This window comes from Ralstonia sp. PBBBR1 (assembly GCF_002256165.1).
GTDB lineage: Bacteria > Pseudomonadota > Gammaproteobacteria > Burkholderiales > Burkholderiaceae > Ralstonia > Ralstonia thomasii.
The window spans coordinates 1-115,343 of sequence record NZ_NKIL01000011.1 but is presented as its reverse complement, the minus strand read 5'-3'; the positions used below and the strand labels follow the sequence as shown (position 1 = coordinate 115,343).

The 115,343-nt window shown below is 64.3% G+C and carries 100 protein-coding genes and 5 pseudogenes (1 of these 105 running past the window's edge); 49 read left to right on the top strand and 56 right to left on the bottom strand.

Annotated features, from left to right (window positions below; all coding sequences use genetic code 11):
* The 3 genes from CFE42_RS19500 to CFE42_RS19490 all read left to right on the top strand — a co-directional run.
* On the top strand, positions 1-402 hold the 3' portion of the coding sequence (locus tag CFE42_RS19500) for a lipid A biosynthesis lauroyl acyltransferase (RefSeq protein ID WP_004635824.1). It extends 492 nt beyond the left edge of the window; 402 of the gene's 894 nt are visible here — the last part of the coding sequence; its start codon lies beyond the left edge, outside the window; its stop codon occupies positions 400-402.
* A gap of 89 nt (positions 403-491) precedes the next feature.
* Positions 492-1,370, top strand: a complete 879-nt coding sequence (gene dapF / locus CFE42_RS19495; RefSeq protein WP_004635822.1) for a diaminopimelate epimerase — start codon at positions 492-494, stop codon at positions 1,368-1,370.
* A 47-nt stretch (positions 1,371-1,417) separates the two neighbouring features.
* Positions 1,418-2,245: a polyphosphate kinase 2 family protein gene (locus CFE42_RS19490; protein ID WP_004635820.1), complete on the top strand. Its 828-nt coding sequence runs from the start codon at positions 1,418-1,420 to the stop codon at positions 2,243-2,245.
* A gap of 125 nt (positions 2,246-2,370) precedes the next feature.
* Here CFE42_RS19490 and pyrE read toward each other — a convergent pair whose 3' ends face one another.
* Positions 2,371-3,048, bottom strand: a complete 678-nt coding sequence (gene pyrE, locus CFE42_RS19485) for an orotate phosphoribosyltransferase (protein WP_004635818.1) — start codon at positions 3,046-3,048, stop codon at positions 2,371-2,373.
* A 33-nt stretch (positions 3,049-3,081) separates the two neighbouring features.
* Between pyrE and CFE42_RS19480 the strand changes: the two genes are divergently transcribed.
* Both CFE42_RS19480 and argC read left to right on the top strand, forming a co-directional pair.
* Positions 3,082-3,867, top strand: coding sequence for an exodeoxyribonuclease III (locus CFE42_RS19480; RefSeq protein WP_004635816.1), 786 nt, complete (start codon positions 3,082-3,084; stop codon positions 3,865-3,867).
* A 127-nt stretch (positions 3,868-3,994) separates the two neighbouring features.
* Positions 3,995-5,008, top strand: a complete 1,014-nt coding sequence (gene argC / locus CFE42_RS19475) for an N-acetyl-gamma-glutamyl-phosphate reductase (protein WP_004635813.1) — start codon at positions 3,995-3,997, stop codon at positions 5,006-5,008.
* 72 nt (positions 5,009-5,080) lie between these two features.
* Here the strand turns inward: argC and CFE42_RS19470 are convergent, their stop codons facing one another.
* From CFE42_RS19470 to CFE42_RS19460, 3 genes are all read right to left on the bottom strand, one after another.
* Positions 5,081-5,989, bottom strand: coding sequence for a prohibitin family protein (locus tag CFE42_RS19470; protein WP_004635812.1), 909 nt, complete (start codon positions 5,987-5,989; stop codon positions 5,081-5,083).
* A 308-nt stretch (positions 5,990-6,297) separates the two neighbouring features.
* The gene (locus CFE42_RS19465; RefSeq protein WP_037044947.1) at positions 6,298-7,053 is read right to left on the bottom strand and encodes a YdcF family protein; all 756 of its coding nucleotides are present in this window, start codon (positions 7,051-7,053) and stop codon (positions 6,298-6,300) included.
* A 357-nt stretch (positions 7,054-7,410) separates the two neighbouring features.
* Positions 7,411-8,355, bottom strand: a complete 945-nt coding sequence (locus tag CFE42_RS19460; RefSeq protein ID WP_004635808.1) for a M48 family metallopeptidase — start codon at positions 8,353-8,355, stop codon at positions 7,411-7,413.
* Between the two features lie 97 nt (positions 8,356-8,452).
* Here CFE42_RS19460 and CFE42_RS19455 point away from each other — a divergent pair, with 97 nt between their 5' ends.
* Entirely contained in the window at positions 8,453-9,742 is a 1,290-nt protein-coding gene (locus tag CFE42_RS19455) for a muropeptide transporter (protein WP_004635805.1), read from the top strand.
* 4 nt (positions 9,743-9,746) lie between these two features.
* Here the strand turns inward: CFE42_RS19455 and CFE42_RS19450 are convergent, their stop codons facing one another.
* On the bottom strand, positions 9,747-10,940 hold the full coding sequence (locus CFE42_RS19450) for a class I SAM-dependent methyltransferase (RefSeq protein WP_004635804.1): 1,194 nt from the start codon (positions 10,938-10,940) through the stop codon (positions 9,747-9,749).
* A gap of 16 nt (positions 10,941-10,956) precedes the next feature.
* Between CFE42_RS19450 and CFE42_RS19445 the strand changes: the two genes are divergently transcribed.
* Entirely contained in the window at positions 10,957-11,775 is an 819-nt protein-coding gene (locus tag CFE42_RS19445; RefSeq protein WP_004635801.1) for an SDR family oxidoreductase, read from the top strand.
* Between the two features lie 24 nt (positions 11,776-11,799).
* Positions 11,800-12,198 carry a dihydroneopterin aldolase gene (locus CFE42_RS19440; RefSeq protein ID WP_004635799.1) on the top strand — a complete coding sequence of 133 codons (399 nt, stop codon included), beginning with the start codon at positions 11,800-11,802 and terminating at the stop codon, positions 12,196-12,198.
* Between the two features lie 297 nt (positions 12,199-12,495).
* Here the strand turns inward: CFE42_RS19440 and CFE42_RS19435 are convergent, their stop codons facing one another.
* Complete coding sequence (locus CFE42_RS19435) at positions 12,496-13,425, bottom strand: arginase (RefSeq protein ID WP_004635797.1); 930 nt, start codon at positions 13,423-13,425, stop codon at positions 12,496-12,498.
* A gap of 24 nt (positions 13,426-13,449) precedes the next feature.
* A complete protein-coding gene (rocD, locus tag CFE42_RS19430) occupies positions 13,450-14,676 on the bottom strand; it encodes an ornithine--oxo-acid transaminase (RefSeq protein ID WP_004635794.1) in 1,227 nt (408 codons plus the stop codon).
* A gap of 118 nt (positions 14,677-14,794) precedes the next feature.
* On the opposite strand from rocD, the gene CFE42_RS19425 reads away from it, so the two are divergent.
* From CFE42_RS19425 to CFE42_RS19400, 6 genes are all read left to right on the top strand, one after another.
* On the top strand, positions 14,795-15,718 hold the full coding sequence (locus CFE42_RS19425) for a LysR family transcriptional regulator (RefSeq protein WP_004635792.1): 924 nt from the start codon (positions 14,795-14,797) through the stop codon (positions 15,716-15,718).
* Between the two features lie 86 nt (positions 15,719-15,804).
* A complete protein-coding gene (locus tag CFE42_RS19420) occupies positions 15,805-16,509 on the top strand; it encodes a TetR/AcrR family transcriptional regulator (protein WP_004635790.1) in 705 nt (234 codons plus the stop codon).
* 96 nt (positions 16,510-16,605) lie between these two features.
* Positions 16,606-17,580: an HlyD family efflux transporter periplasmic adaptor subunit gene (locus tag CFE42_RS19415; RefSeq protein ID WP_004635788.1), complete on the top strand. Its 975-nt coding sequence runs from the start codon at positions 16,606-16,608 to the stop codon at positions 17,578-17,580.
* On the top strand, positions 17,577-18,557 hold the full coding sequence (locus tag CFE42_RS19410) for an ABC transporter ATP-binding protein (RefSeq protein ID WP_004635786.1): 981 nt from the start codon (positions 17,577-17,579) through the stop codon (positions 18,555-18,557). Before CFE42_RS19415 ends, CFE42_RS19410 begins: the two co-directional genes overlap by 4 nt.
* Complete coding sequence (locus tag CFE42_RS19405) at positions 18,554-19,717, top strand: ABC transporter permease (protein ID WP_004635783.1); 1,164 nt, start codon at positions 18,554-18,556, stop codon at positions 19,715-19,717. Before CFE42_RS19410 ends, CFE42_RS19405 begins: the two co-directional genes overlap by 4 nt.
* A 7-nt stretch (positions 19,718-19,724) precedes the next feature.
* Complete coding sequence (locus CFE42_RS19400) at positions 19,725-21,485, top strand: efflux transporter outer membrane subunit (protein ID WP_251471298.1); 1,761 nt, start codon at positions 19,725-19,727, stop codon at positions 21,483-21,485.
* 271 nt (positions 21,486-21,756) lie between these two features.
* Here CFE42_RS19400 and panE read toward each other — a convergent pair whose 3' ends face one another.
* Positions 21,757-22,710 carry a 2-dehydropantoate 2-reductase gene (panE, locus tag CFE42_RS19395; RefSeq protein ID WP_009277197.1) on the bottom strand — a complete coding sequence of 318 codons (954 nt, stop codon included), beginning with the start codon at positions 22,708-22,710 and terminating at the stop codon, positions 21,757-21,759.
* Between the two features lie 166 nt (positions 22,711-22,876).
* Here panE and ttcA point away from each other — a divergent pair, with 166 nt between their 5' ends.
* From ttcA to glmS, 3 genes are all read left to right on the top strand, one after another.
* Positions 22,877-23,824 (top strand): tRNA 2-thiocytidine(32) synthetase TtcA, encoded by a 948-nt coding sequence (ttcA, locus tag CFE42_RS19390; protein ID WP_004633526.1) that lies wholly within the window; start codon positions 22,877-22,879, stop codon positions 23,822-23,824.
* A gap of 337 nt (positions 23,825-24,161) precedes the next feature.
* The gene (gene glmU, locus CFE42_RS19385) at positions 24,162-25,529 is read left to right on the top strand and encodes a bifunctional UDP-N-acetylglucosamine diphosphorylase/glucosamine-1-phosphate N-acetyltransferase GlmU (RefSeq protein WP_004633528.1); all 1,368 of its coding nucleotides are present in this window, start codon (positions 24,162-24,164) and stop codon (positions 25,527-25,529) included.
* 117 nt (positions 25,530-25,646) lie between these two features.
* Complete coding sequence (glmS, locus tag CFE42_RS19380) at positions 25,647-27,485, top strand: glutamine--fructose-6-phosphate transaminase (isomerizing) (protein ID WP_004633529.1); 1,839 nt, start codon at positions 25,647-25,649, stop codon at positions 27,483-27,485.
* 1,358 nt (positions 27,486-28,843) lie between these two features.
* Here the strand turns inward: glmS and CFE42_RS19375 are convergent.
* A complete protein-coding gene (locus tag CFE42_RS19375; RefSeq protein ID WP_037044623.1) occupies positions 28,844-29,095 on the bottom strand; it encodes a hypothetical protein in 252 nt (83 codons plus the stop codon).
* Between the two features lie 719 nt (positions 29,096-29,814).
* Between CFE42_RS19375 and CFE42_RS19370 the strand changes: the two genes are divergently transcribed.
* From CFE42_RS19370 to CFE42_RS19360, 3 genes are all read left to right on the top strand, one after another.
* Complete coding sequence (locus CFE42_RS19370; RefSeq protein WP_004633531.1) at positions 29,815-31,029, top strand: Druantia anti-phage system protein DruA; 1,215 nt, start codon at positions 29,815-29,817, stop codon at positions 31,027-31,029.
* Positions 31,030-31,038: 9 nt separating this feature from the next.
* Positions 31,039-33,906, top strand: coding sequence for a hypothetical protein (locus CFE42_RS19365; protein ID WP_152458844.1), 2,868 nt, complete (start codon positions 31,039-31,041; stop codon positions 33,904-33,906).
* Between the two features lie 817 nt (positions 33,907-34,723).
* Positions 34,724-36,037: a hypothetical protein gene (locus CFE42_RS19360; RefSeq protein WP_152458846.1), complete on the top strand. Its 1,314-nt coding sequence runs from the start codon at positions 34,724-34,726 to the stop codon at positions 36,035-36,037.
* Here the strand turns inward: CFE42_RS19360 and CFE42_RS19355 are convergent.
* Positions 36,007-36,579 carry a hypothetical protein gene (locus tag CFE42_RS19355; RefSeq protein ID WP_152458848.1) on the bottom strand — a complete coding sequence of 191 codons (573 nt, stop codon included), beginning with the start codon at positions 36,577-36,579 and terminating at the stop codon, positions 36,007-36,009. The two genes, CFE42_RS19360 and CFE42_RS19355, sit on opposite strands and share 31 nt — an antisense overlap.
* A gap of 297 nt (positions 36,580-36,876) precedes the next feature.
* Between CFE42_RS19355 and CFE42_RS19350 the strand changes: the two genes are divergently transcribed.
* Positions 36,877-37,959 (top strand): DUF1998 domain-containing protein, encoded by a 1,083-nt coding sequence (locus tag CFE42_RS19350; RefSeq protein ID WP_202959021.1) that lies wholly within the window; start codon positions 36,877-36,879, stop codon positions 37,957-37,959.
* Positions 37,960-38,713: 754 nt separating this feature from the next.
* On the opposite strand, the pseudogene CFE42_RS19345 reads toward CFE42_RS19350, so the two are convergent.
* The 5 genes and pseudogenes from CFE42_RS19345 to CFE42_RS19325 form a co-directional block, all read right to left on the bottom strand.
* A pseudogene (locus CFE42_RS19345) lies at positions 38,714-38,920 on the bottom strand (transposase domain-containing protein); the annotation flags it as partial.
* Positions 38,917-39,186: pseudogene (locus tag CFE42_RS19340) on the bottom strand (transposase); the annotation flags it as partial. The pseudogenes CFE42_RS19345 and CFE42_RS19340, both read right to left, overlap by 4 nt.
* Positions 39,187-39,248: 62 nt before the next feature.
* The gene (gene tnpB, locus CFE42_RS19335; RefSeq protein ID WP_146049720.1) at positions 39,249-39,593 is read right to left on the bottom strand and encodes an IS66 family insertion sequence element accessory protein TnpB; all 345 of its coding nucleotides are present in this window, start codon (positions 39,591-39,593) and stop codon (positions 39,249-39,251) included.
* Entirely contained in the window at positions 39,581-39,952 is a 372-nt protein-coding gene (locus CFE42_RS19330; protein WP_004633552.1) for a transposase, read from the bottom strand. Before CFE42_RS19330 ends, tnpB begins: the two co-directional genes overlap by 13 nt.
* Before the next feature lie 260 nt (positions 39,953-40,212).
* The gene (locus tag CFE42_RS19325) at positions 40,213-40,731 is read right to left on the bottom strand and encodes a DUF6471 domain-containing protein (RefSeq protein WP_037044636.1); all 519 of its coding nucleotides are present in this window, start codon (positions 40,729-40,731) and stop codon (positions 40,213-40,215) included.
* A 955-nt stretch (positions 40,732-41,686) separates the two neighbouring features.
* On the opposite strand from CFE42_RS19325, the gene CFE42_RS19320 reads away from it, so the two are divergent.
* The 7 genes and pseudogenes from CFE42_RS19320 to CFE42_RS19300 all read left to right on the top strand — a co-directional run bounded on the left by CFE42_RS19320 (position 41,687) and on the right by CFE42_RS19300 (position 47,409).
* Positions 41,687-42,469, top strand: coding sequence for a hypothetical protein (locus CFE42_RS19320; RefSeq protein ID WP_037044638.1), 783 nt, complete (start codon positions 41,687-41,689; stop codon positions 42,467-42,469).
* A gap of 75 nt (positions 42,470-42,544) precedes the next feature.
* A complete protein-coding gene (locus tag CFE42_RS23955; RefSeq protein ID WP_080633395.1) occupies positions 42,545-44,068 on the top strand; it encodes a TnsD family Tn7-like transposition protein in 1,524 nt (507 codons plus the stop codon).
* 29 nt (positions 44,069-44,097) lie between these two features.
* Positions 44,098-44,514: pseudogene (locus tag CFE42_RS23950) on the top strand (hypothetical protein); the annotation flags it as partial.
* Positions 44,515-44,598: 84 nt separating this feature from the next.
* Positions 44,599-44,844 carry a hypothetical protein gene (locus tag CFE42_RS19315; RefSeq protein ID WP_238563825.1) on the top strand — a complete coding sequence of 82 codons (246 nt, stop codon included), beginning with the start codon at positions 44,599-44,601 and terminating at the stop codon, positions 44,842-44,844.
* 127 nt (positions 44,845-44,971) lie between these two features.
* The gene (locus CFE42_RS19310; RefSeq protein ID WP_004633571.1) at positions 44,972-45,244 is read left to right on the top strand and encodes a hypothetical protein; all 273 of its coding nucleotides are present in this window, start codon (positions 44,972-44,974) and stop codon (positions 45,242-45,244) included.
* A 108-nt stretch (positions 45,245-45,352) separates the two neighbouring features.
* On the top strand, positions 45,353-46,273 hold the full coding sequence (locus CFE42_RS19305; RefSeq protein ID WP_004633574.1) for a patatin-like phospholipase family protein: 921 nt from the start codon (positions 45,353-45,355) through the stop codon (positions 46,271-46,273).
* Positions 46,274-46,395: 122 nt separating this feature from the next.
* Positions 46,396-47,409: a zinc-binding alcohol dehydrogenase family protein gene (locus tag CFE42_RS19300; RefSeq protein ID WP_004633576.1), complete on the top strand. Its 1,014-nt coding sequence runs from the start codon at positions 46,396-46,398 to the stop codon at positions 47,407-47,409.
* 1 nt (position 47,410) lies between these two features.
* On the opposite strand, the gene CFE42_RS19295 is transcribed toward CFE42_RS19300, so the two are convergent.
* From CFE42_RS19295 to CFE42_RS19285, 3 genes are all read right to left on the bottom strand, one after another.
* A complete protein-coding gene (locus CFE42_RS19295) occupies positions 47,411-48,325 on the bottom strand; it encodes a LysR family transcriptional regulator (protein ID WP_004633578.1) in 915 nt (304 codons plus the stop codon).
* Between the two features lie 166 nt (positions 48,326-48,491).
* Positions 48,492-50,282 (bottom strand): thiamine pyrophosphate-requiring protein, encoded by a 1,791-nt coding sequence (locus CFE42_RS19290; RefSeq protein ID WP_004633579.1) that lies wholly within the window; start codon positions 50,280-50,282, stop codon positions 48,492-48,494.
* A gap of 52 nt (positions 50,283-50,334) precedes the next feature.
* Entirely contained in the window at positions 50,335-50,811 is a 477-nt protein-coding gene (locus tag CFE42_RS19285) for a hemerythrin domain-containing protein (protein WP_004633580.1), read from the bottom strand.
* Between the two features lie 196 nt (positions 50,812-51,007).
* Here CFE42_RS19285 and CFE42_RS19280 point away from each other — a divergent pair, with 196 nt between their 5' ends.
* Together CFE42_RS19280 and CFE42_RS19275 are read left to right on the top strand one after the other, a co-directional pair.
* Entirely contained in the window at positions 51,008-51,478 is a 471-nt protein-coding gene (locus tag CFE42_RS19280) for a PRC-barrel domain-containing protein (protein ID WP_004633581.1), read from the top strand.
* A gap of 61 nt (positions 51,479-51,539) precedes the next feature.
* Positions 51,540-51,728 (top strand): hypothetical protein, encoded by a 189-nt coding sequence (locus tag CFE42_RS19275; protein WP_004633582.1) that lies wholly within the window; start codon positions 51,540-51,542, stop codon positions 51,726-51,728.
* A gap of 66 nt (positions 51,729-51,794) precedes the next feature.
* On the opposite strand, the gene CFE42_RS19270 is transcribed toward CFE42_RS19275, so the two are convergent.
* Complete coding sequence (locus CFE42_RS19270) at positions 51,795-52,148, bottom strand: glyoxalase superfamily protein (RefSeq protein ID WP_004633583.1); 354 nt, start codon at positions 52,146-52,148, stop codon at positions 51,795-51,797.
* A 126-nt stretch (positions 52,149-52,274) separates the two neighbouring features.
* Here CFE42_RS19270 and CFE42_RS19265 point away from each other — a divergent pair, with 126 nt between their 5' ends.
* From CFE42_RS19265 to CFE42_RS19250, 4 genes are read left to right on the top strand one after another with little or no spacing between them, the layout of a single operon-like run.
* Positions 52,275-53,483 carry a PLP-dependent aminotransferase family protein gene (locus CFE42_RS19265; protein WP_004633584.1) on the top strand — a complete coding sequence of 403 codons (1,209 nt, stop codon included), beginning with the start codon at positions 52,275-52,277 and terminating at the stop codon, positions 53,481-53,483.
* Between the two features lie 20 nt (positions 53,484-53,503).
* On the top strand, positions 53,504-54,010 hold the full coding sequence (locus tag CFE42_RS19260; protein ID WP_004633586.1) for an AraC family transcriptional regulator: 507 nt from the start codon (positions 53,504-53,506) through the stop codon (positions 54,008-54,010).
* The gene (locus CFE42_RS19255; RefSeq protein ID WP_004633594.1) at positions 54,010-54,426 is read left to right on the top strand and encodes a VOC family protein; all 417 of its coding nucleotides are present in this window, start codon (positions 54,010-54,012) and stop codon (positions 54,424-54,426) included. The genes CFE42_RS19260 and CFE42_RS19255 overlap by 1 nt, the downstream gene beginning before the upstream one ends.
* Positions 54,423-54,677 (top strand): hypothetical protein, encoded by a 255-nt coding sequence (locus CFE42_RS19250; RefSeq protein ID WP_004633595.1) that lies wholly within the window; start codon positions 54,423-54,425, stop codon positions 54,675-54,677. Before CFE42_RS19255 ends, CFE42_RS19250 begins: the two co-directional genes overlap by 4 nt.
* 242 nt (positions 54,678-54,919) lie before the next feature.
* Here the strand turns inward: CFE42_RS19250 and CFE42_RS19245 are convergent, their stop codons facing one another.
* From CFE42_RS19245 to CFE42_RS19215, 7 genes are all read right to left on the bottom strand, one after another.
* A complete protein-coding gene (locus tag CFE42_RS19245) occupies positions 54,920-56,116 on the bottom strand; it encodes an MFS transporter (RefSeq protein WP_004633599.1) in 1,197 nt (398 codons plus the stop codon).
* A gap of 62 nt (positions 56,117-56,178) precedes the next feature.
* Positions 56,179-56,886, bottom strand: a complete 708-nt coding sequence (locus tag CFE42_RS19240; protein ID WP_004633601.1) for a glutathione binding-like protein — start codon at positions 56,884-56,886, stop codon at positions 56,179-56,181.
* A gap of 94 nt (positions 56,887-56,980) precedes the next feature.
* On the bottom strand, positions 56,981-58,174 hold the full coding sequence (locus tag CFE42_RS19235; protein ID WP_004633603.1) for a low temperature requirement protein A: 1,194 nt from the start codon (positions 58,172-58,174) through the stop codon (positions 56,981-56,983).
* A 34-nt stretch (positions 58,175-58,208) separates the two neighbouring features.
* The gene (locus CFE42_RS19230; protein WP_004633606.1) at positions 58,209-58,856 is read right to left on the bottom strand and encodes a LysE family translocator; all 648 of its coding nucleotides are present in this window, start codon (positions 58,854-58,856) and stop codon (positions 58,209-58,211) included.
* A gap of 637 nt (positions 58,857-59,493) precedes the next feature.
* Positions 59,494-60,474: a DMT family transporter gene (locus CFE42_RS19225; protein ID WP_004633610.1), complete on the bottom strand. Its 981-nt coding sequence runs from the start codon at positions 60,472-60,474 to the stop codon at positions 59,494-59,496.
* A gap of 106 nt (positions 60,475-60,580) precedes the next feature.
* Positions 60,581-61,303: an AraC family transcriptional regulator gene (locus tag CFE42_RS19220; protein WP_004633613.1), complete on the bottom strand. Its 723-nt coding sequence runs from the start codon at positions 61,301-61,303 to the stop codon at positions 60,581-60,583.
* A 233-nt stretch (positions 61,304-61,536) separates the two neighbouring features.
* Positions 61,537-64,752: a BTAD domain-containing putative transcriptional regulator gene (locus CFE42_RS19215; RefSeq protein WP_004633614.1), complete on the bottom strand. Its 3,216-nt coding sequence runs from the start codon at positions 64,750-64,752 to the stop codon at positions 61,537-61,539.
* Between the two features lie 363 nt (positions 64,753-65,115).
* Here CFE42_RS19215 and CFE42_RS19210 point away from each other — a divergent pair, with 363 nt between their 5' ends.
* Positions 65,116-66,756 (top strand): hypothetical protein, encoded by a 1,641-nt coding sequence (locus CFE42_RS19210; RefSeq protein WP_004633616.1) that lies wholly within the window; start codon positions 65,116-65,118, stop codon positions 66,754-66,756.
* Between the two features lie 244 nt (positions 66,757-67,000).
* Here CFE42_RS19210 and CFE42_RS19205 read toward each other — a convergent pair whose 3' ends face one another.
* From CFE42_RS19205 to CFE42_RS19195, 3 genes are all read right to left on the bottom strand, one after another.
* Positions 67,001-67,357, bottom strand: a complete 357-nt coding sequence (locus CFE42_RS19205; RefSeq protein WP_004633617.1) for a DUF427 domain-containing protein — start codon at positions 67,355-67,357, stop codon at positions 67,001-67,003.
* Between the two features lie 84 nt (positions 67,358-67,441).
* A complete protein-coding gene (locus tag CFE42_RS19200) occupies positions 67,442-68,644 on the bottom strand; it encodes an ammonium transporter (RefSeq protein WP_004633619.1) in 1,203 nt (400 codons plus the stop codon).
* Between the two features lie 259 nt (positions 68,645-68,903).
* Positions 68,904-69,929 (bottom strand): hypothetical protein, encoded by a 1,026-nt coding sequence (locus CFE42_RS19195; RefSeq protein WP_004633621.1) that lies wholly within the window; start codon positions 69,927-69,929, stop codon positions 68,904-68,906.
* A gap of 345 nt (positions 69,930-70,274) precedes the next feature.
* Here CFE42_RS19195 and icmF point away from each other — a divergent pair, with 345 nt between their 5' ends.
* The 3 genes from icmF to CFE42_RS19180 all read left to right on the top strand — a co-directional run bounded on the left by icmF (position 70,275) and on the right by CFE42_RS19180 (position 75,710).
* Positions 70,275-73,562: a fused isobutyryl-CoA mutase/GTPase IcmF gene (gene icmF, locus CFE42_RS19190; protein WP_004633623.1), complete on the top strand. Its 3,288-nt coding sequence runs from the start codon at positions 70,275-70,277 to the stop codon at positions 73,560-73,562.
* A gap of 280 nt (positions 73,563-73,842) precedes the next feature.
* The gene (locus CFE42_RS19185) at positions 73,843-74,697 is read left to right on the top strand and encodes a 3-hydroxybutyryl-CoA dehydrogenase (RefSeq protein WP_004633625.1); all 855 of its coding nucleotides are present in this window, start codon (positions 73,843-73,845) and stop codon (positions 74,695-74,697) included.
* A 155-nt stretch (positions 74,698-74,852) separates the two neighbouring features.
* A complete protein-coding gene (locus CFE42_RS19180; protein ID WP_004633627.1) occupies positions 74,853-75,710 on the top strand; it encodes a PhzF family phenazine biosynthesis protein in 858 nt (285 codons plus the stop codon).
* Positions 75,711-75,727: 17 nt separating this feature from the next.
* Here the strand turns inward: CFE42_RS19180 and CFE42_RS19175 are convergent, their stop codons facing one another.
* From CFE42_RS19175 to CFE42_RS19155, 5 genes and pseudogenes are all read right to left on the bottom strand, one after another.
* Positions 75,728-76,276, bottom strand: coding sequence for a GNAT family N-acetyltransferase (locus tag CFE42_RS19175; protein ID WP_004633630.1), 549 nt, complete (start codon positions 76,274-76,276; stop codon positions 75,728-75,730).
* A pseudogene (locus CFE42_RS19170) lies at positions 76,276-76,404 on the bottom strand (DNA-binding protein); the annotation flags it as partial. The gene CFE42_RS19175 and the pseudogene CFE42_RS19170, both read right to left, overlap by 1 nt.
* A gap of 154 nt (positions 76,405-76,558) precedes the next feature.
* Positions 76,559-78,034: a DUF1254 domain-containing protein gene (locus CFE42_RS19165; protein WP_004633632.1), complete on the bottom strand. Its 1,476-nt coding sequence runs from the start codon at positions 78,032-78,034 to the stop codon at positions 76,559-76,561.
* A gap of 209 nt (positions 78,035-78,243) precedes the next feature.
* Positions 78,244-79,227 carry a nitronate monooxygenase family protein gene (locus tag CFE42_RS19160; RefSeq protein WP_004633634.1) on the bottom strand — a complete coding sequence of 328 codons (984 nt, stop codon included), beginning with the start codon at positions 79,225-79,227 and terminating at the stop codon, positions 78,244-78,246.
* Between the two features lie 101 nt (positions 79,228-79,328).
* Positions 79,329-79,877, bottom strand: a complete 549-nt coding sequence (locus tag CFE42_RS19155) for a type 1 glutamine amidotransferase domain-containing protein (RefSeq protein WP_004633636.1) — start codon at positions 79,875-79,877, stop codon at positions 79,329-79,331.
* A 137-nt stretch (positions 79,878-80,014) separates the two neighbouring features.
* Between CFE42_RS19155 and CFE42_RS19150 the strand changes: the two genes are divergently transcribed.
* Positions 80,015-80,941 carry an alpha/beta hydrolase gene (locus CFE42_RS19150; RefSeq protein ID WP_004633638.1) on the top strand — a complete coding sequence of 309 codons (927 nt, stop codon included), beginning with the start codon at positions 80,015-80,017 and terminating at the stop codon, positions 80,939-80,941.
* Between the two features lie 9 nt (positions 80,942-80,950).
* Here CFE42_RS19150 and CFE42_RS19145 read toward each other — a convergent pair whose 3' ends face one another.
* Genes CFE42_RS19145 through CFE42_RS19135 form a run of 3 tightly spaced genes read right to left on the bottom strand, consistent with a single transcriptional unit; the run spans position 80,951 to position 84,674 of the window.
* The gene (locus tag CFE42_RS19145) at positions 80,951-81,634 is read right to left on the bottom strand and encodes a Fe2+-dependent dioxygenase (protein WP_004633641.1); all 684 of its coding nucleotides are present in this window, start codon (positions 81,632-81,634) and stop codon (positions 80,951-80,953) included.
* Positions 81,625-82,395: a tetratricopeptide repeat protein gene (locus CFE42_RS19140; protein ID WP_004633643.1), complete on the bottom strand. Its 771-nt coding sequence runs from the start codon at positions 82,393-82,395 to the stop codon at positions 81,625-81,627. The genes CFE42_RS19145 and CFE42_RS19140 overlap by 10 nt, the downstream gene beginning before the upstream one ends.
* The gene (locus CFE42_RS19135; protein WP_004633655.1) at positions 82,395-84,674 is read right to left on the bottom strand and encodes a TonB-dependent siderophore receptor; all 2,280 of its coding nucleotides are present in this window, start codon (positions 84,672-84,674) and stop codon (positions 82,395-82,397) included. The genes CFE42_RS19140 and CFE42_RS19135 overlap by 1 nt, the downstream gene beginning before the upstream one ends.
* A gap of 274 nt (positions 84,675-84,948) precedes the next feature.
* Here CFE42_RS19135 and CFE42_RS19130 point away from each other — a divergent pair, with 274 nt between their 5' ends.
* The 8 genes from CFE42_RS19130 to CFE42_RS19095 all read left to right on the top strand — a co-directional run bounded on the left by CFE42_RS19130 (position 84,949) and on the right by CFE42_RS19095 (position 96,074).
* On the top strand, positions 84,949-85,728 hold the full coding sequence (locus tag CFE42_RS19130; RefSeq protein WP_004633656.1) for an enoyl-CoA hydratase/isomerase family protein: 780 nt from the start codon (positions 84,949-84,951) through the stop codon (positions 85,726-85,728).
* Position 85,729: 1 nt separating this feature from the next.
* The gene (locus CFE42_RS19125; RefSeq protein WP_004633657.1) at positions 85,730-87,502 is read left to right on the top strand and encodes an acyclic terpene utilization AtuA family protein; all 1,773 of its coding nucleotides are present in this window, start codon (positions 85,730-85,732) and stop codon (positions 87,500-87,502) included.
* Between the two features lie 14 nt (positions 87,503-87,516).
* A complete protein-coding gene (locus tag CFE42_RS19120; RefSeq protein WP_004633658.1) occupies positions 87,517-88,671 on the top strand; it encodes an acyl-CoA dehydrogenase family protein in 1,155 nt (384 codons plus the stop codon).
* 21 nt (positions 88,672-88,692) lie between these two features.
* Positions 88,693-89,580: an SDR family oxidoreductase gene (locus CFE42_RS19115; RefSeq protein ID WP_004633659.1), complete on the top strand. Its 888-nt coding sequence runs from the start codon at positions 88,693-88,695 to the stop codon at positions 89,578-89,580.
* Positions 89,567-91,186 (top strand): carboxyl transferase domain-containing protein, encoded by a 1,620-nt coding sequence (locus CFE42_RS19110; protein ID WP_004633660.1) that lies wholly within the window; start codon positions 89,567-89,569, stop codon positions 91,184-91,186. Before CFE42_RS19115 ends, CFE42_RS19110 begins: the two co-directional genes overlap by 14 nt.
* Before the next feature lie 60 nt (positions 91,187-91,246).
* A complete protein-coding gene (locus CFE42_RS19105) occupies positions 91,247-92,404 on the top strand; it encodes an acyl-CoA dehydrogenase family protein (RefSeq protein WP_004633661.1) in 1,158 nt (385 codons plus the stop codon).
* Positions 92,405-92,407: 3 nt separating this feature from the next.
* On the top strand, positions 92,408-94,402 hold the full coding sequence (locus CFE42_RS19100) for a biotin carboxylase N-terminal domain-containing protein (protein WP_004633662.1): 1,995 nt from the start codon (positions 92,408-92,410) through the stop codon (positions 94,400-94,402).
* An 85-nt stretch (positions 94,403-94,487) separates the two neighbouring features.
* Entirely contained in the window at positions 94,488-96,074 is a 1,587-nt protein-coding gene (locus CFE42_RS19095; protein ID WP_004633663.1) for an AMP-binding protein, read from the top strand.
* Positions 96,075-96,080: 6 nt separating this feature from the next.
* Here CFE42_RS19095 and CFE42_RS19090 read toward each other — a convergent pair whose 3' ends face one another.
* The 19 genes and pseudogenes from CFE42_RS19090 to aceK all read right to left on the bottom strand — a co-directional run.
* On the bottom strand, positions 96,081-96,758 hold the full coding sequence (locus tag CFE42_RS19090; protein ID WP_004633664.1) for a TetR/AcrR family transcriptional regulator: 678 nt from the start codon (positions 96,756-96,758) through the stop codon (positions 96,081-96,083).
* A 61-nt stretch (positions 96,759-96,819) separates the two neighbouring features.
* Complete coding sequence (locus CFE42_RS19085) at positions 96,820-97,773, bottom strand: MBL fold metallo-hydrolase (protein ID WP_004633665.1); 954 nt, start codon at positions 97,771-97,773, stop codon at positions 96,820-96,822.
* A 12-nt stretch (positions 97,774-97,785) separates the two neighbouring features.
* The gene (locus tag CFE42_RS19080) at positions 97,786-98,052 is read right to left on the bottom strand and encodes a DUF1289 domain-containing protein (protein ID WP_004633666.1); all 267 of its coding nucleotides are present in this window, start codon (positions 98,050-98,052) and stop codon (positions 97,786-97,788) included.
* Between the two features lie 10 nt (positions 98,053-98,062).
* Positions 98,063-98,563: a YbaK/EbsC family protein gene (locus tag CFE42_RS19075; RefSeq protein WP_004633667.1), complete on the bottom strand. Its 501-nt coding sequence runs from the start codon at positions 98,561-98,563 to the stop codon at positions 98,063-98,065.
* A 22-nt stretch (positions 98,564-98,585) separates the two neighbouring features.
* Positions 98,586-99,515: a hydroxymethylglutaryl-CoA lyase gene (locus CFE42_RS19070; RefSeq protein ID WP_004633673.1), complete on the bottom strand. Its 930-nt coding sequence runs from the start codon at positions 99,513-99,515 to the stop codon at positions 98,586-98,588.
* Position 99,516: 1 nt separating this feature from the next.
* On the bottom strand, positions 99,517-100,458 hold the full coding sequence (locus CFE42_RS19065; RefSeq protein ID WP_004633675.1) for a glyoxylate/hydroxypyruvate reductase A: 942 nt from the start codon (positions 100,456-100,458) through the stop codon (positions 99,517-99,519).
* An 86-nt stretch (positions 100,459-100,544) separates the two neighbouring features.
* Positions 100,545-102,569: an acetyl/propionyl/methylcrotonyl-CoA carboxylase subunit alpha gene (locus CFE42_RS19060; RefSeq protein WP_004633677.1), complete on the bottom strand. Its 2,025-nt coding sequence runs from the start codon at positions 102,567-102,569 to the stop codon at positions 100,545-100,547.
* Between the two features lie 716 nt (positions 102,570-103,285).
* On the bottom strand, positions 103,286-104,365 hold the full coding sequence (gene bioB / locus CFE42_RS19055; protein ID WP_004633679.1) for a biotin synthase BioB: 1,080 nt from the start codon (positions 104,363-104,365) through the stop codon (positions 103,286-103,288).
* 43 nt (positions 104,366-104,408) lie between these two features.
* Positions 104,409-105,203 (bottom strand): enoyl-CoA hydratase/isomerase family protein, encoded by a 795-nt coding sequence (locus CFE42_RS19050; protein WP_004633682.1) that lies wholly within the window; start codon positions 105,201-105,203, stop codon positions 104,409-104,411.
* On the bottom strand, positions 105,200-106,138 hold the full coding sequence (locus tag CFE42_RS19045; RefSeq protein ID WP_004633684.1) for a prolyl oligopeptidase family serine peptidase: 939 nt from the start codon (positions 106,136-106,138) through the stop codon (positions 105,200-105,202). The genes CFE42_RS19050 and CFE42_RS19045 overlap by 4 nt, the downstream gene beginning before the upstream one ends.
* A gap of 31 nt (positions 106,139-106,169) precedes the next feature.
* On the bottom strand, positions 106,170-107,777 hold the full coding sequence (locus CFE42_RS19040; RefSeq protein ID WP_004633686.1) for a carboxyl transferase domain-containing protein: 1,608 nt from the start codon (positions 107,775-107,777) through the stop codon (positions 106,170-106,172).
* A 28-nt stretch (positions 107,778-107,805) separates the two neighbouring features.
* The gene (locus CFE42_RS19035; protein WP_004633688.1) at positions 107,806-108,246 is read right to left on the bottom strand and encodes a YchJ family protein; all 441 of its coding nucleotides are present in this window, start codon (positions 108,244-108,246) and stop codon (positions 107,806-107,808) included.
* A complete protein-coding gene (locus CFE42_RS19030) occupies positions 108,246-108,935 on the bottom strand; it encodes an HAD family phosphatase (protein ID WP_004633689.1) in 690 nt (229 codons plus the stop codon). The genes CFE42_RS19035 and CFE42_RS19030 overlap by 1 nt, the downstream gene beginning before the upstream one ends.
* A 63-nt stretch (positions 108,936-108,998) precedes the next feature.
* Entirely contained in the window at positions 108,999-109,604 is a 606-nt protein-coding gene (locus CFE42_RS19025) for a 2-hydroxychromene-2-carboxylate isomerase (RefSeq protein WP_004633691.1), read from the bottom strand.
* A 41-nt stretch (positions 109,605-109,645) separates the two neighbouring features.
* A complete protein-coding gene (locus CFE42_RS19020) occupies positions 109,646-110,776 on the bottom strand; it encodes an acyl-CoA dehydrogenase family protein (protein WP_004633692.1) in 1,131 nt (376 codons plus the stop codon).
* A 10-nt stretch (positions 110,777-110,786) separates the two neighbouring features.
* Complete coding sequence (locus tag CFE42_RS19015; RefSeq protein ID WP_004633694.1) at positions 110,787-111,500, bottom strand: SDR family oxidoreductase; 714 nt, start codon at positions 111,498-111,500, stop codon at positions 110,787-110,789.
* 9 nt (positions 111,501-111,509) lie between these two features.
* Positions 111,510-112,691 carry an acetyl-CoA C-acetyltransferase gene (locus CFE42_RS19010; RefSeq protein WP_004633697.1) on the bottom strand — a complete coding sequence of 394 codons (1,182 nt, stop codon included), beginning with the start codon at positions 112,689-112,691 and terminating at the stop codon, positions 111,510-111,512.
* A gap of 670 nt (positions 112,692-113,361) precedes the next feature.
* A complete protein-coding gene (gene can, locus CFE42_RS19005; RefSeq protein WP_004633699.1) occupies positions 113,362-114,042 on the bottom strand; it encodes a carbonate dehydratase in 681 nt (226 codons plus the stop codon).
* Positions 114,043-114,065: 23 nt separating this feature from the next.
* Positions 114,066-114,962 (bottom strand): annotated as a pseudogene (gene aceK, locus CFE42_RS19000) (bifunctional isocitrate dehydrogenase kinase/phosphatase); the annotation flags it as partial.
* 66 nt (positions 114,963-115,028) lie between these two features.
* Here aceK and CFE42_RS18995 point away from each other — a divergent pair.
* Both CFE42_RS18995 and CFE42_RS18990 read left to right on the top strand, forming a co-directional pair.
* Positions 115,029-115,184 carry a hypothetical protein gene (locus tag CFE42_RS18995; protein WP_296159081.1) on the top strand — a complete coding sequence of 52 codons (156 nt, stop codon included), beginning with the start codon at positions 115,029-115,031 and terminating at the stop codon, positions 115,182-115,184.
* Between the two features lie 33 nt (positions 115,185-115,217).
* Positions 115,218-115,343: LysR family transcriptional regulator (locus tag CFE42_RS18990; RefSeq protein WP_296159174.1), on the top strand; the 126-nt coding region annotated here is incomplete at its 3' end.

Below are 115,343 nucleotides of genomic sequence, written 5' to 3'. Positions count from 1 at the left end.
GCGACCATGGTGTCGCGCAACGAAAACATCCGCCAGATCATGCGCACCATCAAGCGCGGCGAGGCGCTGCAGCTCATCTCCGACATGGATTTCGGCGAGCGCGACTCGGAGTTCGTGCCGTTCTTTGGTGTGCCGGCGCTCACGCTCAACGCCATCCCGCGCATGGCATCGATGACCGGTGCCAAGGTCGTGCCGATGTACACCGAGATCCTGCCCAACTACGAGGGCTACGCGCTGCGCATCCTGCCCGCGTGGGAGAACTACCCCACCGGCGATCTGACCGCCGACACGCGCCGCATGAACGCCTTCTTTGAAGACGCGATACGCCCGCGCATCACCGAGTACTACTGGGTGCACAAGCGCTTCAAGCACCGTCCCGAGGGCATGCCGGGCATTTATTGATGCGGGGAGCCGGCCCGCGGCAACCCCGGCCGGCTCCCTTTAGAATGGGTGTTTTCCGAACGCTCATCGCCGCATCTGTGCGGCCAGCCATGAAACTGCACTTCACCAAGATGCACGGCGCGGGCAACGACTTTGTCGTGCTCGACGGCATCCAGACCCCGATCGACTTCACGCCCGAGCAATGGGCTGCCATTGCCGACCGCCACTTCGGCGTGGGGGCGGACCAGCTCCTGCTGGTCGAGCGTTCGACACGGCCCGATGTCGACTTCCGTTACCGCATCTTCAACCACGACGGCGGCGAGGTGGAGCACTGCGGTAACGGCGCACGTTGCTTCGTCAAGTTCGTCACCGACCGCGGTTTGACCGACAAACGCACCGTGCGTGTGGAAGTCATGAACGGCATCGCCACGCTGACGATGCAGGACGACGGCCAGGTCACAGTCGACATGGGCGCACCGGTGTTCGAGGCGGCGCGCCTGCCGTTCCTGCCTGAAGGCCTGCCCACCCGCACCCAAGGCGACGACACGCAGCACGCGCTGCAGATCAACGGCCGGACCGAATGGCTGTCGACCGTGTCGATGGGCAATCCGCACGCCGTGCAGATTGTCGACGATACGGAAGCCTTCCCCGTGCTGGAAGATGGCCCGCTGATCGAATCGCATGCCGTGTTTCCGCGTCGCGTGAATGCGGGCTTCATGCAGATCCTCGATCGCCATTCCGTGCGCCTGCGTGTGTACGAGCGCGGCGCGGGCGAGACGCTCGCCTGTGGCACCGGCGCGTGCGCAGCGGTGGTGGCTGGCATCCGCCGCGGCCTGCTCGATTCACCCGTCAAGGTGGCCACGCATGGCGGTGACCTGACCATCGCGTGGGCGGGCGATGGCCAGCCGGTCATGATGACGGGCCCCGCCACGACCGTGTTTGAAGGCACGCTGGATCTGGATGCGCTCAAGCTGACCGCTGCCCACTAGGCGCGCGGGAACTGCCCATTCGCCTGTCTGAACAACAAGGAGACACCGTGGCATCCAACGGCAAGAACCCCATCGACGACTGGTATTTCGACGGCAGCAGCAAGTTCAAGATCGCCAAGTTCGATCCTGCCGCCAAACCGTGCACCACGGGCAGCAAGGCGGGTGACCTGGCGCGGCTGGCCGAACTGTCTGCGCGCATTGAGGCGCTGCAGGACATCTTCTATGCCGAGCACCGCCGCAAGCTGCTGGTCGTGCTGCAGGGCATGGATACTGCGGGCAAGGATGGCACCGTACGCACCGTATTCCGTGCGCTCGACCCGCTCGGCCTGCGCGTGGTGGGCTTCAAGGTGCCCACGCCGCTGGAGTTGGCGCATGACTTCCTGTGGCGGATCCATGCGGAGGTGCCGGCCGCAGGCGAGATCGTCATCTTCAATCGCAGCCATTACGAAGATGTGCTCGTCACCCGCGTGCATGGAGACATCGATGCCGCCGAGAGCAAGCGCCGCTACGCTCACATCAATGCTTTCGAGCAGATGCTGACCGAGACCGGTACCACCATCGTCAAATGCTTTTTACATATCTCCAAGGAGGAGCAGCGCGATCGGCTGCAGATGCGTATCGACGATCCGCAGAAGCACTGGAAGCTCGGGATGGCGGACATTGAAGAACGCAAGTTCTGGGAAGACTACATGGCCGCCTACGAAGACGCGATCAATGCCACAGCCACCCCGCACGCGCCGTGGCACATCATTCCGGCGAACTCCAAGTCGCATCGCAGCCTGATGGTGGCGGAGATTCTGCTGCAGGTGATGGAGCGGTTGCAGCCGGAATATCCGGTGGGGAATCCGGCGTTCTTGGGGTTGAAGATCGAATAGGGTGGTGGTTTGCGGCTCTTGCGCTGATGGTGCATCCCTCGCATCGGCTGCGGCAGGAGGATGAGCCACAAAAAAGAAAACCCCGGCGAACAACATCCACCGGGGTTTTTTAACGCGGCAAAAACTCAGATCGCGCTAACGCCGTACTTATCCCGATAAGCAGCAGCCTTTTCCCGATACCCAGCCAGCGCCGGGTCGCCCGCGTTATCCAGATACCCCAGCAAATCATCCAGATTCGCAATCGACACCACCGGCATGCCGTACTGCGCCTGCACATCCTGCACCGCAGAGCGCTCGCCGATATCCACGGCGTTGCCGCTGCGCTCCATCCGATCCATCAGGATCAGCACGGCAGCCGGCGTCGCGCCGGCGGCGCGAATCAGCTCGACGGACTCGCGCACCGAGGTGCCGGCAGAGATCACGTCATCGACGATCACCACCCGGCCCTGCAGCTTCGCGCCGACCAGGCTGCCGCCTTCGCCGTGGTCCTTGGCTTCCTTGCGGTTGTACGCAAAGCCCACATTCCGGCCCAGGCCCGCCAAGGCTACGGCGGTGGCCGACGCCAGCGTGATGCCCTTGTAGGCCGGCCCGAACAGCATGTCGAACTCGACACCCGAGTCCAGCAGGGTTTTCGCATAGAATTGCGCGACTTGGCCCAGCAGGGCGCCGTCTGCGAACTTGCCGGCGTTAAAGAAATAGGGCGACGTCCGCCCCGCCTTGGTCACGAATTCCCCGAACGACAGCACGCCGGCTTCCACCGCAAAGCGGATGAAGGATTGGCGCAACTCGCTGTTTTGGCTCATCTTTTTTTCTCTGGTCCGCAAAAAAGTCCCGCCATGTTACGCATCATTTCCGCCAACCTCAACGGCGTTCGCTCCGCTGCCAGCAAAGGCTTTTTTGATTGGATGGGCAAGCAGGACGCCGATTTCGTCTGCGTGCAGGAACTGAAATGCGCGCAAGACGACATGACTCCGGAATTTCTGGCGCCGCACGGCTATCACGGCGTGTTCCAGCACGCGGTAAAGAAAGGCTACAGCGGCGCGGGCCTGTACACGCGCCACAAGCCCGACGAAGTCATCGTCGGCTTCGATAACGGCGAGTTCGATGCCGAAGGCCGCTACGTCGAGGCCCGCTACGGCAAGCTGTCGGTCATCTCGGTCTACGTGCCGTCGGGCTCCAGCGGCGAAGAGCGTCAGCAGGCCAAGTTCCGCTTCATGGACCTGTTCATGGAGCACCTCAAGGACCTGCGCCACGAAAAGGGCCGCGAGGTCGTGCTGTGCGGCGACGTCAACATCGTCCACAAGGAAATCGACATCAAGAACTGGAAGGGCAACCAGAAGAACTCCGGCTGCCTGCCCGAAGAGCGCGCGTGGCTGACCAAGCTCTTCGATGAGGTCGGCTACGTGGACGTGTTCCGCACGCTCGACCAGCGCCCCGAGCAGTACACGTGGTGGAGCAACCGCGGCCAGGCATACGCGAAGAACGTCGGGTGGCGGATCGATTACCAGATCGCCACGCCGGGCATTGCCGCCACCGCACGCCGCGCTTCGATCTTCAAGGACATCAAGTTCAGCGACCACGCGCCGCTGACCATTGATTACGACACGAAGGCGCACTGGTAAGCGACACAAAAAGCACTTCATGGCGCTGCCGCGGAATTGTCTTCGTCAGCCGCTACAATGCAAACCTCACGCGCCGGCACCGCTTGCCGGCGTTGTCTTTGGCCCCCAGTTTTTTAGCGAGATCACCATGGCATTCAAGGTTTTCGTCGACGGTCAGGAAGGCACCACCGGCCTTCGCCTGCTCGATTATCTGTCGCAGCGCGACGATATCGAGCTGCTGCGCATCGCCGAAGACAAGCGCAAGGATTCAGCCGAGCGCGCCAAATTCCTGAATGCCGCCGATGTCGCATTCCTGTGCCTGCCGGACGTCGCCTCGCGCGAGGCCGTCTCGCTGGTCAACAACCCGAACACCTGCATCATCGACGCCAGCACCGCGTTCCGCACGTCGGACGACTGGGTCTACGGCCTGCCCGAACTGGCCCAGGGCCAGCGCGAGCGCCTGCGCAACACCAAGCGCATCGCCGTGCCGGGCTGCCACGCCAGCGCGTTCGTGCTGCTGATGCGCCCGCTGGTGGATGCAGGCATCGTCCCGGCCGACTACCCGGTCACGGCGTTCTCGCTCACCGGCTACAGCGGCGGCGGCAAGCAGATGATTGCCGACTACCTGGCCGCCAATAACCCCAAGCTCGACAGCCCGCGTCCGTACGCGCTGGCCTTGGCGCACAAGCACCTGCCGGAGATGCGCGTGCAGAGCCGCCTGAGCCTCGCGCCGATCTTCACGCCGGTGGTCGGCAACTTCCTCAAGGGCCTGGCCGTGACGATCGGCCTGCACCCGCAGCACCTGGCGCGCAAGGTGAGCCCGACGGACATCGCCCGCGTGCTGGCCGATTACTACCAGGGCGAGCAGTTCATCCGCGTGGCGCCGGCTGACAACGTTGCGACGCTCGACAACGGCTTCTTCGACGTGCAGGGCGCCAACGACACCAACCGCGCCGACCTGTTCGTGTTCGGTTCGGACGAGCGCATGGTCGTCACCGCGCGTCTGGACAACCTGGGCAAGGGCGCAGCCGGTGCGGCGGTGCAATGCATGAACGTGCACCTGGGCTTGGATGAAGCGACCAGCCTGCATGTGGAAGCGCCGGTTCCCGCAGCAGGCGCCGAGCACACCGTGCGCGAAGCCGCGCCGGGTTTCGCGAGCTGATCGCCGCCTGAGCGGAAACGAAAAACGCGCCTTCGGGCGCGTTTTTCTTTGGCCGTTTTGACGACCCGGGGCTTACTTGCTCTGCGCCCCCGCCGGGATGTTGAAAAACATGCCGCCGCCGTTGCCGCCAGCCATCACGCTCGGCGTCACGCCGTTCCATTTCTCGATGGCGGCACGTTCGAGCTTCAAGCGTTCCCAGGCGAGCAGCCGGTCATCCAGCGACGAGGCGAGCGCATGGTTGGCAGCGGCTTCGCCTTCGGCAATCGCCACTTTCTTCTTGGCCTCGGCCTGGGCGGAGCGCACTTCATTTTCAGTGCGGATCGCGTCTTGGATGGCTTTGGTCTTGGCGCTCACTGCATCGAGCAGCGCACGCGGCGGGCGCAGCGAGCCGACGATGCCGAACTGCTTGATCGACACGCCCAGCGGTGCGAGCCGCGTGTCCAGCTCCTTGGTCAGCCGCGCGACAAACTCTTCCTTCTTGCCGCCGTTCACGTCGTCAAAGTTGTATTCCGAGCCCATGGCGACGATCACGTTGCGCGCGGTGTCGCGCAGATAGCCGTGCGTGAACGTCTCGATGCGATCGGCGCGGAAGTTGGTGTAGAAGGCCGGCACCTTCTCGCGATCGAGTTGGTACGAGACGGCCACGTCCACGTTGACGGGCACGGCGTCCTTCGTGTTGAACGTCAGTTCTTCGTTGAGCGCGCGGCCTTCGTTCACGTCTTGCGTCCAGATCACGCGCTGCACGTAAGTCGGGTACTGAATGATCGCGGTCTGCACGGGGTTGTAGAACACGAACCCGGTGACGACGTTTTCATGCGTGATGCCGCGATCGACGAGCCGGTTGATCTTGATGCCCGTGTAGCCGGGCGGAATGATCTGCCAGTTCAGCAGGAAAGTCCGCCCGATCACCAGCGCCGCGACGGCGCCGAAGACGAGCGCGAGCAGTTTGACCGGCAGCTTGCTTGCCGTGACTTGAGGCATGAGGGTTCCCCTTGCTTGTTGGATTGCTTCTGAGGTGTGGCTGGCGGGGTGGGCGCTGCTTACGCAGCGGCCCACTTGCTGGCGCAGGAATCGTCAGCGATTCCCGTCAGGGATGGCCGCGCCCGGTGGGCGGGTGGTGGCAAGCGAGCTTGCCAATGGCGATGAGGCGGTGAGCTTCAATACGGCCGAGATGGCGCATTGCGATGCCCGGATGTTGCAATGCACAAAGTATAGGTCGGCGCCGGAATTTTGCTCCCCTCCGGAAGCACTAGAGCACCACTTCGAATGCCCGGCACAGGGCCGCCGAATCAGGCGTCACCGGGGTTGATGCGCCCAGGGTTCCAGCCCAGCGCGTTGTACATGTGATAGCGCGCGATGCCGATCCACTCGTGCAGTGCGAAATCGGTCAGCGCAAAGTTGTATGCCATCGGCAAGGGCGACGCCGCGGCCTGCAGATCGTCGGCGCGCACCGGAATCGGCGCCATGCCGAAGTGCGTGAAATACAGCAGGCTGCGCCGCAGATGGATGGCCGACGACACCAGCACCGTGCGGTCCGGCGCGTATTGCGCCAGCACCGTGCGCGAGAACTGCGCGTTCTGCCACGTGTTCATGCTCTGGGGCTCCATGAGCACGTCGTCCTTGGCGACGCCCAGCCTGACAAGCTCGCGCTGATACACGGTGGCTTCCGGCGAGCCATGGTGACGTGCATCGCCGCCGCTGACGAGGACCTTGCAATCGCCATCTGACTTGCGGCACGCCTGGTACAGCTGTGTGGTTTCCACCAGCCGCGGATACGAGAACAGCCCCGGCTCGACCGAGTCGCCCACGCGGAATGTGCCCGCGCCCAGTAGCACGATGGCGTTGCGCGCGCCCCATTGGACATGGGGCTCGTTCTCGAACGGCTTTTCCAGCGAATCGAGCAGCCACGCGGGCACCGGCCCGCAGCCGATCGCGATCACCAGCACACCGGAGAACACCGCCAGCCCGCGCGCAGCCCGACGTCGGCCGCGTGCTGCGCACACCGTTGCCACGATCACCAGCACACACAGGATGGTCAGACTCACGGGTTCCTCCAGGTTGGCGCCGCACACGCGCAAGTGAGCAGCCATCGTAAAGAGGAATGGCCGGTTGCGCGACCCGTCTGCTTACGGGGTTGTTTCGGCTGGCTGCGGATCGGCTGACGGCGCCAGCACGTTGTGGATGGCGGGTGTCGACGGCGGCGTTCGTGCCGGTGGCGTCCTGCTGGGGCTGCTGCTGCCGCATCCGGCCGCGCAGACAAGAAACCTCGCACATCGACGAGATTTTTTTGGGGGGCTGCACGATATGCTGTGCGCAAAACCAGCTACCGATGTGACTTTCCAGCGCATCTTGATGGAACCGGTGACTGATCAGACATCAATGCGCCAATTACCTAGCCATTATTACCGCCGCCGCATCGGCCGCATCGGCGCCTCATCGCCATTATCAACAGGTGCGGCGCCCAGATATTGCATGTTCGATCGATATTCCGGCAGTTTCGCCATCGTCATATGTCGGGCGTCGGCAAACAGCGTGAGCGTTTCGGGCAAATGGCGCGACAGCACGGCCATGCGCGTGCGTCCCGACGGGTGCGTCGACAGAAACTGCTTTTGCTCCGTCCCGCCGATCGATCCCATTTTTTGCCACAGCGTGAGCGCGGCGCGCGGGTCGTAGCCGGCGCGGGAGGCGATGTCCATGCCGACCAGGTCGGCCTCGGTTTCCTCCGCCCGCGAGAAGGCCAGCAGGTGCATCTTGGCGCCTTCACCCAGGTCCGTATCGCCCCGGTTGCCGAAGCCGAACAATTGCGAGATGACGTTGGCGCCCAGGTTGGTGATCTCGCGCTGGCCGGCGCGGGCGCGGGCATGCTCGCGCAAGGCGTGGGCGATCTCGTGGCCGAGCGCCATGGCGAGTTCGTCGTCCGTCAGCTTGAACTGTTCGAGGAGACCCGAAAACACGGCGATCTTGCCGCCGGGCATGCAGAACGCGTTCACCTGCGACGAGCCGATCAAGTTGACGTCCCACTGCCAATGCGTGGCGTCGGGGTTCCAGCGCGGTGCCTGAGGTGTGAGCCGTTTGACGATGCCGCGGATGCGGATCAGATCCGGCACGTTGTCGGGCGCCAGCGCGCCTTCGTGGGCCGCGTTGTCGATGATCCCCTGATATTCGGCCAGCGCGCGCTTATCGATTTCCTCGGCCGGAATGACGAGCCGGATGTTGGGCGATGTGGTGGTGGGCGCTTCCAGCTTCACGCCGTCGGCGGGTACGGGCAGCGGGCCGTCCATGGCGGTTGCCCACGCAGATAGCGCGAGGCCGATTGCGGTCAGCAGGGAGCGTGTGACACGGGGCATATAGGTGAGGGGACGGATCCGTGCGACATAATATCGGCCAACGCCGCGCGCCACGCTACGTGGCAACCCGCATTCGCCTTCGCCACCGGCCCGCCGCATGACCTTCCACGATTACCTCGATATTTTTCGCAACCGCCGCATCGGCGCCATGTTGTTGCTGGGCTTTGCCTCCGGCCTGCCGCTGGCGCTCACCTCGGGCACGCTGCAGGCCTGGATGACGGTGGAAGGGCTGGATATCCGCACCATCGGGTTGTTCTCGCTGGTGGGGCAGGCGTACATCTTCAAGTTCCTGTGGGCGCCGCTGATGGACCGCTTCACACCGCCATTGATGGGCCGCCGGCGCGGCTGGCTGGTGCTGACGCAGGCCGGGCTGGTAGCGTCGATTGCGGCCATGGGCTTCACGCCGCCGCATGCCGCGCTCTGGGCGCTGGCTGGGCTGGCGGTGCTGGTGGCGTTTTTATCCGCGTCGCAGGACATCGTCTTCGATGCCTACAGCACCGATGTGCTGCATACGAGCGAGCGCGGCGTCGGCGCGGCCGTGAAGGTGCTTGGCTACCGGCTGGCGATGCTGGTGTCGGGTGGCCTGGCGCTGTATCTGGCCGATCGCGTGATGGGCTGGAGCAACATGTATCTGCTGATGGCCGGGCTGATGGCGCTGGGCATCATCACGACGCTGTGGTCGCCCGAGCCGGAGGTGTCGGCTCGCCCACCGCGCAGCCTGCAGGAAGCCGTGGTGGGGCCGCTGCGAGACTTCTTCTCCCGCCGTGGCGCCTGGGCGCTGCTGGGGCTGATCGTGCTCTACAAGCTGGGCGACGCGTTTGCGGGCAGCCTGTCCACCACGTTCCTGATCCGCGGCGTCGGCTTTTCCGCCGGCGAGGTTGGCATCGTCAACAAGACACTCGGCTTGGCCGCCACCATCGTGGGCGCACTGTATGGCGGCACGCTGATGGTGCGGCTCGGGCTGGTGCGAGCGCTGCTGCTTTTTGGCGTGCTGCAGGCGGTGTCGAACCTGGGCTACTGGGTGCTGGCCGTGACGCCGCAGCACCTGTGGACGATGGCGGTGGCCATCGGCATCGAGAACATCTGCGGCGGCATGGGAACGGCGGCCTTTGTGGCGTTGCTGATGGCGCTGTGCAACCGGTCGTTCTCGGCGACGCAGTATGCGTTGCTGTCAGCGCTGGCTTCCATCGGCCGCGTGTACGTTGGGCCCACCTCGGGCTACCTCGTGGAAGCCTACGGCTGGCCCGCGTTCTATCTGATGACCGTGGTGTTTGCCTTCCCGGGCCTTGCGCTGCTGTGGTGGATGCGCGGCACGATCGGCCGCTACGAAGCCGAGCAGAACGAACGCGCCTTGGAGGCCAAAGCGGCCAAGGCCGCGTCAGCCTGATCGTCTAACCCAAGCGGTTCGAGCGGTCGGCATCGGCAAAGCCGGTCAGCGGCAGTGCTGCATCGATGCCTTTGCCCAGCGCGATGGCCTTGAACAGCTCGCCCATTTCTGCTTCCGACAGCAGTTTCTGCACGGCATTGGCCGCCGGCAGAAACTGCATCGGATCGGACGGATCAAGTGTCATCAGCAGCTCACCCACACCGGCGCTCAACAGAAAGCGCGCCTGGCTCGTGTAGCCGAGCAGTTCCAGCCCGGCTTCCTGTCCCGCCTGGGCAATCCCCGAAAAATCGACGTGCGCGGTGATGTCCTGCAGGCCTGGCAGCCAGAACGGATCGTCATGCGCGTGCTGGCGGTAGTGGCACATGAGCGTGCCGTTGGCGCGGTGCGCGTGGTAGTACTCGGCAGCCGGGAAACCGTAGTCGATCAGCAGCAGCAAGCCGCGTTCTAGCGCTGCGCCGGTGCTGCGGATGAAGCCCTCGGCGGCCTCATGCGATTCGGTAACGAAATCATCCGTGCCGGGCAGGGCGGCCAGCTTGGCTGGGACCTCTGACGGATCAACAAGCCGGTCTTCCCATTGCAGGCCGTGCTCCGCATCTAGCATCACGCCGCGCTGGTGCCACATGCCGCCGCGCCGCGCCCACAGCGACACGGGCATCGCATCGAGCACTTCATTACCGATCATCACGCCGGTGAACGGCGCGGGCAACGTGTCATGCCACCGCGCGAGGGCGCCCAGCTCGGGGCCGAGCGCAGTCAGACGCTCCTGCTGGCGCTGGCGCAGCTCGCCGGAGAGTTCGACGATGCCGTAGCTGTCAGGCCGCACGCTCAGCGCATCCAATTCGATAAGGATGTCGGCGGCCAACTTGCCGGTGCCGGCGCCAAATTCCAGCACGTGGCGCTGGCCTTCGGGCAATGCCTGCAGCACCTGCGCGAGCTGGTGCGCCACGGTGCGGCCGAAGATCGGCGTCAGTTCGGGCGCGGTGATGAAGTCGCCGCCGTCCTCCACGCGGCGGCCGAATTTGGCCGCGCCGCCGCTGTAATAGCCCAGGCCGGGCGCGTAAAGCGCCAGTTCCATGTAGCGGTCGAACGGAAGCCAGCCGCCGGCGGCCGCAATGGCGTCGGCGATCACGGCGAACAGGTGCGCGGACTGCGCCTGCGCCGCCTCGTTGGGAAGCGGTAAACTCACGGTTTTGCTCATCGGCGAATTGTAAACAATGGCGCAGACGCTCAACCAGTCAACTGCGGAATCGACCGCAGAATCCGCTACACAGCGGCGCATCGCTCTCGTCACAGGCGCAGGCCGTCGCGTGGGGCGCGTCATTGCCCTGGCCCTGGCCCGCCACGGCTGGGATGTGGCAGTGCATTGCCACCGCTCGCGCGCCGAGGCCGACGCCGTGGCCGCGGAGATCACCGCCATGGGCCGCCGCGCCGCCGTGCTGCAGGCCGACCTCTCGGACGAAGCCGCCGCCGGTCGCCTGATCGCCGATTGCAGCGCTGCACTGGGTACGCCCACCTGCCTGGTCAACAACGCGTCGCTGTTCCAGTACGACGTCGCGACCAGCTTCAGCTATGCGTCGCTCGATACGCACATGCGCACCAACGTGGCGGCGCCGCTGCTGCTGTCGCGCGAGCTGCACCGTGCGCTGACTGCCGATGGCGCCGAGCACCGCGGCGTCGTCATCAATCTGCTCGACCAGAAGCTCGATAACCTGAACCCGGATTTCCTCTCTTACACGTTGTCGAAGGCGGCGCTGTCGACCGCCACGATGCAGCTTGCGCAGGCGCTGGCGCCCGCGCTGCGCGTGGTGGGCGTGGCGCCGGGCATCACGATGGTGTCGGGCGACCAGTCGCAAGGCGGGTTTGCACGCGCGCACCAGATGACGCCGCTGGGCCAGTCGTCCACGCCGGAAGACATTGCCGAGGCGGTGTGCTACCTCGCCACCGCCCGCGCCGTCACCGGCACCACGCTGTTCGTCGACGGAGGCCAGCACCTGATGCCGCTGGCACGCGACGTGATGTTCCTGACTGAATAAACAACTCCTCCCCCGGACGCTCCCATGCTTTCCCTGCTATCCCACCCGCGCCTGTCGCACTGCCGCCGCATGTTCCTGCGCAACTACGAAGTGCAGATCAACATCGGCGTGCATGAATTCGAGAAAAAGGGCGAGCAGCGCGTCCTGATCAACATCGAGCTGTACGTGCCGCTGGAGCATTCGTCGCCCACGGAAGACAAGCTGCATGAAGTGGTGGATTACGACTTCATGCGCGAGACCGTGGCGCGGCGCATGGCGCAAGGCCATATCCATCTGCAGGAGACGCTGTGCGATGACGTGCTGACGGCGATGCTCAAGCACCCGCATGTGCTGGCCGCGCGGGTGTCGACGGAGAAGCCGGATGTGTATCCGGATTGTGAGTCGGTGGGGGTGGAGGTGTTTCGGATCAAGGAACAGGCTTAAGCGCTTGTTCTTCTTGGCACCACCGGCGTTTGTGGTGCATCCCTTGTTTCATCCCCTACCGGGGCTGACTCACTTTCTTTGTCTTGCCAAAGAAAGTAAGCAAAGAAAGGCGCGCCCGATGCGGCGAAAGATTCCTTGAATTTATGTCGCAAGGAGGGGAAGGGAAAAACTCGCTGCGCTCAAACAGTTTCCCTTCCTTTTTCCTCCTTGCAACAGAAATTCAAGGCGCTGCATCGGGCAGGGTACGGCCACACCGTCTGTGCGCGGGTGTTGGCGGTCCGATTTTTTAATGGCGGTTCAAGCCGCCGTCGCGTATTCGCGGCGCTGGGCGTGCAATGCGCCTGCGACGCTGGCCAGGAGGTCCAGGGCCAGATGTGCCGTGATCCCGCCCTTGTCGTGGCGCGGGTTGTATTCCACCAGTTCGAATGCGGCAAACCGTGCGTCGCGTGCGCATGCGGCGAGTGCTTGCGCCATGCCCTGCGCGGTGAGCCCGTCTGTTTCGGGCGTGCCGACGCCCGGCGCGACGGCGGGGTCAAAGGCGTCCAGATCGAGTGTCACGCCAAAGGCGGCCGTGTCCGATTTGACTTGGCGGATGGCGTCGGCCATGACGGCGCGCAGACCATTGCGTGCGACTTCGGTTGCGTCGATGACGCGCACGCCAAGCAGGTCAAGCAACGCGCGTTCGGCGGGCTCGTAGCTGCGCGCGCCGATCACCACCACGTGTTCCGGCAGCAGCTTCGGCGCGGCATCGCGGATCTGCGTGAGGGCCGCTGCACCGTGGCCGAGCAGCGCCGCCAGCGGCATGCCGTGGATGGCGCCGGAATCGCTCGTCTGCGGCGTGTGGCTGTCGAGATGGGCGTCGATCCAGATCAGGCCAAGCGGTCCCCTTGGCCGCAAGGCGTTTGCGACGCCTGACCAGGTGCCGATGGCACAGGAGTGATCGCCGCCGATGACCACGGGCACATGCCCCTGGTGCACGCTGTGCGCGGTCGCATCGCCGAGCGCGCGCGAGAAGCCGGCGACGCCTGGGAGCGCCGCCAAGCGTGCTGAGCGGCTGTGCCCAGCTGACATCGCCAGTTCGATGTCGTGCACGAGCGCGGCATGCGTGTCCCGCGTCTGCAATCGCCCCAGCGCGCCGGCTTCCAGCAGCGCGCGCGGGCCGTCCTTGCAGCCGTCGTCTTGCGCACCGCAGCCGATGGCCGCGCCGATCAGATCGATGATGGTCATGTCACTCCCCTTGCGAGTTCTTCGTCACGCCACCTTGCGCCGCGGCCAGCCGGCCAGCGTCTGGCGGATGGCGTCCAGCGCCAGCGCCAGTTCGGCCTCGCCAATGACCAGCGGCGGTGTCAGGCGGACCACGTTGCCGTAGGTGTCCTTGGTCAGCACGCCGCGCTCGGCCAGCGCGAAGGCGAAGTCGTGTGCATCGATGTCGGCGTCGAGCTGCAGGCCGATCATCAAGCCGCGTCCACGCACCTGCCGAACGCCGTGGCCGACCAGCGTTTTCAGTTCGTTGATGAACGCTGCGCCCACGCGCGCGGCACGCTGTGGCAGTTGTTCTTCAATCAGCAAGCCGAGTGCCGCGCGTCCGATGTGCGCTGCGAGCGGGTTGCCGCCAAACGTGGAGCCGTGGTCGCCCGGGTGGAACACGCCGATGACCGCCTCGCGCCCGGCAATGGCCGATACGGGCACCATGCCGCCGCCGAGCGCCTTGCCCAGCACCACCAGATCGGCGTCAACGCCTTCGTGCCAGCTCGCCAGCACATCGCCGGTGCGGCCTAGGCCCGTTTGCACCTCGTCGCAGACGAGGAGCACGTTGTGCCGGGTGGCAATTTCACGCGCGAGCTTGAGGTAGCCCGCAGGCGGTTCGACGATGCCGCCTTCGCCTTGCACGGGCTCCATCAGGATGGCGCCCGTGTTGGGCCCGATCGCCGCACGCAGTGCATCAGCGTCGCCGAACGGAATGCGCCGGAAGCCCGCCGCGAAGGGTCCGAATCCGTAGCGATATTGATCGTGTGAGGAGAACCCGACGATGGTCGTCGTGCGGCCGTGGAAATTGTTGTCGAAGACGATGATTTCGGCCGCCTCGGGCGGCAGGCCCTTTACGTCGCGCGCCCACTTGCGTGCCGCCTTGATGGCGGTTTCGACGGCTTCCGCGCCGGTGTTCATGGGCAGCGCGCGGTCCATGCGCGTGATGCGGCAGACGTCGGCCAGGAAGGGCCCCAGCTCGGTGTTGTGGAATGCGCGCGACGTGAGCGTCAGGCGGCCCGCCTGCTCTATCAGCGCGGCCACGAGCTTCGGATGCGAATGCCCAAAGCTGACGGCCGAGTACGCAGACATCATGTCGAGGTAGCGCCGTCCGTCCGTATCGAACAGCCACACGCCTTCGCCGCGTTCCAGCATGACCGGCAAGGGCGCGTAGTTGCGTGCGCCGTAACGGTCTTCCAATGCATAGCTCGGATGTTGCATTGCGGTCGTCATGATGGCCTCCTGCCTGGATCGGTCGTTCACTTGCGGCGGATTGTGCGATCTGACAGACTTGAAATCAAATCGAATGTTTTTCGTTTTTCGATCCAAAAATTTGATGAATTGAGGCGCCATGTCGCACTCGCCGCTGCGCTATCTGCATAGCTTCCTGACCGTCGCCAACGAAGGCAGCTTCGTGCGGGCGGCAGACCGCCTCGCCGTGTCGCAACCGGCGCTGTCATACCAGATGCGGCAGTTGGAACAGTGGCTCGGCGTGCCCCTGCTCGAGCGCTCGGGGCGCAAGCTCGTGCTGACGCGCGCCGGCACGTCGGTGCGTGCGTGGTGCCGCGATGCGTTTGCCGGGCTGGATGAGCTGCGCGCCGCCTTGCACAGCGGCGAGATGGAGCGGGTGTCGCTCAAGCTGGCGAGCGGCTCCAGCTTCGGACGCTATGTGCTGATGCCGGCGCTGCTGACGCCTTCGCCCGAATCGGAGGCGCCGCTTCTCGACGACGTGCGCCTGGAACTCGTCTTCGGCAGCGACGAAGAGGTCTTCAGCCATGTCGAATCCGGCCGCGCCGATCTCGGCTTCGTCTACACGCCGCGCACGTCGCGCCTGTTTGAACACCACGCTGTCTATACCGAAGAGTTCGTGCTGGCCTGCAGCGCCCGGGCACTGCGTGAGCACGCTGCGCCACGCACGCTGGCCGACTGCGCGGCGCTGCCCTTTGTCACCTACGACGAATCCGATGCGGTCTACGGGCTGTGGTTCAAGGCGCTGTTCCGGCGCATGCCGGAGACGACCGTCAGCGCACATCACGTTTCCGATCTGGAAGAAGTGAGCACCTTGGTGGAGGCCGGCATGGGCTGGTCGGTGCTGCCGCTGCATGCCGTTCAGGAGGCGGTGGAGCGCGGGCGTCTGCAGGTCGTGCGCCCGATCGCGACGCGGCGCTGCCTGAACACCGTGTTCGCCGTGCGCCGCACATCGAGCTTCCCGAGCGAAGCGCAGGACCGCTTGCTGGTGCGGCTTGCGCAGCTTGATGCGGCGGCGCGCGTTTAGCCGCGCGGTCGCAATCTTCCCCGTCGATCTGCAAGGCGCGACATGTCGCCTTGAAATTAATTAATTAGACAATTAATATTCGCGGCATGGCAACCTCCGAACCGACTTCTCGCGGCCCGGGCCGCCCCCGTCGCCAGGATGGCGTAACGCAGGACGGCCTCCGTGACCGCCTGCTCGACATCGCCGTCACCCTGTTTGCGCGCGACGGCGTTGGGCCGACCACGCTTGCTGCCATCGCCCGCGAAGCTGGGGTGACGGCACCGATGGTGCATTACCACTTCAAGTCGCGCGATCAATTGCTCGACGCCGTGGTGGAGGGGCGCATCCGCCCGCTGGTCGATCAAGTGACGCGCCCGGCGCTTGCAATCATCGCCGACGACGCGCATCTGCCCGACCTCGCGCAGACCTTGGCAGGCGTGGCGCAGCGCATGGTGACGGTGGCCACGGCCACGCCTTGGTTTCCGACGCTGTGGATTCGGGAGATCGCCAGCGAAGGCGGCCAGCTGCGTGAGCGTGTGTTCGCGCGCATCGCGCTGGAGCGCGCCACGTTGCTGGTCGACCGCATTGCCCGCGCACAAGCGGCGGGCGCGGTGAACGCGGCACTGCAGCCGCCGCTGGTGATGGTCTCGGTGATCGGCCTGGCGATGCTGCCGCTGGCGACGCGCGCGCTGTGGGGGCGTCTGCCACTGGCGGATCAGGTGAGCGACGAGGCTATCGGGCAGCACGTGGCTGCGCTGCTGCTGCACGGCATCGGCCCCGTCGCGGCGCCCGAGGAAGCCCGCGGGAAGTAAGCGAAGCCGAAACGCAAGCCTAAGCCAAAGAGCAAGGGACGCAAGTAGGCGAACACGGCAGGTCAATCGCATCAATCGAATCCCGCGGAGGGTGGCATGCGGCAAGCGTTGTGCATGGGTAGGGCAGGGTGTTTGGCGGCGGCATCGGCCGCAGCAATCGTGCTGGCGGGCTGCGCTAAACACGACGACCGCACCTACCAGGGCTACGTGGAAGGTGAGTTTGTCTACGTGGCGTCGCCGGTGGGCGGGCGGCTGGACCATCTCGGCGTGCAGCGCGGGCAGACGGTCAACGCAGGTGCGCCGCTCTTCGTGCTGGAATCGGTGGATGAGACTGCCGCTCGCCAGCAGGCTGCCGCGCAATTGCAAGGCGCCGAAGCGCAACTCGCCGACCTGAACGTCGGCAAGCGTGTGCCGGAAGTGGACGCGGTGCGCGCGCAACTGGCGCAGGCGGTGGCGGCGGACAAGCTCTCGTCGACGCAGTTGGCGCGAGACGAGGCGCAGTTCCGTGCAGGCGGCATCGCGCAATCGCAGCTCGATGCAAGCCGCTCCAGCGCGCAGACCAACGCGCAGCGCGTGCGTGAACTGACCAACCAGCTGCGCATTGCCCAGTTGCCGGCGCGCAATGACCAGATTCGCGCGCAATCCGCACAGGTGGAGGCGGCGCGGGCCGCAGTGGCGCAGGCCCAATGGCGACTCGACCAGAAAGCGCAGAAAGCTACGCAGGGCGGCCTCGTGTTCGACACGCTGTATCGCGAAGGCGAATGGGTCGGCGCCGGCAGCCCCGTGGTGCGCATGCTGCCGCCGGCCAACGTCAAGGTGCGATTCTTCGTGCCACAAGGCGTGGTCGGTGCGCTCAAGCCGGGGCAAGCCGCGCGCCTGCACTGCGATGGCTGCGCGGCCGATATCAACGCCACCGTCACGTACATCACAACAGAAGCCGAATACACGCCGCCCGTCATCTACAGCAACACGACGCGCGACAAGCTTGTCTTCATGGTGGAAGCGCGGCCGGCCGCGGCCGATGGCCCGAAGCTGCGCCCGGGCCAACCCGTCGAGGTGACACTGCCATGAGCACTGCCCGGCCTGACAGCCCCGACAGCCGGCACCACACAGGCAATGGCGGCTACGCAATCGACGTGCATAGCCTGAACAAGCACTTCGGCGACAAGCACGTCGTGAAAGACCTCTCCATGCAGGTTGCGCGCGGCGAGATCTTTGGCTTCCTCGGCCCCAACGGCAGCGGCAAGACCACGTCGATCCGCATGATGTGCGGGCTGCTGACGCCCGACAGCGGCAGTGGCTCGTGCCTCGGTTACGACATCCTCAAGCAGTCTGCGCAGATCAAGCGGCGCGTCGGCTACATGACGCAGCGGTTCTCGTATTGGGATGATCTTTCCATTCGCGAGAATCTGGATTTCGTCGCGCGCCTATACGAGATGCCCAATCGGCGCGAGGCGGTTGATCACGCGCTGGAGCATCTCGGGCTGGCCTCGCGCGCCAAGCAACTGGCGGGCTCGCTGTCGGGCGGCTGGAAGCAACGCCTGGCGCTGGCCGCCTGCATGCTCCACAAGCCCGAACTGCTGCTGCTCGATGAACCCACCGCCGGTGTCGACCCGAAAGCGCGCCGCGACTTCTGGGAAGAGCTGCATCGGCTTGCGGCGGAGGGCATCTCGGTGCTCGTCAGCACGCACTACATGGACGAGGCCGAGCGCTGCCACAAGCTTGCCTACATCGCATATGGCGAGCTGCTCGCGCAAGGCACCGCCGATGAAGTGATCGCCGCGCAGCACCTGTCGACGTGGTCGGTCTCGGGCGGCAATCTGGTCGAACTGGGCCGCAAGCTGGAAGGGCAGCCCGGCGTCGATCAGACCGTCGCGTTTGGGTCGGTGCTGCACGTGACCGGCGCGGATGCTCAAGCGCTGGAGGGCACGCTGCGCAAGCTCGCCGGAGAATCCAGTATGCGCGCCGAGCCGATCGACACCGGCCTCGAAGACGTGTTCATCCACATGATGAAGCGCTTCTCCGACAATTACGGGGCGCAGCCATGAAGCCAGAGGGCAATCGGTTTTCGCTTGTGCGCTGGTGGAGCGTGGTGCTCAAGGAGTTTCTGCAACTTCGCCGCGACCGCGTGACGTTCGCGATGATGATCGGCATTCCGATCATGCAGCTGATCCTGTTCGGTTTTGCCATCAACGCCGACCCGAGGCACCTGCTGACCGGCGTAATCGCCGCCGACCAGAGCGAGTTCACGCGCAGCTTCCTGGCCAGCATGCGCAACTCCGACTACTTCGACCTGGCGACCACGCTGACAGACGAAACCGCCGGGCGCGAGGCGTTGGCCAAGGGGCAGCTTCAGTTTGTCGTATCGATCCCGCCGGACTTCACGCGCAAGCTCGTACGCGGCGAGAAACCCTCGCTGCTCGTGGAGGCCGATGCCACCGACCCTGCCGCTACCGGCCTCGCCGTGGCCTCGCTCTCGCAACTGGTGCAGGGCGTCGTCAGCAAGGATATGAAGGGCGCGCTGTCGTCGCTGGCTGGAGGTGCTGGCACCAACGGTGCGGCGCCGCCATTCGATGTGCGCATCCACAAGCTGTACAACCCGGAAGGCATCACGCAATACAACATCATCCCCGGCCTGATGGGCACCATCCTGACGATGACCATGGTGATGATGACGGGCCTGGCCATGACGCGCGAGCGCGAGCGCGGCACGATGGAAAACCTGCTCGCCACGCCGGTGCATCCGCTGGAGGTGATGACGGGCAAGATCGTGCCGTACATCTTCATCGGGCTGGTGCAGGTGACGATCATTCTGTTGATGGCGTTCTTCGTTTTCCACGTGCCGTTTGTCGGCAGCGTGTGGATGGTTTACGTGTCGGCGCTGCTGTTTATCGTGGCGAGCCTGACGGTGGGGATCACGCTGTCGTCGCTCGCACAGAACCAGCTGCAGGCGACGCAGCTGACGTTCTTCTACTTCCTGCCGAACATCCTGCTGTCGGGCTTCATGTTTCCGTTCGTGGGCATGCCCAAGTGGGCGCAGGTGATCGGCAACCTGCTGCCCATGACGTACTTCAACCGGCTCACGCGCGGCATCCTGCTCAAGGGCAATGGCTGGTTTGAGCTATGGCCCAGCATTTGGCCGTTGATGGTGTTTACGGTGGTGGTGTTGGGGGTGGCGTTGCGGTTTTATCGCAGGACGTTGGATTGAGGTGGCTATGTGGACGCTGTGGATTCGACGCGCTGACGGTGGTGATGGTGTTGGTGATCCATCTCCTGTTTCGTCCCCTGCCGGGGCCGACTTACTTTCTTTGTCTTGCCAAAGAAAGGTAAGCAAAGAAAGGCGCGCCCGAGATGGCGACTTCCCCTTGAATTTATGTAACCGGGCGGAGACGGGGAAAACTCGCTCCGCTCAGACAGTTCCCCGTCTCTTTTCCGCCCGCTTACAGAAATTCAAGGCGCCATCTAGGGCAGGGTACGGCCAAACCGTCGGTGGGCACCTGTTGGCGTTGGGGCGAGCGTTGAGGTGTGGTGAGCGGGCGGCTGGGGCTGTGTTGATTGCCGCGCTGGCTGTGAGCGGCTGTGCCGTCGGTCCCGATTTCAAGGCGCCCGCGGAGCCAGCGGCTACCGGCTACTCCACGCAGCCTGTGTCGCGGGAAACCGCATCCGCGCCCGTTGTTGGCGGCGAAGCGCAGCATCTCGTCGATGCCAACGTGCCGGCCGATTGGTGGCACCTGTTCCGATCGCCGGCGCTGGATGCGTTGGTGGACGAGGCGTTGCGTGCGAGCCCGTCCGTCGCGCAGGCGGAGGCGCGCTTGCGTCAGGCGCAGGCCGAAGCGCAGGCGCAGTTCGGCTATGCGTTGCCGTCGGTGGATGGCACCGTGTCGGCGGTGCGTCAGCAGATCAACCCAGAGGCGTTCGGATTCAACACGCCCAAGCCAGGGCCGTTCACGTTGTATTCGGCGTCGCTGTCGGTGTCGTATGCGCTGGACATTTTTGGCGGCGTGCGCCGGGCGCTGGAGGCATCGCGCGCGCAGGTCGATACGCAGCGTTATGAACTGGAGGCGGCGCGCCTGTCTCTGGCAGGCAATGTGGTGACGACGGCGGTGCGGATTGCCGCGCTGGATGCGCAGATCGCGACCACGCAGCGATTGGCGGCCGAGCAGCGCAAGCAATTGGAGATCACCGAGCGGAGGTTGAGCGTGGGCGGCGTCGCGCAGGTCGATGCGTTCTCGCAGCGCACGCTCGTCGCGCAGACCGACGCCACGTTGCCGCCGCTCGCGCAACAGGCCGCGCAGCAGCGGCACCGTCTATCGGTATTGCTGGGCCGCGAGCCCGGCGCCGGCTTGCCGGAGTTGCCGTCACTCGACGCGCTGCATTTGCCCGATCCGCTGCCGGTGTCGCTGCCATCCACGCTCGCGCAGCGACGCCCCGACATTCGCGCCGCCGAAGCGATGTGGCACGAAGCCAGCGCCAACGTGGGCGTGGCCACGGCCAACCTGTTCCCGCGCATCACGTTGTCCGCAGGCCTGGGTTCGGAAACCACCAGCTTCCGCAACCTACTGGGCGCCGGATCGAGCATCTGGAACCTGGGCGCAGGGCTCACGCAGCCGATCTTCCACGGCGGCACCCTGCGCGCGAAAAAACGCGAAGCCGAAGCTGCCTACGATGCAGCCGGCGCCGCCTACAAACAAGCCGTATTGCAAGGGTTGCAAGAAGTGGCCGACGCCCTGCACGCCGTCAACAACGATGCCCAAACGCTTCAGGCCCGAGCGTTGGCAACCGACCAGGCGCACCAGACCCTGCGCGCTGCCCAAGCTCGCCACGCCGCTGGCGGGATCAGCACGCTAACGTTGCTGGACGCCCAGCGACAGGTCGATCAAGCCACGCTGCAACAGGTGCAGAGCCAAGCCGACAGGTTGCTAGACTCCGCCGCGCTCATGCAGGCGTTGGGTGGCGGTTGGCAAAACCCACGATAAAGGGAACCCAATCGACAACGCAAGCCTTCAGCCGGTGTGGCCGTACCCTGCCCTAGATGGTGCCTTGGATTTTTGTTGCGGGGAGGATCAAGGAAGGAGCCTTGTCTGAGCGCAGCGAGTTTGGCTCCTTCCCCTCCCCGCGACAAAAATCCAAGGAGGGGGTCGCCATCTCGGGCGCGCCTTTCTTTGCTTACTTTCTTTGGCAAGACAAAGAAAGTGAGTCAGCCCCGGCAGGGGATGAAACCAGGGATGAACCACAAACACAAAACAATCAAACAGCCGCCCGCAACAACCGCTGCTGATAAGCCTGCAAATGCGCAAACGCCACCCGCAGTAGCGAAACATCCGTCCCCAACGCCCGCCCACGGCGCAGCATGTCCCCCACGATGTGATCCGCCTCCACCCGCGCGCCATTCTCCAGATCCCGCAGCATCGATGCCGTCAGCGGCGACCCAGCCTGCGTCAGCACATTGAGCCCCCGTTCGCGCGCAGCCTGCCGATTCGGATACCCCGACGCCGCAGCCACACGCTCGCACGCGTTGAACATCGCCTCGTTCAGCGCCGCGCCCTCGTCCGTGGCGACGATTTCGCCCACCGTCGCCCGCATCAGGCACGTCATTGCCGCCAGCGAAGTGAGGAACGTGAATTTCTCCCACATGTCCTGCATGACGTTCTCGGCCAGCACGGAATCAAAGTTGGCCGTGGCAAACACGTCGCGAATCGCCTCGGTGCGCTCGCGCGGCGCATGCGGTGTGCGCTCGCCAAAGGTGATCGAGTGCACGGCGGGGCCCTGGCCGTTGCTCAGATGCAGCACGGCACCGTCCGGCGCACTCGTCGCACTGATGTGGCACAGCCCACCCAGCACGCGCGATTCACCAAACGCCGCATCCAGCCGTTCCAGATGCGCCAGCCCATTGAGCACCGGCAGCACCACCGTGCGCTCGCCGACCACGGGGCGGATCGCGGTGATGGCGTCTTCCAGGTCGTAGGCCTTGCAGCTCAGCAGCACCAGGTCGGCGCGGCCCCAAGCCGTGGCCTGGTCCGCGGTGATGGTCTGCACGGGCAATTGCGCATCGCCGTGCGGGCTGCGGATCACGAGACCGTGTTGGCGCAACCGCGCCGCGCGGGCAGGGCGCACCAGGAACGTCACGTCCGCGCCGGCCTGGGCGAGCCGCCCGCCAAAATAACCGCCGGTGCCACCGGCGCCAAGCACCAGAATCCGCATTGCTGTCGTCATTGGGTTCGTTTCCATCGAGCAGAAGATAGGCAAACGATTCTAGGCCTGTTCGCGTGACCCTGCAGACGGCGCCCCGTGCGCGCTAAAATGCTGATTTTCCTCACAATTTGACGCCTGTTCGGCCATTATTCAGCGCTGGCGGGGTCGAGATGCCATGACGTTTTCCAATAATTTCCACCGCCTCGAAACCCGACTGCAGTCGCAGGTTGGCCGCGCCATCGGCGACTTCAACATGATTGAAGACGGCGACGCCATCCTCGTGTGCCTGTCCGGCGGCAAGGATTCGTACACGATGCTGTCGGTGCTGATGGCGCTGCAGAAGCGCGCGCCGGTCGATTTCAAACTGATCGCGATGAACCTCGATCAGAAGCAGCCGGGCTTTCCGGAAGAGGTGCTGCCCAACTACCTGAAGAAGCTGGGCGTGGAGTATGTGATCGTCGAGGCGGACACGTATTCGATCGTCAAGGAGAAGGTGCCCGAGGGCAAGACGACGTGCTCGCTGTGCTCGCGCCTGCGCCGCGGCGTGATCTACCGCACGGCCAAGGAGCTGGGCGCCAACAAGATCGCGCTGGGCCACCACCGCGACGACATCGTCAACACGTTCTTCCTGAACATGTTCTTCGGCGGCAAGATGAAGTCGATGCCGCCCAAGCTGGCCACCGACAACGGCGACCACATCGTCATCCGGCCGCTCGCCTATTGCGCGGAAAAGGACATCGCTTCGTACGCCCGCGCGATGGAGTTCCCGATCATCCCGTGCAACCTCTGCGGCTCGCAGGAAAACCTGCAGCGCAAGAAGGTCAAGGAGATGCTGCTGGAGTGGGAGCGCCAGACGCCGGGCCGCATCGACAACATCTTCGCTTCGCTGCAGAACGTCGTGCCGTCGCACCTGGCCGATACCGATCTGTTCGACTTCAACGGCCTCACCACGGGCCTGGCGAAGATCGGCGAAGACGCGCTGTTCGGCCAGACTGCCTACGACCAGGCCCCGCTGGTGTTTGCCGGCTCGCACGACGACCGCATTGAGTTCGTGCGATTTGAGCGCAAGCCGGGCGACAAGTCCGCCGAGCAAGCCGTGCCTGGGGAGGCGGCGGCAAACTGAGCGGGGCCCGCTCCACACGGGGTGGCACACGGCGCACACATGCGCGCAGCGCGCCATGCCGGGCGTCCACCATCCGTCCGACCGGCCAGCGGGCTACCCGTCTCGGTCATGGCGCGATTGCAACAATTCCACCGTTTGACCGGTTCAGGGGGAGGGTGGGCCCCATGCTAGAATTTTTCCATCTGTGTCTTATACGCCGCAAAAGCGCCCCGCAGAAGGGTTTGCAGGCGGTCCGGCCATCCTGAGGGGAGGTGGCGGGCGGTGGGTTTCAGGCAGCCATTCCCGGTGCCGGGAACCCGTCGCAGCTATCGCTTCGAGTCACTCTAGGAACCTCCTTGTGAATATCGTCATCCTGGCTGCAGGCATGGGCAAACGCATGCGCTCCGCCCTGCCGAAAGTGCTGCACCCCCTGGCCGGCAAACCGCTGCTGGCGCACGTCATTGAAACCGCGCGCACCATGTCGCCGACGCGCCTGGTGGTGGTGGTCGGACATGGCGGTGATCGGGTGCGCGAGATGGTTGGCGCGCCCGACATCGCCTTCGCCACGCAAGACAAGCAGCTTGGCACGGGCCACGCCGTCATGCAGGCCGTCGACCAGCTCGACGAGAGCGTGCCCACCCTGGTGCTCTACGGCGATGTGCCGCTCACCCGCGCCGAAACGCTGAGCGCGCTCGTAGGCGCCGCCGGCAACGACCACCTGGGCGTGCTGACCGTGCATCTGGGTGACCCGACTGGCTACGGCCGCATCGTGCGCGACGCCGCCGGCCGCATCACGCGCATCGTCGAGCAGAAAGACGCCAACGAAACGCAGCTTGCCATTCACGAAGTGAACACCGGCATCCTGGTGTGCCCGACCGCCAAGCTCAAGAACTGGCTGGCGACGCTGTCGAATGACAACGCGCAGGGCGAGTATTACCTGACCGACGTGATCGAGCGCGCCGCCAGCGAAGGCGTGCCCATTACGTCCGCGCATCCGCTGGCCGAGTGGGAAACGCTGGGTGTGAACAGCAAGGTGCAACTGGCGGAGCTGGAGCGCATTCACCAACGCAACCTCGCGCAGCAACTGCTGGAAGACGGTGTGACGTTGATCGACCCGGCGCGCATCGACGTGCGCGGCAAGCTCACGTGCGGCCGCGACGTGGTGATCGACGTCAACTGCATCTTCGAGGGCAGCGTCACGCTGGCTGACGGTGTGCGCATCGGCGCTAATGCGGTGATCCGCGATGCGGCGATCGAAGCCGGCGCCGAGATTCTGCCGTTCTGCCATATCGAGCGTGCCAAGGTTGGCGCCGACTCCCGCATCGGCCCGTACGCGCGCCTGCGCCCGGGCACCGAGCTGGCCGAAGACGTGCACATCGGTAACTTTGTCGAGGTCAAGAACAGCCAGATCGCGGCGCACAGCAAGGCCAACCACCTGGCCTATGTGGGCGACGCCACGGTCGGCTCGCGCGTCAACATCGGCGCGGGCACCATCACGTGCAACTACGACGGCGCGAACAAATTCCGCACCGTCATCGAAGACGACGCCTTCATCGGTTCCGACACGCAGCTCGTGGCGCCGGTGCGCGTTGGCAAGGGCGCGACGCTGGGTGCCGGCACCACGCTGACCAAGGATGCGCCCGAGGGCAAGCTGACGGTCTCGCGGGCGCGGCAGGTCACCATCGACAGCTGGCAGCGCCCGGTCAAGCAGAAGAAGGAAGGCTGACAGGTTTTCTCCTGCGCCGAACAGCGGATGCCGCTTCGGCACACGAGCATCGATACTGAATTACCGAGTGCGGCGCACATTGAACGTGCGGCCACACCCCAAACTGGAGAAATCAACATGTGCGGTATCGTTGGCGCGGTTTCCACGCGCAATATCGTTCCCGTCCTGATCGAAGGCCTGCGCCGCCTGGAATACCGCGGCTATGACTCCTGTGGCGTCGCCATTCAGCGCGATGGCCAGCTCGAGCGCGCGCGCACCGTATCGCGCGTGGCCGATCTGGATGCCCAGGCACAGACGAGCCACCTGGACGGCGCCATCGGCATCGCCCACACGCGCTGGGCCACGCACGGCCGGCCGGATACCGTCAACGCGCACCCGCACTTCTCGGGCGACACCATCGCCCTGGTGCACAACGGCATCATCGAAAACTACGAAGCGCTGCGCGAAGAACTCAAGGCCGTCGGCTACGGCTTTGAATCGCAGACGGATACCGAAGTTGTCGCGCACCTGATCCACCAGGCCTACACGTACCCGAGCAGCAAGACGCGCGGCGACCTGTTCGCCTCGGTGCGTGCGTCGGTCAAGCGCCTGCACGGCGCTTATGCGATCGCCGTGTTTGCACGCGACAACCCCGACGTGGTGGTGGGTGCGCGCGCCGGCTCCCCGCTGGTGGTGGCGATTGGCGAGAACGAATCGTTCCTCGCATCCGACGCGCTGGCCGTGGCCGGTACCGCCAGCCGCATGGCCTACCTGGAAGAAGGCGACGTGGTGGAACTCACCCGCGAAGGCTTCACCGTGGCAGATGCCAACGACAAGATCGTCGCCCGTGAAGTGAAGGAAGTCGGCACCTACGCCGCCGCCGTGGAACTGGGCCCGTTCCGCCACTTCATGCAGAAGGAAATCTTCGAGCAGCCGCGCGCCTTGGGCGACACGCTTGAAGGCGTGCAAGGGTTTGGCCCCGATCTGTTCGGTCCCGAGGCGGCCCAGGTGCTGCCCAAGGTCGACAGCGTGCTGATCCTGGCCTGCGGCACGAGCTACTACTCGGGCTGCACGGCCAAGTACTGGCTTGAATCGATCGCCAAGATCCCGACGCAGGTGGAAGTCGCCAGCGAATACCGCTACCGCGAGACGGTGCCCAACCCGAACGCGCTGGTCGTCGTGATCTCGCAATCGGGCGAAACCGCCGACACGCTGGCCGCACTGCGCCACGCACGCGAACTCGGCCACACGCATACGCTCGCCATCTGCAACGTGGCGACCAGCGCCATGGTGCGCGAGACGCAGCTCAAGTTCCTCACGCGCGCCGGCACCGAGATCGGCGTGGCGTCCACCAAGGCATTCACCACGCAGCTGGCCGCGCTTTACATGCTGGCGCTCACGTTCGCCAAGCTGCGCGGCCATCTGAACGCCGAACAGGAAGAAGATGCGCTGCGTCATCTGCGTCACCTGCCGTCGGCGCTGAACGCAGTGCTGGCCCTGGAGCCGCAGATCATCGCGTGGTCGGAAGAGTTTGCCCGCCGTGAAAACGCGCTGTTTCTCGGTCGCGGTCTGCATTACCCGATTGCCCTGGAAGGCGCGCTCAAGCTCAAGGAAATTTCGTACATCCACGCCGAGGCCTACCCGGCCGGCGAACTCAAGCACGGTCCGCTGGCGCTGGTGACCGAGCAGATGCCGGTCGTGACCGTCGCCCCGAACGACGCGCTGCTTGAAAAGCTCAAGTCGAACATCCAGGAAGTGCGCGCGCGCGGCGGCAAGCTGTACGTGTTTGCCGACGCCGATACGCACATCCAGTCGAGCGACGGCATCCAGGTGATCCGCATGCCCGAGCACTACGGCCAGCTCTCGCCGATCCTGCACGTGGTGCCGCTGCAGTTGCTGGCGTATCACACGGCACTGGCGCGCGGCACTGACGTCGACAAGCCGCGCAACCTGGCGAAATCGGTGACTGTCGAATAAGTTTCGGCAGGCGCGGAAACAGATGCCACTACTCAATAATTCCGTATACGAAGCCTTCAAAGTTCCGTATACGGGATGCTTTCCCACGCCGGCGGGCTTGTTCCATAAGGCGTATACCGAACTTCCCGGAAATTGCCTGCCACTTCGGCGTTAGTAGGATTTTTGGGCAATTGCGGACGAGCAGTCTGTCGGCATAAGTAGCGCACCTCCTTCCTTGGGTTATGCGGCAGAGAGCGTGGCCGCAAGAAACCGTCGAGACCGTCGCAAGCGCTCTCCCCGGAAAGTGTTTTTTGCGCCGCTCATCTTCGCGCCTGTTGCGAGGCCGTGCACGTAGTGCTGCAATGTCTGGGCATGCCGGTGGAACCGGTGCTCGCGAGGGACTATGACGAGGTACGTGCTCTTCCTCGACTTGGATGGCGTCTAGCATCGGGGCGACTCAATCTGGCGTCTCAGGGTATCGTTAGCTGTGCGCCCGGCCGAATCGAACTGTTCGAGTACGCCGCCATATTGGACCGATTACTCGAGCCTTATCAGCGCTTCGCAAAGCCGACCTGACAACAGACCAGCGTGACCGCCCACAATGAGCAGTCTGTCCGCAAGCCTTGCAATGGCCTGCGCCCGATCGCAATCGACGAGGACAGCGCTTTTTGACTGTCTTCGCGCAATATCCGCGCGGAGACAGTCGCATCTGCGCAGCGGAAGCTTTCTGATATAGGGCAGCGTCCGGTTGCCCGCAAAGTTGCATCGATCACGCGCGTTCGTAGCGTCATCGGCGACTGCTGCGTTGTGAACCTGTAGCCCATGCAGAAAACCCACCACGTGTGCAAGACCACACTAGTTTCCGGGCAGCGCGGAATCCCATAACGAAAAGCCGACCCTGCGTGCTGCATAGGGCACTTTTTCGTGCGCTGTCTAATAGACAACGTCATTCTCTATTAGACAATGCGTGGCGCTTCCTTTGCTGAAGAAGTGCGCACTGCTATTTCAGATTGGCGCCACTCCAGTATTCGGGTCGCCGTAATGCCATTCGCCACGCTCAAATGTCTCGTCGTCCTCTCGCCTGAGAGTCTTGCTAAACCGCCTTGCTCGCGGCGGTGGTGGGACACTGCGTCTATCGGCCATCATTCGCAGTGCCCTTCGGTTATGCCTGTGCGTCGTTCGCGCTCGTGATCTGCTCCATGGCCAGCCGCATCTCTGCTCCAGCAAACCGGGTGCGGTAATGGAGGTAGCCGACGCTCTCCTAGGGCGCATTGCGGAACATGATTCCCACGCCGGGTTTGTCCAGTGGAGTGAAATCCGCGTACGAATCGTGGCAATACGCGGCGAAGAAGTCCATTTCTTGCCGTGTGAGCTTGCTGTCAGTGCCGGATGACTCCATAGATGCCCAGCGCCTCGTTACCGAGGGCGCTCAACGCATCCAACGCCTGCCTTTGCCCTTCCTCAGTTGCAGCGAGCTTGAACGCTTGGGCCATTAGCGTGCGGCTCCGGGTCTCGACGCTCAGGCCCGCCACGTAAACATCCCGCTTCGCGTGCTCAATCGCATGAACATCGCGTAAGAACACCTTGTGTGTGCCCCCCAGCAGATGCTGGCGGTCGCCAGCGTTGACCACTCAAAAATGCCCAGCCCTCCGGGCGGACGGCCTGGGGGAGCGGGAAAGCCAAACGACGGCGACATCGACGCGCTCAGAGGCCGGATTGGAGCAGAGAGCGCGTTTCGATCAACACGCGTGATCGGCTACAGCAAATTAGCGCCCCCGTCTGGGGGCTGTCTGTGAACAATCGTGACGTTTTCAGCGGCCGGGGAAGCCAGCTAAGGGGGCTCTGGCCGGTGGCGTTAGGGCGGCGGGCTTTGCGCCAGATAGGCGTTGGCAGCCCAGGAGGCGGGATCAACGGCACAGCCTTTGAGCGTCAACTGGATGGAGGCCAGCAGCGTCTGCAGGAAGCCGGCACGGAAGCTGTCGCTATGGCGTTCTTGTTAAAGGACGAACAGGTCGGTAGAGCCGCCCAACTGCTACCGATGCGCCCCGCAAACAACCCAGGCCCGGCTATCGGGTGCAAGTCCATCATGACGGCGCCAATGAGCCGCCCAGGGTTTAGCAAGGTTTGTTAAAGCCCGCGCGGGTGTCCAACACCTCATTCTCCCTCATGCCCGAGTTCGGGGGGGCGATTGGCTAGTGCTACGATGCCACACTCATTGATGGTGGCCCAGGTTATATCATCCGCCGTAACAGGGTTATTTGGGTGACCAACTACCCAGCTAAGGGGGGGTAAGCCGTGGGGCGGCCTTCCAACGCATAAAATTGAGCCTCTCAGCGGAGGCATTGAATAAATGAGCATAAAGCCGGCGAGCAAAGCGTTTTCAGTGGAGGGCCGTATCAAGCGCCGCCTGCGAGCACACCTATCTGATTTGGGTTTCCAACGAGCGGAGAATGGGGCGCTGGTACTTCCGGACACCGGGAAGGATACGGTCAGAACTCTGCATCGCCAGCAGCGTCTTGAAGTTCTCTCTCAGAATGCAGGTTTTATCGAGTCCCATATGCGTTCTTTGCTGGGGAATTTTGCCTCCGGTGACGAAATTGCTGTAGAAAAAATTAAACCTGTCTTGCAGAGGGTAAGCGCTGGCACTTGGGAAGCGAACCTGTTCAGGCTCGCCTCGCTGACCTGGTCTGTTCCAGTCTCTGCGGGTTTTGGTCGCCGCATACGCTACTTGGTTTGGGACGAATTTCATGGGAAGCTAATTGGTATTGTGGCAATTGGTGACCCTGTATACAACCTGGCCGTCCGCGATAATCTAATCGGGTGGTCGGTAGCGGATAGAGCGGAAAGGCTCGTATGCGTCATGGATGCATATGTATTAGGGGCGGTTCCCCCATACAACGCGTTGCTTGGCGGAAAGCTTGTGGCGTCGCTGCTGCGAACGCGCGACGTGTATAACGATTTTGCAAGTGCCTATGGTGGTACGACAGGTATCATATCGGGAAAGGACAAGAAGGCTCGTCTATTGGCTATTACTACTTCTTCGTCAATGGGGCGCTCCTCAATTTACAATCGGCTGAAGCTCAACGGTACAGAATACTTTCGCTCGATAGGCTACACGGGTGGTTGGGGGCACTTTCATATCCCAGATGATTTGTTTTCTGAAATGCGCGACTATCTGCGAGGCATGCAGCACAATTACGCAGACTTTCACGCATTTGGAGAAGGGCCAAATTGGAGGTTGCGCACGATTAGAGCGGCACTCGATGCATTGGGCTTTAAGCAAGACATGTTGAAGCACGGGATACAACGAGAGGTCTTCTTGTGTGAAACTGCAAAAAATAGCTTGCGGATACTCGCAGGAAGGGAAAAGCGTCCGAATTTGGCGACACTTCTGACGGCTGAGGAGGTCGGGCAAGCGGCTGTCGAGCGTTGGATGGTCGGACGGGCCGAACGTATGCCCGAATTTAGGCAATGGCAGCGCGATAATTTGCCTGACCTTATCCACGGGGCGACTCGCCGAGACGATGTGCAACCTGTGATAACTAGAATAAGGGCACGACGTTAGTGACGGGCCGTGGTCGACGAACTCCTTGATAGTTACCAGCACTCACTTGAAATTCACTTCAAAGCTCTCTCTGATGCGCGAGCGGCTGAGGGGCTGCCTGTGTATGCGCTCGAGCATGGGCTTGATGCCGAAACGCTCTCAAAGGTCGCTATAGGCCTAAAGCGTAGCCTAACAGTCGACGGTCGTTTGTCATCTCATTGGTTGCTCTGGGTGGTCTACGCGACTGAGCTTGGCTATGACTACGATGGTGAAGAATATTGGCCTTCCTTTGAGCAACGTACGCCTCAATGGAACTGGCGAATCGACCGGCGAGGAATGTTGAGGCAGTGGTTTCACAAGTTCCGCAAATCGTTCCGTGGCGCAATTCCAACAGGGCCTTGGGCAACCCAGTTCTCAATAATCTCATGGCCCATAACACACGCAATCCTTCCTAAGGACCTGCAGGTCCAGTTGGCCAGGCTGATTTACGATGAACGATATTTGATAGCTGAGTTCATTGATGCTCAGCCGGAAGAGGTCGGAAAACTAGTTGCCGCATCGGCCTACGAGGCCTCGGCGAGACTGCGAAATTTCCTAGAGCAGCCCGTGTTGGCCGGTCGAATTGTTCTGGGATTGCTTGGCGCTGCGGGGCAGTCGACAAATTATTGGTTACAGCCGGAGACGATTCAGAGAATCTTGATAGATCTCGAGCGCCACAGTCATGCGAAGGCCTGGTTGCGAGCGGCGAGGTCCACGGTACAGTCGGCGAAGATAAAGCTAGCGTCGCCGGCTCGCGTGCCGACGGCGCCGAGGGCCACGGTAGAGGCCAGTCCGGCAAACGAGGAGAAGGTCGCTCTCAAGAGCGTTACACCGCAGCTTCTCCTTCTTAGGGAGGAAGATGACAGGTGGACACCAGTTGTAGAGATTCCCTCGTTCAGAGCGATTGCCGGAATGAATCCGCGCTTCGCGACACTACTGCGCTCAAGTAGAGCTAAGGTGCAGGGAACCACGGCAGGATGGAGTGCGCCAGGCTGGCTGCTTTACGGCCCGCACAAGAAGAAGCTTGCTAAGTGGCCATCGCTCAATACGTCTCTGGTGCAACTTGAACACACGGACAAAGCTTTGGAGTATTTGCTGCGCTCCGAGTGTCGAATTGAGGCTGCTCAATGTTGGCTATTCCGAGTTCGGCCAGATGGAAGCGCTGCGGAGGCTCCTAGTCGCACGATTCATTCTGACACCCAGTACATTCTCCTCTACCACGCTACTGACAGCGCCGAATCTCCCTTCCCTTCCATACATGTTGAGTGCGATGGGATTTCGGCACTTGCAGTCAAGGTCACATCCGAAACGCCCGCTGACGCGCTCCGATTTCTGTCGACGCGTCACCTCAAAGTAGAAAGGCATCTCCGAATCTGGCCTGTAGGTACACCGCCGAGGCGCTGGTCGGCAGACGGCAACGCCGTGTGGCTACGTGGCGAGACGCCGACGCTTGCACTGTGTCATGACGCGGACTGTCAGTCTCTTACGATGACGCTTGCCGGTCAGCCTCCTGTAACCGTGGGTCCCATCGCTGCTAAACAACCAATATTCTTTGGCCTCCAAGACCTGTCGATTGGTAGCCATATCCTCAGCGTCACCGCAAGATACAGTGCGCAGTATTCCGACGGCGGCCAACAAGTTTTAACCAGCAACGCCGCTCTTAGCATTCTTATCCGGGCGCCGCAGGAGTGGGTGCCGGGTGATATCTCTCACCGTGGATTCATAGTTTCTTGCGACCAGGTTGAGCCAACGCTCGACGCCCTTTTGGCAGGCCGCCTGTCAGTATCGATTGCGGGGCCTCGAGGGCGTGAAGTCAATTGCAGTCTTGAACTGATGGATTCGTCGGGTTCGGTGTTGTCCAGCGAACCGATTGGGACGGTCTGCTTGCCCGCGAAACGCACTGATTTTGATGCTCGTTTGCAAGGACATCTTAAGGGCATAGAGGACCCGATCCACTACTCGACGGCTAGCCAAAGCCGGCTGGTATTTGATGGCGGCGACTTGGGGGTGTTTCGTCAGGGACTAAAGCACGCGGCGCTCCCATTGCGGTGGTGTATCAAGAAAGGAAAGATGCTTGAGCTCAGACTGGTCAATGACGGCGACAATGAGCTCCCAACAGAAATCACTTTCTATCCCTTTGAACGAGCCAACTCGCCAACCAACATTACGGCTGGCCAAACCGAAAGCGGGTTACACCCCGAGGGTAATGGTGGTTTGTATGTCGCCTCGTGTGGAGAACTGCGGGCCGGCATAGTAGCGAGCGTATGGAGGAAGGCAGGACTTGACGGACTCGCTATTCACCCTAGCTTCAGTACCGACCTGGCGGAGCCAAGTGCGTTGGAGCGGCTTCTCAATAACCTCAGGGATTGGTATGGGGCAAGGGCCTTTGGTCCTCTCGCAAATCAACGAAGAGACATAGTCGTATCCGATTTACGGAACCATCTCTTTGAGCGTTTATGCGGTCGGCGTTGGGCCGCGCTTGAGAGACAAGTACAAAACTTAGGGCTGACTGCGGAACTCCGCAAGTCCTTGGAGGAAGAGGCTGTTCACAAGAAACTTTCCTTCGGGATTGCGCTGTCCAATGGTTGGCGCGAAATCATGACTGATTCGTTCTCGGAAACCAGCCAGCGTTTCCACAAGTGTGCCGAGCGATTTCAGGTTTGCTCTGACGCGGAAATAACCGCAACCGCCTTGCACTTGGCTGCGCAACCGGCTGACATCGTTCGGTCGTTCGGTCCAGACCTGACCGATAGATTGGGCGCAGTAAAGGCGATGCCGGAAATGGTACGAGCATCGCGGTTGCTTGTGATTCTGTCGGGGGACAATGGCAGGGCGAACATCGAGCGGTGGACATCATGATTGTTCAACTGGGAAAGAATGATGTTGTTCGGGTAGCAAGAGCCAACGCGGGGCTGCCTTCTTCTCAGGAGGAAACAACGCATGTAGACGAAGAGTTTCTCGCCGCTTGTCTCCGAAGGGTTGCGGGATTTCATTGCCCGTGTTCGGCGTCCACGCTTCGTACTGTGCTGTTGGAATGCACGAGCGTGTTGGTATCCGATGAGGCGGCACTCTTGGCGACTATAGACCGCGCCATCGAGGCCACGTATGTCGCAGGCGACTTGTTGGAGCTATCGCAAGTTGCGGTGGCGGACGATATGACTCCGGGTACTTGGGTGTTCGCTGCTCCCCCCTCGTTCGTCTCTCGTGCGGAAGGTGTATTTCATATCTTTGGTATGGGCACAGAGGACCCTACGCCTCTACCGTCGGCGTTGCGGACGCGTCTTCGGCAAGTGGGAGCTAATCGATTGCTTGAAGCGGAGCCGGGCGAGGACACTCGCACCATGCTGCTCGATGCCGGTTTTCGAGAGCAGTCAATCGATGTGTGGCTAAAGCTACCGAAGAAGGAAAGTCCACGCGACTACCGGGGCTGTGGGCATGCACTAATCCTGACTGCAGCGAGATAGTCGACCCGAGTCACCGGAGTCAGGTTTGCGGACGCCTCTACAGTCAACCGCGACAGCGTTGTGGATGTGGGTCACAAGTGCTGGAGCTGTTCACATGCCGCAATTGCGGAGCCGCATACGGCCGAGCCTACGCGGATAACGTGGAGGAGCCGCAGGCACTATGGAACGAGCCAGGGAAACAGCTACGGATGGAGAGCGGCGACGTGTCCGCCATGAATCCGCTGGACCTCCTGCTTGAAGAACCTCGACAACTCGACAAGGTAGAGCCTGTCTCATACGACATGGATACCGGCCGCGTGAACGCTCCGGTTCTGTCTGACCGCGTCCGACAAGTGTTCATAAGAAAGGACCGCTTGCAAGGCGTGGCGAACGATGACGGTGAACGGGACGACCGGCTCGAAGCCCGAGGGCTATTCATTCCTTGCGGTGTATGTGGCACGACTGCAGCATTCGCTCGCACAAGTGTCCAGGACCATCAAACCAAAGGCGACCAGCCGTTTCAGTCACTTGTTGCAAAGCAGATCCAGATTCAACCTCCCAACTCGAAGCCAGCAACCGCCTTTGCTCCGCTAAGAGGTCGGAAAGTGCTTGTCTTTTCGGATTCTCGCCAGGTGGCCGCGAGACTTGCGCCGAACCTGCAGATGTATTCGACTCGCGACTCTCTGCGGCCGTTAGTGATGTGGGGGTTTGAAAAACTTCGGTCTTTTGCACCCATTAGACCGAAACTCAGTCTCGACGACCTGTATCTATCGGTACTTCTGGCTGCTAACGTCATGGATGTGAGACTCAGACCCGAAATGTCATCGGGGGAGTCTATGGCAGCAAGGTTCACCGTAGATGCTGCCATCCGCGACCAAAACGTCCTGCATGACGCGGCAGCAATGCAGTCATTGTTGTTCGACCTAAAAGGCGAACGGCCACCGGCCGCACTACTTGACGATATCTATAAGACCGTTACGGATAGGCACCTGGGGCTAGAGGCGCTCGCCTTGGCTTCAATCGCCGTCCGTGAAGATAAACGAGCGATTGTCGGCGCACTACCTTCGATTCCTGGCGTGGCCGAGTGTGCAGAAGACAAGGTAATGTTGGTTGAGGCCTGGCTCCGTTGTTGGCATCGACGAGGGTTCTGGCTGAATTCGATGCCGGATGCGTGGTGGAATCGCGGCCGTTCGAGCGGGACCAGTATTCAAGGGCAAAAGTCGAAGTTCAAGGCAATGGATAGGGTCTTAGTCGACGCAAACTCGCGAAAGCTCTTCGACACCAAGTGGGTACCTTCATTGCTAACCGAGTTCACTTCCGACCAAAGTGGAGGAGTAAGGCGCTTAGAAGGCAAGAGTCTAACCCTTAGGCTAAATGGAGACTGGGTGCGATGCAACGCTTGCAAGTCTGTTCATCGACCTGTGTCTACACTCAAGCACTGCCTCGACTGTGGAAGCAAGGACATCATAGATCTACAGCCAGACAGTGACATCGTCTTTAAGGCGCGTAAAGGCTATTACCGGGACCGGGTACCCGGCGCATACTGAGTCAACGCAACAGGTAGACTCTGCGACGGCGCAAACTTCATGACGTGCTTGAAGCCAGTTGATTTCTCCCTATCGAAAACCGAAAAGGTTGCCACATCTGTAGGAAACGCATATCGCGGCAATACGCCGCAATAAAGCAGTCGGTCTAGTAGCTTGTCCGTGGCATCGATTTGCGCAGGCGACTCATCCTCCGTCTCAGGGGCTGCATCCGATTCTTCTTCATCGTCCGACGCGCGAGCCTCCTCCGATGCCTTGACTGTGTCACTGTCGATGTTAATTGCACTGTCTACGGCGTCGAGACAGTCTTCAACCATCTCATCAAGGAGCTGTTGCGAATCTGAAGGAGGAAGCTCGGTTGGAAGCCATTGCTCCACGCGTGCTCGCAAAACCGGTTCGTTTTCTTGCAGCCAAGCGTGAAAGTCTCCTCGATTGAGTCGTCCACCGCTGGAACGGAAGGCGGCGACAGTTCCCAGTACCGAGAAGAGGTTCGACGGACTGTCGACATCAAATTCGCGAATCCGGTCACGATGGTACGCTTGCAAGAGATATGCTCGGATAAGCAGGTTTGGATTTCAGGCAAGTGCTACACCTCTGGGGCCATCTACTCACCCATACGCTCTGAGCGTTTCGAGGCATTCAAGAAACGCCGGCTATATCGTGAGTGTGAACGATGCGGCTTCGCGGACACAAAGCCGTTTGGTGTCGGTGTAGAGCTAAATGCCGTATATGACTGTCCGGCATGCGGTGGTTCCGATACCTTTGGCCCTGCGCGGCAATGGCTTCGACCGCCGGGGTTCGCTCATCCGGTCTTCGAGCAGGAGGTAACGTCGCCAGACGACATGCCACAGACGAGCTACGCAACACGGGCCAAGCTGACGATGGTGACACCTGCAGAAACTGCAGGTTGGGACCACATCAGTCCTCGACTGCGCGTCATGACCTCCCGTCAGCATCTTCTAGTTTCGAATACTGGTCCCAAAAAGCTGGGTTACACACATTGTGTTGCATGCGGCAGTATTGAGGCCGACGTTACGCCAGAGCCGAAGTTGTTCATGCCGCATGCCAAACCGTATCCGGATGACGACTCAACGTGCCCAGGCGACAATGCTCGCAAGCACCTTGTGCTTGGCACCGACTTCATTTCAGATGTAGCGTTGTTCTCGCTGCGAGTGGAATATCCTTTGATTCTGCGACCCGGCACATACCCAACCTCGGTGGCATTGAGGACGGTGAGCGAGGCGCTTGCAAAGGCAGCGTGCCAGCTTCTTGATATCGAGCCAGGCGAAATTATGGCCGAGTATCGCCCTGCGTTGACGAAGGACTCCGCAGGTCGAGATGGTCTGCAAGCTGAAATCTTCCTTTATGACACGCTTCCCGGTGGTGCCGGCTTTTCTACCCAGGCAGCTCGGCTTGGTGTTGCTTTGTTTAAACGTGCCTCGGAGCTTCTGAAGGGGTGTCCTGAACAGTGTGATTCCTCTTGCTATCGCTGTCTGCGCAGTTTCAAGAACAAGATAGAACATCATCTTCTGGACAGACACGTCGGCTCCGAGCTTGTCGAATATCTGTTGTCAGGAAAAATTCCCGAGTTCAATGCTGAGCGGGTAGCGGCTTCAGCTCACCTACTCATGACGGACCTGCAGCGTCAGTACTCGGACGGCATTCAATTTGAGCGTGACGTTAAGGTAACACTCGCGAGTGGTGACGAAGTGTCAATCCCAATCCTTTGCAGAGCGGCGAATGGGCGAGCGCTAGCCATTTTCATATCGGCACCGCTCACGGAAGATACCGTTGACGAAGAAGCAACTGCAAATCGAGTGGCGGATGAATTGGGGATGTCGGTTGTCTCAGTCAACGAACTGCTCGTGCGAGAAAATCTTCCTGCGGCGACAACTGAGGTGCAGTCCGAGATTAAGCGCCTATAGATTGGGCTGCGAGGCGCTCGCTTAGCAGGGAGCTCCTCGCAGCGCTTGTAGTGCCAACAGCGCTAATGTACGGTAACACGCGCTGGTGTGTGACACAGGCGCTGAAATACATCCATTGGCAGCATGACAGCGAACGCCGCGCCCTCGCTGTCCACGAGCAGGAACGGGTGCTCGTCTAGTACTCGCCTCAGCGCAGCTAAATCCGCAGGCTTGCCTGACGGAATTTCCAGTGGCATTTCGAGATAGTCGCGTAGGTTTAGCATTGTCGAATCGGGCCTAGTGTTCGCTAGGTGCAGGCGGGGCTGGCTGGTTTGTCTGCGCTTCCGCTAGCCACTCCGCCGTGATGTCTCGCCAACTTGTAACGCTGTTGATGATTGACCACAGAACCCACGTATAGTCGGCGTCGGAATCGAAGCCAGGGGGGCCTAGAAGTACGTATCTTCTGCCGGACGTGGTGAGGGCGATGCGAGAGCCGAGGTCAAAATTCACGACGGCTGAACTGACGCGGCCGCTGCCGTGGTAAGGGCGCAGGCCAACGAGATGTCGCTCGCCTGTTTCGGTCTCGAATACGCGCCAACGGACCAACTCGACCGTTGGGTCCTCGCCCGCACATCTGGTGTTCCAGAAAGGCAATTGAGTGCTCCGCGTAGTCGGCTGCAGCGTGCTCGCGTGCATGCTGCGGTGAGCCGGCTACGGCTTGCAGCATCGTGCTGCGGGCATCGTCTGTAAGCACCCGGTGAACCCGTCTTGCCAGCTAGGTGGCGCTGGGCGTCCAGCGATGCGGGAGCAGTTCGGCGATGTCGGCCGCCTTGTGGGTCGGCAGTCGCGTGAGGACGTCTTTCAGATAGGCGTAGGGATCGTGCCCGTTGAGCTTGGCCGATTGGATCAGGCTCATGACGGCAGCCGCGCGTTGACCGGCGCGCAGTGAGCCTGCAAACAACCAATTGGAGCGACCCAGGGCAGGAGCGCTTCCAGTTCGGTCTCAATCGCCTCGAGGTCTGCGTCAATGGCTTCGTCCAGCAGACTCGCCTGTTCAGATGTCAGTTGCTCGCTGCGCTTGCCGAACTTCCAGCGCTTGTGGATGGCCAGCTCGTGTGTGAGCTGGTCGATCTTGGCTTGCCGGTACCGCAACTCCCGGTCCTTCTCGCCGACCTGGGCCATCAACTGCGCAGCCAGTGTGCGCAGTTCGTCCGGGCTCAGGGCATCGAGGTTGGTGGGTAGGTTCATGCGGCGAGTCTGCCAGAACCCCAAGTCCTCTGGAAGGAAGCCAGTTTACGGCTTTGGGGGTATTACACGACCGTGATCGCGTGGTCGTGGGTGAGCGTCTGCCAAGGCAGCCCCGTCACCAGCGCACGCAATTGCTCGGGATTGAGCGCCGTGGCGATCGCCTGGTCGCCGTTCGTCCAGATGAAGCGCCCCTTGTTGAGGCGCCGCGCGGCCAGCCAGATGCCGAAGCCGTCGTAGACCAGCACCTTCATGCGCGTCGAACTCTTATTGGCAAACAGGTAGGCGTGGTGGGGGCGTGCCGCGCCGAACACCTTGACGACCCGCGCGAGGATCGTTTCGGTACCGGCGCGCATGTCCAGCGGCTCCACGGCCAACCAGATCGCGTCCACCCGAATCAACGCAACCACCCTTGCAGCCACTGGGCGCACTGCGCTGCGGCCGATCCCGGCCAGCGAAGACTGATCGTCGTCGCGCCACGGCGGACTTCGATCTGGATGTCCGGCACGGCAGTGGTCGGCTCGCCGATCCGCAACGGGATGAACTCGCCTTGCGGCACCCTCATCAACTCGCGGTCCTCAGGCGCGCCATTCTTTGCTTCCTGCTCGGCGACCCAGCGCCGCAGCAGATTCGCATTGAGGCGATGGTGCAGGGCTATCGCCGCGATCGAAACACCCGGCTGCATGCACTCCTGCACTGCCTTGGCCTTGAACTCGGCGCTATGCCGACGTCGGCGCCGTATTGGCGCGCTCTCTTCGATAGTGTCCACGTGTCCACCTAGAACTAGATGGACACGATGCTCCTTGCTACGCGGGTCCCCTTCAAGACGGGTTCACCGGGTGCTTACCATCGTCTACGGTGCCGTCCGTTGCGATCCATCAAATGCGGCCGCGTGCGCTCGCGGGCGAGCATGGCGCTTCAACATCCTATGGGCCTCACGATCGCGTGTGTTTTCGCACGCGATCGTGAGGTTACTATAGGCCCCGGCTTTGCTCGTTCAAGGACTCTTTCGGATGTTGGCCTAAGGTGTTAGCGCGCGGCCGAGGTTGTTGCTGCTGCTGCGGCAAGAAGGTCCGTCTGGTCCACAAAACGTTCGATGCCGGCCATGGATAGGACTGCTGCGCACTGCAGGAGCAGCGTGAGGGAGTACGTTCCCATGGCAATTTGTTCATTCAGGGATGGCGGCGCGATGTTGACGCCGATTGCCTGCAATCGACGACCGAGCTCAGCTACCGTGACGCTTGGTCGCGCGGACATTTCCGCTTGCAGCAGTCGAGATGCACGTTGCTCCCACGTGCCTCTCGTTGCGATGGCGTTGCGCCACTGCATTGGATATTCCGCGTTCACCGCGTGCAGTGCCTGAAGGAAGAAGCTGCATTTCAGTGCTCCGCGCTGGATCTTTCCCTCGACCGAGCGAGCGGTCTCGCTAATTCCCTCGCTTTCAAGCGCATCGGCGAGCTCGGCGTAACTGACACCCTTGCGAGTCAGCAATGCCCGCATGACTCGAGAGGCGAGGGTTGTCCAGGTGACCTCGTTCAATTCGCTCACGAAAAGTCCTTGCAGTTACGGCCGGTGGGTCTACTATTTTTCGTGTGAAAACACACGAGTGATTTTTCAAGTGCCGGTGTGGTGTGCTGGAAAAGCATCGCACTTGTAGGCGAATGAGGCAACCAGTTCTCTGTGGCATGGCGCTGTGATGAAAGCGCGGTCTGGCAATTGGGCACGACTGCATGCGGTCGCCGATGTGGCGAGTGGGGTGTGCGAACTGCATCGGCTTTGCGTTAAGTGGCGGGCGACATATTTGAGTGTGGCCGGTCCTGGTTGCTACGCCTCGACGGGGGGGGGGGGGAGGTGAGCTTGAATTTTCGAATTGTTTAAAAGTCCTTTTTCTTTTCCAATTAAAATTGGATATTCGAATTTGAAAAATGGACTTATCAATTGATCGTATTGAGAAAACGGATTTTTCTCTTGCAAAAATTTTTAAATCGTGATTAGAATGCGGCCTTCTTCCAGCGGTGGGGGAATTTCTCGTGGTTCGGAGCGGTCGGCGTCTTGTGGCGCAGCCGGTGTCGAGGCGCGTCTGCGTTATTCCGACAGTTGGACAGCGAGGAGTGAATAGTGGTTGCGGCAGTTCGAGCCCTTGAACCGGCCGACCGTGCTTGAGGAATGCAGCGTAATAGAGGCGACTATCGCAGACAGTCATTGAGGCAGTAAACGAAAAAAGGCGAGGGTGCAACCTCGCCTTTTCCCATCGGGGAGCCTCCTATGGAGACACGCCGCATTACTAGCGCGCGAAGTGTCCCATGGTTTGGCTCATCCGTCAACCATTTGCCTCTCTTGAGGAGAGGTGCGGCTGCGTGCGCTCTGGCGGCGCCGGCTTCGGACACATATGACGCAAGAACATGCGGTGGCGGCAGCTTTCGCCCAAACGAAATACCCAACTGCGAGAGAGCAGAACCCCTGCTCCAGTCAGTTGCCTCCCATTCCCACTACGCAAGCGGCAATGAGGGAACTCACACGGGGGCGCATCGTCCGACAACACCGTGGCGCAGGAGAGTCGGCCGGGGCAGGCGCGGACCTGCTGCTCGCGAACGACACGCTTGCCAAGCTACTTATCGATGTCACAGCTAATGTCCATGAGGGCTATGCTGCGCGTGACCTAAATCGAGCAGATATTCGGGCGCGAGTGATCACGGCGAGCGAATTCGTCAATCATTCGTCTAATCAGCACGGTCATGCACTGACCCTGCCAGCAATTAATCTGCCGGATGCAAAGCCGCGCGGGATTTTGACTATTGCTCAAGCTCGAATGGGACGGCGGGTCATCGTCGACGCGATTCAGGGTTACCTCGGGAGTGAGGCCCGCTCCGTCACAGTGCAAGTCGGGTCTGGGCAGGTCGTAGCCTACTGGATGGTCCCGACTCTGCGTGTGCAATGGCCGGCAGGCGGTTCGCTTCGCAAGTTCGTGAGGACCCTTCTGCGCTCGTTCGACGCGGTAACCGGCACGCGCTTGTCGGAACAGCGCCGTGGCTCATTCCATCGAGACGAGCCGGACGTGCAGGCTGCTCTGTGTGCACTCGGTGTCGCCGCCAATCTCGGGCTGCTGATAGTCGAGCGCATCAATACCCGAGATGCCACAAGCAGCAGCGCCTCGACCCTATGGGATACGCTGGGCCAATTCACGCGCACCACTGGCATCCCTATCCTATGCATGGCGACGCCTGGAGCGGCAGCGCCTGGCATCACCGGGCCGCTTCACCACTACGAGTTTGCGGCGCCATGGTGACTGGCTACCCCTCCGACAAGCTCTTGCTACGTTGCCAAGACTCACGCTCGAGCAGCAGCCTTATGCCGCAATTCAATGAAAACACGTGGAAAAAGTGCCATGCCCGCTTGTCGAAACTATCCATGTCCCGCGCAGTGGGAAACTGCAGCCAGCCTACTGGATGCGGCAGCTGCGCACACTGACAATAGGGCGGCGAAATTGCTAAACGGCCGCTGCTTTCGCCGGTGTAGTCCACTCGTCTACACGCTGCCCTGCCGTGTCAATCGCTTCAGCATTGCTACCGAGCAAGCATACGGCCCAGATGAAAGCGTTCTCGCCTGCCACACCCTATTCAACTATTTCCGACATGGCATGCCGCCAGCGATGGAAGCGCGAGCCAGGTGGCAACTGATTTACGGTGTCCAGTCACGGACGAGTTGCCCTCGCCTGCAGCCACTTTGGGAGTGCGGTAATCGGTTTGGTCTGCAATGTCCTGAATGCGCTAAAGCAGCGTGCTGCGAGTTTGGGCGTCGGATCTCGTTCTGCGCTCACTGCTGCCCCTTCGTGACGCGATGCCCCCTCCATGGAAGCCTGCTCTATTGCGATAACGAATGCAGTTCCCTCGAGTACATGGTCATCGTCGCTGGCGATGCTCGCACTGCTTGGAACAGTTTGCAATTTTCATTGTGTAGCCACCAACTTGCTTGTACGCGTATTCCCAAGGAAACACGGCAGCAGCTTAAGGAACGACTTGCTGAGCTAGGCTATGTGTCGGAGTCCGGCCGGACACGGTTGGCGCGGTTGAAGTCGGATTTCACGGGGTTCTATTGTGCCGGCTTTGAGGATGTCCGCCTGAATGCACTAATTGGTCGCGAGGACTTCGTGGACAACCTCATGCATGGAGTTCAGCGCGATACACGGCCAATACATCCCGTCTATCTGACGTTGCTGGATGTCTTTCTGGCCAACTCAGATGGTGTGTCTGGTCACGCAACCAGGCATAGGTCGGCTTTGCGCCAAACCGAGGGTGCAGGAGGAGTTGCCCAAAGCGTTCGCAGAACGCCAGTGCCACAGCCAGCGTCTCTGGAGGAGCGACGGGGTAGGTGGGCGACTTTCGTCAAGAGCGATGATGGCTTGACGAGGACACAGATGCGCAAGAAGGCTCCGGCTCTGTGGACCTGGCTATATCGCCACGACCGCGAATGGTTATTGGCCAATCAACCTTCATGTGTCCGTCCACATTCGGGAAGGCGACCGTCCGGTATCCCGCCGCAGCTAGGAGCGCTTATCAGACGTCATGCCGGCCCCAAGCCGCTCGATGCGGCCGGCAGGGTCCGGCTGCCGTCTTTGTACCAGACTCGGCTTGCATACGGGTTGAGCGACTACGCTTTCCTGCGTTCGCGGCGAGAGTTTGGGGCCGACCTGTGCACGCTGGTGCTTCCCGGTCTCAAGGCCGCCTTTGTGCGCCAACGTGTTCGGAACGCTATTGGGGAGTGGGGCGACTGTGGTTGCGTCGCCAGCGCTTCTGTCATTGCACGGAAAGCCGGACTCCGCGAATCGACCGTCAGAAAGTACGTGCCCGTCGTCGTGACGTCTAACCGTTTGGAGGAGGGCGCGTGACACTCAAACCGCCGGCCGGATACACGCACATGACGTCGATTTGCTGCTCCGAGCATGTCATCGGTTTCAAACATCGCATACGCCGCGCTACCCGCAACGATAGGAAGCTCACAGCATGGCTATTCCCGTCAGGGTTGCAGGCGCTAGTCGACCAGATGTCCGCCTTTGTCGGCGATGAAGGGTCCTTACTCGCGAACAACACTTTGCTGCCCCTATTTTCCCGCTTCTTACCGTCTCAGGACGTCGAGCTTCTGGCGAGGCACTCTCTCTGTGCATCGGTTACAGGGCTACCTGCTATCGTCGGCTTGAATGGACCACGGTCAGGGTGGTGTCCTAGAGTGGTTGCTAGTTGCCCCGAATGTGCGCGCATCGATGTGGCGCCCTGCGGCAGACCATTTTGGCGGCGCGACCACCTAGTGCCGGGATTATTGTTTTGTGGAAGGCATGGCGTACCTCTCGAAACGCTCTGCCCAACGTGTCATGGGCCAAATGCTCGCCCATCTCCGCGCTCGACGTTCGCTACGACTTTGGTGAAGGACATCCGCTGCTCGGCCGCCGCATCCCCGATCTCGACCTGGACCCCGCCATGGGCCAATCGCGTGCGGCGGGCCGACGCCCGCTATGCAGGAACGTGGGCGCTGCCGGTGGTTGGCACGGTGCCCGCGCCATCCGCAGTGCTGGTCCGCCTCGGCGGCCACGTGGCGTGGGTTGGTGACGGACCGACCGAGGGGCTGCAGGCGGCGTTGCTGCGGTGGTTCGGCTCGGTGACGGCCTGAGCGCCGCTCGCCAGCAGATACAGCCGGTGGAGCGCGGCGTCTACCCAGGCGTTTGAAGCAGCCGGGGTGACTGCGGTGGCCGGTATGCTGCACGGCATCGGAATCACCGTCCCTCTGGAGTCCTGGCATGTTCAACGTCCTCAGCAAGATCGTCCTGCTCGCCGTGTATGGCCTCGCGTTGCTCAGCTATGCCACGCCACTGCCGCTGTCGACCGATGCCATCGGCTGGCTGCGCATCGGGGCGCTGGTGCTGCTGGCTGCGCACCTGCTGGAAGTGGTGCTGTGCTTTCGCAAAGTGGCGCTGCACAAGGGGCCGCTGTTCGACAGCGTGCTGCTGACGTTGCTGTTCGGTTTTCTGCACTGGAAGCCCCTCGCAGACGCCGCGCGGCAAGCCCGCTGATCGCCGCAGACCGGCCCGACTAGCCGCAACGGCGGGGCAGACCTACTCTAGTTCCAGTCGTCCCTTGATTGACCAGTTGGGACTCCTTGCTGCAACGCGGCATCGATCATGGACAGAGTGGAACGAACAGCGTTTGTCTTTGCCGGTGGCGGCAGCCTCGGCGCCATCGAGGCCGGCATGCTGCGCGAGCTGGTGGCCTCGGGCGTGGTGCCCGACATGGTGGTGGGCGCCTCAGCCGGCGCCATCAACGCTGCCTTTTTTGCGTGCAATCCGCACGCGGCCGGCACCGCGCAGCTCGAGGCGCTGTGGCGCGGTGTGCGGCGCGCCGACGTGATGCCGTGGTCTTGGCGTGCAATGTTCAGCATGCTGGGCATCCTGGGCGGGCGACGCGAGCACCTCGTCGATGCATCCGGCCTGCAGCGCCTGCTGACGCGGCATTTCGCGCAGACCCTGCTGGAGGCGGCCACGCTGCCCCTGCACGTTGTGGCCACCGACATGCGCACCGGCGCCGAGGTGGTGCTGTCGTCTGGCGCCATCGTGCCGGCCGTGCTGGCCAGCGCTGCCATTCCCGGCGTGTTTCCGCCGGTGCGCATTGGCGATCGCCTGTTGATCGACGGGGGCGTCGCCAACAACACGCCAATCTCTGCGGCCATCCGGCTGGGCGCCACACGCGTCGTCGTGTTGCCGGCCGGGTTTGCGTGTGCCGACCGTCGTGCCCCGCGCAGCGCCATCGAGCACGCGCTGAACGCCTTGTCACTGCTGGTCGCGCGCCAGCTTGTGCAAGACCTGGAGCGCTGGGCTGGGCAGGTGCCCATTGCCGTCGTGCCGCCGCTGTGCCCGCTGGACGTGTCGCCCTACGACTATGCCCGCTGCGGCGAACTGATCGACCGCGCTGCTGCGGCCACGGCGGCATGGCTCGCAGCCGATGGTCTGGCGGGCACCGGCATCCCGGGCGCGCTGCGTGCGCACGACCACAACGAAGATCACCCGAACTGCAGCGCAGACCTCCACGGCATGCCCACGGCTTGATGCGGCAGGATGGGATTTTCTGTCTGGCGTTGAAACTGAATCTGCGCGGCGCGGCTGTTTCCCCTGGCGTGGCGCGCCCATGATGCGGCTATCCAACGATCCAAATCACCGGGAAGCCTGCCATGAAAGCCGTTGCCTACTACCAAAGCCTGCCCATCGACCGCCCCGAGGCGCTCGTCGACCTGACCCTGCCCGAACCCACGCCAGGCCCGCGCGATCTGCTTGTGGAAGTGCGCGCCATCTCCGTCAACCCGGTCGATGTGAAAGTGCGCCTCGGCATGCCGCCGGTGGATGGTCAGCCCCGCGTGCTGGGCTGGGATGCTGCGGGCGTGGTGCGCGCCGTCGGCGCCGAGGTGTCGCTCTTCAAGCCGGGCGATGCGGTCTGGTATGCCGGTGCCCTGCAGCGCCCTGGCACCAATAGCGAGCTGCATGTCGTAGACGAACGCGTGGTCGGCGTGATGCCCGCCACGCTTGGGTTTGCGCAGGCAGCTGCGCTGCCGCTCACCGCCATCACCGCCTGGGAATTGCTCTTCGACCGGCTGCAGGTGCCTGAATCTGCAGCGCCCAGCGGGAAGACGGTGTTGATTGTCGGCGCGGCGGGCGGTGTTGGGTCGGTGCTCGTGCAGCTCGCGCGCCGGTTGACGGGCCTGACCGTGATCGGCACCGCCTCGCGCCCGGAAACGGCCGCCTGGGTGCGCGAGCTGGGCGCCCACCATGTGATCAACCACGCGCAGCCGCTGGCCGCGGAACTGCATCGCATTGGTGTGCCGGCAGTGGACTACGTCGCCAGCCTGAACCAGACCGAACACCACTTCGAGCAGATCGTCGAGGCGCTCAAGCCGCAAGGTCGTCTTGCGTTGATCGACGACCCCGCGCAGCTTGATGTGCGCAAGCTCAAGGCGAAGAGCCTGTCGCTGCACTGGGAGTTCATGTACACGCGCTCCATGTTCGGCACGGACGACCAGATCGAACAGCACCGACTGCTCAACCGCGTGGCCGCGCTCATTGACGAGGGCATGTTGCGCTCCACCATGAACGAGCATTTCGGCACGATCAATGCCACCAACCTCAAGCGCGCGCATGCCTTGATCGAAAGCAATCAGGCGCGCGGCAAGATCGTGCTGGAAGGGTTTTGATTCAGGCGTCGGCCAGATAACCGGCGATGCGCTCTTGCAGGAAGTCGCGCAGCCGCATCAGCGTGGGCGACAGCGCGAGGCGGTGCGTGCAGATCAAATGCAGCGGCGCCGCCTCGCCGCGCCAGTCGGTCAGCGCTGCTTGCAGACGGCCGGCGCGCAGATCGGCCAGTACATCCAGCCGCGACTTGTAAGCGATGCCATGCCCCGCAACCGCCCAGCGGCGCACGAGTTCGCCGTCGTCGGCAATGCGGTTGCCGGTGACGCGCACAACGTGCGCCTGACCGTCGTCGCTCGCGCCGTGAAAGGTCCACTGGTCGTGCGTGGTGTCGGACAGGGCCAGCAACAGGCAGTTGTGCCGACGCAGATCGTCGGGGGTCTTGGGCACGCCGTGCCGCGCAAAGTAGGCCGGTGCCGCGCACAGCACGCGGCGGTTGTCCGGCGCCAGCGGCAGCGCCACGAGGGACGAATCCTCCGGCTCGCCATAGCGCACCGCGGCATCGACGCGCTGGCGGAACATGTCGACCAGCCGGTCGCCGATGCGCACCTGAAGCGCCACCGCTGGGTGCTCGGTGAGGAAGTCGTCGAGCCAACCAGTGAGCACGTTGCGCCCGAGGTCTGACGGGATCGACAGCGACACATCGCCGCCGATGGCTTGGCGTCCAAGGGCGAGCGCATCCTGCCCGGCCTGCAGATCGGCCAGCGCACGGCGTGCGTGTTGCAGATAGCGCTCGCCTTCCTGCGTGAGCGCCAGGCTGCGCGTGGAGCGCGCCAGCAGCCGCACGCCGAGTTCCGCCTCCAACGGCTTGACGGCTGCACTTGCTGCCGCGGGTGCAATGTTCAACACGCGTGCGGCCGCCGACAGGCTGCCGTTATCCACGGCCAGCACGAGGATGGTGAGGTCGTCGAAGCGGATCATCGTGCGTGGTGTGGAGTGGAGTGGAAAAACCGGGGATGGACGGCATCTTACCGAGCACATCGGCTTTCCGCACCTTGCCCCTTCGACTCGCATCCCACATGTCTTGTCGACATGCGCTCACGCTTCGACGCGCCACCGCGTGAGCGGGGGCGTTACGTCCATACGCCTATTCCTTATGCACCGGAAACAGCGCCGACAGCACCTGCCGTGCCGTCCCGCGCAGCACACCGCTCGCATCCGGGTCGCCATACGCCAGTGCCGTCGCAAAGTTGCGTGCCTGCTGCAGCGTGACGTGGGGCGGCAGCGGCGGCACATCGGGATCGGTCTTCACTTCCAGCACCACGGGCCGGTCGGCGTTGAGCGCTTCGTCCCACGCGCCGGCCAGCTGGTCGGGGTTGTCCACGTAGATGCCCTTCAGCCCGATCAACTCGGCAAAGCGGTGATACGGCACGTTCGGGATGTCCTGTGCCGCCGGGAATTTCGGGTCGCCTTCCATCACGCGCTGCTCCCATGTGACTTCGTTCAGATCCTGATTGTTGAGCACCATGCAGATCCACTTGGAAGACTTCCAGCGCTTCCAGTATTTCGACACGGTGATGAGTTCCGCCATGTTGTTCATCTGCATGGCGCCGTCGCCCACCAGTGCGATGACAGGGCGCTCGGGATGCGCAAACTTGGCGGCAATCGCATACGGCACCGCCGCCCCCATCGATGCCAGCCCGCCCGATAGCGAGCCCATCATGCCGGGCTTGAACTTGAGATCGCGCGCATACCAGTTGGCGCAGGTGCCGGAGTCGCTCGTGACGATCACGTTGTCTGGCAGCTTCGGTGACAGCTCCCAGAACACGTGCTGCGGGTTGACGGGATAGGCCGGTTGCAATGCGCGGTCTTCCAGCGTCTTCCACCAGCTTTCATTCCAGCGTGCAATCCGGTCGGGCCAATAGGGATCGGTCTTGCGCTGGAGCAGCGGCAGCAGTGCACGCAGCGTCTGCGCGCTGTCGCCCACGAGGTTGACCTCCATCGGATAGCGCAGCCCCAGCATGCCGGGGTCCAGGTCGATCTGCACACCGCGCGCCTGGCCTTCCTTGGGCAGGAACTCCGCGTACGGAAAGCCGGAGCCGACCATCAACAGCGTATCGCAATGGTTCATCAGCTCCCAGCTCGGCTCGGTGCCGAGCAGGCCGATGGCGCCTGTCACATAAGGCAGGTCGTCGGGCAACACGGCCTTGCCGAGCAGCGCCTTGGCCACGCCCGCCCCCAGCGTTTCCGCCACGGCCGCCACTTCCGCGCTGGCTCCGAGTGCGCCCGCGCCCACGAGCATCGCCACCCGGCGGCCGCTGTTGAGGATGTCCGCTGCGCGTTCCAGGTCGGCGGCTTGCGGGATCACGCTCGGCGCGCTGTAGCCCACGCCCGAGTGCACCGTGCCATGCGCACGCGGCGGTTCGGTGTAGGGCATTTCCTGCAGATCGTTTGGCAGCACGAGCGCCGTCACCCGGCGTTGCCCGATGGCGATGCGTACCGCGCGATCCAGCAGGTGCCGCACCTGCGCCGGCATGCTGGCCTGGTGGACAAACGCGCCGGCCACGTCGCGGAACATCGCCGCCAGATCCACCTCCTGCTGGTAGTGCCCGCCGACTGCGGTGCGCGCCTGCTGCCCGGTAATCGCCAGCACCGGCATGTGGTCGAGCCGAGCGTCGTACAGGCCCGTGATCAGGTGCGCAGCACCCGGCCCGGACGTTGCCATGCACACGCCAAGCTCACCGGTGAACTTGGCGTGCGCCGATGCCATGAAGGCGGCCATCTCTTCATGCCGCACCTGCACGAACTCGATCTTGCCGCCGGCGCGCTGCAGGGCCCCGAACATGCCGTTGATGCCGTCGCCGGGGTAACCAAAGATGCGCCGCACGCCCCACTCGTACAGGCGGGCGACGAGGAAATCGCAGACGGTGGCTTGCATGGTGTCTGTCCGGTGTCGGGTGGTCGGGTCCGTCTCGGGTCCGTCAACTCGTTCAGCTCGCCGTCTCGGTCAGCAGCGCTTCCTTGCGCGCGGCCATGGTCTCCTGCAGCGGCGTCAGGTCGACGTGCTGTCGGACCAGCTTGGGAAAGAGTTCGGTCTCTTCCTCTTCCACGTGGTGCGAGACGTACTCGGCCAGCACGGTGAACTTAGCCGCGAACAGATCGTCGCCCGCGTGCATGCCGTTCAACTGCTGGATCAGATCCTTTGCGGTGGCGTGCTCGACCACGGCTTCGTCGACGAGGTCCTTGAACGCTTCGCCGCCGTTGTCGCGTACGTACGGGTAGAACACCTCTTCTTCAAGCTGCGTGTGCACGGTCAACTTTTCACACGCTTCGCGCACGATTTGCTCGCGGGTCGCTTCGTCTTTCTCCTGCTGGAACGTCTTGAACAGTTTTTTCACCTCGCGGTGATCGTCCAGCAGCATCGACAGCACGGCGCGTTGCGCCACAGGGATTTCAGCTTTGTTCATGAGGCTCTCCGGTAGGGGTTTCTGGTTTGATGCGCCGTACCGTCGAGCAAGCGGCATGCCGCACGCGCGCCTTTGCGGGCGATGTGCCGCAGGCAAGCTTCGTGCTGACACAGGTGGTTACGTGCGAGACGCCGCGCAGATGCGTGGCCGCCGCACATCATCCTGAACGTCAACTGATTGATGGGAGGTAACTGCTATGCAAACCACGACAACCGGCACCGCGCTGGGCACCGGTACTGGCACCGGTGTAGGAACCACCGCCGGTGTACGCATGCGCATCATCGGGCGTGCCGACTCCGATTCGGCGGGTCCGGGCCCGGAACTGATGGCCGCAGATACGCTGGAGGGCGATCGCGTCGTCAACCTCAATGGAGAAGACCTCGGCAAGATCACCGACATCATGCTCGACGTCCAGCGCGGCCGGATCGCCTACGCGGTGATGTCGGTGGGCGGCTTCCTGGGTATCGGCGACAAGCTCTTTGCCGTGCCGTGGAGCGCCATGTCGCTCGACGTGGACCGCAAGTGCTTCGTGCTCGATGCCAACAAGGATCGCCTGGAAGCGGCTCCCGGTTTCGACAAGGACAGCTGGCCCACGATGGCCGATCCGACCTGGGCGCAGTCCGTGCATGAGTACTACGGCTCGCGTCCGTACTGGGAAGAGTATTGAGTGCGCTCGGGCACGCCGTTCGCTTGCATGTCGTCAACCACGCTTGAAACAGGAGGGCGCTATGGAGAAGGGCAAGAAAGAGAAGCATCCGCACGCACATAAGCGTGAAGAGCTGGTGGAAAAGGCTGTGGAAGACACCTTCCCGGCCAGTGATCCGCCCGCCACGGGCGGCATCACGCGCGTTGTCGACAAGGACAAAGACGCCGACGCACACCAGGACAAGCGCACCCACAACGGCAACCACCGGTAGCAGTCCGCCGGCACTGCCGCGCCCGCATCGCCTCTGGCATGCGGGCTTTTTTTCGAGGCTGGCGGCTTACCGGTGCGCCAGGATGTTCACGACATTGCCGAACGGATCACGCACGTAAAAGCGGCGCACGCCCCACGGCTCATCGACGAGCGGGTAGACGATTTCCAGGCCCAGCGACACGGCACGCCTATGCACCGCATCCACATCGTCCACCTCCACCGACAGCGCCGGCACCGGTGTGCCGTTTCCACCTTCGCTGGCAATGCTGACTTGCGGCGTCATGGTGGCGGCCGTGTCGGCAAAGGTGACGATCCAGCCGTGGTCCATCACGGCTTCCAGATCGAGCAGTTCGGCATAGAACGCGCGGGCGCGTGCCGGGTCGGCTGCATGCAGATTGGGGACGATGCGTCGGACAGCCATGCAGGGGCTCCTTTTTACCGATTCGGTGACGGCATTCTAGTCACGGCTGTGACGCCCTGTTGGCATGCGCACGCGGCGCACATCACGTAAAGTGGCGGGCACTCGAACTACAGAGACACGCACGCCATGGAATTCCTGCAATCGCTGCTGGCACCCCGCCTGCAAAACGTTGAAACCTCCGCCATCCGCGAACTGTTCAAGGTGCTCGGCAAGCCGGGCCTGATCTCGTTTGCCGGCGGCTTTCCTGACGCCGCCCTGTTTGACGTGGAAGGCCTGAAGGCCGCGGCCGACAGCGCGCTCACCACCGACGCCGCCCGCGCGTTGCAATATGGCGCCACCGAGGGCTTCGAGCCGCTGCGCGAGGCTATCGTCACGCTGATGAAGGCGCGCGGCGCCAACGTCGCCAACACCGACATCCTCGTCACCACCGGTTCGCAGCAGGGGCTGGATCTGCTGGGCAAGGTGCTGATCGGCGAAGGCGATACGGTGCTGACAGAAGCCCCCACCTTCCTCGCCGCCATTCAGGCGTTCAAGCTGTATGGCGCCAAGGTGGCCGGCGTGCCGACCGATGGCGACGGCCTGGACGTCGACGCGCTGGAAAAGGTGCTGTCCACCGCGCGCCCCAAATTCCTCTACGTGATTCCCAACTTCGGCAACCCGAGCGGCGCGCTGATGAGCCTGGAGCGCCGCAAGCGCCTGCTGGACGTGGCCGTGCGCCACAACCTGCTGATCGTGGAAGACGACCCCTATGGCGATCTGTATTTCGACGCACCCCCGCCGCCGTCGCTGTACGCGCTGTCGCAGCAGACCGACGGCGCACAGGGGCGCGTGATCTACCTGGGCAGCCTGTCGAAGGTGGTGGCGCCGGGCCTGCGCGTGGGCTGGATGATCGCTTCGCAGCCGGTGCTGGGCAACGCGGTGATGGTCAAGCAGTTTGCCGATGCGCATACCTCCACGTTTGCGCAGGCCACGGCCGCTGCGTATCTGCGCAGTAATCGCCTCGAGACCGTGCTGCCGCGCACGCGCGCTGCCTATGCCGAACGCGCACACGCCATGGCCAACGGGCTGCGTGCGCTGCTGCCCGACACCGAACTGACCTTCAACCGCCCGCGCGGCGGCATGTTCCTGTGGTGCACCTTGCCGGGCCGCAATGCCGGCGATGTAGCCAAGATGGCCATCGAACGCGGTGTGGCGTTCGTGCCGGGTGCGGCGTTCTACCCCGTAGACCCGGATCGCTCGACGCTGCGTCTGTCATACGCGACCTCGTCGCTGGCGCAGGTGGAAGAGGGTGTGCGCAAGCTTGCGCACGCCATCGGCGAGTTCAAGCTGGGCTGACCGCACCGGCGCAGGCCGCGGTGGCACAGGCACACACCGACGCGCAGCAAGACCCCGCGCTGCTGCGCCGCCTGCTGCGCGCCAAAGACCGCATGGACGCCGCCTCGCACGAGGCGTGGCCCGTCAAGCGGCTGGCCGAAGTGAGCGGCGTATCGGCGGCGCATTTTGCGCGCTCGTTCAAGCAGGCCTTCGGCATTCCGCCGCACCGCTACCTGCTCACACGCCGCATCGAGCAGGCCACCACCCTGCTGCGCGACACCGACCTGCCCATCATCGAAATCGCTTACGCCACAGGCTGGGAAAGCCTCGGCACCTTCGGCCGCATCTTCCGCGACATCACCGGGCAGAGCCCGAGCGCGCTGCGCCGCCACGCACAGGCCACCGCGTCGCTGCAACAACTCGACCGCGTGCCCGCCTGTGTGCTGAAGGCGGCGCAGCGGCCCGACCTCGTCACAGCAGTTTCGGAGAAGCGCCGCCAGCTGGCGGAGGGTACAAATCCGTCACCCACCAACAACAAGGAGCGGTGATGAGCCAAGGGATCAATGTCGTCGGGCTGTATGTGGATGACCAGGACGCGGCGCTGGCGTTTTATGTCGACAAGCTGGGGTTTCGCGTGCACACCGATGTGCGCAACGGCCCGTACCGGTGGCTGACGGTGCAGCATCCGGAGCAGCCGTCGTTTCAGCTGGGCCTGTTCCAGCCTGGTCCGCCCATCCACGACGAGGCCACGGCGCAGACGCTGCGCGCCATGGTGGCCAAGGGCGCGATGCCGCCGCTGGTGCTGACCGTCGCCGATTGCCGCGCCGCCTACGCGCAATTGCGCGAGCGCGGCGTTGAATTCACGCAGGAGCCGATCGACCGCTTCGGCAGCGTCGACGCCGGCTTTCGTGACCCGGCCGGCAACGGCTGGAAGATGATCCAGGCCGCCGGAGGTGCACAGTGAGCGCCCGTAACGCAATCCGCCAGTTTCACCGCTGGGTGTCGATGGCGTTCACGCTCACCGTCATCGCCAACTTTGTCGCCATGGGGGTGGGCAAGGGGGCGCAGCCGCCTGCGTGGATCACCTATGCGCCGCTGCTGCCGCTGGCGCTGTTGCTGCTCACCGGGCTTTATATGTTTGCGCTGCCGTACCTGGGTCGGCGGGGTGCGCGGCGTTCGTCCGGCGACCGGAATGCGCCTACTGCGGCGGTCTGAGCGCAGCGCGTGAGGCTTTGAGGCGCAATTGCCATGCTCGGACTGTCTAGCGCGACTCTTGGAGGCTCGCGCATCGAGCGCAACGCTTTGAACGCGGCCGTTCGAGGTCGAAAATGTCGAGCCCAAAGTGTGGTGCATCGGGGTTTGACGCTCGGCCGCCAACATCCAGGCTCGGAATGCGAGGGTTTGACGTCTGAGCGCCGGGTTCAGATCCTGGCGCCTCGTGTTCTGCCGGCCGGCTCTCAGTGGGCGACCGACGTGGCTGCCGGTTCATCGGCCAGCGCCGCCTCATGCCGCCCACCCATGCGCCACAGCACCACGGCCACCACATGGCACGCGGCGGCGGCCCATCCCAGCATGCCGGGCCCGCCATGCGCCAGCGCCAGCGCGCCAACGCTCGACCCCAGCGCAATCCCCGCATACACGGCCGACGCATGCAACGACAGCGTGATCGGCGACACATCGGGGGCCAGGCGGATCAGCCGCGTCGCCTGCGCCGGGCCGAAGCCCCAGCCGGCCATGCCCCACAGCACGACCGCGCCGATGGCGACGGCGCCGGCCACCGTGCCGTGCAGCACCTGTGCCGACAGCGACAGCACCGAGAAGGCCAGCACGATGCCCGCGCTGCTGACCGCCAGCACGCGCGCCACGCCGGCGCGGTCGGTCAGGTGGCCGCCCAGGCCCGTGCCCAGTGCCGCAAAGCTGCCGACCAGGAACAGCACGATGCCCACATGCTGCGGCGCGAAGCCCAGCCCCTGCACAAAGAACGGTGCGACGTAGGTGTAGAACGTAAAGCCGCCTGCGGCCCACAGCGTGGACACCGCCAGCGCGCCCAGCATGCCGGGCCGGCGCGCCACGCGCAGGCGTTGCGCCAGCGTGGTTACGCTGTGCGGCAGGTCGCGCGGCAGACCGAAGGCGAGCCCTGCCGTGGCCAGCGCCGAGAGCACCCCGCATGCGATGAACGTCGAGCGCCAGTCGCCTTGCGCGGCAATCCACGCGCCCAGCGGCACACCGAGCGCCACCGCCACCGTGCCGCCACCCGTGATGACGGCCAGCGCCGAGCCGCTGCGCGAGGCCGGCACCAGCGAGGTCGCCACCGCATTGGCCGTCGGCAGAAAGACGCCGGCCGCCAGCGCCAGCAGCACGCGCGCCGCCATCAACTGCCCAAAGCCGTGCGCGGTGGCCGCCAGCAAGTTGCCTGCCGCAAAGATGGCCAGCGCGCCGATCAGCACGCGTCGGCGGTCCACATTGCCGAGCAGCGTCGCCATCACCGGCGAGCCCACGGCATAGGTGACGGCAAACACGGTGACGAGCTGCCCAGCCGCCGGCACGCTCACGCCCAGGTCTGCGGCCAGCACCGGCAGCAGACCGGCGATCATGAACCCTTCAGTGCCGATGGCGAACGCGCCCAGGCACAACCACCACAGCGATGCCGGCATGGTCGGCTCCTGTCAGAAGAGGAAAGCGGAGAGAGGGGCGGAGCGCAGAGGCTCCGCGAGGATCATCGCGCGGTGGAGCTGGCCGTCTGGCCCAACAGCACGTTGCGCTCGTCGTCGGAGATGTCTTCGCGGCGGCGCGAGTAGGCGCGCTCGACCCCGGCATAGGCGCGCTGCGTGGCAGGGCGTGCGCCAACGCCTTCGAACCAGCGCTGGAGATTCGGAAAGTCGTTCAGGTCCTGACCATGCCCGGCGTGCGGGACGATCCAGGGATAGGCCGCGATGTCGGCGATGGTGTAGTCGTTGCCGGCAATGTAGGGGCGATCGGCCAGGCGGCGGTCGACCACACCGTACAGGCGGTTCGTTTCCTTGGTGTAGCGCTCGATGGCGTAGGGCACGCGCTCGGGGGCATACACGTTGAAGTGGCCGATCTGCCCGGCCATCGGGCCCAGGCCGCCCACCTGCCAGAACAGCCACTTGAGCACTTCCATGCGGCCGTGCAGGTCGGCGGGCATCAGCTGGCCGGTCTTCTCGGCCAGGTAAAGCAGCATGGCGCCCGATTCAAACAGCACCACGGGGTCGCTGCCTTCGGCCGGGTCGTGATCGACCATGGCCGGGATCTTGTTATTGGGCGAGATGGCCAGGAACTCGGGCTTGAACTGGTCACCCCGGCTGATATCGACGGGGATGACGCGGTGCGGCAAGCCGGTTTCGGCAAAGAACAGCGCCATCTTCAGGCCGTTGGGCGTGGCGCAGTAGTAGAGATCGATCATGGCGGGGCCCTCGTGTTCTGTCATGTTGGTTGACAGCGTAGGCGCGCGAGTGGCCTTTTGTAATGTCCAGAAACTGGAATTTTCAGGTAACCACTTACGGGTTGTGCGCCGCTTCGGGTTCCGCTGTCTCGCAGGAGCGTGCGTACCATTCCCACGCCGCGGTGCCGCACAGCACGCCCGTCGCCAGCGCGGACACCGCGAGCGCCGGCAGTTCACCCGCCGGCAGCCAGGCGCCGCCCAGCACCACCAGGCCAACCGCATGTGCCGGGCGCAACCGCCCGAAGATCGCCCACTTGAACAGCAGGTTGCCCAGCAGATATAGCGCTGCGCTGCCCAGCACCGCCAGCGTCGTCCCTTCATGGGCGCGGCCCACCGGATGCGCCAGCACGAACTCATCGGCCACCGCCCCGACGATGATGCCGGCCACCAGCACCACGTGGATGTAGGTGTAGGCCAGCCGTGCGAGCCGGCCCGGATCAGCCGAATGCGACATGGTGCGCGCGCCGCGCTCGGCAATCCTGTCGAAATACAGCCACCACATCGCCAGGCTGCCGATGAACGACAGCGCCATCGCCGCGATGTTTTCTGCGGTCCAGTCGAGGCCAGCAAACGTGGAGCCCGTCACCAGCACCGATTCGCCGAGCGCGATGATGATGAACAGCGAGCAGCGCTCGGCCATGTGGCCGCCTTCCACGTTCCAGTCGTTGGTGGTGGAGCGGCCCAGGCCCGGTGTGTAGAAGCCCATCGAGGGGCCGAGCCATTCGATGACCAGCGCGCAGATCCAGCAGGTCCAGCGCACGGAACCGTCCGACAGGCCGCCCGCCAGCCACAGCACGGCCGAGATGCCGAGCCACGTGGCGATGCGCTGGAAGTTGCGCCGCATGGGCAGCGACTCACCGCGCACGGCCCACAGGAAGAAGACCGTGCGGCCGAACTGCATGAACACATAGGCCAGCGCAAAGGCCAGCCCGCGCGAGCCGAACGCCTGCGGCAGCGATGCCGAGAGCAGCAGCCCGCCCGTCATCAGCACGAGCATCAGCATGCGGATGGCGAGCTTGTCCGGATCGAGCCAGTTCGTCACCCACGACGTGAAGATCCACACCCACCACACGGCCAGCATCAGCAGCAGCGCCTGCGCGCCGCCTTGCAGCGTGAAATTGCTGATCAGCAGGTGCGAGAGCTGCGTCACCGCAAAGACGAACACCAGATCGAAGAACAACTCGATGTTGGTGACGCGGTGATGGCCGTGGGCCCCTTCGGGCGAGGGGCGGAGGTAACTGCGGGGCATCGGGTGTCCTTCGGTGCGGCCTTGGAAAGGGCGATCAGGCCGACTGCATGCCGAGCGTGAGCGTGCCTGCGCCCACCATCACCGCGCCGCCCGTGTAGCCGAAGCGGCGCTGCGCGGCCACGCTCGTCAGGCGCTTGGCGAGCAGCTTGGCGGCCAGCGCGTACATCGACGCATTGGCGGCGGCCAGGATGACGAAGGTCGGCAGCAGGATCACGCTCTGCGAGAGGAAGGTCTGCTCGGCCGACATGAACTGCGGCACGAAGGCGACGAAGAAGACGATGCTCTTGGGGTTCAGCGCGGTGACCGTCCAGGCGGAGAGGAAGCGGCGGCCGGCGGACTTTTGCTGCACGGGGATGGTGGCCTCGGGCGCATCCGCCTGTACGTCATCCTGCAGGCGGCGTGCGCTGAGGATGGACTTGATGCCCAGATAGACGAGGTACGAACCGCCGATCAGCTTGAGCGCCGTGAAGGCCGCGGCCGATGCGGCGAGCAGCGCGCCCGCACCGGCAAGGGACACGGCCATGGCGGTCGTGTCGCCAGCGGCCACGCCGGCAACGGTGCTCCACGCCGAGCGGCCACGGTTGGCCAGCGAATCACCAATCACCAACAGGATGGTCGGGCCGGGGATGAGCAGGATGATGATGCTGGCGCCGATGAAGGCCAGCCAGGTTTGGAGGGTCATGGGGTGGCTCGCTGTGTTGTTGGGGGGTGGGGAGACAGTTATCCATGAAAAAAATGGGGCGTCAAATGGGGAGGGGGGTTTTGGTTTTGGTTTTGATGTTTGTGGTGCATCCCTTGTTTCATCCCCTGCCGGGGCTGACTCACTTTCTTTGGTCTTGCCCAAAGAAAGTAAGCAAAGAAATGCGCGCCCGAGATGGCGAAAGACTCCTTCAATTTTCGTAACCGGGCGGAGGCGGGGAAAACTCGCTGCGCTCAGACAGTTCCCCGCCTTTTTTCCGCCCGCTTACAAAAATTGAAGGCGCCATCTAGGGCAGGAACGGCCAAACACTCGGTATGCCGGTGCAAACGAAAAAGCGAGCCTTGGTGGCTCGCTTCGTGTTCGACGGTTTGCTTTTCCCTTGCCCTAGATGGCGCCTTGGATTTTTGTTGCGGGGAGGAAAAAGGAAGGAGCCTTGTCTGAGCGCAGCGAGTTTGGCTCCTTCCCCTCCCCGCGACACAAATCCAAGGAGGGGGTCGCCATCTCGGGCGCGCCTTTCTTTTGCTTACTTTTCTTTGGCAAGACAAAGAAAAGTAAGTCGGTCCCGCCAGGGAACGAAAGGGGGATGGACCACCAAGTCCAAAACACGCACAAAAAAACCCTACCCATGCCTCCGCGCCGCCAACCCCACCCCACTCACCAACAAAACCGCAGCCGCCACTTCAAGCCCATGCGGCCATCGTGCCTCATAGATAAACCCATACAAAAGCGCAAACACCGTCTCAAACACGATCAACTGCCCCGACAGCGTCAACGGCAACTTGCGGCTGGCCGCATTCCACAGGCTGTTCCCGAGCACAGACGCCCCCAGCGCCACGCCCATATTCACCAGCCAGAACATCCCCCACGCCGACGGGGGCTGCGCAGAAGCCGTCGCCATACCGGGCAGCAAAAACGCCGGCACGGCCAGTGCCAGTGACAGCACTCCAGTCGCAACGCCCGTCAACAGCGACCACTCCCGGCTCGTGAACTGCGGCCGCGCGCGCAGGTACCGCGCATTGCACACCGCATACACCGTCCAGCACGCCAGCGCACCTGCTGCCATCAACAGCCCGAAGAGATAGGTTCTGCCGCCCGCACTCGAATGCACGTCTGGCGCATCCAGATAAATGCACACCACGCCCGCGACGGCCATCAGCAAGGGCAGGGCCAGTTGGCGCAGGGGCAGGCTGCCGCGTTCGGCCGCGCCGGCCAGCGTGACTGTCACCGGCAACAGCCCCACGATGAGCGACACCGGCGCCACGCCTGCGCGCTGCACCCCGCCCGCCACGCACAGGTAGTAAAGGATGTTGCCCGGCAGCGATAGCAACAGCAGCGCCACCCAATCCCGCCGCGTCGTCTTGCGCCACAGCATGCGCCACATCGGCAGCGCCAGCACGAGCGAGAGAACGCCATACAGCACGTATCGCGCGGCAGACAGCGCCAGCGGCGAGAACTGCGGCAGCATCTTCGGCGCGACGAAGATCACACCCCACAGCGCCCCGGCCGCGACGCCGTAGCCGATGCCCGTGAGGTGGTCGCGCCGCGCGTCGTGCTGACCGTGATGAAGCTGCGTTGCAGTGGAGGGGTCGCCAACAGCCATGGAGCGCCTGTCCGGAAAGATCAATCGAACCGGCACTCTGCGCGTGCGCGCGTCGCGCGTCTTGGCGAAGACGGCTGCGCTTTGGCAAAAACGGAAATGGCCCGGGTTAGCGGCGCACCGCTGCGGGCGTGACGCCGTGTGCGGCCTTGAGGTGGCGCGTGAGGGCGCTCTGGTCGTAGTAGCCGGTGCGTGCGGCAATCTCGGCGATGGGCAAGGCGGTGGTTTCCAGCAGCGTCAATGCATGCCGCAGCCGTACCTGGGCCAGATGCGCATGCAGCGTGGTGCCATAGGTGGCACGGAACAGCGTGGCGAGGCGACGCGCACTGACGCCCGCCTCGGCGGCAAGCGCATCGACGGTGAGCGGCTCGGCGTAGCGGTGCTCGATGGCGTGCCATGCGCGCTCGGCACGCGCGTCGGGGCGTGCGCGGATCTGCGCGGCTTGGTTGACCGGATGCGCCGCGAGCGTCGCCAGCGCGAGAGACGACCACGCATTGGCCAGTACGGCATCGACGATGGGCGCGTCCTGCAGCCAGGTCGTCAGTGCGCGCAGGCCCGGCGTAAGTGGAAAGAACACGCGATCGGCCAGGCCGCCCAGGCTGGGGGCGTCCACGGTTTGGCCGGGAATGTCGAACACGATGAAACGGTTGGCGCCCGTGGCTTCAAACGCATGCGTGGCGCCAGCCGGGATGAGCGCGGCGTGGTGCGTGTCGACGCGGCCGCCGCGGCCGTCCACGTCCATCTCGAGGATGCCGCGTGCGGGCATCACGACTTGCATGAAGTCGTGCGAGTGTGGGGGCGCGGCGAGGCCGTAGGTACGGAAGTCCAGCATGATCAATTTGACAACCCGGTGGATAAAACCTTCATGTCACATTTTCCCCGGGGATTTTTCGTGCGTGTAGCGTACTCCTGTATTGAGATCTCGATGCCGACCATCTCAGACGAGAGGCCTCTGGCGCTAACGGAAGAGATCGGCCGGACACGCCGCTGCCCACAACCTGACGTCGGGCAACCCGCTGAACGCGCGAAACCCACGGCATATCGGTTTTCATCGGTGGGGTAGACCTATCGTATCCAGTCCAGCATCGCCACTAAAGATGGAGATGGCGCGGCGCCATAAACCACCTTGAGTGTGTGCTGCCATTCGGCGAAGAACGCGCTGGCTTCAGCAGACCGGCCTTCTGCCCGCAGGCATTCCAGCAGGTGACGGCAGATGCCTTCTGCTGTCGGGTGCAGGCGAAGCGCGCGCTGATACACAGTCGTTGCCGACGTCGGTGCATTGAGGGCTTCCAGCTTTTCCCCCACCGTGAGCACGGTGCGCACCAGTTCGGCACGCAGGCGTTCCCGCTGCGGAAGCAGCCATGGTTGCTCGGCCTCGTCGGCGAGGAAGTCCCCGGTGTAGGCGGCGAGCATGTCCAACGCGGCTGTCAATAGCGTGTGGGAATCGGCGTCAGGTGTTTTTGCCAGATCGAGTGCGATTTGGCGGTGCGCCTGGAACGTCCAGAGATCGAGCCCGCACAAGTGCATGTTGAGCCCAACCTTGCCGTTGCTGACCACGATGGCATCGGCATTGCCGAGCAGTTTGCGCAGCCGGTGAATGGCCACGTCGAACGCACCTTTGGCGCTGTCGCCATCCGCGTCGGGCCACAACGCGGCTGAGAGATGGTCGATGGCGACTTCCCGTCCCCCATACGCGACGATCGCCTTGAGCGTGTCCAGCGTGCGCCGGTTGCCCTTGCCGCTCTGCGCTAGCGGCTCACCTGAGCAACTCACGCTGAAAGCCCCGAGCACGCGCAGTTCAATCTCCCACGGCCAGTGCTTCACGCGCGCAGTTGGCGCCTGTAGACGGCGTTTGCGGACCAGTGCGGTCACGTAGTTCGTCTCAATGCCGGTTGCCAACGCATGGGCCGCCAGGCGGGCGACCATCGGGTCATGCCAGCCAGGGAAATTCGTGATGCCGAAGCGTCGGCCCAGTGCCAGCGCCTCTGGCAGCCATGGGCTGCTTGGTGCGCCACGATCCAACGCCATCACCGCGCGCACCATCAACGTGTGGCAGAGCGCCACCTTGCTATCGACGTCGCGCGACAGCGCCTCTGCTTCTTCGGCAAACGTGTCGGCCTGTTCTGCCTGGCCGAGCAAGTGCGCGATATATGCGCTGGTGGCAAGGGTGAACGCCACGCCGAAGCGGAAGTTGAGTGACCGAAAGCCATTGCGCCCGAACTCAACCATGAGTTCCGCCTCGCGCAAGCGGTCTTGCTGCAAGGCCAGCCACCCGCGCTCGAAATGGTGCATGGCCTGATCGAGTGGCCGGCCCATGTGAATGTCTTGCGCCAGCTTGGCCCGGAACGATTCCGCCACCATCACATTGCCGGCGGAGATAGCCGCCGCCAGCCCATGATTCAGTAGCGCGTGCTTCCACAGGTAGATGTCGCTGGCGTGCATCAAGGCTTCCGTTTGCTCTACCACGGCGATGCATGCATCGTTCTCGGCAAAGAACCAGTAGCCCATCGCCTCGGTGGTGAGGATCGTGGTGCGCAGCAGGTCGCTGGTCTGCGGCGATGCCACGGCCGCCCGCATGAGCTGGAGCACTACGCGCGCACGCTCAAGATCGCCCGTCCACAGGTGATAGACCGTCAGCATGAAGCCGAGCGAGGCTTGCGTCTGCACGTCCACCGTGCCGATGAAGACGAGGGCGCGGTCGGTCCAATGTCGGCTATCCGCATGGCCCATGGCGTGAAACGCCAACGCCGCGAGCACGCTGGCCAGCACGCGCGCTTCGATTTGCGCATCGGGAAACGCCGGGTAACGCGCGCGCAGCGTGTCCAGCATTTCCAGCCAATGCGTGAGCGGCCGGTAATCGCGGGATTCGAAATAGATGCAATCGACGATGCTAGACCAGGCGAGGTAACAGCCAGCGGCATTGTCATGCGCCTGGAACAGCGTCAACGCCGGCTCGAAGTAGCGGCGTGCATTGCCCGGGTCCAGCGCCATGCGGCTGGTGCCGGCCCAGAACAGCAGCCAGGGGTCGGCATTGAGCACGGCGGTGGGGAGTTGCCCAAGCAAGTCGCTCAACGTGCGATAGCGGCCTTGCTGGAGAACCATTGGTGCATGGCGCAGCGCCAGTGCCGCAAGTTGCGGCATCAGCCCGGCATCGGCCAGCAATTCGCCGGCGCCGGCAAGCTCGCCGCGCGCTTCCAGCAAGGCGGCGGCGTTGGCTGTCAGCTGCTGCCGCTCGTCAGCGGAAAATGCATCGGGTAACCGTGACAGCAAGAATTCGCGAAACAGCGCGTGGTACTGGTACGACGCCCCTGCCCCGCTGCCGAACTGGTCGATGAAGTACTGCTGGCAATGCGCGGAGGTAACGAAGTGATCGACATCCGTGCTGCCGGTGAGTTGGCGAGCCTCGGCCAGATCGAAGTTCGGCAGGATCGCCGTGCACAGCAGGAAGTGGCGCAGCTCGGGCGACGCGGCGCCGATCATCTCCTGCGCGAAATACGGGAACAGCACTTCACGCGAGTCCAGTCGGTCGACGTCATAGCTGCCCACGCGGCCAATCTGGTCCAGCAGCAACACCACGGCGGCTACCCAGCCGCCGCTGCGCGCATGCAGCCGGCCGGCAAGCTCGCGCTCTGCATCGGGGCGCTGTTCCAGCGTTGCCAGCGCGGCGGGGTGGCCGGCCAGGATGGCGCCGGTTTCTTCCTCGGTCAGCCGCAGGTGTTGCCAGTCCACCAGCGCGAGTTGCTGATTGGCTTGCAGCCGCGCCAACTCAGGCGGCGGCGCGGATCGGCTCAACACCAGAATCCGCACGTGCTCGGATGCCTCGGCCAACGCGGCTTGCAGGATTCCCTTGAAGCTGGGCTCGGCCTCCGCTGCGTGCACGTTCTCAAGCACCAGCAGGGTGGCTTCTGGTAGCCCCGAGAACACGGCCCGGAAGTAACGCCGCGCAAACGCTGCCAGGTCAAACAGATGGTCGGGGCTGAACAGCGGCGGCTGGGTGGCGCTGTCTGCACCAAGATGCGCAGCGCAGGCTTGCCCGAAGGTCCGGAAAAAGCTGGCCGGGTCCATGTCGCCGGCGTCCACCTCGTACCAGATGGCGGGCAGCCCGCTCGCTTCCAGATAGCTGATCGCCAGTTTGGTCTTGCCCGAACCGGCAGGGCTGGCCACCCACACGATGGGGCTGGCCGCAAAGCCGCGCCCGATGCGGTTCAGCACACGCGGGCGCAGCACGATGCCGCCCGACTGCGGGCGGTTGATCTTGGAGAGCGTGGGAGCGGAGTTCAAGCGGAGGTCGAGTGCCAGCAGGAGGTTCGCGGAATGTGCGGCAAGGGTGCAGCGGGATTATCCCGTGCGCTGCGCTGCTCGCATGCCTCGGGATTTCCAGAATGTCATGCACTTCGGCTCGGGTGATTCCCCTCGGAAGGAGGGGGCGTTTCGGCACATCGAGCCCCATCGCCGCCCAGATCGGTAAGTCATCGGTAAGTGGCTGCGTGGCGTAATGCCTGAGCGCGGTCCATAGGAGCCACACGGCGTCTTCATTCATTTAAATGATGCGCGGCGCCATGTGCTTCTAGAGGATCCGATCCAATCCGGTCCGAAACCGAGCTATTCCGTACCACACCACAAAAGAGCCCGAGGGAGGGAACCATGAAGCTCACACCGATCGCAATCAGCGCTGCAGTGCTTGTTTTGACCGCTTGCGGCGGAGGCGGAGATGCTCCGCCTCAGCTAACCACGCAGCAATCGCAGACGATCAGCGGCGTGGCGGCCACTGGCGCGGCCTTGCCCGGTGCAACGGTCAACGTGACCTGCTCGGCGGGTTCGGGTACGGCCACCACGAGAGCGGACGGCAGCTATTCGGCACCCATCACGGGCGCCAGCCTGCCTTGCGTGGTGACGGTCACCAGCAGCGACGGCAAGACGGTGCTGCACTCGCTGGTTGCCGGTTCAGGATCGATCGGCAGCACCGCCACGGCCAACATCACGCCGCTGACGGAACTGCTGCTGGCACAACTGGCCGGACAGGACCCGGCAAAGTATGTGGCCGGATTCAGTTCGACGACGACCGTGAATGCCAGCGACGTCACCGCCGCGCAAGCCGCCCTGATCAAGGTGTTGCAGAGCGCCGGCTTTGACGCGTCGGGCATCGGTGACTTCCTGGGCGGCACGCTCAGCGCAGGCAGCGGCCAGGGTTATGACGGGGTGCTCGACACGCTGCAATCGAAGCTGGCCGGCGCGGGCGTCACCCTGACCGACCTGAGCACCGCGGTTGCCAGCACCAGCGGCAGCTCCAGCGGGTCTGCAGGCTCGACGGTTGGCACCGTGCTGGCGCCGGCCAATTCGGCCTGTCCGGCGCTCAAGAGCGGCGATCATCGGCTGATCAAATTCTCGGATGGTTCGGCACAGGTGGTGACCATCGACGCGGCCAAGCTGACCGTCGCGGTGGGCGGCTCGAGCTACCAACTGACCCAAGGTGCGACGGCCTGCGATTACACGTTGAACGATACCGGTTCGACGCGCGTGCTGGTGGCCAAGTCGGGAATGGCGGTCTGGACCAACGGCAGCGGTGGCACGGGCGTGCTTTCGCTGTCGCTTCCCAAGCAGATCGTCGATCCGACTGCTATCAACGGAAACTACATCTATGCGCTCCTGAGCGGGGCAAGCCAAGGCACGTTTGGCACGAATAACTATGCGAAGGGCGTCGTGACGGCTGCCACGAATTGCGCGGTCAACGCGCCTTGCGCGCCTGATCTGAATTCACCGTATGGGCACATGGTTGCCACGTCGGATGGTGGGGTCGACTGGGTTGATGATGGCGCCTCCGCAGGTACCGTCAACGCCCACGCCTATGGGTTCCGGAACGCGCAGGGGAACACGGTTTTCGTGGTTGCGCTGACCGGGGGCGGCGTAGGCATCTTCGCCCCGCAGACGACGCTGTCCATGCCAGCAGTCGGCACGACCAACGCCTTCTGGCAAAGCAACGTCAAGTCGACCGGTCTGAGCGCGGTGACGGAAGACAGCAACACCATCACGGCGGTGAATGGCTCGACGGTGACACGCACCTTTGCCGATACCCATACGGACCAGATCATCTACAACGATCCATTCGCCGGCCTGCGCCATCGGCCCGGTACCAAGGTCTGCACGAACACGAGCGGTGTTGCGGTTACGTGCAACGAGACGTGGCAACTGCCGTTGAGCGGCCTGACGCTGGCATTGAGCGGGTCGCCGTCCGTCACGCCATCCACGTACCAGGTGAACTTTTCGGTCAACAAGCCCGGCAACTAAATCGAGAAAGGCGCCGTCATCAAAAGCGGCAACGGCCAGGGTGCCAACCGAGCGCCCGGCACTGCCGCCTTCGGGGAAGTTGGCACCGGCTCATCGCGAGCCGGTGCCAGCGCAAAAAAATACCCGGCCACAGATCGTCTGCGCCGGGTCTCGGAACTTTCACGGAAAGAGGATCCGTGAGAAGAGGAACAGGCGCATCGTGCGCCGCCCGCATGACAGCGGCATGTCAGCCGCGTCTGCGTCCTCATTCCTCCTGGATCGTCACCTTGTTCGGATAGAACGCCAGATAGCCGGCCACCTCGCGCGCCACGGGCTTGGGCTGTTCGTACGTCCAGACGGCGTTGTCGGCGCGCATATCGCCGGCCACGATCGTGTAGTACGACGCATCGCCCTTGTACGGGCAATGGGTGTGATGCTGCGTGCGCTCCAGCAGGTTCATCTGCACATCGTCGCGCGGGATGTACTGCACCGGCGGGTACGACGCCTCGCGCAGCGTGCGCGCCAGATGCGTGCTGGCGATGGTGAAACCGTTGAGGGTCACGGTCACGCGGCGCGGGTTCGACTCGACGGTGATGGGGTGGTTCGGATCGATTTCTGGCATGCGGCACTCCTGCAGTTGGGCGAGGGAAGACGCTTTCACTGTAGCAAGCGCCGCGCGCGCCTTCCTCTGGCTGCAGGCTTCCGCTTACCAGTGCGTTTCCGATTCCGGCGTGGACGAGACGCGGTGGATCGCCAGGTCGGCGCCCATGAATTCGGCCTCGCGGTCCAACCGCAGCCCAACGAGCTTGCGCAGCGTGCCGTACACCACCGTGCCGCCGACCAGCGCAATGACAATGCCGCCGGCCGTGCCCGCCACCTGCGCCCAGAACGACACGCCGCCCAGGCCGCCGAGCGCCTTCAGGCCGAAGATGCCGGCCGCGATGCCACCCCACGCGCCACACAGGCCGTGCAGCGGCCACACGCCCAACACGTCGTCGATGCGCCAGACGTTCTGCACGCGCGTGAACATCCAGACAAACAGCACGCCTGCAATGCCGCCGACGGCAAGCGCCCCCAGCGGGTGCATCACGTCGGAGCCCGCGCACACGGCCACCAGGCCGGCCAGCGGCCCGTTGTACGAGAAGCCCGGATCGTTCTTGCCCATCCACCACGCGGTGAGCGTGCCGCCCACCATGGCCATCAGCGAGTTGATGGCGACCAGGCCGCTCATCTTGTCGAGCGTCTGCGCGCTCATCACGTTGAAGCCGAACCAGCCCACCGCCAGCACCCAGGCGCCGGCGGCCAGGAACGGGATGTTGGACGGCGGATGCGCGGCGATGCGGCCGTCGTCCTTGTAGCGGCCGTGGCGGGCGCCAAGCAGCAGCACCGCCGGCAGCGCGATCCAGCCGCCCACGGCATGGACAACCACCGAGCCGGCAAAGTCATGGAACTCCGCCCCCGTCACGCTCTGCAGCCAGTGCTGGATGCCGAAGCGCTCGTTCCAGGCGATGCCTTCAAAGAACGGGTAGACGAAACCCACCAGCACGAAGGTTGCCGCCAGTTGCGGCTCGAAGCGCGAGCGCTCGGCAATGCCGCCGGAGATGATGGCCGGGATAGCGGCCGCGAAGGTCAGCAGGAAGAAGAACTTCACCAGCTCGTAGCCGTTCTGCTGGGCGAGCACGTCGGCGCCGGTAAAGAAGTTGACGCCGTACGCGACTGAATAGCCGATGAAGAAGTACGCGATGGTCGACACGGCAAAGTCGACCAGGATCTTGACCAGTGCGTTGACCTGGTTCTTCTTGCGGACGGTGCCCAGCTCAAGGAACGCGAAGCCGGCATGCATGGCCAGCACCATGATCGCGCCCAGCAGGATGAAGAGCGCGTCGCCCCCGGTTTTGATGGAGTTCATTGCGGTTGTCGTGCGGGTTAAAGGTCAGCGCCATCCGGGTGCGGTGCGTGCCCGGAAATGGCGCAAAAGGCACCGACAGATGCAAAAGTTGTTCCAGCGGTGTGCAAAAAGGTGACATGGCGCACCATGGTCGTGCGCGGGAGGTCGTTGCCCGGCAGCGCGACGGCCGTGGCCCGAAATCGGTGCGTTCTTGCTTTGAATTGGTGCATCTGGCGCTGCACGTGCGCTTTGATGGTGCGTTGCGCCGTTCTGACAGGCGCTACGGCTTGGCGCCGGACACGCTGAACGACGCGGCCACGGCGTCCCACAATGGTTCGTACCGCAAGCGCACGGCGCTGGCCTGCTCGGGCGATGTGGCGAGAGACTGCATGTGCAGCATCAGCAGCGCGCCGTCGGTCGGCACCATGAAGACGCGGCCGACCAGCGTGTTGCCGGGGGCGCGCGGGATATTCGGCCCGGGCGATTCGCCGATGTAGCTGGCCCACACGCCGATGCGCCCGCCGAACGATTGCGTACCCCAGCCGAGCAGTCGGCAGGGGGCCGCCACGGCTTGCTTCACGGCATCGCGCATCCAGCGCGGCTCGCGGCTGTCGGGCACGGTTTCGGGGTCGCCTTCGGTGGGGCGCACGATGAGCTCAATGCGCGACAGCCCAGAGCCGCCCTGATTGGCCCACGCGCCGATCGCCACCCGTGCCGGGTCGGGCTTGCGCGGCGCCGTGGGCGGCACGCGTTCCCACGAGAACGGCAGCCGCAGGGCGAGGCTCGCGCCGCGCGCATTCGGCCAGTCAGACAGGGTCACGGCCTGGGTAAAGCGGCTGCCCAGCTCATCGGCGGGGCGGTCGTCGTAGACCACCGCCAGCAGGGTCTGCAGCGTGGCGCGGTCCTGGCTGCCCTGCGCACGCGCAACCACGCGTTCGGCCAGCGAGTGGGCCGTCTCGGCCGTCTGGGTGGCAACGCCCACGCTGGGCTGGTGGAGGTCCAGCGCGCGCTCGATCAGCAGTTGGCGCTCGTCGTCGGATAGCGGAATGCCGGCGATCAGGCGGCGGGTGCGGGCCAGCGCCTGCGGGAAGGTGTTGTCGAATTGGGTACGGGCGCGGATCAGCTCCTCACGCTGGCCGGGAAAGCGCTGGATGGCGCGGTCGAGCGCCTGCGACTGCACGGTCAGGAAGCCAAGCACGCTGATCAGCCCCGGAATGGCGCCAGGCGTGTAGTCCCACGCCAGGGCGTGACCGGACCACGCCAGCAAGGCGGTCAGACACCAGCGCATCGTTGCGCGGCTTGGCATTGGAAGTTCCCCCTGTGGTCGGACCCGTTTCCGACCGAAATCCGACTCTAACGATTTGTATCGATTGTGTGCAAGATGGGTGTTGCACCGAGATCTGACCGTTCCGGCCCCTAACCATTTGCGCAAACCATGCCGGGCGGCGGCGCGCCAGTTGGAAGGAATCGCGCTTCGGCCACCATGAAGCCGCAGGTAAGGAAGAACGGGAAGGCCGGCGCCCCGTAAGGCCGGTTGACGAGTGCGTCAACCCCGAAAATACTGTCTGTTCGACCCTCCGACCGGCACGCCGCGCCTTGTGCGCCGTACAACATATTCAACGCCGGCGCCCCACTTATAGAAGGTGGAGACATGACCGATCTTTCCGCTGCCCGCGCGGCCGATCCCACGCCTGCAAGCGAACCCGCGCCGGTGCGCAACAAGGTGCGCTTCGTGACGGCTGCATCGTTGTTCGATGGGCATGACGCGTCGATCAACATCATGCGGCGCATCCTGCAGTCGATGGGCTGCGAGGTGATCCACCTCGGACACAACCGCTCGGTGGACGAGGTGGTGAACGCGGCGTTGCAGGAAGACGTGCAGGGCATTGCCGTGTCCAGCTACCAGGGCGGCCACGTCGAATACTTCAAGTACATGATCGACGCGCTGCGCGCACGCGGCGGCGAGCACATCCAGGTGTTCGGCGGCGGTGGCGGGGTGATCGTGCCGGCGGAGATCCGCGAACTGCAGGACTACGGCGTCGCGCGCATCTACAGCCCAGAAGACGGCCAGCGCATGGGCCTGGCCGGCATGATTGCCGACATGGTGCAGCGCTGCGATATCGATCTCTCCATCCATGCGCCCGCTACCCTTGACCCGGTAGCCAATGGCGACCGCCGTGCGCTGGCGCAATTGATCACCGCACTCGAGTCGGGCCGCATCGATCCGCCATTGCGTGAAGCCGTACATGCGGCCGCGGCAGCCACGCCGACGCCGGTGCTCGGCATCACGGGCACGGGCGGCGCGGGCAAGTCGTCGCTGACCGATGAGTTGATCCGCCGCTTCCGGCTCGACCAGCAGGACACGCTGCGCATCGCCGTCATCTCGATCGATCCGTCGCGGCGCAAGTCGGGCGGCGCGCTGTTGGGCGATCGCATTCGCATGAACGCGATCAACCATCCGAACATCTTCGTGCGTTCGCTGGCCACGCGCGAGGCCAGCCGTGAAATCTCCGACGCGCTGCCCGACGTGATTGCCGCATGCCGCGCCGCCGGGTTCGATCTCATCATCGTCGAGACCTCCGGCATCGGGCAGGGCGATGCGGCCATCGTGCCGCATGTCGATCTGTCGCTGTATGTGATGACGCCCGAGTTTGGCGCCGCCAGCCAGCTGGAGAAGATCGACATGCTGGACTTTGCCGATCTGGTGGCGATCAACAAGTTCGATCGCAAGGGCGCGCAGGACGCGTGGCGTGACGTCGCCAAGCAGGTACAGCGCAACCGCGAGCAATGGCACGCCCGCCCCGAAGACATGCCGGTGTTCGGCACGCAGGCTTCGCACTTCAACGACGATGGCGTGACGGCGCTGTATCACACGCTGGCCGATCGACTGAACGAGCGGGGCATGGCGCTGGCTGAACGCACGCTGCCGCGCCCGGCCGGCAAATGCTCCACCAGCCACGACGCCGTCGTGCCGCCCGCGCGCGTGCGCTACCTGGCGGAGCTGGCCGATACCGTGCGCGGCTACCATCGCCGCGTCGACGCGCAAAGCCGCCTCGCGCGCGAGCGCCAGCAGTTGCGTGCCAGCCACCGCATGCTGGAGCAGGCCGGCGCCACCGTGCAGACGCTGTCCGCGCTCGACAAGCAGGCGGCCGAGCGCGACGCACAGCTCGGCGCCGCCGAACGCAAGCTGCTCGCCATGTGGCCCGACCTGCGCCGTGCGTATTCCGGTGACGAATACGTCGTGAAGATCCGCGACAAGGAAATCCGCACGCAGCTCACGCACACCACGCTCTCCGGCACCACCATCCGCAAGGTCGTACTGCCGCCGTATGAAGACGACGGCGAAGTGCTGCGCTGGCTGATGCGCGAAAACGTGCCGGGCAGCTTCCCGTACACCGCCGGCGTGTTCGCCTTCAAGCGCGAGAACGAAGACCCGACGCGCATGTTCGCGGGCGAGGGCGATGCCTTCCGCACCAACCGGCGCTTCAAGCTCGTCTCGGAAGGCATGGAGGCCAAGCGTCTGTCCACCGCGTTCGACTCCGTCACGCTTTACGGTGAAGACCCGGCGCTGCGCCCCGACATCTACGGCAAGGTCGGCAACTCGGGCGTGTCGATCGCCACGCTCGACGACATGGAAGTGCTGTACGACGGTTTTGACCTGACCAGCCCCGCCACGTCGGTGTCCATGACGATCAACGGGCCCGCGCCGACGATCCTGGCGATGTTCATGAACACCGCCATCGACCAGAACCTGGCTCGGTTCCGCGCCGACAACGGGCGCGAACCGACGCAGGACGAAGAGGCAAAGATCCGCGCGTGGGTGCTGCAGAACGTGCGCGGCACGGTGCAGGCCGACATCCTCAAGGAAGACCAGGGGCAGAACACCTGCATCTTTTCGACCGAGTTTTCGCTCAAGGTGATGGGCGATATCCAGGAATATTTCGTGCACCACCAGGTGCGCAACTTCTACTCGGTGTCGATCTCGGGCTATCACATTGCCGAGGCGGGCGCCAACCCGATCTCGCAACTCGCATTCACGCTCGCCAACGGTTTCACGTATGTGGAGGCGTACCTCGCGCGCGGCATGCACATCGATGACTTTGCGCCGAACCTGTCGTTCTTCTTCTCCAACGGGATGGACCCGGAATACAGCGTGCTCGGCCGTGTCGCGCGCCGCATCTGGGCAGTGACGCTACGAGACAAATACGGCGCGAATGAGCGCAGTCAGAAGCTGAAGTACCACGTGCAGACCTCGGGCCGATCCCTGCACGCGCAGGAAATCGCCTTCAACGATATCCGAACGACGTTGCAGGCGCTGATCGCCATCTACGACAACTGCAACAGCCTGCACACGAATGCCTACGACGAGGCCATCACCACCCCGACGGCCGAATCCGTGCGGCGCGCCCTGGCCATCCAGCTCATCATCAATCGCGAGTGGGGCCTGGCCAAGTGCGAGAACCCGAACCAGGGCTGCTTCATCATCGACGAGCTGACGGACCTCGTGGAAGAAGCCGTGCTGCAGGAGTTCGAACGCATTGCCGAACGCGGCGGTGTGCTGGGGGCGATGGAAACCGGCTACCAGCGCGGCAAGATCCAGGAGGAGTCGATGCTGTATGAGCAGCGCAAGCACGATGGCTCGCTGCCGATCATCGGTGTGAATACGTTCCGCAACCCAGACGCCGATAGCGTGGTGCCGCCGCACATTGAACTGGCGCGTTCCAGCGAGGAAGAAAAGCAGAGCCAACTCGCGCGGCTGCAGGATTTTCATGCTCGGCATGCCGGGGAAGCCCCGGCCATGCTGCAGCGCCTGCAGCGCGCGGTGATTGACGATCAGAACGTGTTTGCGGTGCTGATGGACGCGGTGCGGGTTTGCTCGCTGGGGCAGATCACGCATGCGTTGTTTGAGGTGGGGGGGCAGTATCGGCGGAATATGTAGGGGATTTTTTTGTTTGTGGTGCGTCCCCTGTTTCATCCCCTGCCGGGGCTGACTCACTTTCTTTGGCAAGACAAAGAAAAGTGAGTCGTGCCCGGCAGGGTACGAAACAGGGATGAACCACACCCGCCCGGCGGGGTGGCGCGACGCTGGTCATCATACGGCGATCCGGTGGAATGTGACGCGAGCGTCAGCCAGGCTTTTCTGCCCGTCGCTGCGTCGTTTATCCTCTGCAATCTGTTTCATCCCATCTTTCATTCCAACACCAAGCGAGGAGCAGTTCATGGCAATTCAAGTCGTCGGCATCGTCGGTGCCGGAACAATGGGCAACGGCATTGCGCAAGCGTGCGCCGTGGTCGGGCTGGATGTGGTGATGGTGGACATCAGCGATGCCGCCGTGCAGAAGGGCATTGCTACCGTGGCCGGCAGCCTGGACCGCCTCATCAAGAAGGAAAAACTGACCGAAGCCGACAAGGCCGCAGCGCTCGCCCGCATTCAGGGCTCAACTTCGTACGACGACCTCAAGCGCGCCGACCTCGTCATCGAGGCCGCCACCGAGAACTTCGACCTGAAGGTGAAGATCCTCAAGCAGCTCGAAGCTGCTGCTGCGCCGCACGCCATCGTGGCGTCGAACACGTCGTCCATCTCGATCACCAAGCTGGCCGCCGTGCTGCAAGACGCGAGCCGCTTCATCGGCATGCACTTCTTCAACCCGGTGCCGATGATGGCGCTGGTGGAAGTCATCCGTGGCCTGCAGACGAGCGATGCCACGCATGCGGCTGTCGAAGCGCTGGCCAAGCAGCTCGGCAAGACGCCGATCACGGTCAAGAACAGCCCGGGCTTTATCGTCAACCGCATCCTGTGCCCGATGATCAACGAGGCGTTCTGCGTGCTGGGTGAAGGCTTGGCCTCGCCCGAGGAAATCGACGAGGGCATGAAGCTCGGCTGCAATCACCCGATCGGGCCGCTGGCGCTGGCCGACATGATCGGCCTGGACACCATGCTGGCCGTGATGGAAGTGCTGTACACCGAATTCGGCGACCCGAAATACCGCCCCGCCATGCTGATGCGCGAAATGGTGGCCGCCGGCTATCTCGGCCGCAAGACCGGCCGCGGCGTGTACGACTATCGCAAGTAAGCCGCGACGCTTCACGGCGTTCGCGCTGTCCGCCAACTGTCAGGCTGGATTCGCGCAAACTGTCTGCAAGTGTGCATGGAGACGGTGTGGCGGTGCGTTGATGATGACGCATCGCCACACCGTTTTTTTTCTTCCCCAACACTTCGGACGCCACCATGTCGCGCTACGCCTTCCGCCTGCTCAACGTCTTTGCCGAATCCACTTTTGGCGGCAACCAGCTCGCCGTGTTTGAAGACGGGCGCGGTCTGGACGACGCCACCATGCAGGCCATCGGACGCCAGTTCAACCTCTCCGAAATCACCTTCATCTTTCCCGATGAGGCCGACGGCGCCACGGCGCGTTTCCGCATTTTCACGCCCGATTACGAGATGCCGTTTGCCGGCCACCCGTCGCTGGGGACCGCGCAGGTAGTGCGCGAGCTGTATGGCCCCGGCAATGAACTGACGCTGCGTTGCCAGTCGGGCATCGTGTCGCTGACGGCGCAGGACGAGGGGTGGTCGCTGGTGCCGCCGCGCTCCGGCGCGTTGAACACGCGCGAAGCCGATCCGGCCGTTGCAAAGATGCTGGGGTTGGATGCCGATGCGCTGGCGGGCCCGCCGCTGTGGGTCGACGCAGGCATCGAGCAACTGATGGTGCCGGTCAAGACACGCGCCGATGTGGAGCGTGCCCGGCCCGACCCCTCGGCCTTCGATGCGTGGCCGCGCAGCCGCAACGACGGGCGCAACGCCTACGTGTTCACCATGCCTGCGCCCGGCAGCAACGATCCGGTGGTATCACGCTTCTTCTTCGAATACGGCACCGGCCTGTGGGAGGACCCGGGTACCGGCTCGGCGTGTGCCAACCTCGGCGGCTGGCTGCGCGCGACGGGCCATGCGTTGCCGGCAACCTACCGCATCGAGCAGGGCGCAGCAGTCGGGCGCCCCTGCCACCTCACGCTGCGCGTGGATGCTGACGGCACGATCCACGTCGGTGGCCGCGTGATCGAAATCGGCCGCGGCACGTTGACGATTTGATCGATCGACTTGATCGATCAGGCGGCGCTGTCTGGCGCGCAGAGCTGCTTGCAGAAGAACGTCGTCCCGCAGAATGCGCCGTCGGGCATCAGCGCGTAGTTGGGCACCACGCCCACGCGCTGCCAGCCGGCGCGTGCGTACAGCCGCTCGGCATCACCGCCCGTCACGGTGTCGAGCACGAGCACCGCCTTGCCCTCGGCGCGCGCCTCGTCTTCGATGGCGGCCATCAACCGCTGCGCCACACCCTGACGGCGCGCGCGGCGGTGCACCAGCATCTTGGCGACGTCGGCGCGGTGCGGCTGGTTTTCCGGCTGCGCGAGCACCAGTTGCACGGTCCCGTGGATGGCGCCCGCCTCGTCTTCGGCAATCAGCAGGGCACGCTCGCCCCTTGCCACGCCTTCGGCCACATTCCGCCAGAATGCCCGCGCCTTGTCTTGCGACAACGGCGCCATGAAGCTGACGGACGCGCCACCCTCCACGCAATCGATGAGCACATCGGCCAATGCATCGATGCACGCGCTTGCTTCGTTGGCGCCCACGCGGCGGATGGTCAGGGTATCGATCATCAGGGCCTCCAGTGGGCGGCGGATACGGTGGTCAATGCGACGAGGTAACGGGCCGGCCGCCGCGTGGGGTTGTGATAGACGATCGGGCAGTCCAGCCGCATGGTCAGGCAATCGCCTGCATTGAGGCGCCTGGGTCTTGCCTTGCCCAGATGGCAGAGACCATCGCGTTGACGAGGCTGGAGAACGCCCCGGTCGCATTCCGCGGCCTGCTCGAAGGACGAACCTTCGGCAAGCGCGTGGTGCGCGTGGCCGAGGCTTGATCGCGCAATTGGGGGCGACGGACTATGGGGTCGCGGCGTCGCGGCGCTGTACGGCGGGCGGCAGCCACGAAGCGTCGAGCGCCGCTTCCTTCGGCCACGTCAGTTGCAGGCGCAGGAGGAACGGGCCGGTGGGCGGCGGCAGCCAGTTGTTGCGCATGCCTTTGGGCGGCGCACGCTGGATCAGGATGTCGAGCGAGCCGTCGCGGTTCAGGCGCGGGTGGTCGGCCTCGCTCAGCATGTTGTGCAGGCCCGGGCGCTCCGCTGTGCTGCGCGGTTGCCCGCCAAGAGATAAAGCGGCGATGGCCCAGCCGGCGTTCTCGGGCGGGAGCTGGTTGCGCTCGAAGTGCAATACGTAGCGGTGCGTGCTGTCCAGCGCAATGCCGTTGGTGTCGGTCTTGGCGGTGGCAATGAGCATGTCCTGCGGCAGGTCGGTGCCGCCGCCGTTCCACGCGACGATGGCGCGCTGCGCATAGTCCAGCCCATAGGCACCGACCATGCGCGGGATGAACCAGCCGTTTTGCGTGATGGGCGGCTGCTTCACGGCCAGCGAGAGGGTTTCCCGCGCGGCCGCCACGCCGCCATCCATCACCTTCAGATTGGCGGCGGTCACGGCCTTGGCGTCGAACGGCGCACCGGGCACGATGCCCAGATCACGCAGCGATTGCAGCATTGTCGAGTCGGCCGCGTGCGGTGGATTGTCTTTCAGCAGTTCGGCAAAGCGCGTGAAGTAACTGTTCGCATCCAGTGCGGTGACGCGGCGGCGCGCGGCATCCATGCTGACGTCGAGGTCTGTGGCCTTGTCCGTGTTCACCTTGGTTTCGGCTTCGGCGTCGCGCAGGGAAGTTTTGCCGAAGGCGTCCAGCGGGGTGATGCGGTAGCGGTCCTGTACGCGGCGTGCGGCGGTCAGGTCGCGCGGGCCAGCCACCTGCGTCCGTGCCACCACCCAGACGAGGCTGGTCGGCGCGGCAATCTGTTTGACGCCCGTGGGCAGCGTGCCCTCCCAACCCGGCGGCGTGATGGCGTAGTGCGCGGCACGCGCCCCGGTGGTGCGGTTGCCGAGCGATTCGAACACGTCGTTCCACCCGTCGTGCAGCGCCACCCAGAGGTGTCGGCGCCCGGCGTCGGGCAGGCTCAGGACGACCGGGCCGTTACGCAAATCGACGAAGGCGCTGCTGGCGAGCACGTCCACGCGGGCGCGCACACCGGTGGGCAGGGCTTCGTCTTCCAGCGTGCGCTGATGCATGAACGTGCCGGCGGGCGCCAGCGCAGACGTGGTTTGCAGCAGCGCGTCGGTCATCATCAACGGAAACGCGTAGACATAGGCCGAGCGCACGAGCGCTTCGTTCGGCTTCGGAAGACGTTGTTCGATGGGGGCCGTGGTCGTGGCGTTCTGGGTGGAGCAGCCGGCCAGGCCCAGGGTAAGCGCCGAGGCCACCACGCTCAGCGCCACGGCCGCCCGCTTGGTAAGCAGGCGCAACGGCGCAGGGCAGTGCGTCATCTTGTTCTCCTTTGTCGTCGGTGCGCGCAACAGGAAAGCAGACGCCTGTCGGACATCCCCCCAAGGATGCTTGCGCATACGGTTGCGCGGTGGCCGATCCGTGGCTCCACGCATGTCGTGTCTTGAATCTTTGGAATGTAGAAGCGCCGCCAGCGCAAGTCAATTGAAGTGCAGCGGGGCACGCACGCGTGGCTCGGTGCAGGCCGCTTCTAGAGGCGCAGGTGCAGCGCAAGACGCAACTTTGCCGCGTCGTACTCGGCCTTCATGCGCGCCACGATTTCGGCGGCGGGCGGCAGATCGGCAATCTGACCCACGCCCTGGCCGGCACCCCAGATGTCTTTCCACGCCTTGGCGCGCGAGCTGCCGTCGCCAAAGTTCATTTTCGATTTATCCGCCTCGGGCAGGGCGGCCGGGTCCAGGCCGGCCAATTCGATGCTTTCGCGGATGTAGTTGCCGTGCACACCAGTGAAGAGGTTGGTGTAGACGATGTCCGACGCGGCCGCGCGCAGGATGGCTTGCTTGTAGCTTTCGGCGGCGTGGGCCTCCTGGCTGGCGATGAAGCGTGTGCCAATGTAGGCGAAGTCGGCGCCCATGGCCTGCGCGGCCAGGATGGCGTCGCCCGTGGCAATGGCGCCCGACAGCGCGATCGGCCCGTCGAAGATGCGCCGCACTTCGCCCACCAGCGCAAAGGGCGAGAGCGTACCGGCATGCCCACCGGCACCCGCAGCCACCAGGATCAGCCCGTCGACGCCGGCTTCCAGCGCCTTTTCCGCATGGCGCAGATTGATCACGTCGTGCAGCACGATGCCGCCGTAGCTGTGCACGGCATCGAGGATCTCCTTGACCGGCGCACGCAGCGACGTGATGAAGATCGGCACCTTGTGCTTGACGCACGTGGCCACGTCCTGCTCCAGCCGCGCGTTTGAGTGGTGCACGATTTGATTGACGGCGATCGGTCCCACCACAGCGTCCGGATGCGCGGCGCGGTATGCAGCGAGGTCCTCGTTCATCTGCGTGAGCCACGCGTCCAGCACCTCGGCTGGGCGCGCGTTGAGCGCCGGAAACGCCCCGACGATGCCGGCCTTGCATTGCGCCAGCACCAGCTCCGGGTAGCTGACGATGAACATCGGCGAACCGATCACGGGCAGCGTCAGGTGCTGCAGCACGGGCGGCAGGTGCTTGGCGGCGGGCATGGCGTCTCCTGGTTTGGCAAACCGGCACAACAGGGGCAGAGCATGTTGATCGATTATAGGAACGATCCCGCACCCCGCCGTGGGCTGTCTACCCGCCAGGCTCAGACGCGAGCGTGCTGGGCCAGCAGTTCGATGAAGGCGCGGTTGAAGGCGGGCAGGTCATCGGGTTTGCGGCTGCTGACCCAGTTGCGGTCGGTCACCACTTCACGGTCCACCCACATGCCGCCGGCATTGCGGATGTCGTCCTGCAGCGTCGGCCAGCTCGTCAGCGTGCGGCCACGCACCAGGCCGGCAGACACCATCAGCCACGGCCCGTGGCAAATCACGGCGATGGGCTTTTGCGCGCGCTCGAACGCTTTCACGAATGCCTGTGCGGCCGGCACGACGCGCAGTGCGTCGGCGTTGAAGACCCCGCCGGGCAGCACCAGGCCATCGAAGTCGTCAGCCTTGGCCTGATCCAGCGTCAGGTTCACTTTGAAGGTGTCGCCCTTGGTGGCGTGGTGCAGGCCCGTCACGCTGGGGCCTTTCGGCGCAATGATGCTGACCGTGGCACCGGCGCCTTCCAGCGCTTGCTTAGGGCTGGCCAGCTCGGCCTGCTCGAACAGGTCGTCGACGAGAATGGCGATGCGCATGTCATGCAATGGGGTCATGGCGAACTCCGTGTCAGGGGAAACCAAAAGAAGGGAACGGCAGCGGACGGTTCCGCAACGCACGTGCCCGCTCTGCGCTAGCATGCGGAGCATTCGCCACGCATCACTTCAATCACGACCGATCACCGGAGACCCGCATGACCACGCCGCTTTCCATCGATGCCGCCACCGCTGCCGCAGATGCCGCGCTGTTTCCCGGCTTTCGTCCGTTCCGCCAGATGGCCAACGGGGTGGAGATCGCGGGGGTGATCGGCGGCAGCGGGCCGCCGCTGCTGTTGCTGCATGGCCATCCGCAAAGCCATGTGATCTGGCATAAGGTGGCACGCGAATTGGCGCACGATTACACGGTCGTCGCGACCGATCTGCGCGGCTATGGCGCCTCGTCCAAGCCGGCTGGCAGCGCCCGGCACGCTGAATACAGCAAGCGCACCATGGCGCAGGACCAGGTGGAGGTGATGCGCGCGCTCGGCTTTGGCCGCTTCCGGCTGTGCGCGCATGATCGGGGCGCGCGTGTGGCGCATCGCCTGTGTGTCGATCATCCCCTACACGTGGAGCGCGCCATGCTGCTCGACATCGCCCCCACGCTGGCAATGTACGAGCACACCGACATGGCGTTTGCGTCCGCCTACTGGCATTGGTTCTTCCTGATCCAGCCGTCGCCGTTTCCCGAGACGCTCATCAACGCCACGCCCGATTTCTACATCGGCAAGCTGATGGGCCTGCGCCATGCGGGCCTCGAACCGTTCGCCCCGGAGGCCATGGCGACCTACGCCGCCGCCATGCGCGAACCCGCCTGCGTGCACGCCATGTGCGAGGACTACCGCGCCGCCGCCACCATCGACCTCGAACACGATCGCGCCGACCGCGACGCCGGCAAGCGTGTGAGCGTGCCGCTTCGTGTGCTCTGGGGCGAGCACGGCGTGATCCAGCGCTGCTTCAAGCCGTTGGAGTTGTGGAAAGCGGTGGCGGACGACGTGAGCGGCGGCACGGTGCCATGCGGGCATTACGTGCCGGAGGAGGCGCCGGAAGCGCTGCTCAAGGAAATGCGGGCGTACTTTGCCTGAGGCGGCCGCCTAGGCGTCGGCCCATTCGCGCAGCAGGTTGTGATACGTCCCCGTCAGCGCAATGACGGACGGATCGTCCTGCCCCAGCAATCCCGTCAGCCGCTGCAGTTCCGCGTCCATCTGGAACAGCAGCGTGCGATGCGCGTCGCTGCGCACCATGCTCTGCAGCCAGAAGAACGAACACACGCGCGCACCGCGCACAACCGGTGTCACGCGGTGCAGGCTGCTGCTGGGGTAGAGCACCATGTCGCCCGCCGCAAGCTTGACGCGATGTTCGCCGAAGGTGTCGTCGATCACGAGTTCGCCGCCGTCGTAGTCTTCGGGCTCCGTCAGGAACAGCGTGCAGGAGAGGTCGCTGCGGATGCGGAAAGCGGTGCCGCGCAGATGGCGCACGGCGTTGTCAATGTGGTTGCCGAAGGTCTGGCCGCCCGCATAGCGGTTGAACAGCGGCGGATACACCTTGAGCGGCAACGCAGCGGAAAAGAACAGCGTATTGGCGGACAGCGCATCCTGAATCAAGGTACCGACCTCGCGCGCAGCCGGCGAGCCCTCGGGCAGCTGCATGTTGCGTTTGACCTGGCCCGACTGCGCACCGGCAGTGACCTTGCCGTCCACCCACTCGGCAGCATCGATGGTGGCGCGGCACTGCGCGACCTGTTCCTTGGTGAGCACGGCGGAAATCTTCAGCAACATAACGATGGGGTTTTCAGCACGCCGGCCAACGCGCGCAAACGCACATCGGGATGACCGGCGAGAAAGTCATGCGCTTTCGCAAGAAAGGTCGGGGCGGCGGTGCGCGGCACCGCCTGCATCCAGCCGAGGGCATCGTCTGCGTGATTCGCGAGGGCGAGCAGGCGTGCTGCGTTGAACTGGCCGCGGAAGTCGCCGCCCGCTGCGGCGCGCAGGTAGCAGCGCAGGGCCATCGCCGTGTCCGCCTCGACTTCCCAGCCGTCTTCATAGAAGCCCCCCAGCACGTTGATCGACTTGGCGTGGCCTTGTGCGGCCGCCGCTTGGAACAGTGCAAACGCGCGGGCGCGGTCCGCCGGGATGCCGCGCCCGAGTTGCAGGCGTGTTGCGTAGTTGTACTGGCCCCAGTCGAGGCCGGCATCGGCGGCGCGGGCGTACCAGTGCGCGGCGGTCTTGTCGCAGGCGGGCGCGCCCCAGCCGTGCTCATAGCAGCGGCCCAGCATGTTGGCGGCCATCGCGTGGCCCGACAGCGCGGCCGTCTTGAACCAGAACAACGCTTCGGCCGGGTTGCGTTCAACACCGCGGCCATCGAGCAGCCATTGGCCGAAGATGGCCTGCGCTTCCGTGTGCCCGCGCCGGGCGGCTGCCGCCAGCCAGCGCGCGGCGCGGTCAGCGGGGCCGGTGAGCACGGCGTGGATGGCATCGACCACCGCAGGATCGGCTGCGGTGGCTCCGGCGGCTGCGGCGGTTGCAGCGTCGGCCGGCATCAGTAGCGAATGCCCAGCGTCAGGATGGCCGTGCGGCCCGGTGCCAGCGATGCGTAATGCGATGCATACGCCTGATTGAAGTACACCTTGTCGAACACGTTCTGCACATTCAACTGCAACGTGGTGTGCTTGTCGATGCGGTAGGCGGCCATGGCGTCAAAGCGCCAGTAGGCCGGCACCCACTTCGGGTTGGCGGGGTTGGCGCTACCCCACACCTTCGAGACGTAATACGCGCCGCCGCCGAGCGTGAGCTTCGGCATCGGCTGATAGGTCGTCCACAGGCTGAAGCTGTTCTTTGGCGTGTTGGGGAAGGCCGTTCCGTTGGTGCCGCCAAAGGCTGCGCCTGCGCCGCCGTTGTTGCGCAGTTCGCTCTTCAGATACGTGTAGCCTCCGAACACCTGCCAGCGGTTGGTCAGCGCGCCTGACCAACCCAGCTCGAAGCCATCGACGCGCTTGTTGCCGGCCATGGCGGCGGTGCCGTCCTGCTGCACGATGCGGGCGTTGGTCGTCTCGATCCGGAAGATCGCAGCCGTCAGTGCCAGCTTGCTGTCGAGCACGTTCCACTTGGTGCCGAGTTCGTAGGCGCGGTTCTTTTCCGGAGCGAGCACGTCCCCGCGATTGCCGGAGCGGTCAGGCGTGAGCGCGCTGGTATCGGCACCCTGGCCCGCCACCGAGCCCGACGGCGTGGAAGACGTGCCGTACGCCAAGTAGATGCTGCCGTTCTGCGCAGGCTTGAAAACGAGGCCGAGCTGGTAGTTCAGCAGATTGTCGTCGCGCGAGAAAGTCGACCGCACGCCCTGCGCATTCGCCGACGTGGTGGCCGATGCCGAATAGCGATCAAAGCGCAGCCCGCCGTTGACTTGCCACCGTGGCGACAGCTCGACCGTGTCGAATACGTAGGCCGACTGCGTGCGCACCGTCGTCTCCGCCGGATTGTTGTTGAGCCTGATGCTGCCGGCCCAGGGGTCGTTCGGGTTTGGGTTGAAGAGATCTGCGCAGTTGTAGTCGCCCGCCGCGCCGATGCCGTTGGGGCAGCGGTTGCTGCCGGTGGCCACGGCGTAGGTGTCGTTGCTGCTGCGCTCGCGCGAGAACTCCAGGCCGGCCGCATAGCTGTGCTTGAGGCCGCCGGTATTGAACTTGCCGGTCGCTTCTGTCTGGTTGGCGACGGTGTTGGCCACCGAATAGCGTGAATTGGCGCGGCGCCAGACCATGCCGTAATAGATGTTGCCCTGGCTGTCGTCGGGCTGCGTCCAGATCGTGTCCTGGCTCGTGCGGGCAATGCGCATGGTGTTGCGCAGCTTCAGCGCGCTCGACACATCGTGCTCCAGCGTGAAGGTGCCCATGTCGACGCGGTCGCGGCGGAAGTCGCGCGACAGGCCGTAGTAGACATTGCGGTCGACATTCACGGGCGCGCCGTCGCCGGGGCCGAACAGTTGCGGGCGGCCGTCGGTGCGGCGGTTGAACGTGCCGTTGTTGTATGGAATGCCTGTGTCTGGCGTGTCGTTCGATTGCAGGTGGTAGTACGACAGCGTGGCGCGCGTGGGCGTGCCGAGCCCAACGGCGATGGACGGCGCGATGCCCCAGCGGCTGAAGCTCGTCACGTCACGCCCGGCAACGGCGGCGTCGTGCGCCATCGCGTTCAGGCGGAACGCGGCGTGCTCGCCGATCTGGTAGTTGCCGTCGGCCGTGGCCCGCTTGTACGCCGCGTTGCCGACCGACAGCGTGCCCTCGGTGAAGTGCTCAAGCTTGGGCGTCTTGGTGACGATGTTGACCGCCCCGCCTGCCGCGCCGCGGCCTTCATACGCACCCGACGGGCCCTTGATGACTTCCACCGATTCCACGTTGAACATTTCGCGCGATTGCGCACCGATGTCGCGCAACCCGTCGAGGAAGGTACTGGCCTGCGCGTCGTAGCCGCGGATGAACGGGCGATCACCGACGGGGTTGCCGCCTTCGCCGGCGCCAAATGCGATGCCCGGCACCGTGCGCAGCGCCTCGGTGAGTGTGACGGAGCCGGTGCCCTGCAATACCTCTGCGGGGATCACCGTGACGGACTTGGGCGTATCGAGCAGCGGCGCGGTGAATTTGCCGCCCGAGGCCGCATCCGCCTTGAACCCGTTGGTGCCGGTGACGGTTTGCTCGGGCAGGGTGGCGGACACGGCGTCTTTCTTCGTGTCGGCCAGCGCCGGCGCTGAAACCACGGCGAAGCTCATTGCGCCGGTCAGGTAACCCACCACCGAATGTTCGGTGCGCTTGCGTTCGATCTGTGCTGTGGACATGACGTGGTGACACTCCCCTGAAAGTTTTTGCCACACGTTTTTTGTAAATGAGAATTGTTATCGTTCAAATGTGAGCGAGTCAACGCGTCGGCTGGCGAATTGCTTACGGCCGCAGTGGGATCGTCATATAAATCATGGGGTTATGACGATCCGGCTTCGCTGTAGAAAATCGTTGAGGACCCACAGCACGCGAACGCTTCCATTTTTTCAATCAAATGATTTAGTATTGCCGGGCAGGCTGTCCAACCGAATTCCCTTTCAAGGCGAGCATCGCGTGAGCACGGACCCGGAACTCCTCATCGAGCGGCGCGGCCAAGCGCTGTGGCTGACCATCCAGCGCGAAGACCGCCGCAACGCGATCAACGCCGCCGTGCTGGAAGCGCTGACTGCCGCGCTGGTCGACGCCGGCCGTGACGCCGCCGTGCGGGCCGTGGTGCTGACCGGCGCCGGCACGCGCGCCTTCTGTGCCGGCGCCGATCTGCAGACCGGACAGTCCTTCCGCTTCGACTATTCCCAGCCGTACCAAGCCCTGGCGGATCTGTTTCGCCAGGCGCGCCGCTGCACCGTGCCGCTCATCGCCCGCGTGAATGGCGCTTGCATGGCGGGCGGCATGGGTTTGCTGGCGATGTGCGATCTGGCGGTGGCAAGCCACAGCGCCACGTTCGGCTTGCCGGAGGTGAAGGTCGGCGTGTTTCCCGCCCAGGTGCTGGCCGTGCTGCAGCACCAGTTGCCACGCCGCGTGCTGAACGAGTTGTGCCTGACGGGCGAACCGATGAACGCAGACCGCGCGCTCGCCGCTGGCCTCGTCAACGAAGTCACCGAGCCCGAAGCGCTTGATGGGGCTGTCGATGCATTGCTTGCGCGGCTGGTCGACAAATCGCCGTCGGCCATCCGGCGCGGCCTGTACACGCTCAAGCACGTGGAATCGCTCAGCTTCGAGCAGGCCATGGCCTTTACCGAAAGCCAGATCGGTCTGTTTGCGTTGACCGAAGACGCGCAGGAAGGCCAAGCCGCCTTTCGCGAAAAGCGCGCCCCGAACTGGACGGGCCGCTGACATGCGCAAGGACACCGTTTCCATCGGCGGGGCCAGCGGCTTCTGGGGCGACAGCGTGACCGGGCCGCTGCAGCTGGTGGCCTCCGGCCGTCTCGACTTCCTCGTCTTCGATTACCTGGCCGAGCTGACCATGTCGTTGCTGGCCAGCGCGCGCATGAAGAACGCCGAGTTGGGTTACGCCACCGACTTTGTGAGCGTGGCGATGCGCGCGGTGCTCAAGGATGCGCTGGCGCAGAACATCCGCATCATCGCCAACGCGGGGGGCGTGAACCCACGCGGATGTGCGGCGGCGCTGCAAGCCTTGGCCGCTGAGTTGGGCGTGAGCGTGCGCATTGCCGTGGTGGAAGGCGACGATGTCATGGCGCTGCTGCCTGCCTTGCGCGGCGAAGGCGTGCGCGAACTACAGAGCGCACGGCCATTGCCCGACAAGGTGGTGAGTGCCAACGCGTACCTCGGTGCGTTGCCGATCAAAGCGGCGCTCGATGCCGGCGCGCAGGTGGTCATCACTGGCCGCTGTGTCGATAGCGCGGTTACCCTGGGCGCCTTGATGCACACGTTCGAGTGGCGTGCCGACGACTATGATCGGCTCGCCGCCGGCAGCCTCGCCGGGCACATCCTTGAGTGCGGCTGCCAGGGTGCGGGCGGTCTGCACACCGATTGGGAAGCCGTGCCCGACTGGGCGCACAGCGGCTACCCGATCGCCGAATGCCGGGCCGACGGCAGCTTCATCGTCACCAAGCCCGAGGGCACGGGCGGGCTGGTGACGACTGCGACCGTGGGCGAACAACTGCTCTACGAAATCGGCGACCCCGCGCGCTATGTGTTGCCCGACGTCGTTTGCGACTTCACGCACGTGACGATGACGCTGGCCGGCGAGCATCGCGTGGAAGTGCGCGGCGCACGCGGTCGTGCGCCCACGCCCGATTACAAGGTGAGCGCAACGTATGCCGATGGCTATCGCGCGACCAGCCAACTTACCATCGTCGGCGTCGACGCCGACCGCAAGGCGCGCCGCACAGCCGAGGCGATTCTTGAGCGCACGCGCGGCCTGTTCCGCCAGCTCGGCCTGCCGGATTACAGTGCAATGCATATCGAAACGCTCGGTTCAGCGTATCTGTTCGGGCCGCATCAGCCGAACGTGCCGCGATTTGAATCGGTGATGTGGCTGGCGGTGACGCATCCGAACAAGCAGGCGCTGGAACTGTTCGCGCGCGAGATCGCCCCGGCCGGCACGTCGTGGGCGCCCGGCACGACCGGCGCCGGCGGGCGGCCAAGCGTGGTGCCCGCCATCAAGCAATACGCTTTCCTGATCGACAAGGCACGCGTCCGGGCGCGCGTGACGTTGCTGGGCGAGGAGGGCTTCGACATCGCCGTGCCAACGGGTGGCGCCACGCTTGAACCATCCGCTGCGGCGCAGGCCTCCGTTGCATTGCCCCCCGGCCCGACGCGCGAGGTGCCCCTCATCGAACTCGCCTATGCCCGCAGCGGCGACAAGGGCGACACTTCCAATATCGGCGTCATCGCGCGTCGGCCCGAAGACCTGCCGCTGCTGCGCGCGCAACTGACGGAAGATGCCGTCGCGGCGTACCTCGCGCACGTCGTGAAAGGGCGCGTGACGCGGTACGACTTGCCCGGCATCCACGCGCTCAACTTCGTGTGCGAACAGGCGTTGGGCGGTGGCGGCATGGCATCGCTGCGCAACGATCCGCTCGGCAAGGGCATGGCGCAGGTGCTGCTGACGATGCCGGTGCGCGTGCCGGTCAACCACCCTTGATTGACGAGGCGATCATGCTTTCAGGTTTGCTCCCGTCTGCCCGCTTCGATGCCGATCACGATATCTTTCGCGAGACGGTGCGCCGCTTTGTCGACAAGGCCGTGCTGCCGCACATCGATGCGTGGGAAGAGGCCGAGACGTTTCCGCGTGCGCTGTATCGCGAAGCGGCCGACCTTGGCTTGCTCGGCATTGGTTTCCCCGAGGAATACGGTGGCACGCCGGGCGACCTGTTTCTTGAACTGGCGATGATCGAAGAGCTGACGCGAGCGGCCAGCGGCGGTCTACTCGCATCGCTGTTCAGCCATACGATCGGTGCGCCGCCCATCGTGGCGGGCGGATCGGCCGAGCTGAAGGCGCGCGTGTTGCCGGCGATTCTGTCGGGCGAGAAGATCAGCGCGCTTGCCATCACCGAGCCTTCGGGCGGCTCGGATGTCGCCAGCCTCACCACACGCGCGGTGCGCGACGGCGATCACTACGTCGTCTCCGGCAGCAAGATCTTCATCACCTCCGGCATGCGCGCCGATTACATCACCGTGGCCGTGCGCACCGGTGAGGCGGGCGCGGGCGGCATCTCCGTGCTGCTGGTGGAGGGCGATACGCCTGGGCTGTCGCGCACGCCGCTCAAGAAGATGGGCTGGTGGTGCTCTGACACGGCGCAACTGCATTTCGACAACTGCCGCGTGCCGGTCGGCAACCTGCTCGGCGCGGAAAACCGCGGTTTCGAGCTGGTGATGCGCAACTTCAACCACGAACGCCTCGCGCTGGCGATGCAGGCCTACGGCCTGGCGCGCACGTGTCTGATCGAAGCCGTGGAATGGGCCACCCAGCGCGAGACCTTCGGCAAGCGCCTCGTGCAGCACCAGGTGGCGCGTCAGAAGCTGGTTGCGATGGCCACGCGCATCGAAGCCACCCGGGCGTTGCTGGAAGACCTGATGCGGCGCATGCAGGCCGGCGATTCTCCGGTCGCGCAACTGTGCATGCTGAAGAATTTCGCAACGCAGAGCCTTCAGTTCTGCGCGGACACGGCCGTGCAACTGCTTGGTGGCATGGGCTTCATGCGCGGCACCAAGGCGGAGCGCATCTATCGTGAAGTGAAGGTCTACATGATCGGCGGCGGCGCGGAGGAAGTTCTCAGCGACCTTGCCGCGCGCCAACTCGGCTGGACCTAACGCGCATTCAGGGAGAGAACCATGTATCGCTCAGTCTTTCGACCGGGGCTGTTCCAGGGGCAGGTGGCCGTGGTGACGGGTGGCGGCAGCGGCATCGGCCGGTGTACCGCGCATGAGTTGGCGTCGCTGGGTGCGGCGGTCGCGTTGGTGGGGCGCAACGCAGAGAAGCTCGCCGCCGTGCGCACGGAGATCGTTGAAGCGGGCGGCACCGCGCACGCCTACGTCTGCAACATCCGCGACGAGGCTGCCGTGCAAGCCACTGTCGCGCAAATCTACGGCGAGCACGGCCGCATCGACGCGCTCGTCAACAACGCGGGCGGGCAGTTTCCCTCGCCGCTCAAGGACATTTCCGCCAAGGGCTGGGAAGCCGTCGTGCAGACGAACCTGACCGGCGGCTTCCTGATGGCGCGCGAGTGCCTCAACCAGGCGATGCAGCAGCGCGGCGGCGCCATCGTCAATATCGTGGCGGACATGTGGGGCGGCATGCCCAACATGGGCCACTCCGGCGCCGCGCGCGCGGGCATGGTGAACTTTACGGAGACGGCCGCATTCGAGTGGGCGCAATACGGCGTGCGCGTGAACGCGGTAGCGCCGGGCTACGTCGCGTCGTCGGGCATGGATGCGTATCCGCCTTGGATGGCCGAGACCATCCGGAGCATGCCGTCGACGGTGCCACTCGGGCGCTTTGCCACCGAGGCGGAAGTGTCGTCGGCGATCGTATATCTGTTGTCGGAAGCGGCCGCGTTCATTACCGGCACCACGTTGCGCATGGACGGTGGGCGCCCGAACGTGCGGCCCGGTTCGCCTATGCCGGCTCCGCGTCATGGCGCCGAGCCGTTCAACGGCTTCCACCTGGCCGTGACGCCCAAGGTGCTGCAAGGCGAGGAGGGCCGCCATGCCGGCGCTTGAATCGCGCATCGTGCCGCAGAGCGACGCATATCGGCAGAACCATGCCGCGCTCACGGAACTCGTCGGCCAGTTGCGCACGCTGGAAGATCGCACACGCGACAAGTCCGAAGCCTCGCGCGCCCGCTTCGAGCAGCGCGGGCAACTGCTGCCGCGCGACAGGCTGGGCCGCCTGCTCGACGCCGGCGCGCCGTTTCTTGAGCTATCCACGCTGGCGGGCTTTTGCCTCGACCACGCAGACCCGGCGCGCTCGATTCCTGGCGGCGGCTTCATCGCGGGCATCGGCTGGGTGAGCGGTGTGCGCGCGATGATCATTGTCGACGACGCGGGCATCGACGCAGGGGCCGTGCAGCCGATGGGCATCGAGAAGTTCCAGCGTGCCCAGGCCATTGCGCTGGAGCAGAAGCTGCCGTTCATCCACCTTGTCGAATCGGCCGGCGCCAACCTGCTGACGTATCGCGTGGAGACCTTCATCCACGGCGGCAGCGGCTTTTACTGGCTCGCGCGGCTGTCGGCGGCGGGCATTCCGGTGATCAGCGTGGTGCATGGGTCCAGCACGGCAGGCGGCGCCTACATGCCGGGCCTGTCGGACTACGTGGTGATGGTGCGCGACCGGGCGCGCGCGTTCCTCGCCGGGCCGCCGTTGCTGAAAGCCGCCACGGGCGAGATCGCCACCGAGGAGGAACTGGGCGGTGCGGAGATGCACGCCACCACTTCGGGCCTGGCCGAATACCTGGCCGAAGACGATGCCGATGCGCTGCGCATCGCGCGCGAAGTTGTTGCCGCGCTCGACTGGAACCGCGATGTGCCGGCACCGGACAGGCCATACGCGCCGCCGCGCTTTGATGCGGAAGAACTGCTTGGCATTGCGCTCACCGATCACCGCAAACCGCTCGACATGCGCGAGGTGATTGCACGCATTGCCGACGGGTCGGACTTCCTGGAGTTCAAGCGCGACTACGGCCCCGGCACCGTCACCGGGCACGCGGCCATCTGTGGCATGCGCGTCGGCGTCATCACAAACAACGGGCCGCTGGACCCGGCGGGCGCGACCAAGGTGGTGCATTTCATTCAGGTGTGCTGCCAGTCCGACACGCCGCTGCTGTATCTGCAAAACACCACCGGTTTCATCGTCGGCAAGGCGTCGGAACAGGCCGGCATGATCAAGCACGGCTCGAAGATGATCCAGGCCATGGCCAACGCCACCGTGCCGCGCATCACCTTGCATTGCGGCGCGTCGTTTGGCGCGGGCAACTACGGCATGTCGGGGCGCGGTTTCTTTCCGGATTTCTGCTTCAGCTGGCCCAATGCCAAGACGGCGGTGATGGGCGCCGAGCAGGCCGCCGGAACGATGGCGACGGTCATGGCCGCGAGCATGCAACGCAAGACGCAGACCGTCGACCACGAAGCCATTGAAGCGATGCGCGCCAAGGTGATCGACACGTTCGAGCGGCAGTCCGACGCGTTCACCATTTCGGGGCGGCTGCTGGACGACGGCGTGATCGACCCGCGCGACACACGCAAGGTGCTCGCCTGTGTGCTGTCCGTCTGCGACGAGGCGCGCAGGCGAACGCTGCATCCGATCCAGTTTGGCGTTGCGCGCCCGTAGCGCCATCCCGAAATCCATACACGAACAGCCCAGCACACCAGGACAACGGAGCGAGACACCATGCACTTCACCCACGAGCACCAGGAACTGCAGCGCAACCTGAAACGCTTCATCGACAGCGACATCAACCCGTATGTGGATGAATGGGAAGCGGCCGAGATGTTTCCTGCCAAGCAGCTCTTCAAGAAGATGGGCGAGCTGGGTTTTCTCGGTATCGCCAAGCCGACCGAGTTTGGCGGCCTGGGCCTCGACTATTCGTATGCGATGGCGATGGCCGAGACGCTGGGGCATATCCACTGCGGCGGCGTGCCGATGGCGATTGGCGTGCAGACCGACATGGCGACGCCCGCGCTCGCACGCTTCGGTTCGGACGAACTGCGCGCACAGTTTCTCGCCCCCGCCATCAGCGGCGATGCGGTCGCGTGCGTTGGCGTATCGGAGCCGAGCGCCGGCTCCGACGTGGCGAGCATCAAGACCTCCGCGCGCAAGGACGGCGACGACTACATCATCAACGGCAGCAAGATGTGGATCACCAACAGCCTGCAGGCCGACTGGATGTGCCTGCTGGCCAACACGTCGGACGACCCGGCCCACCGCAACAAGTCGCTCATCATCGTGCCGATGAACACGAAGGGCGTGTCGGTCGGCAAGAAGATCCGCAAGATCGGCATGAATTCGTCGGACACGGGCCTCATCTACTTTGACGATGTGCGCGTGCCGCAGCGCTATCGCATCGGCGAGGAAGGCAAGGGCTTCACGTACCAGATGCTGCAATTCCAGGAAGAGCGCCTGTGGGCCGCGGCCAGCAGCCTGGCGACGATGACGATGTGCATCGAGACCACCGCCGAGTACGCGCGCGAGCGCAAGCTCTTCGGCGCCAGCCTGCTCGACAACCAGTGGGTGCACTTCAAGCTGGCCGAGCTGAAGACGGAAGTGGAAGCGCTGCGTGCGCTCACGTATCGCGCGTGCGATCTGTACATCCAAGGGCAGGACGTGACGGAGCTGGCATCGATGGCCAAGCTCAAGGCCGGGCGCCTCGCGCGCATCGTGCCTGATGCCTGCCTGCAGTTCTGGGGCGGCATGGGCTTCACGTGGGACAACCCGGTCTCGCGCTATTACCGCGACGGGCGCCTGGGCTCGATTGGCGGCGGTGCGGACGAGGTGATGCTCGGCATCATCTGCAAGTACATGAACACGCTGCCGGGCAAGAAGGGCTGAAAGATGACCGCCCCGCATGCCGCCTTCTGCTCGATCCTCATCGCCAACCGGGGCGAGATCGCTTTGCGCATCAGGCGCACGGCGCGTCGCCTTGGCATGCGCACCGTTGCCGTGTATTCCGACGCTGACCGCGATGCGCCGCATTGCCGCGCGGCCGATCTGGCGTTGCCGATCGGCGCGTCGCAACCGCAGGCGTCGTACCTGAACGTTGCGGCGTTGCTGGAGGCCGCGCGCAAGTCGGGTGCGCAGGCGGTCCATCCGGGTTACGGCTTCCTTGCAGAGAGCGATGCCTTTGCCGGCGCATGCGCGGATGCCGGCCTCGTCTTCATCGGGCCGCCTGCGGGGGCCATCCGAGCGATGGGCAACAAGGCTGGCGCCAAGCGCCTCATGGAAGCGGCCGGCGTGCCGTGCGTGCCCGGTTATCAGGGCGAGGACCAATCCGCCACACGCATGGCGGACGAAGCGGCGCGCATCGGCTACCCGGTGATGATTAAGGCGGCCGCCGGCGGCGGTGGGCGCGGCATGCGGCGTGTAGACCGGCCCGAGGCGTTTGCGGCGGCGCTGCAGTCTGCCCGCTCCGAAGCGGAGAACGCGTTTGGCTCGGGCGAGTTGATCCTCGAGAAAGCCATCGTCGAGCCGCGCCACATCGAGATTCAGGTATTTGCCGATGCGCACGGCAATGTGGTCCACCTCGGGGAGCGCGATTGCTCGGTGCAGCGCCGGCATCAGAAGGTAATTGAGGAGTCGCCGTCGCCGGCCGTGTCGCCCGAGTTGCGCGCGCGCATGGGCGCGGTGTCGGTGGCGGCGGCGCGCGCGATCGGCTACGTGGGTGCGGGCACGCTGGAATTCCTGCTCGCCCCGGACGGCGCGTTCTACTTCATGGAGATGAACACGCGCCTGCAGGTCGAGCATGCGGTGACCGAAGCGATCGTGGGCGTCGATCTGGTCGAGTGGCAGTTGCGCGTGGCGCTGGGCGAGCCGTTGCCGCTTGCGCAAGACGTCATCGACGCCCGCCGTGCACAAGGCGGCCACGCCATCGAAGTGCGTCTGTGCGCAGAAGACCCGCAGCAGAATTTCCTGCCGCAAAGCGGCACCGTCGCGCGCTGGCGTGCACCCGGAGACGTGCGCACGGACCATGCGTTGTCCGACGGGCTGGTTGTCTCGCCGTACTACGATTCGATGCTCGCCAAGATCGTCGCGCACGGCACCGACCGCGCCGATGCATGCCGGCGTCTCGCGCACGCCCTGGACGATTGCCTGCTGCTTGGCTTGCCGACCAACCGGGCGTTTTTGCGCGATTGCGTGGCGCATCCGGCGTTCCTTTCCGGCGATGTGTCGACCGCGTTCATCGATCGGCATTTCCCGGCGGCGATGCGTCAGGCGGCCGTACCCGATGCAGCGGTTTGCCAGGCGGCTGCCCTGCTGCTCACGTACCTGCGCCAGGACGCCGCACGCCGCTATCCCGCAGAGCTGCATGGCTGGGCCAGCAGCCGCACGTATCCCACGCTGTGCCGCTTCACGCTCGACGGTGAAGCCATTGAGATGCGCGTGCGTGCGCTCGGTGCGCAGCAATGGGAACTGACCTGGGACGGCGGTGCCACGCAGGTGGCGCTTGTGTCTGGGCGCGAAGGGCGCATCACGCTCGCGCTGGGCGACACATTCCGCGCGGTGGATTACGCCGTCACGGCCAGCGCTTGCCACTTCGTGCTGAATGGCATCGAACACACCGCCATCGACACCACCTACGCCAAGGCCGAGCGCAGCGGCGCGCAAACCGGCAGCGGCCGCATCAGTGCACCGATGAACGGTCGCGTGGTTGCCGTACACGTGGCCGAAGGCGAGGCCGTCAGCGCCGGTCAGGTGCTGCTGGTGGTCGAGGCGATGAAGATGGAGCACAGCATTGCCGCGCCGCTCGCTGGCGAGGTGAAGGGGCTGTTCACCCAGGTCGGGGCCCAGGTTGCGCCTGGTGGGTTGCTGATGGAGATTGCCGCGGCCTGACGGCTGCACTGCCGTCCTGATCCCATCGTTTTGTCGTGCTGTTCATGCGGTCAATGCAGTCAATGCAGTCCTTAGGAGACGTCCCATGTCCGAAGCCACGCCAGACACCGCGCTTGAAGCCAACCTGCTGAACCGGGTGACGTTGGGCGATACGTTGCATCGCAGTGCGCGTAAGTTCGGCGCGAAGGTCGCGCTGGTCGATGGCGCCCGCCGCATGACGCATGGCGAACTCAACGCAGACAGCAATCGCTACGCGCACGCGCTGCTTGCAAGCAGCCTCAAGCCCGGCGACAAGGTGGCGATGGTGTGTGGAAACTCTGCGCAGTTCCTGGTGGCCGCGTACGGCATTCTCAAGGCGGGACTGGTGTGGGTGCCGATCAACGCGATGCTCGGGCCGGAAGACGTGCGCTACATCCTCGAACATGCCGAGGCGCGGCACGTGGTGATCGACGCGGCGCTGTACCCGGTGCTGCGCGACACGCTGGCGGCGCTCGGGCTCCCGGCGCACCAATGCTTCGGTGAACCGGTTGCCGACGGGCCGCAACCGGTGGAGCAAGCGTTGCAAGGCCACGCCGATACGCTGCCCGCCGTGGTGATCGACGATCTCGATCTCGCGCTCATCATGTACACCAGCGGCACGACCGGCCGACCAAAGGGCGCGATGCATTCGCACCGCTCGGTGCATGCCGCGCTGATGTCCAACGTCGCCGGCCTGAATCTGAATGAGACCGACGTGTTCTCGTGCCTGCTGCCGATGTTCCACTGCGCTCAGTTTGCGACGGCTGCATCCGCGATGATGGTGGGTGCAACGCTTGTCATACAGCGCGGCTTTGACCCGGCGGCACTGCTCGATGTGATTGCCAACGAACGCATCACGCAGCTGTTCGGCTTGCCGCTCATGTACGCCGCGCTGCTGCATCATCCGCTGCGTGCGCAGCGCGATCTCTCAAGCCTGCGCCTGTGCCTCTATGCGATGGCGCCGATGGCCAGGCCCCTGCTCGAACGCCTGATTGCCGAGGTGTGCCCCAACTTTGCCCTCGGCTCCGGGCAGACCGAGATTTTCCCGATGACGATGTACTTCGCGCCTGACCAGCAACTGCAGCGCACCGGCAACTATTGGGGGCAGCCGTGCATGGTGAACGAAGCAGCGGTGATGGACGATCAAGGCAATCTGCTCGGCCCGAACCAGTTGGGCGAGATCGTGCACCGCGGCCCGAACGTCATGCTCGGCTACTACAAGGACCCGCAGGCCACGGCCAATGCGCGCCGCTTCGGCTGGCACCACACGGGCGACCTCGGCATGTGGGATGCCGACGGCCAGCTTCAGTTCAAGGACCGCATCAAGGACATGATCAAGACCGGCGGCGAGAACGTCCCTTCGGTCAAGGTGGAAGAAGTGTTGCTACGGCACCCGGCCGTGGCGAATGCGGCAGTGGTCGGCTTGCCGCACGCGCACTGGGTGGAAGCGGTGGCGGCGTTCGTCTGCCTCAAGCCCGATGCACAGGCCGATGCCGCCGCGCTGCAGGCGCATTGTCGAGCGCATCTCGGTAGCTTTGAGGTGCCCAAGCACATTGCCGTGGTCGACAAGCTGCCCATGACGGCGACCGGCAAGATCCAGAAGCACGTGCTGCGCAGCGCCAACCAGACGCTGTTCGAGGCCGATGCGCGCTAACGTGGACTAAGCCACCGGCTGGGGCGGCGTACGCAGGATGAACAGCACCGCCTGATCGGCCAGTGCGTCGATGCTGATGCCGGCGCCCGCCTGATACCACTGCGCCGTCCAGTTGAGTGCGCCGAACATCAGCAGGCGGTCAACAGGTGTTGGTTGTGCCCACTCGCCGGAGGCGTGCAGACGGTCGATCACGCGCGTCCAGATGCCTTCATACCGATCCTTGAGCGCGATGATGCGTTCTTGCGCCTGTGCGTCGAGCGAGCGCCACTCGTACAGCATCACCGGAATGAAATCCTGGTGGGGCGCAAGGATCGTGTGGAGGTGCGCGCGCACGAGCTGGCGCATCGCCTCGCGCGGGGGCAGGTCTTCGATATCGATGGCTTCGATATCCGCCAGCGCCACGGTCAGACCATGTTCGATCACGGCTTGCAGGATGTCCTGCTTGGTCTTGAAGTAGTAGAACCAGCTGCCCGCATGCACGCCCGTGGCCGCCGCAATGTCGCGTACCGTGGTGTTGCCGTAGCCCTTCTCCCGGAACAGTCGGGCCGATTGCTCGATCAGCGCGCGGCGCAAGCCCTCGTTGGCGTCCTGCGCGGGGCGGCCGCGCTTGCGGCGCGGTGCTTCGGCTTCAGGGGCGGCTTCGGTGGCAGATTCGGGCGGATTGGATGTGGCGGGTTTCGGCATGCCCAGGCGAAGAGAAGAGGCGTCGCTGCATTGTAGCGGGGCACTGCCACCGCGCGGCACGTCAATCGCGGTTCAGGATGCGGCCGTGTTCGACGGTGGCGGCGCCCGCCTTGACCAGCGCCGCAATCGCAGCATCCAGCAACGTCTCCATCGATTGGGCTGCGAAGAAGCGTGCGTGCAAGCGCGGCATCAGCGTGGTCTGTGTGAACCACGCAAACAGCGCCTCGTGCGACAGCGCCTGCTGCTCCAGCAGCTTGAACTTCACCAGCACGCGGATGGCGTGCAGCGCGTTGCGTTCCGGGTCTGCCCGCAGATACGCAAGCCGCCCGAGCGATGCATCAATCGCGGCGTTGACGTTGGTGAACGGCCGGCCGTGTCCGGGAATCACCACGCGCGCATCGAGCTGCACGATGCGCTCAAGAATGGCCTGCTGTTCGGCAAAGCCACTCTCGCCTTCCAGCTCGGGAAAGATCACGCCGAAGCCACGTTCCCATAGGGCGTCGGCCGAAATCAGCACGCGCGTGTCGGGGCTGAACAGAATGACCGCGTGCGGGTCGTGCCCCGGCGCGCTGATGACCTGCCAGTCGAAGCCTCCCAGTCGGGCCGTCATGCCGTCCGACAGCCCCGCGTCGGCATCGCTGTCAGGCAACGCGAAGCGTGCGCATTCCTGGCCGGTGGGGCCGTAGCTGAGGGCGTCGGTATCCCAGCGGCGCACGTCGTCGATCTGCGCGGCGGGCACGCGCGTGTGGCTGCCGTAGATGGCCTGCAGCGCTGCATTGCCGCCGCAGTGGTCGGAATGCAGGTGCGTGTTCAGCAGACGGCGCAACGGCCGGCCTTGCAGCGCGTGCTGCACAAGCGCCACGGTTTGCGGCGCGTGCGTGAGGTAGCCGGAGTCGACCAGCGCGCAACCGCCGTGCGCTTCGTCATCGAAAAACAGGATGTTGTTCGACGACAGCCAGCCGCGCTCGAACACGCGCATCGAATTGGACAAGGTGACGACGTCGTGTTCGGCCATGGTGATGAGCGGTCAGGCGCAGGGCGCGTCGTTGAGCCAGGCGCAGGCGCGCTCGGGCAAGGTTTTCCACACGGCCAGACGAGCCGCGTCATTCATGGTCGACCACGAGGCAATTTCGTCGATCGTGCGCATGCAGCCGATGCACAGGCCGCGCGCTTCGTCCATCTTGCAGACGCTGATGCACGGCGACGACACCGGCTGCGCACGCTCCGCCTGCTGGCGGCTGTTGCGCAACTTGCCGAGCGACAGCTTCAGTTGCGCGCGGGTGCAGGCGTCCATGCTTGGGCGATCAGTCGCGCTGGGCGATGTCGGCCACGGGCGCGCCCGTCATCGCTTCCAGTTCGGCAGGCGTCAGGTTGAACACGGCATGCGGGTGGCCGGCCGCGGCCCACACGCTGTCGTATTGGAACAGGTCTTGATCGAGCAGCATCACCGGCTTGACCGCATGGCCGACCGGACATACGCCGCCGATGGCGTATCCGGTCTTCTCGCGGACGAACTTCGCGTCGGCCTTGGCAAGTGCGCCCACGTGCGCGGAAACCTTTGCTTCGTCGACACGATTGGTGCCGCTGGCGATCACCAGCACCGGCACGTCGTCTTCCGCACGGCGGAAGATGATCGACTTGGCGATCTCGGCCACGGAGCAGCCCAGCCCGGCAGCCGCTTCAGCGGAGGTCTTGCCGGTTGCCGGCAGCATCACGATGTTTTTTTCGTAGCCGAGCGTGCGCAGGTGGTCGGCCACGCGTTGAGCAGATTCAGGCAACGGAGCTTTCGTATCGGTCGCGGTCATCGTCGTTGTTCTTGATGGGGGTTCAGATGCAGGCCTGGGCGATCTGGTCCTGCAGCTTGAGCAGCAGCGCGCGACCCGCACGCGAGGCAGTCGGGCGGCCGATGGCCTGCGAGATGAAGTCACCCGCCAGCACCACCTTGTCCAGGTCGATGCCGGTGCGGATACCCAGGCCGTGCAGCAGGTACAGCACGTCTTCGGTGGCGACGTTGCCGGTGGCGCCCTTGGCATAGGGGCAGCCGCCCAGCCCCGCAACTGAGGCGTGGAAGATGGCGATGCCGACTTCCAGGCTGGCGAGGATGTTGGCCAGCGCCTGGCCGTATGTGTCGTGGAAGTGTCCCGAGAGGCGGTCGATCGGGAACGTCGCCGCGGCGGCTTCCATCACGGTTTTGACCTGCCCGGCGGTGCCCACGCCGATGGTGTCGGCAATGTCGATCTCGTCGCAGCCGAGGTCGGCCATGCGCTTGATGACGTCCACCACCGACGACACCGGCACCTCGCCCTGATACGGGCAGCCCAGCGAACACGAGATCGACCCGCGCACGCGAATGCCCGCATCCTTGGCGGCCTTGGCCACCGGCACAAAGCGTTCGATCGATTCGGCGATCGTGCAGTTGATGTTCTTCTGCGCAAAGGCCTCGCTGGCGGCGCTGAAGATCACGATCTCGTCCGCACCTGCTGCAGCAGCGCCTTCGAAACCTTTCATGTTGGGCGTGAGCACGGAGTACAGCGTGCCCGGCCGGCGCTGGATGCGCGCCATCACGTCGGCGCCATCGGCCATCGCCGGCACCCATTTGGGCGACACGAACGAGGCGGCTTCCACGTTGACGAAGCCGGCCTCGGACAGGCGGTTCACCAGCTCGACCTTGGTGTCCGTCGAAACTGGCGACTTCTCGTTCTGCAGACCATCGCGCGGGCCGACCTCGACCACCTTCACAAAATTCGGAATGCTCATCTCAGTAACCTCGTTGCAGATCGACGATGCCGGCAATCGGCTCGCCTGCTTCCAGCGCTCGGATCTTGCGCGCGATCTGGGCAATGCTGACCTCGCGCAGCGTCAGCGCCGAAATGTGCGGCGTGATGTGGATGCGCGGTTCGGTCCAGAAAGGGTGGTCGGCCGGCAGCGGCTCGGTGCGGAATACGTCGAGCGCGGCGCCGGCGATGTGGCCGCTGCGCACGGCGGCCAGCAGCTCCTCTTCCACGACATGCTTACCGCGCGCCACGTTGACGACGAATGCGCCCGGTGCGAGTTGCGCGAGCAGTTTCGCGTCGATCACGTTTTCGGTGTCTGCCGTCAGCGGCAGCACGTTCACCAGCACGCGCGTGCCGGCAAGAAAGCCGGGCAGGGCTTCGCTGCCTGAGCGGCAATCTACGCCCTCGACGTGCTTGGCAGAGCGGCTCCAGCCGCGCACCGGAAAGCCGAAGCCCGCCAGCGTCCTGGCGATGTGCGTACCGAGCACGCCGAGGCCCAGCACGCCGACGACAAACTCATCGCGGTTGAACGGCTTGAGGAAGCGCCACATCTTCGCTTGCTGCTGGCGCTCGTATTCATCGAGCCGGCGGAAGAAGCGTAGGACGGCGTGCGTGACGTATTCGCCCATCTGCGCGGCCATGCCGGCGTCGTCCAGCCGCACGATCGGCAGGCCTTCGGGGATGGCATCGGGCGCTTGCGCACGCAGGCCCAGGATGGCATCGACGCCCGCGCCGAGGTTGAACACGGCGCGCAAATCGCGGCGATCGCGCAGCATGTCGGCGGGCGGCTGCCAGACCACGGCGTAGTCGGCGTCCTGCACTGCGCCTTGCTCCCACACCGACAGGCGTGCCTCAGGAAGTGCCTGCGCGAAACCGTCGAGCCAGGGTTGGGGCTTGCCGTCGGGCGTGTAGATCTGGATGTGCATGTGGGGCGACTTCAATGCGGGTGATTGACGTATACGTCAAGCAGTGTAGCAGGGGCCGCCAAGGCGTGTGGCAGCCCTCTTGGGCTTCATTCGGCGGGCTTGAACGCCAGCAACTGCACGCCTTCCGTCACCTGATCGCCCACGCCATACAACACCGATTCGACGACGCCGTCGGCAGGTGCCGTGAGCGTGTGCTCCATCTTCATGGCCTCCATGACGACCAGCGGTGCGCCCTTGGTGACGGTTTGCCCCGGGGCGGCCAGCACGGCGATGACCTTGCCGGGCATCGGCGCCGTCAGCTTGCCGCCTTCGTCGTCGGCCTCGCCGGCATGGGCGAGCGGGTCGTGGCGCTCCAGCGTCCAGTGCGCACCGCCGGTGAAGACGTGGAACGTGTCGCCATCGGCATGCACCTGGCCGGTCGCCTTGTGCGTGCCGAGCGTGACGGTGAAGGTCTCTGCATGGCGCTGTGAGGTGAAGGGCGCTTCGCTGCCGCCAACTTTCAGTCGCGAGCCGTCGCGGCCGTAGATGAGCGTGGCATCGATGGACTGATCGCCATGCGTGAAACGCAGCGTGCGCTCAGCCGCGCCGTTCAGGCGCCAGCCGCTGCCGCGCGCCCACGGCGAATGCGGATCGCGCGTGTCGGTGCGCAGGCTGCGTGCCTCGCGGGCGAGCAGCGCAGCCACGGCCAGGGCGATGGCGTCTAGCGGCACGTCCGGTGCAGCGGGGAACAGCGTGTCGTGATTGCGGGCGATCAGGCCGGTATCCAGATCGGCGGTCGCAAACGGCTTCGATGCGACCAGGCGGCGCAGGAAAGCCACGTTGGACGACAGCCCCACCAGGTGGAAGCTGCCCAGCGCCTGCAGCATGCGCGCGAGCGCTTCTTCACGGTCACGGCCCCAGACGATGAGCTTGGCGATCATCGGATCGTAGTACGGGCTGATGGCGTCGCCTTCACGCACGCCGGCATCGATGCGCACGGCAGCCGGTTCGCCATTGGCTTGCGCGCCTACGGTGAACTCCACCGCCGCTGGTGTGCGCAGCACCTTCAGCGTGCCGATGGAGGGCAGGAAATCGCGGTCGGGGTTTTCGGCGTAGATGCGTGCTTCGAGCGCATGGCCGTGGATGTGCAGCTCGTCCTGCGTGCGTGGTAGCGGCTCGCCGGATGCCACGCGCAATTGCCATTCGACGAGGTCCTCGCCCGTGATCATTTCGGTCACGGGGTGCTCGACCTGCAGGCGCGTGTTCATCTCCATGAAGTAGAACGTGCCGTCTTCGTCGACGATGAACTCGACCGTGCCGGCACCCACGTAGCCCACGGCGCGCGCGGCCGCCACGGCCGCTTCGCCCATCGCGCGGCGGCGGTCCAGCGTCATGCCCGGCGCCGGAGCTTCTTCCAGGACTTTCTGGTGGCGGCGCTGCACGGAGCAGTCGCGCTCGAACAGGTAGACGGCGCCGCCGAAGCTGTCGGCAAACACCTGGATTTCAATGTGGCGCGGACGCGTGAGGTACTTCTCGATCAGTACGCGGTCGTCACCGAAGCTGGAAGACGCCTCGCGCTTGACGGAAGCCAGCGAGGCTTCGAACGCATCGCCTGACTCCACCACGCGCATGCCCTTGCCCCCGCCGCCGGCGCTGGCCTTGATGAGCACGGGGTAGCCGATGCGATCGGCTTGCGTGCGCAGGAAGGCCGCGTCCTGGTTGTCGCCGTGGTAGCCGGGCACCAGCGGCACGCCCGCCGTTTCCATCAGCGCCTTGGCCGCGCTCTTGCTGCCCATCGCTTCGATGGCCGAGGCCGGCGGGCCGACGAAGATGATGCCGGCGTCTGCGCAGGCTTTTGCGAAAGCTTCGTTCTCTGAGAGGAAGCCGTAGCCGGGATGGACGGCCTGGGCGCCCGTGGCGCGTGCGGCTTCGAGGATGCGGTCGGCGCGCAGGTAGCTGTCGCGGGCGGCGGGCTCACCGATGTGGATGGCTTCGTCGCAGGCCGCGACGTGGCGGGCGTTGGCGTCGGCATCGGAGTAGACCGCGACCGTGCGGATGCCGAGCTTGCGGCAGGTGGCGGCGACTCGGCAGGCGATTTCGCCTCGGTTGGCGATGAGGAGCTTGGTGATCATTTGGTGTTTGTCTCCGGTGTTCTGCGTCTTTTGCACTTGTGGTGCATCTCCTGTTTCATCCCCTGCCGGGGCGGGCGGTTTTGGTCCATCCCTGTTTCGTACCCTGCCGGGCACGACCTACTTTTCTTTGTCTTGCCAAAGAAAAGTAGGCAAAAGAAAGGCGCGCCCGAGATGGCGACCCATCCCTTGAATTTTCGTAACCGGGCGGAGACGGGAAAAACTCGCTTCGCTCAGACAGTTTCCCGTCTTGTTTCCGCCCGCTTACGAAAATTCAAGGCGCCATCAAGGGCAGGAACGTCAACGGCCAAACCGTTGGGGTGCATGCTCTGTCAGGCTCTTGTTTGTTGCTGTTGCTGTTGCTGTTGCTGTTGCTGTTGCTGTTGCTGTTGCTGTTGCTTGTTGCCGTTTGCTTCGCTCCGCGTCTTGCCGCGTACCCACCACTGCGTTTGCACTGCGATGGTGGGGCCGTTGATGCCCTAGATGGCGCCTTGAATTTCTGTTGCAGGGAGGAAAAAGGAAGGGAAACTGTCTGAGCGAAGCGAGTTTTTCCCTTCCCCTCCCTGCGACATAAATTCAAGGAATCTTTCGCCATCTCGGGCGCGCCTTTCTTTGCTTACTTTCTTTGGCAAGACAAAGAAAGTGAGTCGGCCCCGGCAGGGGACGAAAGGGAGGCAGACCACCAACAAGAAACCAAGACCCACCCCCACAACAAAGCATCAGTCCGCGGGCGTAATGTCGATATGGCAATGCGAAGACTGCGCCCCCACATGCGATTCATGGTGCATGTGATCCTGCACCTCCACCCGCATCCCCAACCGCGCCAGCAGCTTCCTATCCGCATCCGCCTCCGGGTTATCCGTCGTCAGCAGCTTCTCGCCATAGAAGATCGAGTTGGCGCCCGCCATGAAGCACAGCGCCTGCAAGGCATCGTCCATCGCCTCGCGGCCAGCGGAGAGCCGCACCATCGCCTTGGGCATCGTGATCCGCGCTACGGCAATCGTGCGCACGAAATCAAACGGGTCCAGTTCTTCGTTGCCCGCCAGCGGCGTGCCTTCCACCTTCACCAGGTTGTTGATGGGCACCGAGTCCGGATACGGCTCCATGTTCGCCAGTTCGGCGATCAGACCCGCACGCTCGTGCACCGATTCCCCCAGCCCGACGATGCCGCCGCAGCACACGTTGATGCCGGCGTCACGCACGTGCTCGAGCGTATCGAGCCGGTCCTGATACGTGCGCGTGGTGATGATCTCGCCGTAGAACTCGGGCGCGGTGTCGAGGTTGTGGTTGTAGTAATCCAGGCCCGCCTCCTTCAACTGCGCAGCCTGTTCCTGCTTGAGCATGCCGAGCGTCACGCAGGTCTCCAGCCCCATCGCCTTCACGCCGCGCACCATGTCGGCCACGGCATCGAGCTGATGCGGCTTGGGGTTGCGCCACGCGGCGCCCATGCAGAAGCGGCTTGCGCCGTTTTGCTTGGCGCGCGATGCGGCTTCCAGCACGGCGTCGATCGGCATCAGCTTTTCAGCCTCGACACCCGTGTCGTAGCGCGCCGATTGCGGGCAGTACGAGCAATCTTCCGGGCAGCCGCCGGTCTTGATCGACAGCAGCGTCGATAGCTGCACCGCGTTCGCGTCAAAGTTGGCGCGGTGCACCTGCTGCGCCTGGAACAGCAGGTCGTTGAACGGCAGCGCGAACAGCGCTTCGATGGCTTCGCGGCTCCAGCGTGCGTCGGGCGCCTGGCCGGGCGTGACGGGCGCCTTGGCAGCGTTTGGAACGAAGTTGAGCGGAGTGGATTGCATGAGGACTTCCTTCGAGTGATGCGTGGTTTCGTTGTTATGCGGGTCAGGCCGGCAGCAGCCAGTTCGGCTTGCGCTTGCCCAGGAAACTTTGCACGCCTTCGCGGCCTTCTTCCGAAGCGCGGATGGCGGCGATGCGCTCAGCGGTATCCGCCAGCAAGGCGTCGTTGACGGCGGCGCCAGAGACTTCACGCACCAGGCGCTTGCTCTCGCGCACCGCGTTCGGGCTGTTGGCGACGAGCGCGGCGGTGATGTCGGCCACCTTGGCGTCGAGGGCGTCTGCGCTCACCAGCTCATGCACGAGGCCGAGGCGATGCGCTTCGGCAGCGGAAAAGCGTTCTGCGGTGATGAAGTAGCGGCGCGACGCCTGCTCGCCCAGGGCGCGAATCACGTACGGGCTGATGGTGGCCGGGATCAAGCCGAGCTTCGCTTCCGACAGGCAGAAGTTGGCCGTGTCGACGGCGACGACGATGTCGCACGCGGCGACCAGGCCGACACCGCCGGCATAGGTGTCGCCCTGCACGCGCGCGATCACGGGCGTGGGGCACGTGTAGATGGCGCGCAGCATTTCGGCCAGGCGCAGGGCGTCGGCGCGGTTCTCGTCATCGGAGTAGCCGGCCATCTTCTTCATCCAGTTCAGGTCGGCACCCGCGCAGAAGGCCGCGCCGTTGCCCGTCAGGACGATGGCGCGCACGCCCGGCTCATCGGCCAGCGCGCGGAACGCGCCGGTCAGCTCGGCGATGACGGTCTCGTTGAAGGCGTTGCGCACGTCGGGCCGGTTCAGCGTGAGCGTGGCGACGGCGCCGTTCTGTGCGAAGGCGAGGGTCTCGAAAGTGTTCATTCGGGGTCCTTGTTGGTGTCGGACTTGGGGTCGTCTGCGCCGGATGCTTCAGCGTTGCTGCCTGGTGCCACCGCTTGCACCGGGCCGGCGGGCAAGCCAAGTTCGCGCAGAAAGGCGTCGACCTGCGGCAGCCAGATGCCCAACCCCGCGTGGCTTGCGAACATGCCGTGCGAGTCGCTCTTGAAGGTGCCGAAATCCACCAGCCGGCCTTTTCCGCCCGCACTCGTGTAGGCCGCGAACATCCTGTCGGGCATCGGCTTGGGCCAGTAGCTGTCGTTGTCGCCGTAGAACCAGAGCGACGGATAGCGCGACTGGCGGCCGTACGTCTCGAACGCGCGCACTAGGTTGCCTTCCCAATCGACGCAGGTGTCGTTGCGCAGGCCGCCGGCAAAGTTCACCAGCCCGCGCACGCCCGGGTAGGCGATGGTACCGAAGGCCAGCGTGGTCAGGCCGCCGTGCGACTGGCCCATGACGACGATGCGGTTGCGGTCCACGTACGGCTGCGCGGTCATGTAGTCGAGCGTGGCCACCACGTCTTCGGCCTGGATGATGCCGTTGGCTTCCACGTTGCAACCGCTGCCGATATACGCGCCGCCGGATTTGGCGAACCCCTGCCGCATCGGGATGGCCACTACGTAGCCGCGCGCGACCAGCGCCGCAGCCTGCTCGCTGTAACGGGCACGCGCTTGGAATGCCGCCTTGCCGCGCGCCTTGCCGTGATTGAGCACGATGAGCGGAAAAGGGCCGTCGCCGGCCGGCTTGTAGACGGTCGTCTCCAGCTTGAGGGTGAAGATGCCCGCAGACTTGGGCACCTCCACGATGATCTCGCTGATGCCGGACTGAGCGGTTTCGCTCGCATGCGCGGCCGCAAGCAGCAGCGCGCAGCCAACGGCTGCCAAGGCGCTGCGCCACGTTCGCGCGGTGTTGCTGTTCACTGCAAATATTCCTGTTCGATTGACGGCCCGCTTACATGCGGAACACGCCGAAGTTCATGTCGCCAATGGGCGCGTTCAGGCTCGCCGACAGGCCGAGGCCCAGCACGCTGCGCGTGTCGGCGGGGTCGATCACGCCGTCGTCCCACAGGCGTGCGCTGGCGTAGTACGGATGGCCCTGGCGCTCATATTGGTCGCGGATCGGCGCCTTGAACGCGGCCTCTTCATCGGCGCTCCACTGGCCGCCCTTGGCTTCGATGCCGTCGCGGCGCACGGTGGCGAGCACGCTTGCGGCCTGTTCGCCGCCCATCACAGAGATGCGCGCGTTCGGCCACATCCACAGGAAGCGCGGCGAATACGCCCGGCCGCACATGCCGTAATTGCCCGCGCCGAACGAGCCGCCGATGATGACCGTGAACTTGGGCACCTGCGCCGTTGCCACGGCCGTCACCATTTTCGCGCCGTTCTTGGCGATGCCTTCGTTTTCGTACTTGCGGCCCACCATGAAGCCGGTGATGTTCTGCAGGAACACCAGCGGGATCTTGCGCTGACAGCACAGCTCGATGAAGTGCGCGCCCTTGAGTGCCGCCTCTGAAAAAAGAATGCCGTTGTTGGCGATGATGCCGACCGGGTAACCCCAGATGCGCGCAAAGCCGCAGACCAGCGTCGTGCCATAGCGCGCCTTGAATTCATCGAAGGCGGAATCGTCGACGATGCGGGCGATGACCTCGCGCACGTCGAACGGCTTGCGCGTGTCGGTCGGGATCACGCCGTAGAGTTCTTCTGCGGGAAAGCGCGGCTCGACGGGAGCATGAATCTGCACCTGCTCCGGCTTGCGGCGGTTCAGGTGCGCGACGATGCTGCGGGCTTGCGCCAACGCGTGCGAATCGTTGTTGGCGAAGTAATCCGCCACGCCCGACAGCCGCGTGTGCACATCGGCGCCACCGAGGTCTTCGGCGCTCACCACTTCGCCGGTCGCGGCCTTCACCAGCGGCGGGCCTGCCAGGAAGATCGTCCCCTGTTCCTTGACGATGATCGACTCATCACTCATGGCCGGCACATACGCGCCGCCCGCCGTGCATGAGCCCATCACCACCGCGATCTGTGGAATGCCCTTCGATGACAGGTTGGCCTGGTTGTAGAAGATGCGACCGAAGTGATCTCGATCGGGGAACACGTCGTCCTGGTTCGGCAGGTTGGCGCCGCCGGAATCGACCAGATAGACGCAGGGCAGGTGGTTCTGCTCGGCGATCTCCTGCGCGCGCAGGTGCTTCTTCACGGTCATCGGGTAGTAGGTGCCGCCCTTGACCGTGGCGTCGTTGCAGACGATCACGCATTCCTGCCCCGAGATGCGGCCGATACCGGTGATGATGCCGGCGCCGGGCGCGGCGTTGTCGTACATGCCATACGCCGCCAGTTGCGAGAACTCCAGGAACGGCGTGCCCGGGTCGAGCAGTTGCTGCACGCGGTCGCGCGGCAGCAACTTGCCGCGGGCGAGGTGTTTGGCACGGGCGTCGTCACCGCCGCCCTGGGCGATGCGCGCAACCTTGTCGCGCAAGTCGGCGACGAGTGCGCGCATGGTATCGGCGTTGGCCTTGAAGTCTTCAGCGCGGGGGTTCAGCTTGGTCTCTAGCGTCGGCATGGCAGCGGTGCGGGAAGGTCGGTGCGGTTCAGTCAGGGAAGGTACCGTCGACGTACAGCCAACGGCCTTCGGCGGATTCAGCGCCGCTGGCGTCCAGGCGGACGAAGCGGCTGGTTTCGTGCAGGCGATGCGCGCGGCCGCCCACCTTGTAGCGGGCGACGAATTCGACCGTCGCGTGCGTGGCGTCTTGCGGCGTGTGGCGCTTGACGTCCAGGCCGAGCCAGCGCGTGGCGGCGGCGTCTGCATCGCTGGTTTCCAGGTCGACAGGGCAGGTGGACGGATGCCACGTGCGCCGCAGGTACGCCGTGTCGCCCAGCACGTACGCGCTGTAGCGCGAGCGCATGAGTTGCTCGGCCGTAGCCGCCACGGCGTCGCCCGCGTGGAACGGGCCGCAGCAGCGCGCATAGGCGCCGTTGCCGCAAGGGCACGCGTCGGCCGGGCCGATGGGCTGGGTTTGTGCAGCAGGCATCAGGCCAGCAACTCCGGCAGTTCGCGCATGTCGGTGAACGTGCGTGTGGCGCCGGCGGCAATCAGCGGGCCTGGTGCATTGCGGCCCGCGTACGCCAGCACCGTCATGCCGGCTGCGTGCCCGGCGGTAACGCCCGTGGGGCTGTCTTCGATCACCAGGCAGCGCGAGGGCGATACCCCGAGGCTGCTGGCGGCGAGCAGATACACGTCGGGCGCGGGCTTGCTGCGCGCGACTTCGGTGGCCGAAAAGATGCGTACGTCCGTCGGCTGGAAATGCTCGATCAGACCGGTGCGGTTGAGTTGCAGCTCCACCTTCATGCGGTCCGCTCCGGAAGCCACGGCCATCGGCAGGCCGAGCCTGGAGAGCACATCGATGGCGTGCCCGATATGCGGCACGGCTTCCACTTCGGCTTCGAGCAGCACGTTGCGTCGCGCCTGGAAGGTAGACAACCAGTTTGGCGGTAGCGGTGCGCCGCGCATCTCGGCAATCGCATCCAGCTCTTCGCGGATGGCCTTGCCGAGGAAACGCTGGATGGAATCTTCCAGGCTGATGTCGATGCCAAGCTCGATCAGCATCTCCCAGATCAGGCGGTTGACGATGGGTTCGCTGTCGACCAGCACGCCGTCGCAATCGAAGAGGATCGCGTCAAAGCGCGGGTGGTTCGAAACAGAGGAGGTCACTGCAGTCATGCGCTCTTCGTTGTTGGTTCGTTGGCGGCGGTTCGTGCATCTGCCGCCGTTGTGGATGTGGCCTTATATCCGTCCGTCGCGCAGCAACGCTTCAATCTGGTCAAAGCGGTCGAAGCCCCAGAACGCCTCGCCGTCGACGATCACGTAGGGCGAGCCGAACACGCCGCGCGACATCGCCAGGTCGATCTCGGCCTTGAGCTGGTCCTTGATCTGCTGGCTGCTTGCGCCGGCGTTGAGTGCGGCGCCGTCGATGCCCATCGCGTCGGCAATCTTCATGACCTCGGTCGGCTCACCGATGTTGATGTCGTCAACGAACAGTGCGCGGTAGACGGCCCGTGCGAAGTCGATCGCGCGGTCCCCGCCGTGATGGTCATGCACCCACAGCGTGGCCCGCGCGGCGTATTGCGTGGGCAGCGGGAAGTGCGTCGGCTTGCGGTATTCAATGCCGTTGAAGCGCGCGGTACGCTCGAAATCGCGCCACGCGTAATCGCCCTTGAGCGGCACCTGAGGCAGCGGGGAGCCGCCGGTGGTCTTGAAGACGACCCCCAGCAGGATCGGGTGCCATGCCGTCGCCCGGTTGTACCGCTGGGCGAGCTCCTCCACGCGCGTGCTGGCGAAGTAGCCGTACGGCGACGAGAAGTCGAAGTAGAAATCGATGGCCCCGTTCATGGTGTGCTCCCCTTGTTGTGCTGCGCCTTTCCCAAAACTGCCTACGCCAGCGCGCGGGCGATCAAGATTTTCTGGATATCGCTCGTGCCTTCGTAGATCTGGCACACGCGCACGTCGCGGTAGATGCGCTCCACCGGGAAGTCGCTGACATAGCCGTAACCGCCAAAGACCTGGATGGCATCGGAGCACACGCGCTCGGCCATCTCGCTGGCGTTGAGCTTGGCCATGGCCGCCTCTTTCAGGCACGGCAGCCCGGCGTCTTTCAGGCTGGCGGCATGCCAGACCATCTGCCGCGCCACATCCACGCGCGTCGCCATCTCTGCCAGCCGAAACTGCACGGCCTGGTGCGCAAACAGCGGCTGGCCAAAGCTTTCGCGCTCCTTGGCGTATGCCAGCGCGGCTTCAAAGGCCGCACGCGCCATGCCCACGCTCTGCGCGGCAATGCCGATGCGCCCGCCTTCCAGCCCGGACAGCGCCATCTTGTAGCCCGCGCCTTCTTCGCCCAGCAGGCAATCGGCGGGGATGCGGCAGTCTTCGAACACGATCTGCGCCGTGTCGGACGAGTGCTGGCCCAGCTTGTCTTCGAGCCGCGCGACGATGTAGCCCGGTGTGTTGGTCGGCACCAGGAACGCGCTGATGCCGCGCTTGCCTGCGGTCTTGTCCGTCACGGCCATGACGATCGCCACGTCGGCATGCTTGCCGCTGGTGATGAACTGCTTCACGCCGTTGAGCACCCAATGGTCGCCATCCCGCACGGCCGTGGTGCGCAGCGCCGATGCATCGGAGCCGACATGCGGCTCGGTCAGGCAGAACGCGCCGAGCATCTCGCCGCGCGCCAGCGGCACGAGCCACTGCTGCTTCTGCGCGTCGTTCGCAAACGCCATCAGCATGCTGCACACGGGGCAGTTGTTCACGCTGATGACGGTGGAGGTACCGCCGTCGCCGGCAGCAATTTCTTCCAGGATCAGCGCCAGCGACAGGTAGTCGAGTCCCGCGCCGCCGAGTTCTTCCGGCACGGCCACGCCATAGGCCCCAAGCTCGCCGAGTTGGCGGTGCACGTCTTTCGGGAACGTCGCATCGCGGTCCCACGCGGCTGCATGCGGCGCGATCGCCTCGCGCACGAAGGTGCGGATGGCGTCGCGAATCATCTCTTGCTCTTGGGTCAGCAGCATCGTTCTGGCCTCACCATTCAATGACGCTGCCGTCGTAGTTGCGGAACCCGCCGTTGTCGGCGCGCGTGGCGCCGGCGATCACGCGGCGGATGCCAGCCACACTCTCCTGCGGCGTGATGGCCGCGCCTGCACCGCCCATGTCGGTCTGTACCCAACCGGGGTGGAACGTCAGGCATGTGGCGTTCTTGGCGTCGATCGACACCCCGCGCAATACGGCATTCACCGCCGCTTTGCTCGCGCGATACAGCCAGCCGCCGTTGCCCGCCATGTCGCCGATGCTGCCCATGCGGCTGGAGATGACGGCGAGCACGCCGCCAGGCTCGTCCGCACCATTGCGTCCGGCTTCCACCATCGGCAGCACGGCGGGCAGCACGCCCATCGGGGCCCACACGTTGGTGTGCATCACGGCATCGAAATCGGCCTGGCTGACGGGCGTGGCGCCCTGCGTGCGCGGGCCGTAGATGCCCGCCACGTAGATCGCCACGTCCAGCGCTTCGCCGTCGAGCTTCCACGCGAGGCCGGCGACGGCATTGGCGTCAGTCAGATCAAGCACGTGCGTTTCCGCGCCCAGCGCCTGCAATTCTTGTGCGGCTGCTTGCGAGCGCACGGTGGCGATCACGCGCCAGCCATCCGATCGGTATTGCTTGACGGTCTCCAGACCGATGCCGCGCGACGCGCCCAGGATGAGCGCGGTACGCGTGCGGCGGGACGTTGCGTTCGTCATGCGCGTGTCTTAGTAGAGTTCGATGCCGACGGCCGTGGCTTCACCGCCGCCGATGCACAGGCTGGCCACACCGCGCTTGCCGCCACGGTGTTGCAGCGCGCCCAGCAGCGTCGCGATCACGCGCGCGCCGGATGCGCCGATCGGATGGCCCAGCGCGCATGCGCCGCCGTTCACGTTCACCTTCTCGTGCGGGATGTGCAGGTCGTGCATCGCGGCCATCGGCACCACGGCAAACGCCTCGTTGATCTCGAACAGGTCGACGTTCCCCGAGTTCCAGTCGAGCTTCTTGAACAGCTTGTCGATGGCTGTGACCGGCGCCGTGGTGAACCAGCCCGGTGCCTGTGCGTGCGTGGTGTGGCCCAGCATCACCGCCAGCGGCGTGATGCCGAGTTGCTTGGCAGTCGACTCGCGCATCATCACCAGCGCAGCCGCCCCATCGTTGATCGACGAAGACGACGCGGCCGTCACCGTGCCGTCTTTCTTGAACGCGGGCTTGAGCGAGGGGATCTTGTCGACCTTGATGCGGCGCGGGCCTTCATCGGTGTCGATGACGGTGTCGCCCGCTTTGCTCGACACGGTAACGGGCGTGATTTCCCAGCGGAATGCGCCGGATTCGGTGGCCTCTTGCGCGCGGCGCACGGACGTCATCGCGAAGTGGTCCTGGGCTTCGCGCGTGAAGCCGTACTTCTCGGCGCAGTCCTCGCCGAAGGTGCCCATGGCGCGGCCCTTGTCGTATGCATCTTCCAGGCCGTCCAGCATCATGTGGTCGTAGATCATGCCGTGGCCGATGCGGTAACCGCCGCGGCCTTTCGGGATCAGGTACGGCGCATTCGTCATGCTTTCCATGCCGCCCGCGACCACCACGTCGACCGAGCCCGCGAGCAGTGCGTCATACGCGTTCATGGCTGCGCGCATGCCCGAACCGCACATCTTGTTGACCGTGGTGCAGCCGACCGACAGCGGCAGGCCCGCGCCCAATGCGGCCTGGCGTGCCGGTGCCTGCCCCTGGCCCGCAGGCAGAACACAGCCCATGATGACTTCTTCGATCTGTTCCGGTTTCAAGCCCGCACGTTCGACCGCGGCGCGAATGGCAGCGGCGCCGAGTTGCGGGGCAGTGAGGCTGGCGAGTTCGCCCTGGAAAGCGCCCATCGGGGTACGGGCTGCTGAGGCGATGACGATGCGGTCGGACATTGCTGCAATCTCCTGGAACTGTGCTTGGGACATGTTCTGCACTTTTGGTGCAGGGGTTGTGTGTCTCTTGCTAGTGGGGTCGTTGTTGGTGGTTCACCCCTATTTCGTACCCTGCCGGGCACGACCTACTTTTCTTTGTCTTGCCAAAGAAAAGTAGGCAAAAGAAAGGCGCGCCCGAGATGGCGACCCCCTCCTTGAATTTGTGTAACCGGGCGGAGACGGGGAAAACTCGCTGCGCTCAGACAGTTCCCCGTCTTTGTTCCGCCCGCTTACACAAATTCAAGGCGCCATCTAGGGCAGGGTACGGCCACACAATCTGTGTGCTGTCCTAGGTGGCTCTTGTTTGTTGCTGTGTTGCTCGCTCTGCTTCGCGTTGTGCTGCCGATCGCTACTGCACATGTGATCGACGGTTTGGCCGTTGACGTTACTGCCCTAGATGGCGCCTTGAATTTCTGTTGCAGGGAGGAAAAAGGAAGGGAAACTGTCTGAGCGCAGCGAGTTTTTCCCTTCCCCTCCCTGCGACATAAATTCAAGGAGTCTTTCGCCATCTCGGGCGCGCCTTTCTTTGCTTACTTTCTTTGGCAAGACAAAGAAAGGGAGTCAGCCCCGGCAGGGGATGAAACAAGGGATGAACCCAAAACAAAACAACCCACCCCAAACTCAAAAGAAATCAAAACCCCACCGGACTAGGCACACTCCCTTCCTTCCCATAGTTCAACCAAGCATCAGCAAGCTGCGCATGCAGTTCCTCATTCGAACTCGCCGCCATTCCAAGATTGCGCAGCATCCCGTCCTTCACGCCGTAGATCCAGCCATGAACCGTCAGCGGCTGCCCGCGATCCCACGCGTCCTGCACGATCGTCGTCAGGCACACGTTGTTGACCTGATGAATCACGTTCAGCTCGCACAGCCGGTCATGCTGATCCTGCTCACGGACTACCGTGCCGAGATACGTTTCATGCTGCTCGGCCACATCCCGCACGTGACGAATCCAGTTGTCAGCTAGGCCGAAGCGTTGCTTCGTCAGCGCGGCCTTCACGCCCGAACAGCCGTAATGGCCCACCACCGTGATGTGCCGGATCTTCAGCACTTCCACCGCAAACTGCAGGACTGACAGGCAGTTCAAGTCCGAGTGCACGACGACGTTGGCGATGTTGCGGTGGACGAACACCTCGCCCGGCGGCAAGCCGATGATCTGGTTGGCCGGCACGCGCGAATCCGAGCAGCCGATCCAGAGGTATTCCGGGTTCTGCTGATTGGCCAGATTCGAGAAAAACGCCGGGTCTTCAGCGTTGACCCGCTCGACCCACTTCCGGTTGTTCTCGAACAGCTCTTTGATGCGTTGTGGCATGGTTTCCCGTCGTGTTGAGAGGGTTAAGCGGCGGCGCGCTGCAGCGTCGTGTTGTCTTGTGCTGCGTTGTCGGGCGCGCTCGCGCCGTAGCGATTGACGAAGCGTTCGGCTGCGTCATACGCGTAGAAATCGTGCATCTGCCCGGAGAGCAGGCGCTCTTTGTACCCCTGCCACATGGAAGCTTCAAAGAAGTCTGCGTGGTGCTTGAGGAAGGCTTCGCGCACGCGCGGGTCGCCCAGCAGGAACGTGCGGTACGTCTCGGGAAAAATGTCGTGCGGGCCGACGTTGTACCAGACCTCGCCGGACATTTCTTCTTCTTCCGTGCGCGGTTCGGGCACGGTGCGGATGTTGCAGTCGGTGAGGTATTCGATCTCGTCGTAGTCGTAGAAGACCACGCGGCCGTGGCGCGTCACGCCAAAGTTCTTGTACAGCATGTCGCCCGGGAAGATGTTCGCGGCAATGAGTTCCTTGATGGCGTTGCCGTATTCGATGATGCCGTGCTCGACCTGCGCATCGGTGCCTTCGTGCAGCCAGATGTTCAGCGGCGTCATGCGGCGCTCGATGTAGACGTGGCGGATGACGATCTCTTCGCCGCCGTCTTCGCTGCGCTGGTATTCGACCATCGAAGGCGCGTGCTTTTCCAGCTCCTTGATCAGGTCGTCGTCAAAGCGCGAGAGCGGGAAGGCCACGTCGGAATACTCCAGCGTATCGGCCATGCGTCCCACGCGGTCGTGACGCTTCACAAGCTGATACTTGCTCTTGATCAGCTCGCGCGTGGTTTCCTTGGGCGGCGGGAAGTAGTCCTTGATGACCTTGAACACGTACGGGTACGACGGCAGCGTGAACACCAGCATCACGAGGCCCTTGATGCCCGGCGCGATGATGAACTTGTCCGACGAGTGCTGCAGGTGATGCAGGAATGCGCCAAGCGCGCCCGCGAAGGCAGCGACTTCGAGCCCCTGCGCCTGGCGGTGGATGAACTGGCGGTGTGGTTCCCCCAGCATGCCCAGATGATGGACGCCGCGCTGGCCCAGCACCTGGACAGCCTGGGCTTCGACCCCGCCACCGGCCAATGCCGTGAAGGCGCGCTGGCCACCGCCGAAGCGGGTGTGACCGGCTGCGGCGGCAGCAGCTGCGGCTGAGGCCTGCAGGCCAGCGCAGCCAGAGTGCCCGGCATGCCTGCCGCGCCCGATCTGCGCTTCCCTTCGATCGACGGCCTGCGTGCCTTTGACGCCGCGGTGCGGTTGGGCAGCTTCGAGCGCGCGGCCGACGAGCTGGCCATCACCGCCAGCGCGGTCAGC

Coding starts and splice junctions, on each gene's coding strand:
- CFE42_RS19295 (WP_004633578.1), bottom strand. CDS start 48,325: ATGATCCGCTTCGACGACCTCACCATCCTCGTGCTGGCCGTGGATAAC.
- CFE42_RS19285 (WP_004633580.1), bottom strand. CDS start 50,811: ATGAACAAAGCTGAAATCCCTGTGGCGCAACGCGCCGTGCTGTCGATG.
- CFE42_RS19050 (WP_004633682.1), bottom strand. CDS start 105,203: ATGAACACTTTCGAGACCCTCGCCTTCGCACAGAACGGCGCCGTCGCC.
- CFE42_RS19360 (WP_152458846.1), top strand. CDS start 34,724: ATGAATCCGCTGGACCTCCTGCTTGAAGAACCTCGACAACTCGACAAG.
- CFE42_RS19230 (WP_004633606.1), bottom strand. CDS start 58,856: ATGACCCTCCAAACCTGGCTGGCCTTCATCGGCGCCAGCATCATCATC.
- pyrE (WP_004635818.1), bottom strand. CDS start 3,048: ATGAGCCAAAACAGCGAGTTGCGCCAATCCTTCATCCGCTTTGCGGTG.
- CFE42_RS19460 (WP_004635808.1), bottom strand. CDS start 8,355: ATGCCCCGTGTCACACGCTCCCTGCTGACCGCAATCGGCCTCGCGCTA.
- CFE42_RS19020 (WP_004633692.1), bottom strand. CDS start 110,776: ATGCTGCTGACCCAAGAGCAAGAGATGATTCGCGACGCCATCCGCACC.
- CFE42_RS19075 (WP_004633667.1), bottom strand. CDS start 98,563: ATGACCGCGACCGATACGAAAGCTCCGTTGCCTGAATCTGCTCAACGC.
- CFE42_RS19450 (WP_004635804.1), bottom strand. CDS start 10,940: ATGAGCAAAACCGTGAGTTTACCGCTTCCCAACGAGGCGGCGCAGGCG.
- CFE42_RS19035 (WP_004633688.1), bottom strand. CDS start 108,246: ATGCCTGCTGCACAAACCCAGCCCATCGGCCCGGCCGACGCGTGCCCT.
- CFE42_RS19240 (WP_004633601.1), bottom strand. CDS start 56,886: ATGATCGATCTCTACTACTGCGCCACGCCCAACGGCCTGAAGATGGCG.
- CFE42_RS19085 (WP_004633665.1), bottom strand. CDS start 97,773: ATGGCCGAACACGACGTCGTCACCTTGTCCAATTCGATGCGCGTGTTC.
- CFE42_RS19145 (WP_004633641.1), bottom strand. CDS start 81,634: ATGTTGCTGAAGATTTCCGCCGTGCTCACCAAGGAACAGGTCGCGCAG.
- CFE42_RS19115 (WP_004633659.1), top strand. CDS start 88,693: ATGTATCGCTCAGTCTTTCGACCGGGGCTGTTCCAGGGGCAGGTGGCC.
- CFE42_RS19070 (WP_004633673.1), bottom strand. CDS start 99,515: ATGAGCATTCCGAATTTTGTGAAGGTGGTCGAGGTCGGCCCGCGCGAT.
- CFE42_RS19440 (WP_004635799.1), top strand. CDS start 11,800: ATGCTTTCCCTGCTATCCCACCCGCGCCTGTCGCACTGCCGCCGCATG.
- CFE42_RS19290 (WP_004633579.1), bottom strand. CDS start 50,282: ATGCAAGCCACCGTCTGCGATTTCCTCGTCGCCCGCCTGTACGAGTGG.
- CFE42_RS19265 (WP_004633584.1), top strand. CDS start 52,275: ATGGAATTCCTGCAATCGCTGCTGGCACCCCGCCTGCAAAACGTTGAA.
- CFE42_RS19400 (WP_251471298.1), top strand. CDS start 19,725: ATGTGGACGCTGTGGATTCGACGCGCTGACGGTGGTGATGGTGTTGGT.
- rocD (WP_004635794.1), bottom strand. CDS start 14,676: ATGACGACCGCAATGCAACATCCGAGCTATGCATTGGAAGACCGTTAC.
- CFE42_RS19125 (WP_004633657.1), top strand. CDS start 85,730: ATGCGCAAGGACACCGTTTCCATCGGCGGGGCCAGCGGCTTCTGGGGC.
- CFE42_RS19200 (WP_004633619.1), bottom strand. CDS start 68,644: ATGAACTCCATCAAAACCGGGGGCGACGCGCTCTTCATCCTGCTGGGC.
- CFE42_RS19235 (WP_004633603.1), bottom strand. CDS start 58,174: ATGCCCCGCAGTTACCTCCGCCCCTCGCCCGAAGGGGCCCACGGCCAT.
- CFE42_RS19270 (WP_004633583.1), bottom strand. CDS start 52,148: ATGGCTGTCCGACGCATCGTCCCCAATCTGCATGCAGCCGACCCGGCA.
- CFE42_RS19060 (WP_004633677.1), bottom strand. CDS start 102,569: ATGATCACCAAGCTCCTCATCGCCAACCGAGGCGAAATCGCCTGCCGA.
- ttcA (WP_004633526.1), top strand. CDS start 22,877: ATGACGTTTTCCAATAATTTCCACCGCCTCGAAACCCGACTGCAGTCG.
- CFE42_RS19180 (WP_004633627.1), top strand. CDS start 74,853: ATGTCGCGCTACGCCTTCCGCCTGCTCAACGTCTTTGCCGAATCCACT.
- CFE42_RS19425 (WP_004635792.1), top strand. CDS start 14,795: ATGTCGCACTCGCCGCTGCGCTATCTGCATAGCTTCCTGACCGTCGCC.
- CFE42_RS19160 (WP_004633634.1), bottom strand. CDS start 79,227: ATGCCCGCCGCCAAGCACCTGCCGCCCGTGCTGCAGCACCTGACGCTG.
- CFE42_RS19470 (WP_004635812.1), bottom strand. CDS start 5,989: ATGCCTCAAGTCACGGCAAGCAAGCTGCCGGTCAAACTGCTCGCGCTC.
- bioB (WP_004633679.1), bottom strand. CDS start 104,365: ATGCAATCCACTCCGCTCAACTTCGTTCCAAACGCTGCCAAGGCGCCC.
- CFE42_RS19150 (WP_004633638.1), top strand. CDS start 80,015: ATGACCACGCCGCTTTCCATCGATGCCGCCACCGCTGCCGCAGATGCC.
- CFE42_RS19135 (WP_004633655.1), bottom strand. CDS start 84,674: ATGTCCACAGCACAGATCGAACGCAAGCGCACCGAACATTCGGTGGTG.
- CFE42_RS19165 (WP_004633632.1), bottom strand. CDS start 78,034: ATGACGCACTGCCCTGCGCCGTTGCGCCTGCTTACCAAGCGGGCGGCC.
- CFE42_RS19205 (WP_004633617.1), bottom strand. CDS start 67,357: ATGCCAGAAATCGATCCGAACCACCCCATCACCGTCGAGTCGAACCCG.
- CFE42_RS19195 (WP_004633621.1), bottom strand. CDS start 69,929: ATGCCAAGCCGCGCAACGATGCGCTGGTGTCTGACCGCCTTGCTGGCG.
- CFE42_RS19225 (WP_004633610.1), bottom strand. CDS start 60,474: ATGGCTGTTGGCGACCCCTCCACTGCAACGCAGCTTCATCACGGTCAG.
- dapF (WP_004635822.1), top strand. CDS start 492: ATGAAACTGCACTTCACCAAGATGCACGGCGCGGGCAACGACTTTGTC.
- CFE42_RS19320 (WP_037044638.1), top strand. CDS start 41,687: ATGAGGGAACTCACACGGGGGCGCATCGTCCGACAACACCGTGGCGCA.
- CFE42_RS19245 (WP_004633599.1), bottom strand. CDS start 56,116: ATGCCGGCATCGCTGTGGTGGTTGTGCCTGGGCGCGTTCGCCATCGGC.
- CFE42_RS19155 (WP_004633636.1), bottom strand. CDS start 79,877: ATGACCCCATTGCATGACATGCGCATCGCCATTCTCGTCGACGACCTG.
- CFE42_RS19415 (WP_004635788.1), top strand. CDS start 16,606: ATGCGGCAAGCGTTGTGCATGGGTAGGGCAGGGTGTTTGGCGGCGGCA.
- CFE42_RS19100 (WP_004633662.1), top strand. CDS start 92,408: ATGACCGCCCCGCATGCCGCCTTCTGCTCGATCCTCATCGCCAACCGG.
- CFE42_RS19370 (WP_004633531.1), top strand. CDS start 29,815: ATGAGCATAAAGCCGGCGAGCAAAGCGTTTTCAGTGGAGGGCCGTATC.
- CFE42_RS23955 (WP_080633395.1), top strand. CDS start 42,545: ATGAAAACACGTGGAAAAAGTGCCATGCCCGCTTGTCGAAACTATCCA.
- CFE42_RS19455 (WP_004635805.1), top strand. CDS start 8,453: ATGACCTTCCACGATTACCTCGATATTTTTCGCAACCGCCGCATCGGC.
- CFE42_RS19210 (WP_004633616.1), top strand. CDS start 65,116: ATGAAGCTCACACCGATCGCAATCAGCGCTGCAGTGCTTGTTTTGACC.
- CFE42_RS19175 (WP_004633630.1), bottom strand. CDS start 76,276: ATGATCGATACCCTGACCATCCGCCGCGTGGGCGCCAACGAAGCAAGC.
- CFE42_RS19410 (WP_004635786.1), top strand. CDS start 17,577: ATGAGCACTGCCCGGCCTGACAGCCCCGACAGCCGGCACCACACAGGC.
- CFE42_RS19140 (WP_004633643.1), bottom strand. CDS start 82,395: ATGCCGGCCGACGCTGCAACCGCCGCAGCCGCCGGAGCCACCGCAGCC.
- CFE42_RS19255 (WP_004633594.1), top strand. CDS start 54,010: ATGAGCCAAGGGATCAATGTCGTCGGGCTGTATGTGGATGACCAGGAC.
- CFE42_RS19025 (WP_004633691.1), bottom strand. CDS start 109,604: ATGAACGGGGCCATCGATTTCTACTTCGACTTCTCGTCGCCGTACGGC.
- CFE42_RS19095 (WP_004633663.1), top strand. CDS start 94,488: ATGTCCGAAGCCACGCCAGACACCGCGCTTGAAGCCAACCTGCTGAAC.
- CFE42_RS19445 (WP_004635801.1), top strand. CDS start 10,957: ATGGCGCAGACGCTCAACCAGTCAACTGCGGAATCGACCGCAGAATCC.
- CFE42_RS19120 (WP_004633658.1), top strand. CDS start 87,517: ATGCTTTCAGGTTTGCTCCCGTCTGCCCGCTTCGATGCCGATCACGAT.
- CFE42_RS19040 (WP_004633686.1), bottom strand. CDS start 107,777: ATGCCGACGCTAGAGACCAAGCTGAACCCCCGCGCTGAAGACTTCAAG.
- CFE42_RS19110 (WP_004633660.1), top strand. CDS start 89,567: ATGCCGGCGCTTGAATCGCGCATCGTGCCGCAGAGCGACGCATATCGG.
- panE (WP_009277197.1), bottom strand. CDS start 22,710: ATGCGGATTCTGGTGCTTGGCGCCGGTGGCACCGGCGGTTATTTTGGC.
- can (WP_004633699.1), bottom strand. CDS start 114,042: ATGCCACAACGCATCAAAGAGCTGTTCGAGAACAACCGGAAGTGGGTC.
- CFE42_RS19030 (WP_004633689.1), bottom strand. CDS start 108,935: ATGACTGCAGTGACCTCCTCTGTTTCGAACCACCCGCGCTTTGACGCG.
- icmF (WP_004633623.1), top strand. CDS start 70,275: ATGACCGATCTTTCCGCTGCCCGCGCGGCCGATCCCACGCCTGCAAGC.
- CFE42_RS19090 (WP_004633664.1), bottom strand. CDS start 96,758: ATGCCGAAACCCGCCACATCCAATCCGCCCGAATCTGCCACCGAAGCC.
- CFE42_RS19015 (WP_004633694.1), bottom strand. CDS start 111,500: ATGACGAACGCAACGTCCCGCCGCACGCGTACCGCGCTCATCCTGGGC.
- CFE42_RS19280 (WP_004633581.1), top strand. CDS start 51,008: ATGCAAACCACGACAACCGGCACCGCGCTGGGCACCGGTACTGGCACC.
- glmS (WP_004633529.1), top strand. CDS start 25,647: ATGTGCGGTATCGTTGGCGCGGTTTCCACGCGCAATATCGTTCCCGTC.
- CFE42_RS19405 (WP_004635783.1), top strand. CDS start 18,554: ATGAAGCCAGAGGGCAATCGGTTTTCGCTTGTGCGCTGGTGGAGCGTG.
- CFE42_RS19065 (WP_004633675.1), bottom strand. CDS start 100,458: ATGCACATCCAGATCTACACGCCCGACGGCAAGCCCCAACCCTGGCTC.
- CFE42_RS19480 (WP_004635816.1), top strand. CDS start 3,082: ATGTTACGCATCATTTCCGCCAACCTCAACGGCGTTCGCTCCGCTGCC.
- CFE42_RS19080 (WP_004633666.1), bottom strand. CDS start 98,052: ATGGACGCCTGCACCCGCGCGCAACTGAAGCTGTCGCTCGGCAAGTTG.
- CFE42_RS19310 (WP_004633571.1), top strand. CDS start 44,972: ATGTTCAACGTCCTCAGCAAGATCGTCCTGCTCGCCGTGTATGGCCTC.
- CFE42_RS19420 (WP_004635790.1), top strand. CDS start 15,805: ATGGCAACCTCCGAACCGACTTCTCGCGGCCCGGGCCGCCCCCGTCGC.
- CFE42_RS19435 (WP_004635797.1), bottom strand. CDS start 13,425: ATGACCATCATCGATCTGATCGGCGCGGCCATCGGCTGCGGTGCGCAA.
- CFE42_RS19350 (WP_202959021.1), top strand. CDS start 36,877: ATGCCACAGACGAGCTACGCAACACGGGCCAAGCTGACGATGGTGACA.
- CFE42_RS19305 (WP_004633574.1), top strand. CDS start 45,353: ATGGACAGAGTGGAACGAACAGCGTTTGTCTTTGCCGGTGGCGGCAGC.
- argC (WP_004635813.1), top strand. CDS start 3,995: ATGGCATTCAAGGTTTTCGTCGACGGTCAGGAAGGCACCACCGGCCTT.
- CFE42_RS19275 (WP_004633582.1), top strand. CDS start 51,540: ATGGAGAAGGGCAAGAAAGAGAAGCATCCGCACGCACATAAGCGTGAA.
- CFE42_RS19010 (WP_004633697.1), bottom strand. CDS start 112,691: ATGTCCGACCGCATCGTCATCGCCTCAGCAGCCCGTACCCCGATGGGC.
- CFE42_RS19105 (WP_004633661.1), top strand. CDS start 91,247: ATGCACTTCACCCACGAGCACCAGGAACTGCAGCGCAACCTGAAACGC.
- CFE42_RS19300 (WP_004633576.1), top strand. CDS start 46,396: ATGAAAGCCGTTGCCTACTACCAAAGCCTGCCCATCGACCGCCCCGAG.
- CFE42_RS19185 (WP_004633625.1), top strand. CDS start 73,843: ATGGCAATTCAAGTCGTCGGCATCGTCGGTGCCGGAACAATGGGCAAC.
- CFE42_RS19220 (WP_004633613.1), bottom strand. CDS start 61,303: ATGCTGGACTTCCGTACCTACGGCCTCGCCGCGCCCCCACACTCGCAC.